General features: G+C 64.5%; 111 protein-coding genes and 1 pseudogene. 48 read left to right on the forward strand and 64 right to left on the reverse strand.

The genetic code is table 11. The features are described 5' to 3' along the window. Window positions 1-1,221: DUF3556 domain-containing protein (locus NP3_RS11620; RefSeq protein ID WP_063040541.1), on the reverse strand; the 1,221-nt coding region annotated here is incomplete at its 3' end. A gap of 94 nt (window positions 1,222-1,315) precedes the next feature. After that, window positions 1,316-2,797, reverse strand: a complete 1,482-nt coding sequence (locus NP3_RS11625) for a class I adenylate-forming enzyme family protein (protein ID WP_444980788.1) — start codon at window positions 2,795-2,797, stop codon at window positions 1,316-1,318. A 137-nt stretch (window positions 2,798-2,934) separates the two neighbouring features. Here NP3_RS11625 and NP3_RS11630 point away from each other — a divergent pair, with 137 nt between their 5' ends. After that, the gene (locus NP3_RS11630) at window positions 2,935-4,176 is read left to right on the forward strand and encodes a PucR family transcriptional regulator (protein WP_063040543.1); all 1,242 of its coding nucleotides are present in this window, start codon (window positions 2,935-2,937) and stop codon (window positions 4,174-4,176) included. A 3-nt stretch (window positions 4,177-4,179) separates the two neighbouring features. Here NP3_RS11630 and NP3_RS11635 read toward each other — a convergent pair whose 3' ends face one another. From NP3_RS11635 to NP3_RS51445, 3 genes are all read right to left on the reverse strand, one after another. Then, the gene (locus NP3_RS11635) at window positions 4,180-4,671 is read right to left on the reverse strand and encodes a MarR family transcriptional regulator (RefSeq protein ID WP_063040545.1); all 492 of its coding nucleotides are present in this window, start codon (window positions 4,669-4,671) and stop codon (window positions 4,180-4,182) included. An 89-nt stretch (window positions 4,672-4,760) separates the two neighbouring features. Then, entirely contained in the window at window positions 4,761-5,204 is a 444-nt protein-coding gene (locus NP3_RS11640; RefSeq protein WP_063040547.1) for a nitroreductase/quinone reductase family protein, read from the reverse strand. Window positions 5,205-5,235: 31 nt separating this feature from the next. Further along, on the reverse strand, window positions 5,236-5,946 hold the full coding sequence (locus NP3_RS51445; protein ID WP_373864743.1) for an LLM class flavin-dependent oxidoreductase: 711 nt from the start codon (window positions 5,944-5,946) through the stop codon (window positions 5,236-5,238). Between the two features lie 142 nt (window positions 5,947-6,088). Between NP3_RS51445 and NP3_RS11650 the strand changes: the two genes are divergently transcribed. Continuing rightward, entirely contained in the window at window positions 6,089-6,826 is a 738-nt protein-coding gene (locus tag NP3_RS11650; RefSeq protein WP_063040549.1) for a GNAT family N-acetyltransferase, read from the forward strand. Window positions 6,827-6,984: 158 nt separating this feature from the next. On the opposite strand, the gene NP3_RS11655 is transcribed toward NP3_RS11650, so the two are convergent. The 6 genes from NP3_RS11655 to NP3_RS11680 form a co-directional block, all read right to left on the reverse strand. After that, a complete protein-coding gene (locus NP3_RS11655) occupies window positions 6,985-8,286 on the reverse strand; it encodes an NtaA/DmoA family FMN-dependent monooxygenase (RefSeq protein ID WP_063040551.1) in 1,302 nt (433 codons plus the stop codon). A gap of 64 nt (window positions 8,287-8,350) precedes the next feature. Then, window positions 8,351-8,638 (reverse strand): hypothetical protein, encoded by a 288-nt coding sequence (locus tag NP3_RS47845; RefSeq protein WP_063040553.1) that lies wholly within the window; start codon window positions 8,636-8,638, stop codon window positions 8,351-8,353. A 9-nt stretch (window positions 8,639-8,647) separates the two neighbouring features. Beyond that, the gene (locus NP3_RS11665) at window positions 8,648-9,346 is read right to left on the reverse strand and encodes an ABC transporter permease (protein ID WP_063040718.1); all 699 of its coding nucleotides are present in this window, start codon (window positions 9,344-9,346) and stop codon (window positions 8,648-8,650) included. 89 nt (window positions 9,347-9,435) lie between these two features. After that, window positions 9,436-10,413, reverse strand: a complete 978-nt coding sequence (locus NP3_RS11670; protein ID WP_063040554.1) for an aliphatic sulfonate ABC transporter substrate-binding protein — start codon at window positions 10,411-10,413, stop codon at window positions 9,436-9,438. After that, window positions 10,413-11,204 (reverse strand): ABC transporter ATP-binding protein, encoded by a 792-nt coding sequence (locus NP3_RS11675; protein ID WP_063040555.1) that lies wholly within the window; start codon window positions 11,202-11,204, stop codon window positions 10,413-10,415. The genes NP3_RS11670 and NP3_RS11675 overlap by 1 nt, the downstream gene beginning before the upstream one ends. A gap of 5 nt (window positions 11,205-11,209) precedes the next feature. Continuing rightward, a complete protein-coding gene (locus NP3_RS11680; RefSeq protein ID WP_063040556.1) occupies window positions 11,210-12,520 on the reverse strand; it encodes a bifunctional o-acetylhomoserine/o-acetylserine sulfhydrylase in 1,311 nt (436 codons plus the stop codon). 156 nt (window positions 12,521-12,676) lie between these two features. Between NP3_RS11680 and NP3_RS11685 the strand changes: the two genes are divergently transcribed. Beyond that, window positions 12,677-13,312, forward strand: coding sequence for a TetR/AcrR family transcriptional regulator (locus tag NP3_RS11685; RefSeq protein ID WP_063040557.1), 636 nt, complete (start codon window positions 12,677-12,679; stop codon window positions 13,310-13,312). Here NP3_RS11685 and NP3_RS11690 read toward each other — a convergent pair whose 3' ends face one another. The 7 genes from NP3_RS11690 to NP3_RS11720 are packed head-to-tail and all read right to left on the reverse strand — an operon-like array spanning window position 13,313 to window position 20,926. Next, complete coding sequence (locus tag NP3_RS11690) at window positions 13,313-14,455, reverse strand: amidohydrolase family protein (RefSeq protein WP_245720901.1); 1,143 nt, start codon at window positions 14,453-14,455, stop codon at window positions 13,313-13,315. A gap of 38 nt (window positions 14,456-14,493) precedes the next feature. Continuing rightward, entirely contained in the window at window positions 14,494-15,504 is a 1,011-nt protein-coding gene (gene dmpG / locus NP3_RS11695) for a 4-hydroxy-2-oxovalerate aldolase (RefSeq protein ID WP_063040560.1), read from the reverse strand. Continuing rightward, window positions 15,504-16,451, reverse strand: a complete 948-nt coding sequence (locus NP3_RS11700) for an acetaldehyde dehydrogenase (acetylating) (protein WP_063040562.1) — start codon at window positions 16,449-16,451, stop codon at window positions 15,504-15,506. The genes dmpG and NP3_RS11700 overlap by 1 nt, the downstream gene beginning before the upstream one ends. Then, a complete protein-coding gene (locus NP3_RS11705) occupies window positions 16,448-17,284 on the reverse strand; it encodes a 2-keto-4-pentenoate hydratase (RefSeq protein ID WP_063040720.1) in 837 nt (278 codons plus the stop codon). Before NP3_RS11705 ends, NP3_RS11700 begins: the two co-directional genes overlap by 4 nt. 26 nt (window positions 17,285-17,310) lie before the next feature. Beyond that, a complete protein-coding gene (gene mhpA / locus NP3_RS11710) occupies window positions 17,311-19,044 on the reverse strand; it encodes a bifunctional 3-(3-hydroxy-phenyl)propionate/3-hydroxycinnamic acid hydroxylase MhpA (protein WP_063824744.1) in 1,734 nt (577 codons plus the stop codon). Next, window positions 19,041-20,069 carry a VOC family protein gene (locus NP3_RS11715; protein ID WP_063040564.1) on the reverse strand — a complete coding sequence of 343 codons (1,029 nt, stop codon included), beginning with the start codon at window positions 20,067-20,069 and terminating at the stop codon, window positions 19,041-19,043. The genes mhpA and NP3_RS11715 overlap by 4 nt, the downstream gene beginning before the upstream one ends. A 2-nt stretch (window positions 20,070-20,071) precedes the next feature. Next, the gene (locus tag NP3_RS11720; RefSeq protein ID WP_063040722.1) at window positions 20,072-20,926 is read right to left on the reverse strand and encodes an alpha/beta fold hydrolase; all 855 of its coding nucleotides are present in this window, start codon (window positions 20,924-20,926) and stop codon (window positions 20,072-20,074) included. A 253-nt stretch (window positions 20,927-21,179) separates the two neighbouring features. On the opposite strand from NP3_RS11720, the gene NP3_RS11725 reads away from it, so the two are divergent. The 3 genes from NP3_RS11725 to NP3_RS11735 all read left to right on the forward strand — a co-directional run bounded on the left by NP3_RS11725 (window position 21,180) and on the right by NP3_RS11735 (window position 23,858). Next, window positions 21,180-22,577 carry a wax ester/triacylglycerol synthase family O-acyltransferase gene (locus NP3_RS11725; RefSeq protein ID WP_063040566.1) on the forward strand — a complete coding sequence of 466 codons (1,398 nt, stop codon included), beginning with the start codon at window positions 21,180-21,182 and terminating at the stop codon, window positions 22,575-22,577. An 84-nt stretch (window positions 22,578-22,661) separates the two neighbouring features. Further along, window positions 22,662-23,240 (forward strand): DUF2267 domain-containing protein, encoded by a 579-nt coding sequence (locus NP3_RS11730; protein WP_063040568.1) that lies wholly within the window; start codon window positions 22,662-22,664, stop codon window positions 23,238-23,240. A 123-nt stretch (window positions 23,241-23,363) separates the two neighbouring features. Further along, window positions 23,364-23,858, forward strand: coding sequence for a YbhB/YbcL family Raf kinase inhibitor-like protein (locus tag NP3_RS11735; RefSeq protein WP_063040569.1), 495 nt, complete (start codon window positions 23,364-23,366; stop codon window positions 23,856-23,858). Window positions 23,859-23,950: 92 nt separating this feature from the next. Here NP3_RS11735 and NP3_RS11740 read toward each other — a convergent pair whose 3' ends face one another. After that, window positions 23,951-24,208: a hypothetical protein gene (locus NP3_RS11740; RefSeq protein WP_063040571.1), complete on the reverse strand. Its 258-nt coding sequence runs from the start codon at window positions 24,206-24,208 to the stop codon at window positions 23,951-23,953. A 167-nt stretch (window positions 24,209-24,375) separates the two neighbouring features. Between NP3_RS11740 and NP3_RS11745 the strand changes: the two genes are divergently transcribed. From NP3_RS11745 to NP3_RS11790, 10 genes are all read left to right on the forward strand, one after another. Continuing rightward, entirely contained in the window at window positions 24,376-24,678 is a 303-nt protein-coding gene (locus tag NP3_RS11745; RefSeq protein WP_063040574.1) for a hypothetical protein, read from the forward strand. A 19-nt stretch (window positions 24,679-24,697) separates the two neighbouring features. After that, the gene (locus NP3_RS11750; protein ID WP_245720902.1) at window positions 24,698-25,501 is read left to right on the forward strand and encodes a CoA transferase subunit A; all 804 of its coding nucleotides are present in this window, start codon (window positions 24,698-24,700) and stop codon (window positions 25,499-25,501) included. Continuing rightward, window positions 25,498-26,280, forward strand: a complete 783-nt coding sequence (locus NP3_RS11755; RefSeq protein WP_063040578.1) for a CoA-transferase subunit beta — start codon at window positions 25,498-25,500, stop codon at window positions 26,278-26,280. The genes NP3_RS11750 and NP3_RS11755 overlap by 4 nt, the downstream gene beginning before the upstream one ends. Further along, a complete protein-coding gene (locus NP3_RS11760) occupies window positions 26,277-27,458 on the forward strand; it encodes a thiolase family protein (protein ID WP_063040580.1) in 1,182 nt (393 codons plus the stop codon). Before NP3_RS11755 ends, NP3_RS11760 begins: the two co-directional genes overlap by 4 nt. Continuing rightward, window positions 27,455-28,177 (forward strand): protocatechuate 3,4-dioxygenase subunit beta, encoded by a 723-nt coding sequence (gene pcaH / locus NP3_RS11765; RefSeq protein ID WP_063040582.1) that lies wholly within the window; start codon window positions 27,455-27,457, stop codon window positions 28,175-28,177. The genes NP3_RS11760 and pcaH overlap by 4 nt, the downstream gene beginning before the upstream one ends. Beyond that, window positions 28,170-28,712: a protocatechuate 3,4-dioxygenase subunit alpha gene (pcaG, locus tag NP3_RS11770; RefSeq protein ID WP_063040584.1), complete on the forward strand. Its 543-nt coding sequence runs from the start codon at window positions 28,170-28,172 to the stop codon at window positions 28,710-28,712. The genes pcaH and pcaG overlap by 8 nt, the downstream gene beginning before the upstream one ends. Next, window positions 28,705-30,057 (forward strand): 3-carboxy-cis,cis-muconate cycloisomerase, encoded by a 1,353-nt coding sequence (gene pcaB / locus NP3_RS11775; protein ID WP_063040586.1) that lies wholly within the window; start codon window positions 28,705-28,707, stop codon window positions 30,055-30,057. The genes pcaG and pcaB overlap by 8 nt, the downstream gene beginning before the upstream one ends. Window positions 30,058-30,422: 365 nt before the next feature. After that, the gene (gene pcaD / locus NP3_RS11780) at window positions 30,423-31,199 is read left to right on the forward strand and encodes a 3-oxoadipate enol-lactonase (protein ID WP_063040587.1); all 777 of its coding nucleotides are present in this window, start codon (window positions 30,423-30,425) and stop codon (window positions 31,197-31,199) included. Further along, complete coding sequence (gene pcaC, locus NP3_RS11785) at window positions 31,196-31,582, forward strand: 4-carboxymuconolactone decarboxylase (protein ID WP_062992341.1); 387 nt, start codon at window positions 31,196-31,198, stop codon at window positions 31,580-31,582. Before pcaD ends, pcaC begins: the two co-directional genes overlap by 4 nt. Before the next feature lie 22 nt (window positions 31,583-31,604). Beyond that, entirely contained in the window at window positions 31,605-32,414 is an 810-nt protein-coding gene (locus tag NP3_RS11790) for an IclR family transcriptional regulator domain-containing protein (protein ID WP_063040589.1), read from the forward strand. Here the strand turns inward: NP3_RS11790 and NP3_RS11795 are convergent. After that, window positions 32,398-33,315, reverse strand: coding sequence for a LysR family transcriptional regulator (locus NP3_RS11795; RefSeq protein ID WP_063040592.1), 918 nt, complete (start codon window positions 33,313-33,315; stop codon window positions 32,398-32,400). The genes NP3_RS11790 and NP3_RS11795 overlap by 17 nt on opposite strands. A 124-nt stretch (window positions 33,316-33,439) precedes the next feature. Between NP3_RS11795 and NP3_RS11800 the strand changes: the two genes are divergently transcribed. Genes NP3_RS11800 through xylA form a run of 3 tightly spaced genes read left to right on the forward strand, consistent with a single transcriptional unit; the run spans window position 33,440 to window position 37,036 of the window. Next, window positions 33,440-34,666 (forward strand): MFS transporter, encoded by a 1,227-nt coding sequence (locus tag NP3_RS11800; RefSeq protein WP_063824748.1) that lies wholly within the window; start codon window positions 33,440-33,442, stop codon window positions 34,664-34,666. Next, entirely contained in the window at window positions 34,663-35,838 is a 1,176-nt protein-coding gene (locus tag NP3_RS11805) for a 4-hydroxybenzoate 3-monooxygenase (protein ID WP_063040596.1), read from the forward strand. Before NP3_RS11800 ends, NP3_RS11805 begins: the two co-directional genes overlap by 4 nt. A 19-nt stretch (window positions 35,839-35,857) precedes the next feature. Then, window positions 35,858-37,036 carry a xylose isomerase gene (xylA, locus tag NP3_RS11810; protein ID WP_063040598.1) on the forward strand — a complete coding sequence of 393 codons (1,179 nt, stop codon included), beginning with the start codon at window positions 35,858-35,860 and terminating at the stop codon, window positions 37,034-37,036. 178 nt (window positions 37,037-37,214) lie between these two features. Here xylA and NP3_RS11815 read toward each other — a convergent pair whose 3' ends face one another. The 4 genes from NP3_RS11815 to NP3_RS11825 all read right to left on the reverse strand — a co-directional run bounded on the left by NP3_RS11815 (window position 37,215) and on the right by NP3_RS11825 (window position 38,403). Then, window positions 37,215-37,433 (reverse strand): hypothetical protein, encoded by a 219-nt coding sequence (locus NP3_RS11815; protein ID WP_063040600.1) that lies wholly within the window; start codon window positions 37,431-37,433, stop codon window positions 37,215-37,217. Further along, window positions 37,430-37,678 carry a hypothetical protein gene (locus NP3_RS11820; RefSeq protein WP_063040602.1) on the reverse strand — a complete coding sequence of 83 codons (249 nt, stop codon included), beginning with the start codon at window positions 37,676-37,678 and terminating at the stop codon, window positions 37,430-37,432. Before NP3_RS11820 ends, NP3_RS11815 begins: the two co-directional genes overlap by 4 nt. Continuing rightward, window positions 37,671-37,814: a hypothetical protein gene (locus tag NP3_RS49050; RefSeq protein ID WP_169814485.1), complete on the reverse strand. Its 144-nt coding sequence runs from the start codon at window positions 37,812-37,814 to the stop codon at window positions 37,671-37,673. The genes NP3_RS11820 and NP3_RS49050 overlap by 8 nt, the downstream gene beginning before the upstream one ends. A 109-nt stretch (window positions 37,815-37,923) precedes the next feature. Further along, window positions 37,924-38,403, reverse strand: coding sequence for a hypothetical protein (locus NP3_RS11825; RefSeq protein ID WP_063040604.1), 480 nt, complete (start codon window positions 38,401-38,403; stop codon window positions 37,924-37,926). Between the two features lie 238 nt (window positions 38,404-38,641). Here NP3_RS11825 and NP3_RS11830 point away from each other — a divergent pair, with 238 nt between their 5' ends. Further along, window positions 38,642-39,526: a helix-turn-helix domain-containing protein gene (locus tag NP3_RS11830; RefSeq protein WP_063040606.1), complete on the forward strand. Its 885-nt coding sequence runs from the start codon at window positions 38,642-38,644 to the stop codon at window positions 39,524-39,526. Then, window positions 39,516-39,728 (forward strand): DUF397 domain-containing protein, encoded by a 213-nt coding sequence (locus NP3_RS11835; RefSeq protein ID WP_063040608.1) that lies wholly within the window; start codon window positions 39,516-39,518, stop codon window positions 39,726-39,728. The genes NP3_RS11830 and NP3_RS11835 overlap by 11 nt, the downstream gene beginning before the upstream one ends. 128 nt (window positions 39,729-39,856) lie before the next feature. On the opposite strand, the gene NP3_RS11840 is transcribed toward NP3_RS11835, so the two are convergent. After that, window positions 39,857-40,390: a DUF3145 domain-containing protein gene (locus NP3_RS11840; protein ID WP_063040724.1), complete on the reverse strand. Its 534-nt coding sequence runs from the start codon at window positions 40,388-40,390 to the stop codon at window positions 39,857-39,859. 120 nt (window positions 40,391-40,510) lie between these two features. Then, entirely contained in the window at window positions 40,511-41,341 is an 831-nt protein-coding gene (locus NP3_RS11845) for a serine hydrolase domain-containing protein (RefSeq protein WP_063040610.1), read from the reverse strand. Window positions 41,342-41,426: 85 nt separating this feature from the next. Between NP3_RS11845 and NP3_RS11850 the strand changes: the two genes are divergently transcribed. Further along, window positions 41,427-42,614 (forward strand): serine hydrolase domain-containing protein, encoded by a 1,188-nt coding sequence (locus NP3_RS11850; protein WP_063040611.1) that lies wholly within the window; start codon window positions 41,427-41,429, stop codon window positions 42,612-42,614. Between the two features lie 56 nt (window positions 42,615-42,670). Here NP3_RS11850 and NP3_RS11855 read toward each other — a convergent pair whose 3' ends face one another. From NP3_RS11855 to NP3_RS11865, 3 genes are all read right to left on the reverse strand, one after another. Continuing rightward, complete coding sequence (locus tag NP3_RS11855; RefSeq protein WP_040688149.1) at window positions 42,671-43,801, reverse strand: NDMA-dependent alcohol dehydrogenase; 1,131 nt, start codon at window positions 43,799-43,801, stop codon at window positions 42,671-42,673. 174 nt (window positions 43,802-43,975) lie between these two features. Beyond that, complete coding sequence (locus NP3_RS11860) at window positions 43,976-44,551, reverse strand: DinB family protein (RefSeq protein ID WP_063040613.1); 576 nt, start codon at window positions 44,549-44,551, stop codon at window positions 43,976-43,978. 77 nt (window positions 44,552-44,628) lie between these two features. Then, a complete protein-coding gene (locus NP3_RS11865; RefSeq protein WP_063040615.1) occupies window positions 44,629-45,687 on the reverse strand; it encodes a phosphotransferase family protein in 1,059 nt (352 codons plus the stop codon). Window positions 45,688-45,915: 228 nt separating this feature from the next. Here NP3_RS11865 and pabB point away from each other — a divergent pair, with 228 nt between their 5' ends. Further along, window positions 45,916-48,000: an aminodeoxychorismate synthase component I gene (gene pabB, locus NP3_RS11870; RefSeq protein ID WP_063040617.1), complete on the forward strand. Its 2,085-nt coding sequence runs from the start codon at window positions 45,916-45,918 to the stop codon at window positions 47,998-48,000. 6 nt (window positions 48,001-48,006) lie between these two features. Here the strand turns inward: pabB and NP3_RS11875 are convergent, their stop codons facing one another. Then, the gene (locus tag NP3_RS11875; protein ID WP_063040619.1) at window positions 48,007-48,498 is read right to left on the reverse strand and encodes a hypothetical protein; all 492 of its coding nucleotides are present in this window, start codon (window positions 48,496-48,498) and stop codon (window positions 48,007-48,009) included. A 269-nt stretch (window positions 48,499-48,767) separates the two neighbouring features. On the opposite strand from NP3_RS11875, the gene NP3_RS11880 reads away from it, so the two are divergent. Then, window positions 48,768-50,708 (forward strand): TerD family protein, encoded by a 1,941-nt coding sequence (locus tag NP3_RS11880; RefSeq protein ID WP_084508491.1) that lies wholly within the window; start codon window positions 48,768-48,770, stop codon window positions 50,706-50,708. A 130-nt stretch (window positions 50,709-50,838) separates the two neighbouring features. Then, complete coding sequence (locus tag NP3_RS11885; protein WP_063040621.1) at window positions 50,839-51,603, forward strand: SDR family oxidoreductase; 765 nt, start codon at window positions 50,839-50,841, stop codon at window positions 51,601-51,603. Here the strand turns inward: NP3_RS11885 and NP3_RS11890 are convergent. Next, on the reverse strand, window positions 51,593-52,318 hold the full coding sequence (locus NP3_RS11890; protein WP_063040623.1) for a TetR/AcrR family transcriptional regulator: 726 nt from the start codon (window positions 52,316-52,318) through the stop codon (window positions 51,593-51,595). The genes NP3_RS11885 and NP3_RS11890 overlap by 11 nt on opposite strands. A gap of 8 nt (window positions 52,319-52,326) precedes the next feature. After that, window positions 52,327-53,556 (reverse strand): cytochrome P450, encoded by a 1,230-nt coding sequence (locus tag NP3_RS11895; protein ID WP_063040728.1) that lies wholly within the window; start codon window positions 53,554-53,556, stop codon window positions 52,327-52,329. 315 nt (window positions 53,557-53,871) lie between these two features. Here NP3_RS11895 and NP3_RS11900 point away from each other — a divergent pair, with 315 nt between their 5' ends. Then, complete coding sequence (locus NP3_RS11900) at window positions 53,872-54,315, forward strand: group II truncated hemoglobin (RefSeq protein ID WP_063040625.1); 444 nt, start codon at window positions 53,872-53,874, stop codon at window positions 54,313-54,315. A 7-nt stretch (window positions 54,316-54,322) separates the two neighbouring features. Here NP3_RS11900 and NP3_RS11905 read toward each other — a convergent pair whose 3' ends face one another. From NP3_RS11905 to NP3_RS11915, 3 genes are all read right to left on the reverse strand, one after another. Beyond that, window positions 54,323-55,042, reverse strand: a complete 720-nt coding sequence (locus NP3_RS11905) for a serine hydrolase (protein ID WP_063040627.1) — start codon at window positions 55,040-55,042, stop codon at window positions 54,323-54,325. Between the two features lie 155 nt (window positions 55,043-55,197). Beyond that, window positions 55,198-56,598 carry a DUF1254 domain-containing protein gene (locus NP3_RS11910; RefSeq protein WP_063040629.1) on the reverse strand — a complete coding sequence of 467 codons (1,401 nt, stop codon included), beginning with the start codon at window positions 56,596-56,598 and terminating at the stop codon, window positions 55,198-55,200. Window positions 56,599-56,712: 114 nt separating this feature from the next. Further along, on the reverse strand, window positions 56,713-57,009 hold the full coding sequence (locus NP3_RS11915; protein ID WP_063040631.1) for a hypothetical protein: 297 nt from the start codon (window positions 57,007-57,009) through the stop codon (window positions 56,713-56,715). A gap of 157 nt (window positions 57,010-57,166) precedes the next feature. On the opposite strand from NP3_RS11915, the gene NP3_RS11920 reads away from it, so the two are divergent. Beyond that, window positions 57,167-57,442: a hypothetical protein gene (locus NP3_RS11920; protein WP_040688132.1), complete on the forward strand. Its 276-nt coding sequence runs from the start codon at window positions 57,167-57,169 to the stop codon at window positions 57,440-57,442. 31 nt (window positions 57,443-57,473) lie between these two features. On the opposite strand, the gene NP3_RS11925 is transcribed toward NP3_RS11920, so the two are convergent. The 5 genes from NP3_RS11925 to NP3_RS11945 are packed head-to-tail and all read right to left on the reverse strand — an operon-like array spanning window position 57,474 to window position 62,746. Further along, window positions 57,474-58,721, reverse strand: coding sequence for a vWA domain-containing protein (locus tag NP3_RS11925; protein WP_157124265.1), 1,248 nt, complete (start codon window positions 58,719-58,721; stop codon window positions 57,474-57,476). Window positions 58,722-58,767: 46 nt separating this feature from the next. Next, complete coding sequence (locus tag NP3_RS11930; protein ID WP_174566201.1) at window positions 58,768-59,661, reverse strand: DUF5995 family protein; 894 nt, start codon at window positions 59,659-59,661, stop codon at window positions 58,768-58,770. A 46-nt stretch (window positions 59,662-59,707) separates the two neighbouring features. After that, window positions 59,708-60,382, reverse strand: a complete 675-nt coding sequence (locus NP3_RS11935; RefSeq protein WP_084508493.1) for a hypothetical protein — start codon at window positions 60,380-60,382, stop codon at window positions 59,708-59,710. A gap of 45 nt (window positions 60,383-60,427) precedes the next feature. Next, window positions 60,428-61,933, reverse strand: coding sequence for a glycerol kinase GlpK (gene glpK / locus NP3_RS11940; protein ID WP_063040633.1), 1,506 nt, complete (start codon window positions 61,931-61,933; stop codon window positions 60,428-60,430). A 48-nt stretch (window positions 61,934-61,981) separates the two neighbouring features. Further along, complete coding sequence (locus NP3_RS11945) at window positions 61,982-62,746, reverse strand: IclR family transcriptional regulator (RefSeq protein ID WP_063040635.1); 765 nt, start codon at window positions 62,744-62,746, stop codon at window positions 61,982-61,984. A gap of 196 nt (window positions 62,747-62,942) precedes the next feature. Here NP3_RS11945 and glpK (NP3_RS11950) point away from each other — a divergent pair, with 196 nt between their 5' ends. From glpK (NP3_RS11950) to NP3_RS11960, 3 genes are all read left to right on the forward strand, one after another. Then, entirely contained in the window at window positions 62,943-64,412 is a 1,470-nt protein-coding gene (gene glpK, locus NP3_RS11950; protein WP_063040736.1) for a glycerol kinase GlpK, read from the forward strand. 47 nt (window positions 64,413-64,459) lie between these two features. After that, window positions 64,460-66,139 carry a glycerol-3-phosphate dehydrogenase gene (gene glpD, locus NP3_RS11955; protein ID WP_063040637.1) on the forward strand — a complete coding sequence of 560 codons (1,680 nt, stop codon included), beginning with the start codon at window positions 64,460-64,462 and terminating at the stop codon, window positions 66,137-66,139. Window positions 66,140-66,270: 131 nt separating this feature from the next. After that, window positions 66,271-67,047, forward strand: a complete 777-nt coding sequence (locus NP3_RS11960; protein WP_157124266.1) for a hypothetical protein — start codon at window positions 66,271-66,273, stop codon at window positions 67,045-67,047. Between the two features lie 94 nt (window positions 67,048-67,141). Here NP3_RS11960 and NP3_RS11965 read toward each other — a convergent pair whose 3' ends face one another. The 4 genes from NP3_RS11965 to NP3_RS11980 form a co-directional block, all read right to left on the reverse strand. After that, window positions 67,142-68,362 (reverse strand): cytochrome P450 family protein, encoded by a 1,221-nt coding sequence (locus NP3_RS11965; RefSeq protein ID WP_063040641.1) that lies wholly within the window; start codon window positions 68,360-68,362, stop codon window positions 67,142-67,144. An 11-nt stretch (window positions 68,363-68,373) separates the two neighbouring features. After that, complete coding sequence (locus tag NP3_RS11970; protein ID WP_063040643.1) at window positions 68,374-69,636, reverse strand: cytochrome P450 family protein; 1,263 nt, start codon at window positions 69,634-69,636, stop codon at window positions 68,374-68,376. 406 nt (window positions 69,637-70,042) lie between these two features. Next, on the reverse strand, window positions 70,043-70,393 hold the full coding sequence (locus NP3_RS11975; protein WP_063040645.1) for an NAD(P)-binding domain-containing protein: 351 nt from the start codon (window positions 70,391-70,393) through the stop codon (window positions 70,043-70,045). Window positions 70,394-70,578: 185 nt separating this feature from the next. Then, complete coding sequence (locus NP3_RS11980; protein ID WP_169814486.1) at window positions 70,579-71,850, reverse strand: wax ester/triacylglycerol synthase domain-containing protein; 1,272 nt, start codon at window positions 71,848-71,850, stop codon at window positions 70,579-70,581. A 197-nt stretch (window positions 71,851-72,047) separates the two neighbouring features. Between NP3_RS11980 and NP3_RS11985 the strand changes: the two genes are divergently transcribed. Continuing rightward, window positions 72,048-72,647, forward strand: a complete 600-nt coding sequence (locus NP3_RS11985) for a hypothetical protein (RefSeq protein ID WP_063040650.1) — start codon at window positions 72,048-72,050, stop codon at window positions 72,645-72,647. A gap of 584 nt (window positions 72,648-73,231) precedes the next feature. On the opposite strand, the gene NP3_RS51135 is transcribed toward NP3_RS11985, so the two are convergent. After that, window positions 73,232-73,357, reverse strand: a complete 126-nt coding sequence (locus NP3_RS51135; protein ID WP_281197382.1) for a hypothetical protein — start codon at window positions 73,355-73,357, stop codon at window positions 73,232-73,234. On the opposite strand from NP3_RS51135, the pseudogene NP3_RS51810 reads away from it, so the two are divergent. From NP3_RS51810 to NP3_RS47855, 3 genes and pseudogenes are all read left to right on the forward strand, one after another. Further along, window positions 73,343-74,071, forward strand: a pseudogene (locus NP3_RS51810) (HD domain-containing protein); the annotation flags it as partial. The gene NP3_RS51135 and the pseudogene NP3_RS51810 overlap by 15 nt on opposite strands. 36 nt (window positions 74,072-74,107) lie before the next feature. Beyond that, complete coding sequence (locus NP3_RS11990) at window positions 74,108-75,937, forward strand: ATP-binding protein (protein WP_084508478.1); 1,830 nt, start codon at window positions 74,108-74,110, stop codon at window positions 75,935-75,937. Then, window positions 75,938-76,450 (forward strand): SLATT domain-containing protein, encoded by a 513-nt coding sequence (locus tag NP3_RS47855; protein ID WP_157124267.1) that lies wholly within the window; start codon window positions 75,938-75,940, stop codon window positions 76,448-76,450. It begins immediately after the preceding gene. A 601-nt stretch (window positions 76,451-77,051) separates the two neighbouring features. On the opposite strand, the gene NP3_RS47860 is transcribed toward NP3_RS47855, so the two are convergent. The 5 genes from NP3_RS47860 to NP3_RS12025 all read right to left on the reverse strand — a co-directional run bounded on the left by NP3_RS47860 (window position 77,052) and on the right by NP3_RS12025 (window position 80,108). Beyond that, window positions 77,052-78,221, reverse strand: coding sequence for a hypothetical protein (locus NP3_RS47860; protein ID WP_157124268.1), 1,170 nt, complete (start codon window positions 78,219-78,221; stop codon window positions 77,052-77,054). Window positions 78,222-78,266: 45 nt separating this feature from the next. Next, on the reverse strand, window positions 78,267-78,833 hold the full coding sequence (locus NP3_RS12005) for a hypothetical protein (protein WP_063040657.1): 567 nt from the start codon (window positions 78,831-78,833) through the stop codon (window positions 78,267-78,269). 98 nt (window positions 78,834-78,931) lie between these two features. Continuing rightward, entirely contained in the window at window positions 78,932-79,168 is a 237-nt protein-coding gene (locus NP3_RS12010; protein ID WP_063040659.1) for a hypothetical protein, read from the reverse strand. Beyond that, window positions 79,165-79,419, reverse strand: a complete 255-nt coding sequence (locus tag NP3_RS12015) for a hypothetical protein (protein WP_063040661.1) — start codon at window positions 79,417-79,419, stop codon at window positions 79,165-79,167. Before NP3_RS12015 ends, NP3_RS12010 begins: the two co-directional genes overlap by 4 nt. A 260-nt stretch (window positions 79,420-79,679) precedes the next feature. Next, entirely contained in the window at window positions 79,680-80,108 is a 429-nt protein-coding gene (locus NP3_RS12025; protein WP_245720903.1) for a DNA-directed RNA polymerase subunit beta, read from the reverse strand. A gap of 531 nt (window positions 80,109-80,639) precedes the next feature. On the opposite strand from NP3_RS12025, the gene NP3_RS12030 reads away from it, so the two are divergent. The 3 genes from NP3_RS12030 to NP3_RS12040 all read left to right on the forward strand — a co-directional run bounded on the left by NP3_RS12030 (window position 80,640) and on the right by NP3_RS12040 (window position 82,627). Beyond that, window positions 80,640-81,926: an NsdA family TPR-like regulatory protein gene (locus NP3_RS12030; protein WP_063040668.1), complete on the forward strand. Its 1,287-nt coding sequence runs from the start codon at window positions 80,640-80,642 to the stop codon at window positions 81,924-81,926. Between the two features lie 9 nt (window positions 81,927-81,935). Beyond that, on the forward strand, window positions 81,936-82,205 hold the full coding sequence (locus NP3_RS12035; protein ID WP_063040670.1) for a hypothetical protein: 270 nt from the start codon (window positions 81,936-81,938) through the stop codon (window positions 82,203-82,205). Between the two features lie 161 nt (window positions 82,206-82,366). Further along, window positions 82,367-82,627 (forward strand): MmyB family transcriptional regulator, encoded by a 261-nt coding sequence (locus NP3_RS12040; protein ID WP_281197395.1) that lies wholly within the window; start codon window positions 82,367-82,369, stop codon window positions 82,625-82,627. 88 nt (window positions 82,628-82,715) lie between these two features. Here NP3_RS12040 and sigJ read toward each other — a convergent pair whose 3' ends face one another. Continuing rightward, window positions 82,716-83,606 (reverse strand): RNA polymerase sigma factor SigJ, encoded by an 891-nt coding sequence (gene sigJ, locus NP3_RS12045; RefSeq protein WP_063040674.1) that lies wholly within the window; start codon window positions 83,604-83,606, stop codon window positions 82,716-82,718. 138 nt (window positions 83,607-83,744) lie between these two features. Here sigJ and NP3_RS12050 point away from each other — a divergent pair, with 138 nt between their 5' ends. The 3 genes from NP3_RS12050 to NP3_RS12060 all read left to right on the forward strand — a co-directional run bounded on the left by NP3_RS12050 (window position 83,745) and on the right by NP3_RS12060 (window position 86,092). Then, window positions 83,745-84,374, forward strand: a complete 630-nt coding sequence (locus tag NP3_RS12050) for an NADPH-dependent FMN reductase (protein WP_084508480.1) — start codon at window positions 83,745-83,747, stop codon at window positions 84,372-84,374. Then, window positions 84,340-84,831, forward strand: coding sequence for a YybH family protein (locus NP3_RS12055; protein WP_063040676.1), 492 nt, complete (start codon window positions 84,340-84,342; stop codon window positions 84,829-84,831). Before NP3_RS12050 ends, NP3_RS12055 begins: the two co-directional genes overlap by 35 nt. 364 nt (window positions 84,832-85,195) lie before the next feature. Next, complete coding sequence (locus NP3_RS12060) at window positions 85,196-86,092, forward strand: MHYT domain-containing protein (protein WP_063824745.1); 897 nt, start codon at window positions 85,196-85,198, stop codon at window positions 86,090-86,092. Window positions 86,093-86,098: 6 nt separating this feature from the next. Here NP3_RS12060 and NP3_RS12065 read toward each other — a convergent pair whose 3' ends face one another. From NP3_RS12065 to NP3_RS12095, 7 genes are all read right to left on the reverse strand, one after another. Beyond that, window positions 86,099-86,836, reverse strand: coding sequence for a glutamine amidotransferase (locus tag NP3_RS12065; protein WP_063040678.1), 738 nt, complete (start codon window positions 86,834-86,836; stop codon window positions 86,099-86,101). A 25-nt stretch (window positions 86,837-86,861) separates the two neighbouring features. Continuing rightward, window positions 86,862-87,626 carry an ectoine/hydroxyectoine ABC transporter ATP-binding protein EhuA gene (gene ehuA, locus NP3_RS12070; RefSeq protein ID WP_063040680.1) on the reverse strand — a complete coding sequence of 255 codons (765 nt, stop codon included), beginning with the start codon at window positions 87,624-87,626 and terminating at the stop codon, window positions 86,862-86,864. Between the two features lie 4 nt (window positions 87,627-87,630). After that, window positions 87,631-88,299 (reverse strand): ectoine/hydroxyectoine ABC transporter permease subunit EhuD, encoded by a 669-nt coding sequence (gene ehuD / locus NP3_RS12075; RefSeq protein ID WP_063040682.1) that lies wholly within the window; start codon window positions 88,297-88,299, stop codon window positions 87,631-87,633. Continuing rightward, a complete protein-coding gene (locus tag NP3_RS12080; protein WP_063040684.1) occupies window positions 88,299-89,024 on the reverse strand; it encodes an amino acid ABC transporter permease in 726 nt (241 codons plus the stop codon). The genes ehuD and NP3_RS12080 overlap by 1 nt, the downstream gene beginning before the upstream one ends. A gap of 4 nt (window positions 89,025-89,028) precedes the next feature. Beyond that, window positions 89,029-89,916: an ectoine/hydroxyectoine ABC transporter substrate-binding protein EhuB gene (gene ehuB, locus NP3_RS12085; protein ID WP_169814487.1), complete on the reverse strand. Its 888-nt coding sequence runs from the start codon at window positions 89,914-89,916 to the stop codon at window positions 89,029-89,031. Between the two features lie 98 nt (window positions 89,917-90,014). Continuing rightward, on the reverse strand, window positions 90,015-91,100 hold the full coding sequence (locus NP3_RS12090; protein WP_157124270.1) for a tartrate dehydrogenase: 1,086 nt from the start codon (window positions 91,098-91,100) through the stop codon (window positions 90,015-90,017). Then, window positions 91,094-92,566, reverse strand: coding sequence for an NAD-dependent succinate-semialdehyde dehydrogenase (locus tag NP3_RS12095; RefSeq protein WP_063040690.1), 1,473 nt, complete (start codon window positions 92,564-92,566; stop codon window positions 91,094-91,096). The genes NP3_RS12090 and NP3_RS12095 overlap by 7 nt, the downstream gene beginning before the upstream one ends. 123 nt (window positions 92,567-92,689) lie before the next feature. On the opposite strand from NP3_RS12095, the gene NP3_RS12100 reads away from it, so the two are divergent. Then, window positions 92,690-93,937, forward strand: coding sequence for an aspartate aminotransferase family protein (locus tag NP3_RS12100; protein ID WP_063040691.1), 1,248 nt, complete (start codon window positions 92,690-92,692; stop codon window positions 93,935-93,937). Window positions 93,938-93,953: 16 nt separating this feature from the next. Beyond that, window positions 93,954-94,448, forward strand: coding sequence for a DUF3830 family protein (locus tag NP3_RS12105; RefSeq protein ID WP_063040692.1), 495 nt, complete (start codon window positions 93,954-93,956; stop codon window positions 94,446-94,448). A gap of 15 nt (window positions 94,449-94,463) precedes the next feature. Here NP3_RS12105 and NP3_RS12110 read toward each other — a convergent pair whose 3' ends face one another. Next, window positions 94,464-95,153 (reverse strand): methyltransferase domain-containing protein, encoded by a 690-nt coding sequence (locus tag NP3_RS12110; protein WP_063040693.1) that lies wholly within the window; start codon window positions 95,151-95,153, stop codon window positions 94,464-94,466. 28 nt (window positions 95,154-95,181) lie between these two features. Here NP3_RS12110 and NP3_RS12115 point away from each other — a divergent pair, with 28 nt between their 5' ends. Then, window positions 95,182-95,562 carry a helix-turn-helix domain-containing protein gene (locus tag NP3_RS12115; RefSeq protein WP_063040740.1) on the forward strand — a complete coding sequence of 127 codons (381 nt, stop codon included), beginning with the start codon at window positions 95,182-95,184 and terminating at the stop codon, window positions 95,560-95,562. A 10-nt stretch (window positions 95,563-95,572) separates the two neighbouring features. On the opposite strand, the gene NP3_RS12120 is transcribed toward NP3_RS12115, so the two are convergent. After that, the gene (locus NP3_RS12120) at window positions 95,573-96,964 is read right to left on the reverse strand and encodes an amidase (protein ID WP_084508484.1); all 1,392 of its coding nucleotides are present in this window, start codon (window positions 96,962-96,964) and stop codon (window positions 95,573-95,575) included. Window positions 96,965-97,053: 89 nt separating this feature from the next. Further along, window positions 97,054-98,019, reverse strand: a complete 966-nt coding sequence (locus NP3_RS12125) for a D-2-hydroxyacid dehydrogenase (protein ID WP_063040694.1) — start codon at window positions 98,017-98,019, stop codon at window positions 97,054-97,056. A gap of 85 nt (window positions 98,020-98,104) precedes the next feature. Here NP3_RS12125 and NP3_RS12130 point away from each other — a divergent pair, with 85 nt between their 5' ends. From NP3_RS12130 to NP3_RS12140, 3 genes are read left to right on the forward strand one after another with little or no spacing between them, the layout of a single operon-like run. Next, window positions 98,105-98,845, forward strand: a complete 741-nt coding sequence (locus tag NP3_RS12130) for a maleate cis-trans isomerase family protein (protein WP_063040696.1) — start codon at window positions 98,105-98,107, stop codon at window positions 98,843-98,845. 10 nt (window positions 98,846-98,855) lie between these two features. Continuing rightward, window positions 98,856-99,587 carry a maleate cis-trans isomerase family protein gene (locus tag NP3_RS12135; RefSeq protein WP_063040698.1) on the forward strand — a complete coding sequence of 244 codons (732 nt, stop codon included), beginning with the start codon at window positions 98,856-98,858 and terminating at the stop codon, window positions 99,585-99,587. Next, complete coding sequence (locus tag NP3_RS12140; RefSeq protein ID WP_063040700.1) at window positions 99,574-100,254, forward strand: GntR family transcriptional regulator; 681 nt, start codon at window positions 99,574-99,576, stop codon at window positions 100,252-100,254. The genes NP3_RS12135 and NP3_RS12140 overlap by 14 nt, the downstream gene beginning before the upstream one ends. A gap of 325 nt (window positions 100,255-100,579) precedes the next feature. On the opposite strand, the gene NP3_RS12150 is transcribed toward NP3_RS12140, so the two are convergent. From NP3_RS12150 to NP3_RS12165, 3 genes are all read right to left on the reverse strand, one after another. Next, entirely contained in the window at window positions 100,580-101,026 is a 447-nt protein-coding gene (locus NP3_RS12150) for a phage tail protein (RefSeq protein WP_063040704.1), read from the reverse strand. A 1,282-nt stretch (window positions 101,027-102,308) separates the two neighbouring features. Further along, the gene (locus tag NP3_RS12160) at window positions 102,309-102,626 is read right to left on the reverse strand and encodes a hypothetical protein (protein ID WP_063040708.1); all 318 of its coding nucleotides are present in this window, start codon (window positions 102,624-102,626) and stop codon (window positions 102,309-102,311) included. Between the two features lie 153 nt (window positions 102,627-102,779). Beyond that, entirely contained in the window at window positions 102,780-104,087 is a 1,308-nt protein-coding gene (locus NP3_RS12165) for an acyltransferase family protein (RefSeq protein WP_063040710.1), read from the reverse strand. A 510-nt stretch (window positions 104,088-104,597) separates the two neighbouring features. Between NP3_RS12165 and NP3_RS12175 the strand changes: the two genes are divergently transcribed. Then, the gene (locus NP3_RS12175; RefSeq protein WP_063040714.1) at window positions 104,598-105,569 is read left to right on the forward strand and encodes a DUF5996 family protein; all 972 of its coding nucleotides are present in this window, start codon (window positions 104,598-104,600) and stop codon (window positions 105,567-105,569) included. A 207-nt stretch (window positions 105,570-105,776) separates the two neighbouring features. Continuing rightward, on the forward strand, window positions 105,777-106,148 hold a 372-nt coding region (locus tag NP3_RS12180; protein ID WP_174566202.1), incomplete at its 3' end, for an SAM-dependent methyltransferase.

A 106,148-nucleotide genomic window follows, 5' to 3' on the forward strand; every position in this document is an offset into this window, starting at 1 on the left:
GTACTGGCGCATCGACGGCAGGAACGACACCAGATCCGGACGCAGGTTGCCCAGAATCGGGAAGAAGACCAGAACCGCGACGATCGCGACGGTCAACCATGGCGAGGACATGTCGGTGACGGCATAGCCGTCCCCGGCGGGGAAGCCAAGGAAGAGGAACACCGTCAGGTAAGCGAAGATGACATTCCACTCCTGCGGAACCGCCAGCGCGAACATCGAAATGATCGTCAGGTGGAACACCACCATGAGCACCACCGCCGCCAGGATGATCCACCGGTTGGTGGCGAACAGCAGCACGAGCGGCGTGGCGATCTCGACGGCCGAACCGCCGACATGCGCGGTGAGCGAGGCCAGCTTGGAGGGCCGGATATCGCGCGGGAAGTCGCGGTAGTACCGCCGCTTGACGCTCTTGAACGCTACACAGGGACCATTCGAGGTCATCGCCGATACGACATTGCTGAAGTGGTAGCCGTACTTCGAGATCCCCGCTCCGATCCACACCACGCAGATCAGCAGTTTCGCGGCGATGATCATGTCGACGAACGGCAATACCGCGAAGAACACCAGCGCGGGCAGGTACTGCTCACCACGGGCGGTGAGGAAGATCGTCTTGTCCCGCAATCCGCACAGTATGTACAGCGCAATCGGCGCGATCAGCAGCGTCGGCTGCACCAGACCGGTGGTGTTGTCGGGCACCGCGTCGCTCAGCGAAGAACTCGGCACTCCCGGCAGCAGGATCGGCACCAGCAGACTGGCCAGGAATGCCAGATACAGCAGCACATCCACACCGGTGCGGCGATCGCCATCGGTGAAGGGCACCCGCCGCCACGGCCGCAGCCGGATCGCGCCGCGCCGGGCATAGAACAGGATGCCGCCGATCATCGGCTTGAATTTGCCCGCGATCGGTCCCCACGATCCGGCGATGCCGATCGCCTCGAGCAGCACCGTCCACAGGATCAGCTTCTGATACACGATCGGCTGGTTCCACCAATGCGCCACATCCCAGAACGGGCCGACGCCGGATGTCCAGGTGACCAGCGCGGTGCCGCCCAGAATGTAGAGGATCAGCACCTTGACCATATAGATGGTGTGGATCATTTTCGGCGTTCCGAATCCGTATTCCACCCAGTGCAGGGCCAGTGCTCTCATGCGCTCCATGAGCGGTTTGTCGAGAAATATCTCCGGATCGACGGGCGGGAAGTCCGCCTCTTTGAATCCCATTGTTCGAACCTTTCAATGGCAGGGATTTCGGGCAGGCACCGGCCGCGTCCGAAATACCGGTGATTACGGATCGTGTGGCCGGGCGGATAATCCGCTATGCACTCGCCGCGAGTGCACGGAGTTTTCGTTTATCGATTTTTCCGACGGGATTTCTGGGCAGTCCGTCGGCGAGGAAGATCGATACCGGCGCCTTGATGCGGGCCAGCGACCGCAGACAGTGCTCGATCAGCTCGGTCTCGGTGACCACCGAACCGGGCAGCGGCACGATATGGGCGACCGGAACCTCGCCGAGGACCGGATCGGGCGCACCGACCACCGCCGCTTCCAATACGCCCGGGTGGGCATGCAGGACATTCTCGATCTCCTTGGGATAGATGTTCTCGCCACCGCGGATGATCATGTCCTTGATCCGGTCCACCAGCACCAGGTAGCCGTCGGCATCGAACCGGCCCACGTCCCCGGTGTGCAGCCAGCCGTCGACGATGGTGCGCGCGGTCGAATCCGGCTGGCCGAGATAGCCGCGCATGACATTCGGCCCGCGCACCACGACCTCGCCGGGCGATCCATCCGCGAGCAGGTTGCCGTCGGGATCCATGATCGCTACGGTCTGCCCGGGCAGCGGAATTCCGACCGTGCCCGGCTTCCGTTGCCCCGCAGGCGGATTCAGCGTCGAGGCGCACGTGCCCTCCGACAGTCCGTAGCCCTCGACGATCGGCACACCGAACCGGGTTTCGAACCGTGCGATCAATTCGGCGGGCATCGGCGCCGCACCGCAGATCACCCGGCGCATCGACGAGGTGTCCGGGCGCGGCTGTTCCGGCTGGGCCACCAGCATCGCGTAGATCGCGGGCACCGCGGAGAAATAGGTCGGCCGGACCCGCGCGACGACATCGAAGAATGTCGATGCGGAGAACCGCCCGGCGATGCTCGCGCGACCACCCGCCAGCAGCGGCGACAGCACGCTCACCACGATCCCGTTGACGTGGAACAGCGGCAGGATCAGCAGACTGTGATCGGTCTCGTCCAGGCTCAGCGCGTCGATGATCATGCCGCACATCGCGGCGATATTGCCGTGATCGAGCATGACGCCCTTGGGCCGCCCGGTCGTACCGCTCGTATAGATGAGCAGCGCCAGACCATCTCCGACAGCTGAATCCACCATGGCGTCCGTATTCGCCGACCGACCCGCCACCTCGGCCACATCCAGCGTCCCGATGCCGCGCCCACCCTCGGTGATCACCACCTTCGCCGCGGCATCCTCGATTTGATAACGCGCTTCGTCGAACGTCAGGTCCGGATTCACCGGCGTGACCGCGGCACCGAGACGCCACGCGGCGAACAGAATTATCACCAATTCCATTCGATTCGACAGCGCCACCGCCACGACATCCCCGGGACGAATTCCATGCCCGTACAAAACGGCGGCGGCCGCGCGAACACGAGCCGCGAAGTCCTGATTATCCAACTGCTCACGATCATCCGCGATACATGGACCGGCCGGATTCCGTTCGGCTCTGATATCGGGTAATTCGGCGATGTGGTGCACGATTTCCTCACCATCGGGTGTGATCGGTATTACATTCAACGGTAGGCACCCGGCCGACCCCCGACTACGGGCCGGTATCCCAGAATTCACCGGCGGCTTTGTACTGCGGGCACAAAGGGTTTCCGAATACGGCCGAACCCGACCAGGCTGTCGGTTACTGTCCGGCTATGAGTGTCGGCGTGGACCCGATCGTGCGCGAGGTCGCGGGAAGTATCAAAGCCGATCTCGAGCGGCTGACCGTCGAGATGACCTCGATGTTCGTCGAGGTCATCCCGGAATTCCGGCACGACAGCGAGGTGCGGCGGCTGATGGTCGCGAGCACCTCGTCCAATCTGGTCGCCATTATCGACATGCTGGCTCTGAGCATCTCCATCGACGACATCACCGTGCCACCGGCCGCCGCCGAATACGCTCGCCGATTCGCCCAGCACGATCTGTCCCTGGAAGGACTCCTGCGCGCCTACCGCCTCGGCGAACACATGTTCCTACAGCAGGCCATGACGATCCTGCGCGCATTGGATCGGTCCGCCGACGAGGCACTGGCGACCATGAGCCGGATCGCCCTGCTGGTCAACAGCTACATCGACCAGGTCATCGAGGGCATCATCGACATCTACGAAAACGAACGCCGCCGCTGGGATACCCGCTCCGACGCCACGCGCGCCGCACAGATCCGCGCCGTACTCGATACCGACGAACTGGATCTGGCATCAGCCGAACAGATGCTGGCGACCTCACTGCGCGGCTGGCACCTGGCCGCCGTCATCTGGATACCACCGGGCTCCCCCGACCCGGCCGGTCTGCTGCGCGCGGGCGTGGCGATGCTATCCGCGGCCACCGGAAAGACCGCACTGACGATCACCGTCGACGAACAGAACTGCTGGGCCTGGATCTCCTCCACCGGCAAGCCCGCCCTCGATGCCGACCGGCTCGACCACGAGCTGCGCACGCGACCGACCCTGCATTTGGCAGTCGGGGAACCCGGCACCGGGCTCGACGGATTCCGTCGCACCTTTCGCGACGCACAGCGCGCCCGCGGCGTCGCCATCGCGACCACCCACCTCGACCGTCAGCTCACCCTGCATTCCCGAATTGCCTTGGCCAGCTTGTTGGTCGACCATCTCGCCGATGTCCGTGCCTTCGCAGAGCGCGTGCTCGGCGACCTCATGCGCGACGATGAAGCGACCGCCCGGCTGCGGGAGACGGTGCAGATCTTTCTCGATGCCCGCGGCAGCTTCACCGATGCCGCCACCCGCATGCACGTGCACAAGAACACCGTCCACTACCGAGTCCGCAAAGCCGAGGAAATCCTCGGTCACCCGGTAACCGAGAACCGGCTCGAAATCGAGGTCGCCCTGCTGGCTTGCGCACAGCTCGGACTAGATCGACCGGAGCACCGAGGCAGCTGATCCTCAGCCTTGCGCCAACTCCTGGGCGGCCTCTTGGCCCGCTACGCCGGTTCGCTGCAGGAAGTCGGCGATCACCTCGAGTTCGGCTTCGGAGTAGCGGGAACAGAGCTCGTCCATGCGGTTGTTCATGCCGGAGAACAGCTCGAACAGTTCGGAATTCCGTTCGCGCACCGCATGCAAGGTGACCGCGCGACGATCTGTGGAGTCCGGGTCACGTTCGCGGACGATCCATCCGCCCTTCTGCAGGCGATCAAGGATTCCGGTCATGGTCGCGGGGTGTAATCCGGCGCGACGCGCCAACGCCGTCGGGGACATGGGGCCGTGACGGTTGATCAGGTCGAGGCAGGTCCAGTCGACGTCCTTGAGTTCGACCCGGCCACCGAACCGTCTATTGAGCAGCGAAAGCTGAATATTCAAGTCACGCAATGCTTCCCGCACGTCGGCCGTCAATCGCCGACGGCTGCGCGTCGATGTCCGACCTGCTGCTGAACTCATTGTCCGCCACCTCGCCTACGTTTATACGGTTTTCGTATCATACGTAGGCGAGGGGCAGATCCAGCTCACCGAGGTGTGGATTGGCCCCCTCAGGCGGGAACGACGCGGAAGATCGCGATTCGATGCGCCGATGCGGCCACGCCATCCGGCGTGGCGGCATCGGCCAGTCCGGTGGTGACGAAACGCTGGCCGACGCTCTTCGGACTCGTCGCCACCAATTCGTGCAGCAGCGGCGGGCGCTCGTCGACAGGCACCTCGACCAGGCGCGCCGTCGACGACTTTCGGCCGCGCGTCAGCGTAACGATGTCTGCCGCACGGGCATTCGCGACCCACGCCGCCTTCGGGAATGCCTGGAAGATGAAGCGTCCGCTGTCGAGCTGGTTCACCGCGATCGGGAAGGTGCGCAACTGCCCGCTGCGTCGCCCCGCGACCGTGAGCAGTTGCATCGGGCCGAAGGCGATGCCTATCCGCTGTAGCCCGACGATGACCTTGTTGATGGTGTTGGTTGTCCGACGGTAACTATCTGCACTCATGCACACAATCCTCGCGAGCTGGCGGGCCAGCTCATAGGGCTCGTTGAAGGTCGCCTCGGATGCCGGAATTTTCGCGGGCAGCGCCGAGGACAGCTTCCGCGATATCGGCGGCGGTTGGTTCATGCATTTCGCGACGGCCGAAATGCGCGGCCTCCTCTGCGCTGCTGGATGCCCGCACCTGCCAGCCAGCCCGGCCACGCGAGGTGTAGTCGAGGGTGGCGATCGATTTGGAAACGTGGAACGGTTCGGTATGGGTGACCGTCACGGTCGGAATGAGCCCGATGTGCCGGGTGACCGGCGCGACCCGCGCGGCGATCAGATTGGCGTCGATCCGGGCCCGGACCTGGTCGACCGCGTCATCGGACGGCTCGTGCGGTGTGCCCGGAACCCGCAGTGTGTCCTCGATGCTGACGAAATCGAGCAGTCCGCGCTCCGCGGTGGCGACCAGATCCCTCCAGTAGCCGGGGCTGAACAGCTCGGCGGGTCGGGAGTTCGGCTCCCGCCACGCGGCCGGATGCCAGCCCGCTCCATCGAGCGCGACGCCGAGATGTAGTTGTTTCGGTGCCATCGTCTCCCGTTCCTGTGCATGCGCGAATGTCATGTCCTCCCAACGCGCGCAATCGCTGATGCGCCGGACGTAGACGACCCCGGCCGGACGCTCTGCTGCCGGGTCTGATTCCTCGTCGACCTCATATGGCGTGGCCAGGCGATATTCGTGGCGGGATCGACCTGGTGGTGTCAACGATTGAGATCAGCTCGAGCGCGGGGAAATACGCTGCGACGCGACTGCCACCGGATAGAAATTCCGCTGAGCACAACCGGTGCCGACACTTGTGCGCCTCGCTAACGTTCTCCGGTCGGACCCTGTTGCGGAGGAATGCGCGATGACCACCGAGTCGACCATCGACATCAATACCCCACTACACCCGCTCGACGATCCGGTGCGGGCATCGCTGCGCGGCGAGCACCGCCGCTTCGCCAGCTGGGTGGGCCGCATCGGCCGCTACGACCCGGAGGTCGCCAGGTTCATCGGTCATCCACCGGTACTGGACGAACAGGATTGGGCCGATCTGGCCACCCTGCTCGGACCGGGCGGCAGCACCGCACTGCGCGGCTACGGCCATGTGCCACCGGACGACTGGACCGTGCTGAACGAATTCGGTTCGGTGCAAATGGACGGCACCGCGCTACGCGTCGCCCACGATCCGGAACTCGAGGTACTCACCGCCGCCGATGTGCCGGAGATTCTGGAGCTGATCGCCCGCACCGAGCCGGGCCCGTATGTGCCCCGGACCATAGAAATGGGCACCTACCTGGGGATTCGGGCGAACGGCAGGCTGGTGGCAATGGCGGGCGAGCGCCTGCACCCGCCGGGCTGGACCGAGATCAGCGCCGTATGCACCGATGCCGAATTCCGCGGCCGCGGCTTCGCCTCTCGGCTGACCCGTGCGGTCGGCGCGAGGATCCGTGCGCGCGGCGAGACACCGTTCCTGCACGCCGTCGCCCACAATGCGACGGCGATCAGTCTGTACGAAACGCTGGGATTCACCCTGCGCAAGCGTTCGTTATTGACGCTCGTGCAGGCACCATCGGCCAGCGGCTCCGCATCGACGCCGAACTAGTGCCGCGTCCAGCTAGCTTCTGAGGTAATCGAGGTCCGTCGAGCGCAGTCAGATGGCGGTGCCGCTGGGCGTGTCATGCCGCGTTTCGACTGCGCTCGGCGAGCGAGCCGGACCGGATGGTGCGGCAACCTATCTGGACGGGGCACTAGCCGCCGAAATCAGTCCATGCGCTCGGGTAGCGGGGGGAGTTCCAGGTTCTCGCGGAAAGTGCCACCGACATAGTCGTTTCCGACGATTCCTCGGCGGCGCAATTCGGGCAGCAGTCCATTGGTGACAAAGTCCCGAGTTCGGGCATCGGCCAGACCGCCCAAAGAAATGACGTCGAGAACCCCGGCACGATAACGTTCTTCGACAGCATCAGCCAATTGTTCCGGCGTCCCGGCTGCCGCCCAGTGCCCGGTATCCTTCGCCGCGACGATCAGCTCACGCAGCGTGCGACCCGATACCGCCAGCTTGGTGAAGATCTCCACCCGCCCGCGCCGTCGATTCACCGAATTCAGTTCCGGCAGTATCGTTTCCGGGATCGGCCGATCCAGCGGCAGTTCCGAAAGATCGATACCGCCGCCGAACATATCGGCCAATTGGATTCGGCCCGCATCGAAGTCGGTCGCTTCGGCCGCCTCGCGGACCAACCGGCGCGCCTGCGCCTCCGTCGCTCCGTAAGTCGCATGGAACGAACTCATGATCAGCGGCAAGCCTTGTGCGCGACCGAGTTCCGTCGCGCGGGCGCGAATCGTCTTGGTATAGGTCACCGCATCTTCGAGCGTCGGTAACGAGGTGAAGACCACCTCGGCGAACCGCGCGCCGAGCTCGATTCCGCCCGCCGATTGACCGGCCTGGAATTGGACCGGGCGGCCCTGCGGCAACGGCGGGATATTGAGCGGACCCCGCACCGTGAAGTATTGCCCCGCATACTCGATCGGGCGCACCTTCGTCGCGTCCAGGACCGCGCCGCCGTTTCCGTCGGGGGTCAGCGCGCCCGGTTTCCAGCTGTCGAACAGCGCGTTGACGACCTCGAGTGATTCGGTCGCCCGCGCATACCGCTGCTCCGGGCTCGGCAGATCCTGATCGCCGTAGTTCTCCTCACCCACCGAGGATGTGACGACATTCCAAGCGGCGCGGCCGTTGCTCACATGGTCGAGCGTTCCGAACAGCCGGGCGAGATTGTAGGGGTGGTGGAAGGTGCTGGTGACGGTGGCGATCAAGCCGACGTGCGAGGTCACCGCGCTCAATGCGGACAGGAAGATCAGCGGCTCCTGCGCGCCGATCGCTCCCTGTGCGCCGAAACTCAGCAGGTCGGCGGCGAACAGTGCGTCGAACTTATTGGCCTCGGCGATCTTCGCGATCTCGATCGAGGATGCGACCGTCGTTTCGTGCGGATCGATCGCGGCCGCATAGACGCTCACCGCGCCGCTGACTCCGGTAACTGTTTTCAACCCCCGACGTCGTGCAGAGCTCATTTGCTCGAGACAACCGTATTCCGCTCCCGCAGAACAGGTTTGCGATCAGCTCGAATGGAACCGATCAGAGTTCGGGAAGATCGGGCAGTGGCGCGGCGACTATCCGACGCGCCTCCTCTCGCGGCATCCCCAACGCGCACAGCACCAGTTCGGCCGCACCGGCGCCCGCATCGCGCCAGGCTTGATGCCCTTCGAGCACCATCCACATCGCGCTGACCACCGCGCCCGTGACCATTGCGGCGACACTCAGCGCGACCTCGTACTGATCCGGCCCGACCAACACGTCGCGTGGCGCGGCAACGCCGCCCCGACCGACCCGCTTTCCATCGTCGACCGCATCCGCGGCGCGCACGTCTGACTCTCAGAACCGGCTGTCGATCAATTTCGTTTCCGCGATGGCGAATACGGTGTCACTGATCTTGCCGAGCAAGGCCAGCAGCACAATGGCCAGCAGCATGATGTCGGTGCGGCCGCTGTTCTGGCTGTCGATCAGCAGGAATCCGAGTCCCTTCGACGAGGCGATCAGCTCGGCCGCGACCAGGAACAGCCAGCCGTTGGCCAGCCCGAGTCGCAGACCGTTGACGACCGCCGGTGCCACCGCGGGCAATTGGATCGAGAACAACAGCGCGGCCCGACGCAGTCCATAGGCCCGCCCGAGTTCGGTCAGGTGCGGATCGACCTGCGCCAGAGCCGAAGCCGTCGTCGTATAGATCGGGAAGAACGCACCGATGGCCACCAGTACGATCTTGGGTTCCTCGCCGATGCCGAGCCACAACAGCAGCAGCGGCACCCACGCCAGCGACGGCACGGTGCGGAACAATCCGACGGTCGGCGCCAGCAGCGCGCGGGCGATATCGAACAGCCCGACCACCGCGCCGAGCACCAAGGCGATGAGTGCCCCACCGGCGAAGCCGAGCAGCACCCGCTGGATGCTGATCGCCAGATGGCTCCACAGTTCGTCGCGCTGTAGTAATTCCCGCAGTGCGGCAAGCACATCCGCGGGCGGCGCGAGCTGACTCGACGAATACAGTCCGGCCGAGGTCACCCCTTGCCACAGCAACAGCAGCAGCAGGGGCACGACCAGTCCGAGCGCCACCCGGTCCCAACGGATCCGGCGCGCACCACGCGACGGCGCGGTCTGGGTCACCGTCACCGAAGGGCCTGCTGTGCGAATTTCGGTTCGAAGAGTGCGCCCAGCGCGGACTCGGCGGCTTCCTTCGATCGCACGTCACCGTCGGACACGATAATCGGCACGACCGGGGTGAGCACCGCCCGCTGAGCCTCACCGGGCACCGGATCGACCTTCAACACGGTGCGCTCGAGCGTTTCCCTGCCGACATCGAGGGAGGTCTTGGATTCGGTTGCCAGCAGCTGCGCGAGTTCGTTCGGATGTTCCAGCGCCCAAACCCGGGCCTGCTCATAGGCATTGACCACAGCCTGGACCCGGTCCGGATGCTGTGCGATGAAATCGGTGCGGGCATTGAGTACGCCGTAGGTCTGGAAGTTGGCGTTGCGGTAGAGCAATCGCGAACCCTGCTCCTGACGGGTCTGCGCCATATACGGATCCAGACCCGCCCATGCGTCGACATCGCCGCGTTCGAGCGCGGTCTTGCCGTCGGCGTGCTGGAGGTTGGTCACTTCCACATCCTTGGCGGTGAGACCGGCCGTCTGAAGTGCTTGCAGCAGTGTGAAATAGGCGTCGGTCCCCTTCGTCGCCGCGATCTTCTTACCCTTCAACTCGGCCACCGAGGTGATGGGGGAATCCTTCGCGACGACCAGCGCGGTCCATTCCGGCTTGCTGTATACCGAAATACTCTGCAGCGGTGTGCTATTGGCCTTCGCCAGCAGCGCCGCCGAACCCGCGGTCGAATTCACATCGATCGCGTTGGCGCGCAGGCTTTCATTGGCCTTATTGCTGCCCGCGGAGAACACCCAGGTCACCTTGGCGCCGGACTTCTCCAGCAGGTGCTGGTCCCGGATGACCAGGCTCAGCGGGTTGTAGTAGGCGTAGTCCAGCCGCACCTCATCCGGCCCCGCCGCACCAGACTTTTCGCCCTCGGCACAACCGGAAAGCAGCGTCACCACCGTCGCCGCGACGGCTGCCAGGACGATCGACGGTCGTCTCATCAGAGTGTCTCCTTGACGGTGGCGCGGCGCGGAACGCCGAGTCGTTCGAGTAGGTCGAGCCGCAGTGCGGCCAACCGCGGGTCGGTATCGTCACGAGGCCGGTCGGCGGATACCTCCAGGGCGGCACCAATTGTGAAACCCGTCTTGCCACTGACTGTTTCGAGTACGACAACGCGATCGGCCAGGCGCAGCGCCTCGTCCACATCATGGGTGACGAGAACGACCGTGATGCCCGCGGTGCGCTGTACCTCGTCGAGCAGGTCCTGCATCCGCAGCCTGGTCAGCGCATCCAGCGCCGCGAACGGCTCGTCCAGCAGCAGCACGCCCGGATGGCGAACCAGCGCACGGGCCAATGCCGTTCGCTGCGCCATGCCCCCGGACACCTGCCGCGACCGATGTCCCTCGAATCCGGCCAGGCCGACGATCTCGAGTCCGCGCCGCACCTCGGCCTCGCCTTCGGCCCGTGAGATGGTCGGTGGCAGGCCCAATGCGACGTTGCCCGCGAGGTCGCGCCACGGCAGCAACCGCGGTTCCTGGAAAACCACCGCGCAGCGCGGGTCGATGCCACGCATGGGCCGATCGTCCAGCAGAACTTCGCCCTCGGTCGGCTCGTCCAACCCGGCGATGACCCGCAGCAGTGTCGACTTCCCACTGCCGGACGGACCGACCAGCGCGATCACCTCACCCGGCGCGATCTGCAATTCGATATCGCGCAGGACGGTATGGACGCCGAAACTGCGGCCGAGACCGCGCAATGCGACCCCGGCGGCACGACTGGCAGTGGGTGACACGTCGACTACTGAGCGGCAGCGAATCCGCCGCGGAGATCGGCGAGGATATCGTCGATTCCCTCGATGCCGACCGCGAGACGGACCAGGCCCGGGGTGACACCCGCCGCCAACTGCTCTTCCGGAGTCAACTGGGAGTGGGTGGTCGAGGCCGGATGGATCACCAGGGAACGCACATCGCCGATATTGGCGACGTGGCTGTGCAGCGTCAGCGCCTCGACGAAACGCTTACCCGCATCCACCCCACCCGCCAATTCGAAGCCGATCACCGCGCCGACACCCTTGGGCGCGAGGGTGCGGCCGCGCTCGTACCACGGGGAGGACGGCAGCCCGGCGTAGGACACCGAGGTCACCTCAGGACGGGCCGCGAGGAAGTCCGCCACCGCCTTCGCATTCTGCACATGCCGTTCGATCCGCAGACTCAGCGTCTCCAGACCCTGGCTGATCAGGAAGGCGTTGAACGGCGAGACGGCCGAGCCGAGATCGCGCAGCAGTTGCACCCTGGCCTTGAGGGCATAGGCGGGAGCGCCGAGGTCGGCGTACACCACACCGTGGTAGCTCGGGTCCGGCGTGGTGAAGCCGGGGAACCGGCCGCCGGTCCAATCGAAGGTACCGCCGTCGACGATCACGCCCGCGATGGCCGCACCGTGGCCGCCCAGATACTTTGTCGCCGAATGCACCACGATATCGGCGCCGTGAGCGAGCGGCTGGATCAGATACGGCGTCGCGACGGTGTTGTCGAGGATCAGCGGAACGCCTGCGGCATGGGCGATTTCGGCGATGCCGGGAATGTCGAAGATGTGGTTCTGCGGGTTGGAGATCGTTTCGCCGTACAGCGCCTTGGTATTCGGCCGGATCGCCGCGCGCCACTGGTCCAGATCATCCGGATCGTCGACGAAGCTGACCTCGATGCCCAGTTTCGGCAGCGAGTACCGGAACAGGTTGTAGGTGCCGCCGTAGAGCCGCGGGCTGGACACGATGTGATCGCCCGCACCGGCGATATTCAAGATCGCGAAGGTCTCCGCGGCCTGTCCGGAGGCCAGCAGCAGCGCCGCGACACCGCCCTCCAACGCCGCGATGCGCTGTTCCACGGCATCTTGGGTCGGGTTCATGATGCGGGTGTAGATATTGCCCGGTTCGGCGAGACCGAACAGCGCCGCGGCGTGCGCGGTATCCCGGAACGTGTAGGAAGTGGTCTGGTAGATCGGCAGGGCGCGGGCATTGGTCGTGCCGTCCGGCGCCTGTCCGACATGGATCTGCTTGGTCTCGAAGCTCCAGTCGGCGCTCGGGTCGGCCTGGGTCTGGTCGCTGGTGGTCACATCAACGGACACTAAGAAGCGCCCGGCATCGCGTCGAGAATTACATTCAGCCGGAACCGAATCCGGGCCGGGTCAGCGCCCGAAACCATAGTCGCGATCGACTCTGATTCTTTTATCAGATACGATTCTGATAACGGAATCAATAGGAAAGAGGACATGGTGACAGGTGTGGTGGGCAACCGCATCGACAGGCGGCGCGAGCGGACGCGCAACGCCCTGATCGGGGCGGCGCGGAAGTTCCTGTCGGAGGGGCGATCCGCGGTCAGCATCCAGGAGATCACCGATGCCGCCGATGTCGGATTCGGCTCGTTCTACAACCACTTCCAGTCCAAGGAGCAGTTGTTCGACGAGGCCGTGCGGTCGGTACTGCAGATCTACAGCGAGATGCGCGACGAGATCGTCGCCATGTACGACGATCCCGCCGAGGTATTCGCGGTGAGCTTCCGGATGACCGGGCGGCTGCAGCGCCAGATCCCGGAGGGCGTGCGGGTGATCCTGAATTCCGGCACGTCGGTGCTGCTGCGCGACGAGGGCCTGGGCCCGCGGGCCCGCCGCGACATCATGGCCGCCCAGGACGCGGGCCGGTTCGATCCGATGGACCCGGATATGGCGCTGATGGCCGCGGGCGGGGCGCTGCTTGGACTACTGCAACTGTTGGACGCCCGGCCCGAGGCCGACGCCGACGCCCTCACCGACGAGATGACCCTGCATGTGCTGCGGATGTTCGGTATGAACAAGCGCTCGGCACAGAAGCTGGTATCCAGCGAATTGCCGCCGCAGCCCCAGCTGTGATCAGCCGTTGACCGCTGCGGCCAGTCGCGGCAGTTGCCGCAGTGGATTGTGGTGTTCGACCTCCATGCGCTGGTCGGCATCGAAGATATCGCTGAGGCCGGGGGCTGGATCGTGGGAGCCACTCTGCGGCAATGTGAGTGCGCTGAAGGGCCAATCGGAGCCGAAGACGATGTGGTCGCGGCTCGTCACGGCGGTCGTGCTGCACATCGCGGCCGCCGAACCGCTGAGCGCGGTGTCGTAGTAGAAGCGCGAAATCTGGTTCTTTATGTCGAGCACCGACGGTTTCGGCAGATCCTTCGGCCACAGCTGCTCGAGCACGGTTTGCGAGGCCACGCTGATCCGGTGGGACAGGAACGGCAGCGTGCCACCCGCGTGCGCGAGTTGGAAACGAATGTTCGGGTAGCGCTGTGTCATTCCGGTCATCATCATCATGGTGGCCGCGCGGGTGGTGTCGAAGGTGAACGCCTCCAAGAAGTCCGGCAGCGGCAGCTTCGGTTTCGCATCGTCGGGAATGGAGCCCGGATGCACGAAGACATAGGCGTTGCGCTGGTTCAGCGCGATCATCAGCGGTTCGAAGCGCGGGTCACCGAGATAGACGCCGTTGTAGGCCGTCAGCAGGATCACACCGTCGAGATGCAACTCGTCCAGCGCGTAGATCGCCTCGGTGATCGAGGCGGGGATGTCGGGCATCGGCAGTACGGCGAAGGCACCGAACCGCGTGGGATTCGATCGGAACAGCCCGGCGGCATAGGTATTGCAGTAACGGGCCATATCGTTGGCCTCTTTACCGGCGAGGAACGAAACACCCGGATCCGATACCGACAATGCCTGCGCCTGGATGCCGTAGTAGTCCATGAATGCCATCGCCGCCTCCGGCGACCACTCCGGCGTCGGGTAGCCGCCGATGGTCAAGTGGCCGTGCTGCAGCAGTGCGGCACGGTAATCCGGCGGCAGGAAGTGCGCGTGCAGATCGATCCGGTAGGTGCCCGAAGGCGCGGCCTGCTGGGTGCGGACCGGAGCCGGAGCCGCCTTGGCATTCGGTAACGACGTCATCGTAGCCGCACCGAAGGTGCCAGCGACAACGCTACCGAGTGCGCGCCGACGATTGACCGCCAGCGGGGCCCCGGGCCGAGGACTGTTCACAGAGCTTCACCTTTCCAATTCAGGACAGCAGTCCCTCGTCATCCCGCCACAGCGGTCAGATCGAGTGCGATATCGACGATCATGTCTTCCTGCCCGCCGACCAGACCCCGGCGTCCGGCCTCGGTCAACAGCGTCCGCACATCGATTCCGTATGTGGCGGAAGCCTTTTCGGCGTGGCGTAGGAAGCTCGAATAGACCCCGGCATAGCCGAGGGTCAACGTCTCCCGGTCCACCTGCACCGGCCGCTCCATCAGCGGTCGGATCAGATCGTCGGCGGCATCGGTGAGCCGGTTCAGCTCCGCACCGTGCTTCCAGCCTTGCAGGTCGGCGACCGCGACGAATGCCTCGAGCGGTGTATTGCCCGCCCCCGCGCCGAGCCCGGCCAGCGAGGCGTCGACGCGGGTCACGCCCTCCTCGACGGCGACGACACTATTGGCGACCGACAGCGACAGATTCTGATGGGCGTGGATACCGATCTCGGTGTCCTCGTCGAGCACGGCACGGTAGGCGCGGACCCGTTTGCGGACCCCGTCCATGGTGAGCCGCCCGCCCGAGTCGGTGACGTAAACGCAGTGTGCGCCATAGGCTTCCATGAGCTTGGCCTGTGCGGCGAGCCCGGCGGGGGTGTTCATATGGCTCATCATCAGGAAGCCGGAGACGTCCATGCCGATTTCGCGGGCGAAGGCGATGTGCTGGGCGGAGATATCGGCCTCGGTGCAGTGCGTGGCCACCCGCACCGAGCGCACGCCGAGGTCGTAGGCGCGGCGCAGATCGTCGATGGTGCCGATGCCGGGCAGCAGCAGTGTGGTCAGCCGGGCGTGGCGCAATGCGCCCGCCGCGGCCTCGAGCCACTCCCAATCGGTGTGACTGCCCGGTCCGTAGGTGAGGCTGCTTCCGTGCAGACCGTCACCGTGCGCGACCTCCACCGCGTCGACGCCCGCGGCATCGAGCGCGGCGGCAACGGCGGCAACGTTTTTCGGGGTGATGCGGTGGCGCAGCGCGTGCATACCGTCGCGCAGAGTCACATCTTGCAAAAATACTTCGGGCATTACACACTCTCCCGGATCGGCACCGAAACGGGTGCTGCGGCAAGGCGTTCGGCCACGCGCAACGCGGCCGAGGTCATGATGTCGAGATTTCCGGCGTAGGACGGCAGATAGTGCGCCGCGCCTTCGACTTCGAGGAATACCGAGACCTGATGGGTGACAACGTTATCGCCGACGAGAGTTTCCGACTGCGTGGCGGGAGTGATCTGAATGTCCTGCTTGAGCCGGTAACCGGGCACATAGGCGGCGACCTCGGCGATCATCGACTCGATCGATTCCCGCACGGCCGCATGGGTTTCCGGATTCGGATCGCCGATCAGCGCCAGTACGGTGTCGCGCATGATCAGCGGCGGTTCGGCCGGATTGAGGATGATGATCGCCCGGCCGCGGGTAGCGCCGCCGACCGCTTCGATCGCCTGCGCGGTCGTCTCGGTGAATTCGTCGATATTGGCGCGGGTGCCGGGTCCAGCGGATTTGGATGCGATCGAGGCGACGATCTCGGCGTAGGGCACATCGGTGACCCGGGAGATCGCCGCGACAATCGGGATGGTGGCTTGGCCACCGCAGGTCACCATGTTCACGTTGGAGGCGTCGAGGTGCTGGTCCAGGTTGACCGCGGGCACGACGAACGGGCCGATCGCGGCCGGAGTCAGATCGATCAGGCGTTTCCCGTGCGGCGCCAGCGCGGCCGCATTGGCACGGTGCGCTCCGGCGGAGGTGGCGTCGAAAACGATATCGATCTCGTCGAAATGCGGCATGGCGATCAGTCCGTCGACACCGCTCGCGGTCGTCGGTACGCCGAGTCGGTCGGCACGGGCCAGCCCGTCGGAGTCCGGATCGATGCCGACCATGGCGGCCACCTCCAGGGTTTCCGACAGCCGTAGCACCTTGAACATCAGGTCGGTGCCGATATTGCCCGAGCCGATGACGGCGACTTTGGTGCGGCTCATATTTCCTCCAGCGTGAAGTCGACGGCACCGAGTGCTTGTGTGCCACTGAATAATTCGGACCGAACCCGGGCGCCGGGCCGCAATGGGGCCATCGGTCCGAGCGCACCGGACAGCACGATCTCACCGGCGCGCAGCGGATCGCCGAAGTCGCGGGCGGTGCGGGCCAGCCAGGCCAGCGCGTTGAGCGGATCGCCGAGGCAGGCCGAACCCGTTCCGGTGGAGACGATTTCGCCGTCGATCGCCATATTCATCGCGATCTCGCGCGGTTCGAACTCGTCCAGTGACAGCCGCTCGGCGCCGAGGACGAACCAGCCACTCGACGCGTTGTCGGCGACGGTGTCGGCGAAACTGATATCCCAGTCGGCGATGCGGCTGTCGACGATCTCCAAGGCGGCGACCGCGTGGTCCACCGCACCGCGGACGCTGATCGCATCCAACTGCTCGATATCAAGGTCGGCACCCAGCACGAAGGCGAGTTCGGCCTCGATCTTCGGCTGCATTAGCGACGGCCGTTGCGCCGCAGGGGTTTCGGTGACGTTCATATCGCCGAAAAGCACGCCGAAGTCGGGCTGATTCACCCCGAGCTGCTGTTGGACCGCCGGTGAGGTGAGTCCGATCTTGCGTCCGACGAGCCGGGCACCGGCGGCCAGGCGGTGCTGGACACCGATGCGCTGCACCGCATATGCCAGTTCGACGTCATCGGGTCCGATGAGGTCGCGAACGGGCGCGATCGGCGCTCCGGTCGTCGTGGCAATGGAAAGTCGTTCGGCCGCGGCACGCACCGCCGCGGAGTCGGTCACCAGCCCGCCCGTGACCCGGCCACCACCGCTCATCGAATCGTCACGCGATGCTGTCGTGTTCATCGAGCCTCCTCGAAATGGCGGTGCTGGACCGAATCGGATTGCGGCTGAACCGGAATCGGCCCGGCAACCCGTCGAAAGAGTTCGGCGATCAGGGACCCACCGCGCCCGGCAGCGGCGGTGCCGAAGACGAACTTGTCCGGCCGCAGCAGCACCACGCCGCCGGTCCCGACGCTTGCCTTGGCGAACCAGCGGGTCAAAGTGCCGGTGTGGTCTTCGATATCGGCATAGTCGTCGCCGGTGGCGCGGCCGTCACCCGGTTCACCCTGCGGGCGCCCGCCGAGCGGATACACGGTGACGAAACGAGCGCCCCAGTCGTGCAACCTCGCCAAATCGTCCGCACCCAGCGCAGCCCGCGGATCAACACCGTTGCCGACGACAGCGAATCCGAGGCCGAGCACATCGTCGAAACGCCGATGCCGTCCGTCGTAGGTCCGTACGTCCGGTTGCGGAGCGATCGTTCCTTCCACACCGCGCAGCCCGCGCCGGGGTAGGCCGAGGTACGCACCGCGACGGAAGCGTGGTGCCGGTTTCATCTTCGCGGCGCGAATCCAGCCGCCCAACCCGGGAACTCGTAGCGCGGTGGTGAGTCCGATATCCCGGGCCGCCGCGACCAGCTTGTTGTCGAAGGAGACGATGTTCTTGTTCAGGACCGAGAAATCGATCATCGCCTTGGCGTGCGGCCGCCGCTCGGACTCGTAGCTGTCCAGAATCCTCAGGTCCGCACCCTGTTCGAGGATGGCGGTGAGCTTCCACGACAGGTTGTCCGCATCGCGCACACCGGAGTTCATGCCCTGTCCGACGAACTGCGGTGTCATATGCGCGGCGTCACCGGCGATGAGGATCCGTCCGTCCCGCCACCGGTCGGCGACCACGGCATTGAAGGTGTAGACCAGCTTGCGCAGCACTTCGACCTCGTCCGGATCGACATAACGCGCGATGTGGCGACGGACGTTGTCCGGATCCTCCATCTCCTCTTTGGTCTGCGATTCGTTCAGCATGAACTCGAAGCGATGATGCCCGTTCGGCTGTGGGCAGGACACGATCGGCATTGCCGGATCGCAGACGAAGTTGAAATACGGCAGATGCCGGAATGCGTCGATGCCGTCCCTGGCCTTCAGGTCCACCACGAGCCAACGCTCGGGAAAGCTGGTCCCACTCATATCGATACCAAGTTTCGTGCGCACCACACTGCGCCCGCCGTCACAGCCGACCAGGAATTTCGCGCGCACCCGCTCCGCGGTCCGCGGGTCGGTATCCGGTGCGCGGTTGCCGTATCCGGTGCCCCGGCACTCGGCATGTTCGACGTTCACGCCGGATTCGTCCTGGTCGAAATCGACGACCTCACGTCCGCGACAGACAGTTACATGCGGATAGCTGCCGAGGGCACTTTCAAGAGTGTTCTCCAGGTATGGCTGGTAGAGGAAATTGACCACCGGCCACCCCAGCGGACGGTCGGTCTGATGGAACTGCACCAGCACCCGGCCATCAGCGCGCACCCACTGCACGGTGGAGTCGATATTCATATCGGCCGCGAGTTCGTCTGCCGCACCGGCGGTTTGGAAGATGCGCATACCTTCGTCGTCGGTGTAGACCGCGCGTGCGAGTCCGTAGTACTCCGGTTCCCGCTCCAGGACGAGCACGCGCGCGCCGCGCCGCCCCAGTAGGTTGGCCAGTGTGAGGCCGGTCGGGCCGAGGCCGACGACCACCACGTCGTAGTCGGTCGTACTCATCGTGAAAGTCCTCCTGCGAGTTGCGCAACGGTGATCTCCGGTGTGGTCGAGGTCCGCAGCGCCTGGCGGAATTGGGCGAATTTGTCCAGCACCGTTTCCCCGACCGTGGTGTGGCCCCAGATGCTGATGCCCTGGTAAGTCGTCGGTTCCCAGGTGGATTCGAGTTCGGGACCGATCACAACCGGGTTCCAGCCGACCTCGAGTTCGAAGCCGGACGGGCTCACGCAGTAGAAGGACAGTTCGCGGTCGTTGGTGTGCTGCCCGACCGACCACTGCATACGAAAGCCGAGATCGGTGACGCGCTGAAAGGCCGCCAGCATGTCGTCCAAGCTCGCGGACTGAATATTGATGTGCTGCACCCGGGTTCGCAGCGGGTCGATCTTGACGCCGCGAATATTGGCTATGGCGATCGAATGGTGGCGCTCGTTGACCCGCATGAATCGGATCTTCATCTTCAACCCGGAGATGTTCTCATCGATGTAATCGGTCAGTCGCGAGTCGAAAACCGTGTGGTAGTAACCACGCATCGCTTCCGGTTCGCGCGAAACGATCGCGACATGGCCCATACCGGCCTCCCCCGTCACCCATCCGGAGCTGAGCATCCGCAGTGGTTCGGGTGTTGATATCGGAGCCGTGAAAATTTCCTGCGCAATGCCTTTCGGGCCAGGAAAGCGCCATAGACGCTCCACGCCACGCAGCGCGGTCTCCTCCGGGGTGCCCTCGACGACCGGGACACCGCGATCTGTCACCCGGGCGATAATGCGGTCGAAGGTGTCGTGGTCGTCGATGTGCCAGCCCAGTGCGGTGACATCTTCGGCGGGACCACGCTGGATGAGGAACCGGCAGGCGCGCTCGTCCAGACGCAGGCGTAGTGCATTGCGGTCGACCTCGTCCACGTGCATGCCGATTGCCTCGGCACCGAAGCGACGCCAGTCCGGCAGCCGATTAGATTGCACCGCAACATATCCCAGGTGCACCGAGCCGAACACCGAGGCATCGGTATTGGGGCGCAGAAAATCGTTCATCGTCAGGCCTCTAGGAATGCGGCGGCCAGTGCGTTGAACAGCTCCGCGCGTTCCCACTGCACCCAGTGCCCGGTGTTGGCCGCCAGGTACAGATCGCAGTTGGGCATCGCATCGGCCAGCATCCGGCCGCCTGCGGGACGGTTGACCTTGTCATCGGCGCCCCAGATAACCAGGGTCGGATGAGCCACCTCGCTCAGCCGGGAGTCCCGGGTGAAATCCATCCGCCACAACGTCCGCAGGGCCAGGGGTCCGGAGGGACGGCGCAGCGGTGGATTCGCGATCACCTCGGGATCGATGCTGGCCTGGAATCGCAGTTCGATGAGCTCGTCGGGCACCGCGGCGCCGTCGAAGACCAGGTATTCGCGGATGAACCGGGTGATCTTCTCCCGGCTCGGTCCGTCACCCGGATAATAGGCGAGCAACTCCTGCAGCCCCTTGGTCGGCAGCCCGCGCGTGGAACCGACACCGCCGGGGCCCATCAGGATCATTCGGCCCACCTTTTCCGGCCGATCCATCGCCAACCGCAGCGCGGCGGCACCGCCGTAAGAGTTGCCGACCAGGTGCGCCGAGTCCACGCCGAGTTCGTCCAACAGACCTCCGACCGCCCGCGCGAGATCGCCGAACGGGTCGGACTGATCGACATGCTTCGAGGAGCGCCCGTAGCCCGGCATATCCGGCACGATGACGCGAAACCGCTGTGCCAGCGCCTCGATATTGCGCGAATAGTTGGACAGCCCGGTCGCACCTGGTCCGCCGCCGTGCAACAGCACCACCGCGGGACCGGATCCGACCTCGCTGAAGAAGACCTCACGCTGGCCGACCCGGACCGTCCGTCCGGCGCCGACCCCCTTGTCGATGCTTGTCACAGCTACCTCCACGACGTTGTTGATGAAATCATCAGTCACGATCACCATCTCTGTCAAGAGGAAATGATGAAAGCATCAGAATGACGCGCATCCAGATTTGACGAGTTTTCTCAGTAATGATGAAATTATCACCAGATTGAGCAGCCTCGATCTGGATCGCGAGGGTCTACGACCTCGATCATGCGCCGTCGAAGTCGCGCCGAAATTCTTTACCGAGCGCGTTGGCGCACGAAGGGGGAATACCGTGAGTCGTCCGAAACGACGCAAGCACCTCACCGTCGACGATTCGTTCTGGATGTGGCTCGAATCGCCCGAAACTCCCATGCAGGTCGCGGCCCTGGCGATCTTCGCGGCGCAGGACGAACCGGCCACCGCGGTCGTCGAACGAATCGTGACCGCATTCCGGTGTCACCGCGATGTCGATCCGCGATTCCGGTCGTTGCTCGGCTATCGCCGCTTCCCGCGGCGCACCCGACTCGAAGCAGCCGAACACATCGACACAGACCGCCACCTGCACCACCACGCTCTATCCGGACCTGGTGGCGAACACAAACTGGCACAACTGATTTCACGCCTACACTCGGATCGGCTCGACCCTCGACGACCGATGTGGGAAGTACACGTCATCGATGGACTCGATGACAATCGGTTCGCCATCTACCTGAAGGCACATCACGCGTTGATCAACGGTGTCGACGCGGTACGCCTGTTCGGCCGGTCCCTCGCCACCGACGCCGACGCCCCGATCACCGCCCCGGTGTGGGCGACCGTTCGCAGATCACCGACGAAAGCCACCGCAGGCCGACGTCGACCGAGTCGAGTCGATATTCTGACCGCCATTGCGCGTGCCACCAAAACCCTGTGGCGTGCCGGATACACGGACTCGCCGCTGGTCGGACCGTTCGCGGCACCGCGATCGCCGCTCAACGTCGACGAGATCGGACCGAATCGCCAGATCGCTACGGCCGCAATCGAATTAGGCCGCATCAAGCGACTGGCGAAGCGCAGCGATACCACCGTCAACGACATCGTGCTGACCGCCTGCGCCACGGCGCTGCGCCGGTACATGATCGAGATCGCCGACCTACCCGATAGGCCGTTGGTGCTCGGCTGCCCGGTCTCCATCGCACCCGAGGGATCCGCGACCGCCAGCTCGATCGGCATCATGTTCGTCGACTCGGCCACGGACGAACCGGATGCCGGGGTTCGGCTGTCGCGGATCTCCGCCTCGACGCGGGCGGCGAAGCAACATCAGTCGGCCTTGCCGCACGCGGCCCTGGTCGGCTACGCGATTGTCGCCATGGCGCCGCACACACTGCGCCAACTCGTGCCCGGCGCCGTCGCCCACGTGCCGCCGACGTTCAACCTGATCGTGTCGAACGTACCGGGTCCCGACCGACCGCTCTATCTCGCCGGAGCGCGGATGGTCGAGATGTATCCCCTTTCGCTGCTGTTCAAGGGAGAAGTACTCAATATCACCGCGGTGTCCTACGACGGTCGGCTGCACTTCGGCTTCATCGCATCCCGCACCGCCCTCCCAGATGTCGCCCGCCTCACCCGTTACCTCGGTGACGCCTTCGACGAACTCGAAGACCGCTACGCCACGGTGCTGCCCGATCTGGCGCGCAGGCCAGCCGGATAGGCGTGAGCTGCGGTTATGGCATATACAACGGGTTCGATCGGCCTACCCTGGGAAGTGGATTCACGAGACCGAAGGGAAGGCGAAATGAACCGCGGAGGTGACCCATTCGCCCACACCGAACAGACAGCGCGAATCTGGCTCGACACCGTTATGGAGTGCCTGGGGACCAGTGATCGCCGTTACGCGTACCGCGCGCTCCGCGCGTGGTTGCATACGGTGCGTGATCGTCTGACGGTGGATGCGGCAGCGCATCTCGGCGCGCAGCTCCCGGAGCTGTTGCGCGGCATTTACTACGAGGGCTGGCGTCCGAGCGACGTTCCGAAACGCTACGACCAATCCGAATTCGTCCAGCTCTTCGCCGCGGAGGCCACGATCTCCGACGGCGATGTGCCGTTTACGGTGACCTGTTTGAGCGCGGCACTGCGGGACCGGTTCTCTCCGGGCACGCTGGAGCACGCCCTCGAACAACTGCCACCCACACTGCGCGAGCTCCTGTTGTCCCCCGAAACGGCCCCACCCAAGACGGCCAGGCACGGTACGGCCGATCGGTTGGATCGACTGGAACGGTCGGTCGAGTCACTCTCGGATACGCTCGCGCGCATCGATCAGCGGCTGGCCGGTATGTCATCGGATCAGGCCGGTAAGTACGAGGCCGTCTATTAGCCACGGTTTAACAGATAGTCCAGCGGTAACCCGCACATTGACGCTGCTCGGCGAGTACGAGATCAGCGCGAACCTCTCCGATTCCGACGCAGCTTTCGAACCATCGATCGACCGGAGGAAACTATGGCGAATCCCACCAGCCAGCGATCCGACGTGCAACGGACGCCGGCCCGCGCGGACCTGCACAGTGCCGCGTTCACCGACCACGCGACGATTCCGGACCGCTACTCCTACGACGGCGGAAACGTTGTCCCGCCGCTCGAGTGGAGTGGCATCCCCGACGACGCCGAAGAGCTCGTCCTGTTGTGTGAGGACGAGGACGCACCGGGCGGCCCGTTCACCCACTGGCTGATGACCGGCATCGCGCCGAATGCGACCAGTGTCCGGGCGGACGCGCCGCCGCCCATGGCCGTCGTAGGTCCCAATGACTTCGGCGAAATAGGCTGGAGCGGTCCGCGACCGCCGGTCGGCGACCAGCCGCACCGGTACTTCTTCCGCCTCTACGCCCTGGACCAAAAGCCCGGATTCACCAAGGAAACCACGGCCGACGTGGTCCGCTCCGCCATCACGGACCACGTCATCGCGAGTGGCACCCTGGTCGGCCTCTTCGCCGCCTGACCCACCCGCACCGCACATCTTTACGCCGCGATCGCCTCGGCGCGAGTAATCCTCGCGTGACAGCGGGTCGAGGCGACCTCCTGCTGCGCCGATCAGATAACGGGCGAACGGCACAACGACGCTGAGCAGGAACGGAATTCGCCAACCCCACGTTTGGAACGCGTCATCGGGCAATAGCGCCGACGTCGGCAAAAACGCTGCGGCAGCGAGGATTCGACCGGCCTGCACCCTTGCAGCGTCAAGGTGGCGAAGAAACGGGCGGCGGCCTGCGCGTAGTTGAAGAAGTCGTAGTACTCGAGCGCACCGCCGATCCAGCCGCTGGCGGCGGCCTTTCCCGGTGACTTGCGCACGTTTGGGCGATCAGATCGTTTCGAACAGTTCGATGTCGGCGGCAGCCGCGCAGAGTTTGTCCCCGACCATGCCGTCGATCGATATATGGGACTTGAGTCGCCATCGGATTCGGCATACGATGTTCGCATAACAACCAAATGTACGTATTGCGCACAAAGAGGGTGCTATGAAGGCGGCCGCCTTGGTTGCGTCGGAACGGAGCACGGTCGCGGAGTTGCCGGACCCGGTCTGCGGGCGGGGTGGTCCTTACCGGCAATTGCGGCTGATCGGCTCGCTCATCTACGACCACCCGAGCGATTTCGCCGACACCACGGCCCTGCTCGACTCCGGTGCGATCGCACCGAGCCGGGCGCTGCAGGCCGAATTCGCACTCGACGACGCCGATCGAGCCTTCGCCGCGGTGCGATCCACCCCGGGCAAGTGCTGGATTCGGCTCGGTCGCGTTTCCACGATTTCGAATAGGGAGTGATATGGCCAGGATTACCTCCTTGGCAGCTGCGGTCGGCGAACTCGTCCGCGACGGCGATACGGTCGCGCTGGAAGGGTTCACACATCTGATCCCGGTGGCCGCCGGGCAAGAGATCATCCGCCAGCGCAGGCGGGATCTGACGCTGGTGCGGATGACACCGGACATCGTCTACGACCAGCTGATCGGGGCCGGTTGCGCACGCAAGCTGATCTTTTCCTGGGGCGGCAATCCGGGCGTCGGCTCGCTGCACCGGTTCCGCGACGCTGTACAGCATGCCTGGCCCACGGCGTTGGATATCGAAGAGCACAGCCACGCCGGTATGGCGAATCGTTATGTCGCGGGGGCGTCCGGATTGCCTTTCGCTGTGCTGCGCGGATACGTCGGCACCGATCTGCCGACGGTCACCGACACCATCAAACCGATCACCTGCCCGTTCACCGGTGAGCAGCTGACCGCGGTTCCGGCGATCAATCCCGATGTCACGGTCATCCACGCCCAGCGCGCCGATCGGGCCGGAAATGTGCAGCTGTGGGGGCTGCTCGGGGTGCAGAAGGAGGCGGTGCTAGCCGCCCGCCGCAGCCTGGTCACGGTCGAGGAGATCGTCGACGAACTGACCCCGGTGCCCGGCGCGATCGTGCTGCCCGCATGGGCGGTGACCGCCGTCGCGCAGGCGCCCGGCGGCGCGCATCCGTCCTACGCGCAGGGCTATTCCGAACGCGACAACGCCTACTACGAGGCCTGGGACGCGATCGGCCGAGACCGTGACCAGTTCACCCGCTGGCTCGACGAAAACGTGTACACCGCCACCACGGAGACAGTATGACCATCGCCGAAACCCGCACCGCCACAATGGAAACGGAATACACCGCCGACGAGATGATGACGATCGCGGCTGCCAGGGCACTCGGTGCGGGCAAACGGTGCTTCGTCGGCATCGGGCTGCCGTCGACGGCCGCCAATCTCGCACGCAATACCCACGCGCCCGATCTGGTCCTCATCTACGAATCCGGAACATTGGGTTCGAAGCCGGATCGGCTGCCCGCTTCCATCGGTGACGGTGTGCTCGCCGAGACCGCCGACGCCGTGATCAGCGTGCCGGAGATTTTCAATTACTGGCTGCAGCCGGGTCGCATCGATATCGGGTTCCTCGGGGCCGCGCAGCTCGACAAGTACGGCAATATCAACACCACCGTCATCGGCGGCGACTACACCCATCCCGAGGTCCGCCTGCCAGGAGCCGGTGGCGCGCCCGAGATCGCCGCCTCCTGTGGCGAGGTGTTCGTCGTCGTGCGCCAGTCGCGCCGCTCCTTCGTCGACAAAGTCGACTTCATCACCTCTTTCGGGCACGGTCGCGGCGTCGGCGAGCGCGCGGAACTCGGCCTGCGCGGCGCGGGCCCGACCCTGGTGATCACCGACCTCGGGGTGATGCGGCCCGACGACACCGGCGAATTGATCCTCGTCGCGGTGCATCCGGGCGTGTCCGTCGAGCGGGTCCGCGATGCCACCGGCTGGCAGCTGCGGGTCGCGCCGGATCTCGAAATCGGCGAGCCGCCGACGGCCATGGAACTCACCACCCTGCGAGCACTGAAAGCCGCCTCATGACCAGCGCATTTCTCTACGACGGGCTGCGCACCCCGTTCGGCAGGTACGGCGGTGCGCTGAGCGGCATCCGGCCCGATGACCTCGCCGCTTCGGTGCTGCGGTCGCTCGCGGAGCGCAACGAGCTGGACCCCGCGACGGTGGACGAGGTCGTCTTCGGGGCGGCGAACCAGGCGGGCGAGGATAATCGCAATGTGGCACGCATGGCAGCGCTGCTGGCGGATTGGCCGACCTCGGTGCCCGGCACGACCGTGAACCGGCTGTGCGGGTCGAGTATGGACGCCGCGATGCAGGCCGCCCGGATGATCGAGACCGGCGATGCGGCAACGGTTGTCGTCGGCGGCGTCGAATCGATGAGCCGCGCGCCGATGGTTATGCCCAAGCCTGCCAAGGGATTTCCCGCTGGCAATGAAACACTGCACTCCACCACATTGGGCTGGCGGCTGGTGAATCCGGCAATGCCCGCCCAGTGGACGGTCTCCTTGGGTGAGAGCACCGAAATCCTCGCGGGCCGTTACGGAATCGAGCGTGCGGCGCAGGACGAATTCGCCGCGCGCAGCCATCAGCTCACCGCGAAGGCCTGGGACAGCGGCTTCTACGACGATCACGTCGTCGCCGTGCCCGGCACCGAACTGGCTCGCGACGAGTCGCTGCGGGCGGAAACGACCGTCGAGCGGTTGGCGGGCTTGAAACCGTCATTCCGGCCGAATGGCACCGTCACCGCCGGAAACGCCTCACCACTGAACGACGGCGCCTCCGCCCTGCTGCTCGGTGACGAAGCCCTGGCCGATCGGCTCGGCCGCGCCCCCTTGGCGCGGATCGCGGGACGCGGCGCGGCTGGCGTCGATCCGAATGTGTTCGGTATCGGTCCGGTCGAAGCGGCGCGCATCGCCCTGCGGCGTGCGGGAATCGGCTGGGGCGATCTCGGCGTGGTCGAATTGAACGAGGCCTTCGCCGCGCAATCGCTTGCCTGCCTGGCCGATTGGCCGGAGTTGGATCCCGGCGTCGTCAATGTCAACGGTGGTGCGATCGCGATCGGCCACCCGCTCGGGGCGTCGGGTGGACGCGTCATCAACCAACTCGCCCGCGAAATGCGGCGTAGCGGCAGCCGGTGGGGACTGGCCGCATTGTGTATCGGCGTCGGCCAGGGGCTGGCCGTTGTTCTGGAGGCGACATCATGAAAACCAGTGCGCTGCAAGGCTATAGAAAGGATCCGGCAGGCACCCACCCGCCGCTGGATTCCCCGGACTACAAGTCCACCGCCCTTCGGCATCCGAAAGAACCGCTGGTCCTGCTGCCGCAGCGGCTGACCGAACTCACCGCTGCGGTGCTCGGCGCGGACCGGCTCGCCGAGACCGACAACGACCTGACCGCGCAGCACCGCGCGGAACCGCTCGGGCAGCGCATCATCGTGCACGGCCGACTGCTCGACGGTGACGGCAAGCCGATCCCCAACTCGCTGATCGAGATCTGGCAGGCCAATGCCGGTGGCCGGTACCGCCACGACCGGGGCGCATGGGACTGTCCGCTCGATCCCAACTTCGACGGCGCCGGGCGCACGCTCACCGACGGCGCGGGCCGCTACGAGTTCACCACGATCAAGCCCGGCGCCTATCCGTGGCGCAACCACCACAATGCCTGGCGGCCCGCGCACATCCACTTCTCGCTGTTCGGGCGCGCCTTCACCCAGCGACTGGTCACCCAGATGTATTTTCCGGACGATCCGTTGTTCACCCAGGACCCCATCTTCAACTCGGTGCCCGAGGCCGCTCGCCCACTGCTGATCAGCCGCTTCGATCTCGACCGCAGCGAACCCGAGCGGGCGCTGGCGTTCGAGTTCGACATCGTATTGCGTGGCCGCGACGCCACGCCTTTCGAGGACGACGAGGACGATGACTGATCTGCCCACCACGCCTTCGCAAACCGTCGGCCCCTACCTGCACATCGGACTGACGTGGGACGACGGCCCGTACGCCGTACCGCTGGGCACACCCGAGGCCGTGTGGATTCGCGGCCGGGTGTTCGACGCCGTCGGCGAGCCGATCGATGACGCCATGGTCGAGATCTGGCAGGCCGACCCGGACGGGCATATCGCGCATCCCGACGACGGTCGCGGAGTCCGCGAATACTTCCGCGGATTCGCACGCAGCGACACCCGATCCGGCGAATTCGGTATCTACACCGTCGTTCCCGGCGCACTCGGTGACGGGCAGGCCCCGCATATCGATGTATCGGTGTTCGCCCGTGGTCTGCTGCATCGAGTGGTCACCCGCATCTATTTCCCCGAGCACGCCGATCAGCACGCGACCGATCCGGTGCTGGCCACGGTGCCGCCGGAGCGTCGTGGCACGTTGATCGCCGCCGACGGTCCCGATGGCTATGTTTTCGACGTGTACCTCCAAGGTGAGCGCGAGACGGTGTTCTTCGATGTCTGACAGGTTGTTCGACGCTGTGCTCGCGGCCGGTCCGGTCGCGGCGCGGGTCGGCGACCGGGCATGGGTGCAGGCCATGCTCGACTTCGAAGGCGCGCTGGCGGCCGCCTCGGCCGCGGCCGGGGTCGTTCCACCCGAGGCCGCTGCGGCAATCCAAAGCTGTTGCATCGCAGATGATTACGACATCGCTGAGCTCGGCGCGCAGGCGGTCCGCATCGGCAATCCGGCCGGGCCGCTGGTGCGTGCACTCACCGCACGCGTCGCGGGCGATGCGGCCGGATATGTGCACCTCGGCGCGACCAGCCAGGACGTGGGCGATACCGCCGCCATGCTGGTCACGCACCGGGCGCTGACGGTGCTCGATGACGACTTGCGCGCATGCGCGGCCCAGCTGGCGCATCTCGCCGGACTCCACGCCGATACCGTGCTGGCCGGGCGCAGCCTGCTCCAGCAGGGGCCGCCGGTCACCTTCGGCCTCACCGCGGCGGGCTGGCTCGGCGGTATCGCCGCGGCGCGGGACCGGCTCGACGACATCCGGCGCCACCGCTTGGCGGTGCAGTTCGGCGGGGCGGTCGGCACACTGGCTTCCTTGGGCGACAACGGGATTGCCGTCCTGAGCGGACTCGCGCGGCAGCTCGGATTGGCCGAACCGGCCCTGCCGTGGCATACCGAGCGCGGCCGCATCGCCGAGATCGCCGGAGCGCTCGGTCAGACCTGTGCGGCGGTGGCCAAGATCGCCCGCGATATCACCCTGCTGGCGCAGACCGAGGTCGCGGAAGTCCACGAGGAGGGCCCGGCGGGTACGGGCGGCTCCTCGACCATGCCGCACAAACGCAATCCGGTCGCCGCCGTGCTTGCCGCCGGATCTGCCGGGCAGGCACCGGGTTTGGTTGCCGCACTGCTCGGCGCGGCCGCTCACGAACATCAGCGCGCGGCAGGCTCGTGGCATGCGGAATGGCGACCGTATGTCGAATTGCTGCGGACCTCCGGTTCCGCAGTGCATTGGCTGCGCATCAGCCTGGAGCGACTTCGAGTCGATCCACAGCGCATGCGCGCCAACCTCGAACTCACCGGCGGCCTCGCACTCGCGGAAAACGTGGTGGCCGAGTTGGTTTCGACATCCAACGGGGAGGTCGGCAGGCATACCGCGGGCGATGCCGTCGCGCAGTGCTGCCAGGCCGCTCTCGCCGGTGCAGACCCACTCGCCGATCTGCTGGCCGCCGATCCGGTGGTCGGGAAGTATCTGGAACGCGAACAGATCGAAAGACTGCTCGATCCGGCGCGATACCTCGGATCGACACGCAAGTTCATCGAACGAGCACTCGACGACTGGCGGGACAGATCATGAGCGAACGATCATTCGTCGTCTGGGCCACCCGAAAGCCAAGCGCCAGCGAGGCGGAGTCATGAGCGAGGTAGAGATGCGCCGCATCCCGGACGGTCCCCACACGGAACCAATCACGCGCAGATCGCTGTGGCGGCTTACTGATTCGGCAGGCGCAGTCGTAGGTGCCGTCGAGGTGAACTGCCTCCAGAATGGTCCCGATGACTACGAACCGGTCGTGCTGACGCCCAGTGGCAGCCTGCGGATTCGGCAGGCGCGGTCATGAGCGCCGTCGAGATGAACTGCGCCGTGGATGATCCCGACGACCACGAACCCGTCCTACTGAGCGGATCACTCGATGACAGGAAACCGATTCGGCAGGCGCAGTCGTGAGCGCCGTTGAAGTGAACTGCGCCGTGGACGGTCCCGATGACGGCGAACCCGTCGTACTGAGCGGATCACTGGGCAGCGACCTGCGGATGTGGGATCCGCAGGTCAACGCGCTGACCGCCGCCGGATATCGGGTATTGCGCTACGACCACCGCGGACATGGTGCATCCCCGGTACCCCCTGACCCGTACACGCTGACGGACCTGGGCTCCGATGTGATCGGGTTGCTCGACCGATTCGGGGTCGGGCGAGCGCATTTCGTCGGACTCTCCCTCGGCGGCATGGTCGGCATGTGGCTCGGCGAGCACGTACCGGACCGGCTGCGCACGCTCACCCTGTGCTGCACTTCCGCCGAACTGGGCCCGCCCAGCGGCTGGGCCGAACGGGCGGCACTGGTCAGAGCCGAAGGAACACAGTCGATTTCACACGCAGTCGTTCAACGCTGGTTTACCCCGGAGTGGCGCGTGGACCATCCGGAGCGCACCCGTTATTTCGAGGAAATGGTCGCGGCCACCGACTCCGACGGCTACGCATCCTGTTGCGCGGCAATCGAAACGATGGATATCGCGGACCGGCTGTCATCGATCACCGCACCCACACTTGTGATCGCCGGTGCCCAGGATCCGGCCATTCCACCGGAGCACGGACAGCGCATCGCGCGCACGGTCCCGCACGCGCGCCTCGAAATCGTCGGCCCCGGTGCACATCTGGCCAGCGCCGAGGCATCGGAGGCGGTCAACGATCTGATTCTCGCTCACCTGAAGGAGGACTCGTGAACGAACGAGCCGACAGCGGCATGGCGGTCCGGCGTGAAGTGCTCGGCGACGATCACGTCGATCGCGCCGTCGCCAGGACCACCGAATTCACCAGACCGTTCCAGGAGTACATCACCGAGTCGGTCTGGGGCTCGATCTGGACCCGCGAGGGCCTGGACCGGCGCACTCGCAGCTGCGTTACCCTTGCGGTGCTCACCGCCCTCGGGCGGCACGAGGAGATCGCGATGCATGTCCGCGCCGCGATCACCAACGGTCTCACCGCCGCCGAGATCGCCGAAGTACTGCTGCACACCGGCGCCTACGCGGGCGTGCCCGCGGCCAATGCCGCCTTCGCGATCGGGCAGCAGGTGCTGGCCGAACTCGGGGACGATACCGCCCTGTAGCACCCTGTCGAGGAGGACGACGATGACGACCGGCGGTAGCGACGACGACGACCGGCGCGGCACCCACTATGTGCAGTCGCTCGAACGCGGCCTCGCGGTCATCAAGGCATTCGATGCCGAGAACCCGCAGCTGACGCTCTCCGATGTCGCGCGCCTGACCGGACTCACCCGCGCCGCCGCACGCCGGTTCCTGTTGACCCTCGCCGATCTCGGCTACGTCCGAACCGGCGGCAAACGCTTCTCGCTCACCGCGAAGGTGCTGGAACTGGGCTATTCGTACCTGTCCAGCATGAGCCTGTCCGAGGTGGCGCAGCCGCACCTCGAACAGCTCTGCGCCGACGTGCACGAATCCAGCTCGGTATCGGTGCTCGATGGTCCGGATGTGGTGTACGTCGCCCGGGTCGCCGCATCCCGGATCATGACCGTCAGCATCAATATCGGCACCCGTTTCCCCGCTTACGCCACCTCCATGGGCCATGTCCTGCTGGCCGGACTCCCGGCTGCCGAACTCGATGCCTATCTGGCGCGCACGCCACTGGCCCGGCTGACCGCCAATACCATCACCGATCAGGACGCCTTGCGCGCAGCCTTGGAAACGGTTCGCGCACAGGGCTTTTCCATCGTCGACCAGGAATTGGAGGAAGGTCTGCGCTCGGTCGCGGCCCCCATCCGCGATCGATCGGGCGTGATCGCCGCGATCAATATTTCGACGCACGCCTCCCGCCGCAGCATCGAATCCATTCGGGCCGAACTGATTCCGCGGCTGCAGACGGCCGCGCACCGAATCGAAGCGGATCTCACCGCCGCGAAACCGATTACGCGGCTGGGCTGACCGACGGCAGATTCTCCAGCGCCGCCCGAACCACCTCCAGAAACCAACCCTGGGCCGCCCTGCCAGGAGCGCGCCGGGTATAGGCCGCCACCTCCACCGGCTCGATGGGCCACGGAAGGGTGAATACACGCACGGGATGCGTGCGCGCCAAAGCGTGCGCCACCCGTTCGGGCACGATCGCGACCAGCTCACTGTCCTGCACCACATAGGGCAGGGTGGCGAATCGGGTGACGCGCACCGCGACGCGGTCTTCGAGATGGTGCTCGCGCAGCGCCTTGCGCGGACCGGGGTGGCCCGTCACGCCCTCGACGACGATATGCCGCTCACGATCCAGTTCGGCTTGGGTGGGCTCGTCACCGCGCAGCCGAGGGTGGCGCGCCGCGACCAGCCCGGCATAGCCCTCACTGAACAGCGGCGTCCGAGTCAGCCGAGGTGAATCCAGGATCGGACTGGCGACCATCGCGTCGACCTCGCCGCGGGCCAGCCGATCGGTCGCGGTATCGACATCGAACGCCTCGACCTGCAGGGTCACCTGTGGCGCCCGTACCGCGAGTTCCGCGAGCACCAGCGGCAGCACCGTCACCTCGCCGAGATCGGAGAGCCCGAGCGTAAACCGTGCCGGTCGATTCGGATCGAATTCGGTTGCGGCGCCGAGTGTTTCATCGACTCCCACGATAGCCGCGCGCAGCGGCGGATACAGCCGCTCGGCCTCCGCGCTCGGTACCAGTCCACCCGGGCCGCGCACGAACAGTTCGTCGCGCAGACGCCGCCGCAGCTTGCCGAGCCCGTAGCTGACCGTCGGCTGGGTGACCCCGAGCAGGTCCGCGGCGGCCGTGACACTCCTGGTCTCGTACAGCAGCACGAAGGTGCGCACCAGGTTCAGATCGAACTCGGCTGCCATAGATCTCCTCTATGTGGATCGAGAAAAATATCAATTGGATTTCTGATTGGCGGTCATTCTAGCGTGAGAGCCATCACAATCAGGGCCCGCTATGACCGGTCCGAATCTGCAGAAACGAATCATCATGAACAAGCTGTCGTCGTGGCCCGCCGTGCTGTGCTGGCTCATCGTCCTGCTCGAGGGCTACGACCTGGTCGTGCTCGGCGCCGTCATCCCCACCCTCATCGAGCACCACCACATCGGATTCACCGCGGCGCGTGCGACATTCGCCGCGACGATCTCGCTGGTCGGCGTCGCCATCGGCGCCGCGATGGTCGGGCCGATCGCCGACCGCTACGGCCGCCGCAAGGTGCTGCTCGCCTCGATCGCATTGTTCTCGGCATTCACCGCGGCCGTCCCCGCGGCCGGATCCATCACCATTTTCGGCGTATTCCGCCTGCTGGCCGGGATCGGCCTCGGCGCCTGTCTGCCGACGGCGCTGACCTTCATGGCCGAGCAGGTACCCGCCACCCGCCGTGCCTTCATCGGCACCATCACGATGACCGGCTATCACGTCGGCGCGGTGCTCACCTCGCTGCTCGCGCTACAGCTCGTTCCGCACTGGCAGCCGCTGTTCTATCTCGGCGGCATCGCGGGATTCCTGCTGCTGCCGCTGATCTGGGCCGAACTTCCCGAATCCGAGGCATATCTGGCCGCCAAGGCCGCTCCGGAACGGGTTCGCCCGACCGTGCTGCTCGCACCGCGTTATCTGCGCACGACACTCGGGGTGTGGGTTGGTTCGTTCATGGGCCTGCTGCTGGTCTACGGACTCAACACCTGGTTGCCGAAGCTGATGCGTGACGCCGGATACAACATGTCGACCTCGTTGACACTGCTGCTGGTGCTGAATGTCGGTGCGATCGTCGGGCTGCTGATCGCCGGTCCGCTCGCGGACCGCCGCGGCACGAAACCGATTGTCCTCGTTTGGTTTGCGGCCGCCGCCATATTGCTGGCCATGTTGAGCGTCAAAGTCTCCAGCACCGTGCTCCTCAATGCGCTGGTACTGGTCACCGGCATCTTCGTGTTCTCGGCCCAGGCGCTCATCTACGCCTATGTCACGCAGGTATATCCCGCCGAGGTGCGGGCTACCGCGCTCGGCCTCACCTCGAGTGTGGGTCGACTGGGCGCGATATTCGGTCCGAGTATTACCGGCTGGCTCATCGTCGCCGGATCCGCATACCCGTGGGGCTTCTACTTTTTCGCCGCGGTGGCGGGCGTCGGCATGCTCGCGATGACGGCGGTGTCCCGGTTCAGCACTCGGCCGGTGGAACCGGCCGCCACCCTCGACACTTCGAAGGGGCTCGCCCTATGAGGAATACGCGCACGCAAGTCGCCATTGTCGGCGCGGGCCCGGCGGGTCTGCTGCTGTCACATCTGTTGCATCGCTCCGGAATCGACTCGGTCGTCATCGATGTCCGCACGCACGAGGAGATCGCGACCACCATTCGCGCGGGCATCCTGGAGGCGGGTTCGGTACGCATGCTGGTGGATTCCGGCGTCTCCGATCGCGTACTCACCGAAGGCGACCGGCACGACGGTGTGGTGCTGCGCTTCGACGGTGACAACCACCGGATCGATTTCCGGGAACTGGTCGGCGAATCCGTGTGGCTGTATCCGCAGACCGATGTGTTCATCGATCTCGCCGACCGCCGCAAGACCGATGGCGGTGACGTCCGCTATGGCGTCCGGGATACCACGGTCCGCATCGATCCTCCGATGGTGACGTTCACCGAGGCGGACGGCCGCCCGGCCCAGCTGGCGGCCGATCTGATCGTCGGGGCCGACGGTTCACGTTCGATCTGCCGTCACGCCTTTCCGGATGGCCTGCGCACCGAATGGTTCCGCGAATATCCCTTCGCCTGGTTCGGCTTCCTCGCCGAGGCGCCGCAGTCGCATCCGGAACTGATCTACGCGCGCTCCGAACACGGCTTCGCCCTGGTCAGCCAGCGCACGTCGAGAATGCAGCGGATGTATTTCCAATGCGCGCCCACCGAACGCCCCGAAGACTGGGACGACGAACGAATCTGGGCCGAAATGCGCCGCCGCGTCAACGGCAATGGTTTCGCACTGCAAGAGGGCCCGATCAGCGGAAAGACGGTGCTGCCGTTCCGCTCGTTCGTCACCGCGCCGATGCGTCACGGCAGACTCCTGCTGGCAGGCGATGCCGCCCACACCGTCCCGCCGACCGGCGCGAAGGGGTTGAATCTCGCGCTCGCGGATGTGCGCGTGCTGCACGAGGTCATCGATGAATACTTCGCCCGGGGCACCGACGAATCGCTGCGTCGCTATACCGACCGCGCACTCGATCGAGTGTGGAAGGCTCAGCATTTCTCCTACTGGGCGACGACCCTGCTGCACTCGATCGACGGCGCTTCCCCCTTCGATCTCGAACGCCAACGTGGTGAACTCGCGATGCTCACCGAATCCGTACGCGGCGCGGCGTACTTCGCCGAGGGGTACACCGGAAGCTGGGGCCCGTCGTAAACACACCTGGAGGCATCGCGTGACCCGTCAACCCACCACTGACGACAAGTTCTCCTTCGGCCTGTGGACGGTCGGTTGGACGGGTACCGACCCGTTCGGCCTGCCGACCCGACCGGCGCTCGCACCGTGGGAGTACGCCGAACGCCTGGCCGAACTCGGCGTCTGGGGAATCACCTTCCACGACAACGATGTATTCCCGTTCGATGCCGACGACGCCACCAAGGAGCGCAACCTCGCCCGACTCAAAGCAGCGACCGATCGCTGCGGTCTCACCATCGAGATGGTCACGACCAACACCTTCACCCATCCGGTCTTCAAGGACGGCGGGCTGACCGCCAACGACCGCTCGATCCGCCGCTTCGGTCTGCGCAAAATCCTGCGCGCGGTGGATCTGGCCGCGCAGGTCGGCGCCACCACCTTCGTGATGTGGGGCGGCCGCGAGGGCAGTGAGTACGACGGATCCAAGGACGTGTTCGCCGCGTTCGAGCGCTACAAAGAGGGTTTGGATACGGTCGCCGGATACATCAAGTCACGGGGTTATGACCTGCGAATCGCATTGGAGCCCAAGCCCAACGAGCCACGCGGCGATATCTTCCTGCCCACCGTCGGGCACGCACTCGCCCTGATCGCCGAATTGGAGCACGGCGATATCGTCGGCCTCAATCCGGAAACCGGCCACGAACAAATGGCCAACCTCAACTACACGCACGCCCTGGGCCAGGCATTGTGGAGCGGCAAACTGTTCCACATCGACCTCAATGGCCAGCGCGGTCTCAAATACGACCAGGACCTGGTCTTCGGACACGGCGATCTGGTCTCCGCATTCTTCACCGTCGACCTGCTCGAAAATGGTTTCCCCGGCTATCCGGACGCCCCGCGTTACACCGGACCCCGGCACTTCGACTACAAGCCCTCACGCACCGAACATCTGACCGGCGTATGGGAATCAGCCAAGGCCTGTATGGCGACCTACCTGATGCTGGCGGACAAGGCACGGGCCTTCCGCGCCGATCCCCGCGTCCAGGAGGCGATGGCCTACTCCGGCGTCCTCGACCTGGCGCAACCCACCCTCGACGCCAGCGAATCGATCGAGTCATTCCTGCGCGACGACGAAGGTTTCGACCCGGACAAAGCAGCCGAACGAGACTTCGGTTTCGTCCGACTGCAACAACTCGCACTCGAGCACCTGATCGGCTGAGGCGCATTCCGCACCATCCCGACACACACCCGCTCGAATCGCTGCCCGCAACCAAGGATCCCCAAAAGAGATAGCGCAGCAGCCGAGAATGTATCGGTGGCGGCGAACAGCGAGAGCACCCCTCCACCAGCACATTCTCGCGCGATGCTCCCACACGCCCCCTATTTGGTCGCCCCGGTCACGGGTCCAGGTAGAGGCGCTCGCACGGAAGGCGAGGGTAGCGGCTGGTGGCGCCGAGATCGATGGTGACGGCATCGACGTAATGCTGCGCTTGGTGCTCGCGCACGAAGATCAATGCGGCGGTCAGGCAGGCGGTGAAGTCGAAGCGGGCGCCGTGCAGGAAGACACTCAGATGCACATCCGGCTCTGACGGGCGCGGAGATACATTCGCGCTCATCGGTTCTCGGTATCAATGACACTGATCGGCAGGACTTCTATTGCATCCTCTTCGTCGTTGTCGTCGTACTCGGCGCGGCAACCGTCCTCATCGATCTCGGTGATTCCGTCGGCGGCGTGGCGGAGCAGGACGCTATCGACCGGGGCGAGCGCCAACTTTTCCAGCGTGTGCTCATGGAAGACCGCGAGCAACGCCAACACCGACGGCGCTATCTCAGACTCACGTTGCCGTTCAACCTCACTCATGGCGCACGACTCCGATGCGGCGGGTCTCGAAATCGCCGCGGTCGTCGGCGACCCGCACACCAACCCACGGGCACGGCTGTGGGTTCGGCATGATCGGCGTGTGATCGGCGATGCGGTCATCGACAATCGCGACCATGCCCGCGCACAGTCTCGACGGGCATGCCACCGACACCAACTTCCCGGTGCTGGCACTGAATATCGCCGCGCCGCAAAGGGATACCTTGATCCATGGCCCACACGTGCACTCAGGCATTCGCGGCCCTTCGTCGCTTCGGCTGACCTGTGCACGCGCGGATCGCGTCGACGATGACGAGGCCGGAGGGGCGGAATGTGCATCGTGGTGGTTCTACCCAGCGCCGGAACTCGGCACATTGATTTGTGGGTGATGGAAGGGCGATAGTGCCGCCGGTGCGCACGACGGAGACGTCGAGGCGGAACATCTCCGCGAAAAGGCGCACGTCATCAGGGATGTCCGGGCGCACGAGGTATGTCCACCGACCCGAGCGTGGGTGCGACAGAATCGGTCCGATTTCCGAATCCTGTTGTTCTATAAGCGATTTGACCGCCTGACCGAGATGCCCGGGCATGATGAGCGCCCAAACATGCTCGGCTTTCATAATGATTCGCCCAAGATTGGGTGGGTCGATCGTGGCAGGTAGGTCGCACACCCGCCGGTAGAAGTGGCAGCGGGAAACCGGTGTGTCGCCAAAAGCTATGTGGTCCATACGTTTTAGACCTCTGCTTGCGTTGGATTGGCTTGAGCGCACCCGACCCCTGAACCTCCTCGAGAGCAGAGACCTCTCTTCGGGCGCAGTTCAAGAACACACCGCGCTATCCCTCCCAGCAAGCCCGCCATGGGTTTTCATGAGTATTTTTCTCAAAGTGCCAGAGCTTTTGCCGCCGATGTCCCAGACTTTTCCCATGACGACAAGCCCCCACGGGCGTAATGAGAAGTGAGGGAGCGTGACTGAAGACAACGACACCACCCTGCCGAGGCGTCAGCTTGGGCAATACCTCCGTGATGCGCGCTCGGCGGCGAACATGACTCTCGAGCAGGTCGCGCCGATGATGCAGTGGTCCACGAGCAAGCTGCAACGCGTGGAGAAGGGCCAATCGCCGAAGGTCCGCGAACTCGACGTGGAAGCGCTCTGCCGCATCTACGATATGGACGCCGATATGACCGCCGCCCTCAAGGGCCTGGCCATGCAGGCATCGGTCAAGAGCTGGTGGCACGCCTTCGACGACCTCATTCCCGGAAATTTCGACCTGTACGTCGGCCTGGAGTCGAGCGCCCAACAGATGGGCTGCTACCGGCCAGACGTGATCTCGGGGCTGTTCCAGACGCCGGACTACGCCCGGGCGCTGGATCGAAACTTCTTCCCCGGCATCACCACCGAAGAACTCGACCGCCGCATCGAACTGAGGACCAAGCGACAAGCCTTGATCACACGCAAGACCCGACCGGCCAGAGTTGAAGTGATCTTCAATGAGGCCTGTCTGCGATACGTGGTCGGCGGGCCAGCCGTCATGGCCGAACAGCTACAGCACCTCGCGGACATGCCCGCCAACGTGACAGTGCGCCTGCAACGATTCACGGCGGGATTCCCACTCGGCATCGCGCCTGGTCCATTCACCATCCTGGACTTCGGGTACGACGGTAAGGGGCGGCCGAACGCCCCGAGTGTCGTCTACGTCGAGTCGTACGCCGGAGACATGTACCTCGAGCGGGTAAAGGATCTCGACCGGTATCGTCGTGCCTACGAGGCTATCCAGCGAACGACACTGGATGTCGCCAACAGCAAGAGCCTGCTTCGCCAGGTAGCAAGGGAGTACGCGCGTGAACGTTGATCTGTCCGGGGCCAAGTGGTTCAAGAGCAGCCGCAGTGGTGGGGGCAAAGATTGCGTTGAGGTCGCATTCCTCGAGAGCGGAAACATTGGTGTTCGCGACTCGAAGAACCCCACCGGCCCGGCACTCGTCTTCGCTCCCGGCGAATGGGATGCCTTCGTCGTAGGTGCGAAGGACGGCGAGTTCAACCGTCAGCAGGGCTGACGATATGCCGAAGGCCCCGGGCTCAGCACCGTGAGCTCGGGGCCCTCTTCGTGTCGGCCTACGAACCTGATTGCGCCGAGAGTTGTTGGCAGAGAGGGTCGTTGCGCACTCCAACCGCATGTGCGCGATCAGCCGACGTCGCGGCGCAGCCAGGTCACCTCGGCGCCCGATTCGGTGCCGTAGCGGTAGATCTCGAGATCTTCGTCCCACGCGGTGCCCAGCGCGCGGTCGAGTTCGGTTGCCAGGTCATAGCCGGTGTAGTTGCCGAGTTCATTGTTGGCCTGCAGCATGGCGCGCAGACGCATTTCACCGATGGTGACATCGCCGTTGGCGGAGGTGGAGCCGTGCCAGAGGCCGAGGGTGGGCACGAAGCTGTAGCGCTCACCGTCGACGCCGTCGCTGGGGTCCTCGGTGACCTCGAAGCGCAGAACCGGCCAGGACCGCAAGGATTGGGCAATTCGGGATGCGGTGCCGACCGGACCGATCCAGTCGGTGGTCGCACGCAGCTGCCCGTCGGCGGGTTGCGCGGTCCAGCGCAATTTCGCGGGTGAGCCGAGCGCCGAGGTGAGTGCCCATTCGATATGCGGGCACAGCGCAGCCGGCGATGAGTGGATATAGACCACACCCACCGTCGCGTCCGCGAACTGACTCGATGCGCGCACCACTGACACCTCCAGCTTCGACGAGAAACGTCTTCCCCAACGATCCGTCGTACTGGCGTTGCCCGAGTGTACTGGAGTGCCCCGAGTTACACATGTTACTTCGGAGGCGTGTCCGACCTGTTACTTCGCAACCGAGTTCCGAGCGAGGATCACCTCGGCGATCACCGCATCGGAAAAGACGGGCCATGCCTCCCGTGCCCAGTCGCCGAAATTCTCGTCGCTCAAAGCGATACTCGCCACCCCTAATTCGGGATCGACCCACAGAAATGTGCCGGACTGCCCGAAATGGCCATAGGTACCTGCGGAATTCGATCCGCCGGTCCAGTGCGGTGATTTCCCGTCGCGAATCTCGAATCCGAGTCCCCAGTCGTTGGGACGCTGCGATCCGTAACCCGGCAGCACACCATTGAGTCCGGCAAACGCGACCGTGGTCGCCTCGGCGTGGGTCTGCGCCGAAATCAGCTGGGGATCCAGCAGTTCCGCACCGAAGCGCACCAGATCCGCCGCAGTGGACCGGCCCGCATGTCCGGCCGGACCGGCCAGCACGGACGCCGTCATGCCGAGTGGCTCGAATACGGCCTCACGCAAGTACTCCGGGAACGCGATCCCGGTCTGCTCCGCGACGAAGGCCGCGAGAATTTCGAATCCGGCGCTGGAGTAGATGCGCCGCGTCCCGGGCGCGGCGATCACCTCGGTGGTATCGAAGGCGATGCCGGAAGTGTGCGCGAGCAGATGCCGGACGGTAGCTCCCGGCGGACCCGCGGGTTGATCGAGTTCGATCGCACCCTCCTCCACCGCGACGAGCACCGCGTAGGCGACCAGCGGCTTGGTCACCGAGGCGAGCGGGAACACGCGCTCGGTATCACCCGCCGTCCGCGCACCGTCGCGGGTGACGACGCCCGCCGCCACATGCCGAACCGGCCAGTCCTTGATCTGCTCGAATGCACGCACGAAATGAGCGTACGAGACGCCCGTTCCCGGCGTGTCCGCACCGTCTGCACGGGAAAGTCGGTACCGCCGGTACCATCAACCGATCATGAGCGAACCCACCATCCACGGCGATGTGGCGGCCGGTTTCGGCCCCGTTGCCGACGCCTTCCGCCGCAACTTCGCCCGGCACGGCGAAATCGGCGCTGCCGTGGCCGTTTATGCGGGCGATCGCCCGGTGGTCGACCTGTGGGCGGGTCATCGCGACCGCCGCCGGACCCTGCCGTGGGAGCGCGACACGATCGTCCCGGTCTTCTCCTCGACCAAGGGTATGGCCGCGTTCGTGGTCGCCACGATGGTGTCGAAGGGGCTGCTCGACTACGACGAGCCGGTCGCGAAGTACTGGCCGGAGTTCGCCGCGCAGGGCAAGGGCACGGTCACGGTGCGTCAGCTGATCGACCATCAGGCCGGACTTTCCGGACTCGATACCGTGGTGCGGCTGCGGCAGATCGCCGATCTCGACGGTCTCGCAACGATTCTCGCGGCGCAGCGGCCCGCGTGGCGGCCGGGCACGCGACACGGCTATCACGCCATTACCCTGGGCTTGTACCAAGGCGAACTCGTGCGCCGCACCGATCCGGAACACCGCACACTCGGGCGGATCTTCGCCGAGGAAATCGCGAAACCGCTCGACCTGGACTTCTTCATCGGCCTGCCCGCCGAACAGAGCATGGAACGGATCGCGACCCTGGCCGCCACCGAGGGCGTGGACATCCTGCGCTACGAGCGCGATATTCCGGTGCGCATCGGTGCGGAGATCTTCGCCAAGCGCGGACTTTCCCATGCGGCACTGACCAATCCGCGCATCGGCGCGCCGGTGCGGGCGAGCAGGCGCGAACTGCTCGAGTTGGAGATGCCGGGTTCCAACGGTGTCGGCAATGCCAGGTCGCTGGCCAAGACATACGGCGCGGCGGCGGGTCGCACCGGTGCGCTGCCGATCGAGGACGCGGTGCTCGATCGGCTCGCCGCCGCGGCCGCGGATGATGTGCCCGCCGACGATCTGGTGTTGCACACCAAGTCTCGCTATCACCTGGGCTTCCGCAAATCACGCGGCTCGTTCAGCTTCGGCTCGGATAAACGCGCCTACGGCACCACGGGCCTCGGCGGCTCCTTCGGATTCGCCGATCCGGCAACCGGTCTCGGCTTCGGCTACTCGATGAACCGCCTCGGCCTCGCCGTCCTCGACGACGTCCGCAGCCGCAACCTCCGCAACGCCCTGCTCCGCTGTCCCGTCTGACCGAATCTCCGCTCGGCGTGCTGGTTCCGTAGCTCGCCGAGCGGTGACGCGGCGATTTACCAGTCGGCCTCGGTGTACTTGATGATGCCGCGAATGTTCTTGCCGTCCAACATGTCCTGGTAGCCCTCGTTGATCTGCTCCAGGGAGTACTGACGGGTCACCATATCGTCGAGGTTCAGCTGGCCGGACTTGTACAGCGACAGCAGGTGCGGCGCGTCCTGGCGGGCATTGCCACCGCCGAAGATGCAACCCTTGACGGTCTTCTGCAGCATCGACAGCAGGAAGCTGTTCAGCTTGACGTCGTTCTCGTCCATGCGGCCCATGGAGGTGACGACCAGGGTGCCGGCCTTGGCGGTGAGGATGAGGCCCTCTTCGATGTATTCGCCGTGCATCTCGCCCATGGTGAGGATGACCTTCTGCGCCATCCGGCCCTCGGTGGCCTCCATCAGCGGCATGATCGCGGCGGCCATGCTCTCGTAGGTGTGCGTCGCGCCGAACTTCTGCGCCTGCTCGCGCTTCCACGGGTTCGGGTCGATGGCAACGACTTTGGACGCGCCGGAGAGCACCGCGCCCTGCAGTGCGCTCATGCCGACGCCGCCGATACCCGCGATCACCACGGTCTCGCCGGGCGCGACCTGGGCGACGTGGGTGGAAGAACCGAAGCCGGTGGGGACGCCGCAGCCGACGAGGCAGGCGACCTCGAACGGAATGCTCGGGTCGATCTTGACCACCGAGGTGTGGTGCACCGTCATATACGGCGCGAAGGTGCCCAGCAGGCACATCGGGATGACATTCTCACCGCGCGCCTGGATCCGGTAGGTGCCGTCGCTGATGGCCTGCCCCATCAGCAGGCCCGCGCCCAGATCGCACAGCGCCATATTGCCGCTCACACACGCCGGACAGCGACCGCAGGCCGGGATGAACGACAGGATCACGTGATCGCCGACCTGCAGATCAGCGGGGCAGTTCGGCCCGAGCTTGGTGATCACGCCCGCGCCCTCGTGGCCGCCCATGACCGGGAATGCGGGCATCGGCGTCGCGCCGGTCACGATGTGGTGGTCCGAGTGGCACATACCGGCGGTTTCCATCCGGATCTGCACCTCGCCGGATACCGGATCGCCGACCTCGATCTCCTCGACCGACCACTGCTGGTCGGTCCCCCACAGGATCGCGCCTTTCGTCTTCATTCGTGTCGACCTCTCGCATGCACGGGCTTCTATGTGACTGCACCCACAGTACGAGAAAACTGTAACGCGTTCTAGTACTCGATCGAAAATTCGTCGACACGGATTGACGGAACCCCCGAACGAGTTCCAGTTCCACCCGACCGCGAACCCGTCTCGGACCGATACTGCCCGACTTCAGCCGCGCACGTCGTGCACATGATGGATTACGTCGTGCAGGAAATAAGCGGCCAGGGATTCGACCGTGAAGACCGAGCCGTCGCTGCGTCGCGCTTGGTTGCCGAGGATGGCTTCGGGGACCGACGCGAAGGCGCGCGCGACGGTCTCGGCCGCGTCGGTCAGCTCCGCTGCGACCTTTCGTGGATCCTCTTTGCCGTATTGATCGGCGATGGCGGTGACGTCCTGATCCCAGTTCGAGAAGACCGGAATACCGTCCTCGGACTCGAGGCCCTCAGCGTCGAACCCCGGAACCCTCGGATCCACCGCTTCGGTGCGGGCCGCGACGGCCGTGCGGTAGGTGAAGATTCGGCAGACATCGCGAACGTGAGCGGCATATTCGAGCGCCGACCAGGTGTCGTCGTCCGGGCGGACGGTGGCGTCATGTCGCGCGAGCGTTGCCGAGAGACGGCCCGCGTATTCGCGAGCCAGATCGGGCACCGCCGCATACGTGATCGACTCCGGGTCGAATCCGCATTCGGGACAGGAGCGTTCGAGGACCCAGGTCCAGTTCTTGACGTCGGGAACGATCGGCATGCGCCTACCCTAGATTGGCCGAATATCTTCAGCGATAGATATTCAGCCAGCTAGCGACAAGATCCCGACAGGGAAGTTCAATCCATCAGACGCAGCGCGCGTTCGAAGAGCTCGAGCGTGATGGCATGCAGGAAGTCACCGACCTGCTTGGGCGCCTTGCCCGCGAATGCGCGAGCATGCGTGCCCTCCAGCACAATTCCCAGCTTGAAGCAGGCGAGCACGGTGTACCAGGTGACATTGCTGAGGTCGCGATCGGAGAACTTGCCGTAGTGCTCGACCATCTGCTCCGGCGTCGGCAGACCGCCGACGGCGCCGAGCTTGCCGATCAGCGCCGCGCCCGTGGTACCCGGCTCCGGACGCGTCGCGATCTGCCAGCCGAGGTCGAGCAGCGGGTCGCCGATGGTCGACATCTCCCAGTCCACCATCGCGGCCACCTCCGGGCCGTCGTAGGAGAACATCATGTTGGCCAGGTGGCAGTCGCCGTGCAGGATGCCGGGAGTCCACTGCGCGGGCCGGTGCCGGTCCAGCCATTCCCCGACCTGCCGCACACCGGGAATCTCCGGGCCCGGATATCCCGCATTGGCCGCATAGGACTCGAGTTCGCCGAGCCAGCGCGGCACCTGACGCTCCAGGAAGCCATCCGGTTTGCCGTAGTCCTGCAGGCCGAGCGCCTGATAGTCGAGCGAGCCGAGGCGGGCGATGGCCTCCACCGCGGACAGGCCCATCTGCCGCCGGATCTCCGGATCGCTCGCGTGCGGCTCCGGCAGTTCGTTCTGCGGATTGAATCCGGTTATGGGCTCCATCAGGTAGAACACCGCACCGAGAACGGATTCGTCCGGGCAGGCGGCGATCACCTTCGGCGCGCGCACGCCGGTCCCATCGAGCGCGCCGAGCAGCCTGGCCTCGCGACGGATGACGTCATTGCTCTTGGCGCGCAAGTGTTTCGGGCCGCGGCGCAGCACGTAGTCCTGACCGCCGCGCGCGAAACGCAGCATGATGTTCTGCGTGCCGCCGCCGAGCGCGCTCACATCCTCGAACTCACCGGCAGGCAGACCCTGCTCGTCCATCCATTTACCGACGACGGCAAAGTCGACGGCTCCCCCGTCTCCCCGAACCTCTGGCCGATCGGCGAGCATTCCACCAGTCGCGTCGCGGGCCGATGGTTCAGCGGGTCGCTCGGTTCTGGACGTACCCGATGAGTTACCCATGTTCTCTCCAAATCAGTTGTCGCCCGAGAGCATGAACGCACGATCTCACTTCGGCGCTTATTTCGGCCATAGTAGGTCGCAAGCACGCACCGGACCTAACTGAAGGCGCATGACCATAGTTTGCCACGACCGGTGCGGCGTAGGGTTCGGAGCACGATGCGCACGCTCTTGATCGACAATTACGACTCGTTCACCTACAACCTCTATCAGCTGATCAGCGAGGTGAACGGGGAAGAACCCACGGTCGTGCGCAATGACGAGGTCGTCGATATCGCGGGCCTGCGGCTGGAGCGCTTCGACAATGTCGTCATCTCCCCCGGCCCGGGTCGCCCGGATGTCGGCCGGGATATCGGCATCTCGGCCGCGGTGATCCGCGAGACCGAGCTGCCGCTGCTCGGCGTCTGTCTCGGACATCAGGCCATCGTCGTCGCGGCGGGCGGCATCGTCACGACCGCGCCTACCGCGCGGCACGGCTATCTCGATCACATCGAGCACGACGGCGACGAACTGTTCGCCGGGCTGCCCGAGGGGTTCACCGCGGTGCGCTACCACTCGCTGTGCGCACTGCGGCCGTTGCCGGACCGCCTCGAGATCACCGCCGTCGCCGCCGACGGGGTGATCATGGGTGTGCGGCACCGGAGCAGACCGCAGTGGGGGGTGCAGTTCCATCCCGAGTCGATTGCCAGCGAGTACGGTGCGGCATTGCTCGGAAATTTCGCGAAACTTACCGCGGGCCAGCGTATTCGGTCGAGCATCGTCGCACCGTTCGAGAATGCGGAGCCGCTGATGGGCAGACACGAGTTCCGCGAATCCCGACGCTCCTGGCAGCTGCGGCATGCGGTGATCGAGCGGGCGATCGATACCGAGGCCGCGTTCCTCCGGCTCTACGGCAACTCCCCCACCGCATTCTGGCTCGACAGCGAACATGTCGAACCCGGACTGGATCGGTTCTCCTTCCTCGGTGATGCGAGCGGACCACTGGCCGAGGTGATCCGCTACCGGGTCGGCGAGAACACGGTGACGGTCGAATCCTCGGACGGGAATCGGCGGACCGTGCCCGGCGGAATCCTCGACTATCTCGCCGGGCAGCTACACCTGAGACATACCGAACTACCCGATCTGCCTTTCGATTTCGCGTGTGGTTACGTCGGATACCTGGGCTATGAGGTGAAGGCCGATTGCGGCGCGAATGCCGCGCATCGCGCCTCGACTCCGGACGCGCAGTGGATCTTCGCCGATCGAATCGTGGTCGTGGACCATGTCGGCGGGCACACCCATCTGCTCGCACTCACCGATCCCACGCCGGAAGCCCTACGGGCGGGCGCGGATTGGTTGCGCGATACCCGCGAGATCCTGGAATCCCTACCGACGTGGGCGAATCCGCCGACACTCGAGGTGCGCTCGGATACCGCCGCCGTCGCACCGCTGTTCACCCGCGGGCGCGAGCGGTATCTCGCCGATATCGCCGTCTGCCAGGAGCGGCTGCACGCGGGTGAGTCCTACGAAATCTGCCTGACCGACACCGCATCCATGGCGGCCGCCGAAGCGGACGGACTCGACTTCTACCGCACGCTGCGCCGCTGCAATCCCGCACCATACGCGGCGTATCTGCGCTTCGACGATCTCGAAATCGCCTGCTCCTCACCGGAACGCTTCCTCAAGGTGGACCGCGCCCGCACCGTGGAGAGCAAGCCGATCAAGGGCACCGCGCCGCGCGGGACGACGGCCGCCGAGGACGAGCGGCTGCGGCGCGAACTGGCCGACAGTCCGAAAACCAGGGCCGAAAACCTGATGATCGTCGACCTGTTGCGCAATGACCTGGGCCGGGTCTGCCAGGTCGGCAGTGTGCACGTGCCGAAATTGATGGCCACCGAGACGTATACGACCATGCACCAACTGGTTTCCACCGTGCGCGGCACGTTGCGGCCGAATGTCGACGTGATCGATTGTCTGCGTGCGTGTTTCCCGGGCGGATCGATGACCGGGGCGCCCAAGTTGCGGACCATGGAGATCATCGACGAGCTGGAAACCGAAGCGCGCGGTATCTATTCGGGCACCATCGGTTTCCTCGGCCTGGGAGGCACCGCCGACCTCAATATCGTCATCCGCACCGCGGTCCGCCACGACGGCCACTGGCGCATCGGCGCGGGCGGCGCCATCGTCTTGGATTCGGACCCCGAGGACGAATACCACGAAACCCTGCTCAAGGCCGCCGCCACCCACCGCGCCGGTCCCCGCTGAGCCCGGTCATTTGCGGCGGCGAGTGCGCTTCGGGGGTTCGGGAGGCGCGGGAGGTTCGGCGGGTTTGCCGGTGAAGCGACCGAGCAGGGAGACGCCCGGGAGTTTGGCGATGGCGGTGAAGAGGTCTTCGCCGAGGCCGATCATCGCCTCCAGACGGGGCAGCAAGCGGTCGTAGGCGGCAAAGGCCGGGTCGGCCAGCGCCAGGGTGCGGTCCAGACGATCGATGGTGGAGTTGAGCCGGTCGATGGCCATCGAGAGGCTCGCGATCAGATCCGGGAGCTGAGCCGCCAGCTGCGCCGAGGCCGGTGGCAGGCGCACTGCCGCATCGAAGGCCTGACCAGCCGTAAGTTGTGCGGCATCCAATACTTGACTCGCCGCCGACTGCGCCGCCTCCACCGCCGATTGCGCGGCCGCCAGCACATCGCCGGGACTCGGCACCCGCCCGCCCGGCGCCTTCGGAGTCGCGCCCTTCCGGCTCGCACCCTTCGGGGTAGTCATCCTTCCACTCTGCCGCACCCACACGCCTTCTGAACGGATATCTCGAACCGACCGGTTTGTGTCGCAGCCAACCCACGGCAACAAACTGCGCGTCATGTGGCACCCGTTATTGCGGTCACGCATTTCCAAGAGCATGACCCGACTCCATCGTCGTGCTCGGGCCGCCCGATGTGAGCGTGGCCGCGCCGGAGTACCTACTCGCTCGCATCGCCGAAGGTATGGACCGCCGAAGTCGGCGTGTCGGTGCTTCGTGGCATAGTTCGAGCACGATGAAACTCAGTAAAGGGGCCAATGCGGCGGTGCCGACTTCCCTTCTTGCCGTGGTTGTTTCATGGCGGTCGGGGCATGCGGTGGATGCGCACGCGCTGTTGCTGGCGGAGGCGGGGACGGTGCGCACCGATCGGGATCTGGTGTTCTTCAATGCACCCCGACATATGTCGCAGGCGGTGACACTCGATCAGGAACCCGCACCGGGGACGGCGCGCCTGAGCGTGTCGCTACCGCGCACCGAATCGGATGTGGCGCGGATCGTGGTCGCCGGATCGATCGACGACGGCACCTTCGGCGATATCGCGGATCTGACCCTCACCATCGAGGCCGCACACGGACCCATCGCCCGGTTCGAGATCACCGATCCCGATGCGGTATCCGCAATGATGTTCGGCGAGTTCTACCGCCGCGAGGGCCAGTGGCGCTTCCGCGCGATCGGCCAAGGTTGGGACAGTGGGCTGCCCGGTCTCGTCACCGAATTCGGCGTCACCATCGACGGCCCAGCCGAGCCGACACCCGCCCGCTCGGGCGCGGTGCACGCGAATCAGATACCCACTGTTCCAGTGCAGCAACGTGTCTCGACTGGTCGCGCGCTGGCCGGATCACCCGGTCCTCAGCAGCTCGACACCGCGTCCGGGGAGCAGGACGGCACATACCCAGACCCCGCTGGGCAGCGTGATCGGCCCGATGAAGCACCGGCCCGACGGACGCACACCGCACACCGTGGAGATCACCACACCGCCGCGACCGGCCCCTCGGACCGAGCCGACCATCGCACCGACTCGGCCGACGACCGGCCTGCCCGGCCGCGACCGGGCAGGCCGGTCGACCTTCAGCGCCAGCGGCACGAGGTCGAGCCGTCGATACCAGCACCTCCGAATCCCGAACGCGCGGACTGGCATTCGGATCCCGAGAATCCTGCGCGGCTGCGATGGTGGGATGGGGCCGAATGGACCACTGCCACATACGAACTGCGCCAGCCTGGCCCACGCAGCTGTGAGCGGTGCGGAAATCCCCGGCGCCGCAAGCTGTTCGGTGGGCTCGCGCCGTGCCAGAGCTGCGAGCAGGAAATCGAGGAATTCCTGACGCACTGGCATACCCAGGCCTGGCGGGCGCTGACCGCGGCCGGACCGCGCGGTGCGGAGTGGGATGCGCTGTGGGCGTCGTTGCGGTATCAGCGAATCGATGCGGGCCTTGGCCGGGCGGCACTGCGGGATGTGGCGCTCACCTATGTCGAGCGACTGGTCGCCTTCGCATTCGCGGATGGCGAGATCGAGCAGACCGAGTTCGAGGCGTTCGAGTACGCGATCGAAGGGCTGGCGCTCGGCGGACCGCTGGTCGAGGATCTGCGCAGGCGGATGTACCGCGGGCGCACCCTGTCGCGGTTGCGCGGCGGGGATCTGCCGGTAGTGCGAACGCCCGGCCTGCATCTGGATCCGGAGGAGAAGGTGCATGTGGATCTGCCCGCCGTGCACGTCCGCCTGCTCGCCAAGGGCCCGAAGCTCACACCTGGCAGGCTGATCGCCAGCAATAAGAAGCTGCGGTTCGTCGGTGCCGATACCGGCACCGAATTGCCGTGGAACCGGGTGGTTTCGGTGCACGTCGAGCAGCGTTCGGTGGTTGTCGCGGCGACCTCGTCCCGCGGCGGCGCCATCTTCGATGTCGACGATCCGGATTACGTGGCGGCCGCGCTGGAGGGTGCGCTGCGGGTCGCCAAACGCTTGGTGCTCACGCCCGGCCAGCGCGACACACGCAGCATCCCGCAGGAGGTCAAGGCCGAGGTGTGGCAACGTGACGGCGGTAAATGCGTCGAATGCGGTGACGGCCACTACCTCGAATTCGATCACATCATCCCGCTCAGCCGTGGTGGCGCGACGAGTGCGACCAATCTGCAGATCCTCTGCCGCGCCTGCAACCGCGCCAAGGGTGCGCGGATCTGATGCGGATACCGCAGGCGATCACACACCGGAACACCGATGTGGCGAACAATGCATATGCGATGAAGCACGTTGAGTGGTCCGCCGTGTCACCGTAGCGTCCAATACCGAACAGAGCCGTTTGGGAGGATCAATGCAGGTAGCGGTAATCGGCGGAACCGGGGTACTGGGGGCCGCGGTAGTACGAGAGCTGAGCGCACGCGGACATCGGGTCCGCGTGGTGAGCCGAACCGCTCCGGCGGATCGAACTCTGGAGCACCGGTCCGCGGATCTCGCCACCGGCTCCGGCCTGGAATCCGCACTGGACGGCTGCGACACCGTGGTCGACGCGGTGAGCGCCCGCAGCCGGACGCGATCGGTCATGGTGGACGGCGTGCGCCGACTACTTGCGGCCGAAAAGCAGGCGGGTATCGGCCATCATGTCGAAATCTCCATCGTCGGTTGCGATCTCGTCTCCTTCGGCTATTACAACGCGAAGGTGGACCAGGAACAGGTGGTCACCACCGGTGAAATCCCCTGGACACTGTTGCGCGCCAGCCAATTCCACGAACTCGTCACCGATATCCTGGCCCTGTCGGCGCGCTGGCGGCTCGCACCGCGCTCGACGGCGAAGATACAGCCGATCGACGTCGACGCAGTCGCGACAAGGCTCGCCGACGCGGTGGACAACGGCCCGGCCGGGCGCATCCCGGATATCGCCGGACCCACCGTGCACACCCTCACCGAACTCACCGATATCTACCGCGAACACATCGGCCGCAAGCTGCTCCCGCTTCCCGTGCCCATCCCGGGCCGTGCCGGACGTGCCCTACGGTCGGGCGCTCTCTGCCTGCACGGAAACGGCGACGCGATCGGCATCGGCTACGCCGAATGGCTGTCTCACCGAATCACTCACTGATCAACCCGGCCGTGCGCCCCAGATCGGCCAGCATCGCATCGAACAGGATCTCCGGATTCGACAGCGGGATCGGATAATTCCCGAACACCTCGAGCGTGACGTGCCCGTAGAGCCGGGCCCAGATCTGGATCATCAGATACGTCACGCCGAGGTCGAGTTTTTCGGCGGGAAATTTCTGTCCGGACTCCGAAAGCGCTGCCAGCAGCTCGGTTTGGAACAGTACGAGGTCATCGCGCAGCTCCGCCGGAATCACATCGGTCGGCGGCGTCACGACATCGTAGGTGGCCAGCAGTCGCCCGGCCGCGGCGAGGAAGATCCGGCCGAACGGTTCGTCGAACCGGCGCAGCATGCGCGCGCGCCCCGCACCAGGCGAGGCGAACACCAGGGTGAATTCTCTGGTGTGCGCCAGCGCCCAGCGCCGAAACCCCTTGCAGATGGCGAAGAACTGCACCGCGCCGTCATCGGGCAGCGTCGCGATCTGCTCGGACAACTCGGCGGCGAGGTCCGCACAGAACTCCAGGCGCAGACTCTCGAGCAGATCCTCGCGCGAGTTGTAATACCGGTACAGGGCGGGCGCGGTAATGCCGAGTTCGCGCGCGATCGCCCGCAGGGTGACCGCATCGGGACCGTGCTCGACCAGCAGTGCGCGGGCCACCCGGCGGATATCCGCGTCCGAAACCACCGGTGCCCGCCCCCGCGGCTTGGCGCTGTTCATAAAAGAATTCAAGCGTATTCGACTTCCCAGCGCTTGATGCCGTTCAACCAACCCGAGCGCAACCGCACCGGATCGGAGACCTGACGCAGGTTCGGCATCACATCGGCAATGGCGTTGAACATCAAATCGATCTGCAGCCGGGCCAGGTTGGCGCCGACGCAGTAGTGCGTGCCGGTGCCGCCGAAGCCGACGTGCGGGTTGGGGTTGCGCAGCACATCGAAGGTGAACGGTTTCTCGAATCCGTCCTCGTCGAAATTGGCCGAGCTGTAGAACAGCCCCAGGCGCTGTCCCTTCTTGATCTCCTGGCCGCCGACCTCGGTGTCCTGGGTGGCGGTGCGCTGGAAAGCGGTCACCGGGGTGGCCCAGCGCACGATCTCATCGGGCGCGGTGCGCGGGCGCTGCTGCTTGTAGAGCTCCCACTGCTCCGGGTTGTCCACGAAGGCCTTCATGCCGTGGGTGATCGAGTTACGAGTGGTCTCGTTGCCCGCGACCGACAGCAGGATCACGAAAAACGCGAATTCGTCCGAGCCCAGGTTCTCGCCGTTGATATCGGCATTGATCAGCTGGGTGACGATATCGTCGGCCGGACATTTGCGCCGCTCCTCGGCCATATTCCAGGCATAGCCCATGACCTCGGCGGTGGCGGTGTGGTGATTGCCGTCGAACTCCGGATCGTCGTAGGAGATCATCTGGTTGGTCCAGTCGAACAGCTTCTTGCGGTCGTCCTGCGGCACTCCGAGTAGTTCGGCGATGGCCTGCAGCGGCAGTTCGCAGGCGACCTGTTCGACGAAGTCGCCGCGACCGGTCTGCTTGGCCTCGTGCACAATTCGAGCCGCACGCTCGGTGAGCGCCGCGCGCAGGCTCTCCACCGCGCGTGGGGTGAAACCCCTGGAGATGATGCGGCGGGTCTTGGTGTGCTGCGGCGGATCCTGATTCAACATCAGCATATTGCCGAGCATGTCGATCTGCTCGCGGGTGGTTTCCTCGTTGAACCGGATGATCGCGGTGTTCTCGTGCGAGGAGAACACCTCCGGATTCTTCGAGATCTCCTTGATGTGGTCGAGCTTGGAGATGACCCAGTAACCACCGTCATCGAAGCCGCTGGCCCGCCCGGTCTGCGCGCACCACCAGACCGGGGCGGTCCGGCGCAGCTCGGCGAATTCCTGGATGGGCAGGCGGGTGGACAGCAGATCTGGGTCGGTGAAGTCGAATCCCGCGGGAATCGACGGCGTGGTCACGGTCACGGCTATCTCCTACCGGTCTGACTTGGGCTGCAGACCTCACGACACAGGGGGATGGCAGCCGGCGGAGCCGGCGGGGCGGGTAAGAACTGTGTGGACACGTTCCGAAGCCGATAAAACCACACAACGAGGATTTTGTGAATAGTGTTTAGTAAACCCCGTTAACTTCAGCGGTGATAGCCATCCGATCGCCTGAATTCAATAGATACTGGCTATAAATAGTGAGCTTGATCGCTTAAGGAGAAACAGCCCACGCGACCGAGCGGACAAGCCTGTAATGGGACGCAACAGGTCACCGTTCGGAGGTCCCCCATGCCCAGCCTGTACGAGCACGCCGGTGGCGACGAGGCATTGCATCGCGTCGAAGAAGCCTTCTACGACAAGGTGCTCGCCGATCCGGTACTGAAAACCCAGTTCACCGAACGCCACCCGACGCACGTCGACCATCTCACCTGGTTCACCGCCGAATCCTTCGGCGGCCCGGACCGTTTCACCCGCAACCTCGGCTTCGACTACATCATCGCCGTGCACCGCGGCCTCGAAATCACCGATGAACAGCGTGCGCGCTTCGCCCAGCTGTATCTGGAGGCGTTCGAGGAAGCCGGGCTGTTCGACGATCCCGCCTTCCGCGAAGCGGTGCGCGAACATGCCGAATTCGGCGCCCAAGTGGCACAACAGAATTCGCATGCGCAGACCGACGACGAACTGCACCCGATCCGCGAGGTGCCGCACTGGACCTGGGACGGCGACGACTGACCGCCGCCTATCCCGTCACGCGCGCGACCAAAGCGAGTAGCAAGAACGGCACGGTGGCGCTGACATCGGCCGTCTGATCCTCGGGTGTGCCGCGGGTATGTGCCGCGACCGCGAAAGTCTCGCCGAACGATGCCGAGGCCACCTCCAGCGGCCCGCTGTCGGACCAGCCCCACTTGCTGCCCTGGACGCCGGGCAGCCGCGCGGTCCCCCAATCCTGTGCGGTGCCGTCGGCCGCCTGGTCGCCCGCCGCGGCCATCCAGCCGAAGATCGGCGACCAGGGTTCGGTGCGCTTCTTGGTCGCCAGGAAGGTGGCCACATCCGCGGTGCTGGTGTACGACATGCCCCAGGCCGGGCCCGATTTGGTAGCGGTCAGGCCGTACTCCGCGGCGATGGCGTCGATCGCCTGCGGATACTTCGCGCCGAGTTCGTCGGCCGCGGAATCGTCGGAATAGCGGATCATCCGCTCCGCCAACACCAGATCCGTCGCCGACCCGTCGCCGCGATGCAGCGCGTAGTCGACCATATAGAGCTTGACCAGTGACAATCCGGTGCGCATCTCGTGTTCGTTGCTGGTGCCCCACTGGACGCCGGGCAGCACCGAACGGAAGGAGAACGCGGTTCGCGACGGAACCCCGTCCTCATCACCCACCTCGGCGGCGGCAACGGGCGCGGCGAATACCAGCATCGCTGCGGCAGCGACCGAGATCGGGAAAGCCAAGCGGCCCATAGTTTCTCGCTCCTATCGCACGACAGTCAGGACGGGCGGGCACCCGGCGCAGGCCGGAGTCTCTTTCTTCGCTTCATCGGCCGCTGCGGTCAGATCGTCGTCGGAAAGGCTGGCGACGCTGCCGTCGAGGCGAGCGAGACGTTCATACATCTCCTTCATCCGACTCGGTTCAGACTCGGCGGTTGCCAGTGACCATCGAGCGCCCGCTGCTCGGGCACATACAGGCGAAGCGCGAGCCGGAAGGTGCCGGTTTCCGGTATCGGCAACCAATTGCCGTCTGGCACAGCACTTCCCGGGTCCGCCGCCTGGATGGCGAGTTCCAGCGAGCCGTCCGGCAGCGGTATGACCGGACGCTGATGACCGACCGAGAAGATGCCCGCCGGGTTGGGCACCAGAAAGCGCTCCGCGGTATAGGCGGTCAGCGACCAGAAGGCCCGCGCGGGCGGCGTCTGGCCCGCGGGGAAATGCAGCCGGTACGAGCGCGGCGCGCCCTGCTCCCCCGCATTCGCGCTGATCTCCGGATAGACGGTGTCCTCCGGCAGATTCGCACCGAGTGCGGTCCACGCGGTCGAGGCGCGCAGCGAGTAATCGGTGCCGTAGGTGCCGAGATTCGTCGCGAAACCCCAGCCGTTCTCCCGTCTGGCTTTGGGATTGGCGTAGTCCGGGATGCGCATCTGGCCCGCCGCCACCGCGGCGTCGAGGTCGGCGACCGGCGCACCGTCGACCGTGCCGCCCGGCCGGATGCCGATCTTCGAAAACCGCTCCAGCGCGGGGGCATCGTCGCGGGCGGGCGGGTTGGTGAGCATAAGTGTGCATAGCCGGTCGAAGAAGGTGCGCCCGTCCATCCGCGCAACCTGCTGTGGAGGTGCGATCGGGGCGGCCATAACGGGATTGATCACCGGGTTCGGCCGTTCACCGCGCAACCAGGCGCTCAGCGGTGCGAGCAGCACCTGCTGCTGCACGCTCTCGGCGGCGGCGAAATCGGCCTGGCCGCGCAGCTCGATGCGACCGATCAACCAAGCGGTCGCGGTGGGCATCGCCAATCTGGTCAGGTTATCCGGCAACGCACCAGACCAATTGGGGCCGGTGATCACGTAGCCGTACGGCGGCTCCTGACCGGCGCGCACCTGTGGTGCGACACTGCTGGGATTGTGGGTGGTATTGGTCCAGGCGTCCATGATCTGCATGAGCCAGTACCGGTCGCCGTCCGTCGGCGGAACCTGCAGCACCACCGGTTCGGCACCCACGTCGAGCCAGGCGGTGGCATAAAGGGTGTCGATATTCGGCATCACCACCGTGTTCATCGCGGGATTTACCGGACTGACGGCCCAGATCTGATTGGCGGGTACGGCAGCGGTATTCGACTGCAGCGTGACATCCATCAGCACCAGCGGATATCCGTAGATATAGGCGTCGGTCGCGATCGAACGCGGATCGCTCGGCGGCACGCTGCCGGAACTCGCCACATTATCGGAATTCGTCGATTTGCCGCACGCGACCAGGCCCGCGCCCGTAACGGCACCGGCCAGCAGCATGGATCGCCGCGACATACTCATGCCTTCTCCCTACTTTCCCGATCAGGTCGGACAACTTCGAGAGAGATCAGCCGGAGTATAGCCACATATTTGCCGTAATTCGGGCAAGCGGCGACGTGGCCGGGTTTTCGTCGGTCAGCCGGTGCCGAGAATCGAATTCATAATCGTGCCCGCACTGGTGGCGACGACACCGCCGATCATGGCTCCCGCCACCATCTTCGGCGATTGCATCGCACCGCCGCTCCATTTCTCCCAGGCGAACCGGCCGCCCGCATAGATGATGCTGATTATCCCGGACAGCAGGGCAAACCAGGTCAGATAGCGCACCATCTGCAGCAGCTTGTCCGATAGCGGCGGAGCTTGCGGCGTCGGATTCTGGATCTGCGCCAACGTCGCACAGGCATCGCCGATCGACATCAGATAGATGTTCATCGTCTACTCCTCGACTATCACGCCCTTTCCATGATCCGCACAACGAGTGGTCTCGCAAGCGCGCAGGCATCGTGACTGCGCGGTCGCCGAGAAACCGATACCATCTCTCGGAGAGCGCGTTAACCCCCTGTCCCGCATCCAGAATGAGCAACACGAGATGATCCTGGCCGCCGTTTACGACACTTGGGCACAGATCGGCAATCCCACTCCCGAGGCCCCTCCGGTGTCCGACAAGATTCTTCAACTGGTCCGCTATTTCACCTGGTTCGTGCTGCTCGCCGGCATAGTCGCCATCATCTACGCAGGTGGCCGCTTCGCCTGGGAGAAGTGGAGCGGCGGCGGTCTGGAATCCCCGAAGATGGTGGCCGGAGCCATGATCGGCGGTGTGGTTGCCACCAGTGCGGGCACCATCATGAACGCCGTCATCGGCTGAGTCCGCGACTTCGACTGCGGACCGGCACGATTCAGCGCAGAATGCCCGCCTGCCCGGCCGCGCGCAGCCAGTCCGGGAATTCACCCAGCAACCGGGCATACAGCTGCGCGTCGTCCACCTGGTCGATGTCGTCGAGGGCGAAGAAGCCCGCGTTGTCCACGACCCGGTCCGACATTTCGTCGAGGGTGCGCAGCAAGCCGTAGTTGGCCCTGCCGAGGCCGACGAACTGCCAGAAGGCGGGCAGTCGGGACGCGTCGCGCATGAGTGCGGCGATCTCGCGCTTCTTCGCGAAGCCGCCGTCAGTGAAGAACAGCACCAGGGTCGGCGCATCGCCTGGCCGCAGCGAGGCGATGATGTCGCGCATGATCGGCAGTTCGTCGTTGCGACCGCCGATCCTGGCGTAGTCGATGCCCTGGTGAGTGCCGGTGAGGTGTAAGAAGGTCTGGGCCCATGCCTCGCCGTGCTCGACGGTGATATCGGGCAGTTTCGCGAAGGACAGCGCGTAGAGGTAGGCCTCCAGGGCGCCGTCCTCGTCGAGCTGGGTCGCCACCGGGATCATCCGCTGCACAACGCGGTGCACGACCTGTTTGCTGTATTGCCTGCTCATGCTGAGGGTTTTGTCGATGACCAGGATGACGCGGGCGCGAATTCCGAAGGCGTTCTTGTTGATCAGGACCTTGGCGACTTCGCGTTTGCGCAGGTCGAGTCTGGCGCGCTTCTCGAAGGAGAGTGCGGCTTCGCCGGGGACTGTCCGGACCTCGGGGGTGGCGGGAGGAGTGACGGGCGCGGGCTCGTCGTCGACGCTCACGCCGTGATCGGTGACCAGCGCGGCGAATCCGCCCGCATACCCCTGTCCGACCGCGCGAACCTTCCACTCGGAGTTACGCCGATACAATTCCAGTGCGATGACGATCGACTCGCTGTCGAGTCCATCGATTACATACTCGTAGAGCGCATTTCCGGATCCATCGGCAACGGTCGCAACCGGTGGTGCGAATTGCCCGAAAGTTGCCCCGGATTCGTCCAAAGTGATGACCACACGTATTTGGGCGATATCGGCGGGCACGTGGGCCGCGGAAACGAGCAGCGTTCCCGACCGCAACTCGACGCCGGGTGCCTGCGGCTGATTGAAGAAGACGAAATCGGCGTCGGTGCGAACGCGGCCCGCTTCGGTCACCAATAATGCCGAGACATCGGCCGGGGCGATGGATCGCACCGCGACAACGACATTCGACGCCGCGAGCGGACCGTTCTGTCCCTTGACGAGTGATATGCCCACCGCGAACTCCTTGCCGTACCCGATCGAACCGTACCGACTAGGCGTCTCACAGACCCCTGAGCAGTGTCAACACATCCAGTGCCGTTTCGACGGAATCGCCGAGCAGCCGGATCTCCGCCGCGGTCGCGTTGTGCAGTCCGGGATCCTCCAGCGCCAGGCCATTGCCGTAGATCACCACGTTGTATCCGAGATCGGCGGCCCGCAGCAGCGGACCGGTCGCCACGCCCGCACCGAGCAACAGGTCCAGACCCTCACCGACGAAATAGAACCGCCACAACGGACCGAGATCGCCGTTGTAGATCTCCTTGGTCCGATCGATGATCACCTGACCGGAGGCCGCGATCGCGTCGACGATCTTGAAATAGTCGGGCGCGTTCTCCGGCTTACTCGCGACCGTCGCTACGGAATACGCGAGATCCACGCTCAAATGCGCGTTGTAGCCCGCCATGGCGACACGGGCGGGCGATACCTCACACCGGCGAGCGAGCTCGAAATACCGCGCCCACTGCGGCTCGACCGGCGCACCGGTGAAGGCCGCGTGCACATTGACCAGGAACCGCCGCAGCAATTCCAAGCTGATCGCATGTGCGTACTCCGGATCCAGGAAAGCACCCGGATCGCGCTGCAATGGCATCACCGCCGACTGCTCCACACCGTCGAGCCCGAGCGGAAACAGCCCGCGTCGATCACGATGCGCGACCAGGATTTCGGTGATCTCCCGGTGGCGCGCTACCGCGGTCTCCAAGCGCTGCAACGCATTTCCGATCAATGTACTGGTATCGGAGAGTTGAGCGATGGTATCGAGTTCGTCCGCCGACAGCGGTGTGCCACAGAACGCCGGAGCAACCGGCTCCGCGATGACCATCGGCGTCAGCCCGACTGCCATCGTGAATATCGCGGTGATCAGTCCGAGGACGGCCGTCCGCAAAGAAGCTCGCACCGCCGAAGTCTAAGGGCCATTCAGGTTTCCACCGACCAGTGACACGTCAACCCACGAATTCGCGGTCACCGTAGTGGACGGTATCCGGATTCCACGTGCCGCCGATGCTGGTGACGAATCGCTGGGTCAGCGTGAAATCCGCGAGGTCGGCGACCAGGATGAGACTCCCGGATTCGGTGACGGACCCGCCGACCAGATGCTCACGCGCCTCGCGATCGGCGACGAGTGCGTCACGGAACCGGCGCACGTCGACACCGGCGACCTCGACCGTGAAGGCGTCGACCTCCGACGCGGTATTCGGCAGGTACCGGAAGGTCAGCACCGACTCCTGACCGAATCGAGTTCGTACCTGATCGCCGATGCGATGCAAATCGACGGCATCGACACAGGCGAGATGGAATTCACGCGAACGCTCATAGGTCGCCTGCTGCCGCTCATCCGACCAGAACACCCCACTGACCAAGGTGGACCCGACCGGCAGCCCGACATTCCCGAGCGCGATCCCGTCGACCTGAAGTTCGAACGCCGCCAACCCGTTTCGCAACCGCTGGTCATCCGGATCGGTGATCGTCGCCGTGTTATCGGTCGCGAACAGTTCCGCGGTGGGCTGCAACGGATTTCCCACCGCACAAGCATTCGGCGCCGACTCCGCCGGTCCCCCGACCAACACGGTCCCGACGAGCAAGGCAACGACAACGCCGATAACGCGTGACACGATCATCTGGATCCTCTCCATCACCGACGAGCCCCGCAAGATCACCACACCCTAGCGCTTCGAGCGCGACCAGCCGAAGGTCAGGGCTACGGCGCGTTTCCAGTTGTCGTATTCGTCTCGGCGGTGGGTGGGGTCCATTCGGGGGATCCATTGTCCGGCCAGGCGCCAGTTGTTGCGCAGGCCCTCGAGGTCGGGCCAGTAGCCGACGGCCAGGCCAGCGGCGTAAGCGGCTCCGAGAGAGACGGTTTCGGCTACGAAGGGGCGCATGACGGGGATGTCGAGGACGTCGGCGACGATCTGCATGAGCAGGTTGTCGGAGGTCATGCCGCCGTCGACGCGCAGGGTGCTGGCCTGCAGACCGGAGTCGGCGTTCATGGCGTCGACGACTTCGCGGGTCTGCCAGGCGGTCGCCTCCAGGACGGCGCGGGCGAGATGGCCCTTGTTGATGTACGAGGTCAGGCCGATGACGAGACCCCTTGCGTCACTGCGCCAATGCGGCGCATACAGGCCGGAGAATGCGGGCACGATATAGCAGCCGCCATTGTCTTCGACTGTGCGAGCGAGGGTTTCGATCTCGGGCGCACTCGACACCAGACCGATATTGTCGCGCACCCACTGCACCAGCGAACCGGTCACCGCGATCGGCCCCTCCAGCGCGTACACCGGTTCGGGCTCGATCTGATATCCGATGGTGGTGAGCAGACCGTGCGAGGACTGCACCAGCTCGCGCCCGGTATTCATCATCAGGAAGCCGCCGGTACCGTAGGTGCATTTGGTTTCCCCACGGGCGAAACAGGTTTGGCCGAACAGTGCGGCGTGCTGGTCGCCGAGCGCGGCGGCGATCGGGATGCCGGGCACCACCCGGCCGGTCATCCCATAGGACGCGGTCGACGGCTGAATGCCCGGCAGCATCGCGGCCGGAATTCCGAAGAACTCCAACAGTTCTCGATCCCAGGTGAGCGAGGCGATATTCATCAACAGCGTGCGACTGGCATTGGTGACATCGGTGCGATGCACACCGCCGTCCGGTCCGCCGGTCAGATTCCAGATCAGCCAGGTCTCCATGGTGCCGAAGAGCACTTCCCCGCGCTCGGCCCGATCCCGCAGTCCAGGAATGGTATCCAGCAGCCAGCGCAGCCGGGGCGCGGCGAAATAACCGGCCAGCGGCAGGCCGCACAGTTCGCGAATTCGTTCCGCACCAGGCTTGCTCTCGAATTCGCGCACCAGTTCATCGGTGCGCACGTCCTGCCAGACGACCGCCCGCCGGATCGGCACACCGGTGTGGCGATCCCACACCACCGTGGTTTCCCGTTGATTCGCGATGCCGAGGGCCACAACCTGTTCCGCGGCGATACCGGAATCCCGCAGCGCCTGCGGCACGATGCGCTCGACATTGCGCCAGATCTCCAGCGCATCCTGCTCGACCCAGCCGGGCCGCGGATAGTGCTGCTGATGTTCACGCTGTGCGACACCGACCAGGCGTGCGCGCTGATCGAACAGAATGCACCTGGTGGAGGTGGTGCCCTGATCGATCGCCAGCACATAGCGTTGCGCCATCGGCTACTTCCTGTCGGACGAGAATTGGTGCGGCATTATGTACGAAATTCATTGTCCGGCACCGAGATCCCGCGATACCGCATGCGCGGCATCGCGGACCTGCCCGACCAGCGTCGGCCGGTGCCGCAGTTGCGGATCGCAGAGCCGGTCGACCGGACCGCTGATCCCGATCGCACCGACCACGAGTCCACCGTGTGTCCGGATCGGCGCGGCTATACCGGCCACCCCGGACCGGAATTCCTCGGTCTCCCCGGCCCATCCCGCCTGCCGGACCGCGGCAAGCGCCCGGGTGAGCGCCGCCCGGTCGACAATGGTGCGCCGGGTGAGCGGCGCCAATTCACCACCGCGAACAGCGACGGCCAGCTCGGCGTCATAGGCGAGCAGCACCTTGCCGAGCGCGGTCGCGTGCGCCGGTAGCAGTTCGCCGACCTCGAGCGCCTGTTCGGTGTTGTCCGGCCGGAAGACGTGGTGCACGACCACCACGCTTTCGTCCGCCGCGGCACCGATTCGCACCGACTCCCCCGTGCGCGCGGCCAGGGCATCGGCCCAGTTGATCGCCCTCGAGCGCAGTTCGTTGTTGTCGAGATAACTTGTCCCGAGATGCAGTACGGCCGCCCCGAGCTGGTACTTGCCACTGGCTTGATCCTGTTCGACGAATCCCACGCCCTGCAATGTGCGCAGGATGCCGTGCGCGGTCGGCTTGGCCAGCCCGAGCGCACCCGCGATTTCGCCGACCCCGAGGCGGCCGGAACCTCGAGCGAGCAGCTGCAGGACGGCCGCCGCTCGTTCGATCGATTGGATCGGACCGGGCATACGCCGAAACCTACATGGCGATGGCCATCACAACCGTTCGGCATTGTCGAACGCACGCTATGTCCGTTTCGGCGATCCGCTAATAGCGTCGGCCCCGACGGCCGCAACCGCGGCAGTCTTTGCAGACGGAGGCTCAGCGGTGAAACTCGGCTCGTACGTCGGCGCCATCGATCAGGGCACCACGAGCACCCGCTTCATGGTGTTCGACCACGGTGGCAACGAGATCGCCCGGCACCAGCTCGAGCACGAGCAGATCCTGCCGCGCGCGGGGTGGGTGGAGCACAACCCGACCGAGATCTGGGAGCGCACCCGTTCGGTCATCGTGTCCACGCTGAACAAGGCGAATCTCGTCGCGAGCGATCTGGCCGCGGTCGGTGTGACCAATCAGCGCGAAACCACCGTGGTGTGGAATCGCCGGACCGGGCGGCCGTATTGCAATGCCATCGTCTGGCAGGACACCCGCACCGACAAGATCGCCGCCGACCTGGAACGCGCGGGTCACGGCGACATCATCCGCCGCAAGGCGGGGCTGCCGCCCGCAACCTACTTCTCCGGCGGCAAGCTGCGCTGGATCCTGGACAATGTGCCCGGCGTCGCCGCCGATGCGGACGCGGGCGAGGCCGTCTTCGGCACCACCGACACCTGGCTGCTGTGGAATCTCACCGGCGGCATCGACGGCGGCGTGCACGTCACCGATCCGACCAATGCCAGCCGCACCATGCTGATGGACCTGGAGACCTGCGACTGGGACGACGAACTGTTGTCCCTCTTCGGAATTCCGCGCGCCATGCTGCCCACCATCGCGCCCTCGTCGAATCCGGAACTGTTCGGCAGGACCCGCGCCGACGGACCGTTCGGCGGCGAGGTGCCGCTTGCGGGTGTGCTCGGCGATCAGCAGGCAGCCACTGTCGGTCAGGTGTGCTTCCGCCCCGGCGAGGCCAAGAACACCTACGGCACCGGAAACTTCCTGCTGCTCAATACCGGAACCGAACTCGTGCGCTCCCAGCACGGACTGCTCACCACCGTCGCCTACCAGTTCGGCGACGAGAAACCGGTGTACGCGCTGGAGGGTTCGATCGCGGTCACCGGCTCGGCCGTGCAGTGGTTGCGCGATCAGCTCGGCATCATTTCCGGTGCGGCACAAAGCGAAGCCCTGGCCAGGCAGGCCGAGGACAACGGCGGGGTGTACTTCGTGCCCGCATTCTCCGGTCTGTTCGCACCGTATTGGCGATCGGACGCGCGCGGGGTGATCGTCGGGCTGTCGCGCTACAGCACCAATGCCCATCTCGCGCGTGCCACGTTGGAGTCGATCTGCTATCAGACCCGCGATGTCGTCGAGGCCATGGAGGCCGATTCCGGTGTGCGTCTGGACACATTGCGTGTGGACGGTGGCGTCACGGCCAATGAACTGTGCATGCAACTGCAGGCAGACTTCCTCGATGTGCCGGTCTCGCGGCCGGTGGTCGCGGAGACCACCGCACTCGGCGCGGCCTATGCGGCCGGGCTGGCGGTCGGATTCTGGAGCGACACCGACGAACTCGTACAGAACTGGCACGAGGACCGGCGCTGGACACCCACCTGGACCGCGGAGCAGCGCGAACGCGGTTACGCACGTTGGAAGAAGGCGGTCTCGCACACGCTCGACTGGATCGACGTCGACGACTGACCAACCCATCCCGAAGACGCAGTAGCACCGAAACAAGGAGACATACCGTGTCCGCACGTTTGGACTCGAACTACCGCGCCAATGCGCTGAACACATTGGGCGACAATGAAATCGACGTACTCATTATCGGCGGCGGCGTGGTCGGCGCCGGTGCCGCCCTCGATGCCGCCGCCCGCGGGCTGACCGTAACCCTGGTCGAGGCAAGGGATTTCGCGGCGGGCACCTCGAGCCGATCGAGCAAGCTCATCCACGGCGGCCTGCGCTACCTGGAGCAGCTCGACTTCTGGCTGGTGCGCGAGGCTTTGAAGGAGCGCAGCCTGCTGCTGCACCGACTCGCCCCGCATCTGGTGCGTCCGGTGTCGTTCCTGCTGCCGCTGCAACACCGGGTCTGGGAACGCGCCTACATCGGCGCGGGCGTCGCGCTGTACGACACCATCGGCGGGGCCAGGGCGCTGCCCATGCACCGGCACCTTTCGCACACGCGCGCAATGGAATTGGTGCCCGCACTGCGCGATGACGCGATGATCGGCGCGATCCGCTACTTCGACGCACAGGTCGACGACGCGCGCCACACCATGACCATCGCCCGCACTGCCGCCCAGCACGGCGCGACGGTACTCACCCGCACCAAGGTCACCGGACTGTTGCGCGACGGCGAGCGGGTGATCGGCGCGCACGTCACCGATGTGGAGACCGGTCGCGAATACACCGTGCGCGCCCGCCGGGTGATCAGCGCGACCGGCGTCTGGACCGACGAGATGAACAAGATGACCGGCGTGGAATTCCCTTTCCACGTGCGCATGTCGAAGGGCGTGCACATCCTGGTCCCGCGCGAGCGGCTCGACCTGGATACCGGTCTGATCATGCGGACCGAGAAGAGTGTGCTGTTCGTGATCCCGTGGGCCCGGCACTGGATCATCGGCACCACCGATACCGATTGGGCGCTGGACAAGAACCATCCGGTGGCCAGCGATGCCGATGTGCAGTACATCCTCGATCATCTGAACGCGGTGCTGCGAGAGCCGTTGACCCGCAAAGATATTGTCGGCACCTACGCGGGTCTGCGCCCGTTGCTGTCCGGCGCGTCCGCCGATACCGCGACGCTATCGCGGGAACACGCCGTCGCGGAACCGGTTCCGGGTCTGTTCGTGATCGCGGGCGGTAAGTACACCACCTACCGCGTGATGGCCGCCGATGTGGTGGACGCGGCCGTCGAGGGACTCGGTCGCGCGGCCGCCCCGTCGGTGACCGAACACCTGCCGCTGCTCGGTGCCGTCGGCTACCAGGAACTGGCCGCCGATGTGAACAGCGTCGCACAGCGGGCCGGTCTGCCCGTCGCGACCGTCGAGCACCTGCTCGGTCGCTATGGTTCGGGCATATCCGAACTGTTCGATCTGATCGCGGCCGAACCGGAGTTGGCCGAGCCGCTGCCCGGTGCCGGTGAGTACCTCGGCGCCGAGGTCGTCTACGCGGTGACGCATGAGGGCGCACTGCATCTCGACGATGTCCTCACCCGCCGCACCCGCATCTCGATCGAAACCGCCGACCGCGGCCTGACCGCCGCATCCGCGATCGCCTTCCTCATGGGGGCGCGACTCGGTTGGGACGCCGCGAACACGGACCGCGAAATCACCCGCTACCGCGAGCGGGTCGAGGCCGAACTGGCAGCCAACAAGGCCGCCGACGACGAGTCGGCCAACGCGGCCCGCTTGGTCGCCGTGGCCTGATCCGAGTCGATTCGGCCCGGTGCGGACGCCCCGCACCGGGCCGAATCGGCTCGACAAAAATGGGTTCATCCGAAAGGTGGACGGTTCCGAATGTAGGTAAGTAATCATCGATGTTCGGAATGAGGTAATCCATGGGTAAACATCGACCCACACATCCGGTTCGTCTCATCCGTCGACGGACAGCCACACTGGTTTTGGCCAGTGCGCTTCCCCTGTCCGCCGCCCTGACCAGCACCACACCCGCTAACGCCGAGTCGCAACCACTCGGCACCGCGACGCTCTCGCGGACTCCATATGGACTGGCGCACATCGCCGATCCATCGGCTCCGGTCGACGACCCCGCCGTATTCACGACCTTGCCGCTGCGCGACGCCACCGCACCGGTGGCCGAGCCGGACGCCACGGTGCCGGACATGCCGAATGCGGCACAGCCGGATCAAGTCCCGCAGGCGCCCCTTGCGACCAATCGCATCCGCATCGGCAATATCCAGGTCGATCGCCCGGACTTTCTGCCGCCCGACGTGGCCGACCAGATCAACGGCGCCTCCATGGCTACCGAAGGCGCGCTGTCCCAAGGCCTTCAGTCGATGGGCGTCGAACGCGCTCGTTCCGACCAAATCGCCAGTACTGTCGTAGGTGACGCGGTCGTAGGCGCGTCGGTGGGCTCCACCCTGGCGAGCCCGCTCGCCGCCACCAGTGCCGTCGTCGGCGCGGCCGCGGGTCTCATCGCCGGGATCCCATTCCTCCCGGCGGGCTTGGTTGTCGTCCCCATCATCGGCGCAGGCATCGGCTACGCGGTGATCGCCATCCCGGCCGCCGCGGTCGGCGCCGCCGCGGGGGCGGCCGTCGGAGTTGTCCACGGTGCCGTCACCCCGATACCAACCCAGGAGCAACCGGCGATCTCATGACACGTGGCGCGCGGCGATTGTCGTATGTGCCCGTTGCCGCAGCTACTCGGATCGATCGTGTCGGGGTGCCGCTGTGCGGCACCCCGACCACGATCTAGTCCAGGAAAACCGGCAGCGTACGGTGTCCGTTCGAAATGAAACTGCCGACCGGCGCCAATTCCGCCGGATCCACGGCCAAGCGCATATTCGGGAAGCGCTCGAAGATAGCCGGGAGAGCGATCGTCGCCTCCAGCCGAGCGAGCGGGGCGCCGATGCAGTGATGCGCGCCGTGCCCGAAGGACAAGTGTTCCTTGTTGACCCGGTGCAGGTCGAACGTCGCGGCGGTCGCACCGTGCAGGTTCGGATCGCGGCCCGCGGCGGCGTAGGACGCCAGAATCGCCTCGCCCTTGGGAATTCGGATCTCACCGAGCTCGATATCCTCGACCGCATAGCGCAATGGCAGGTGCGCGACCGGCGCCTCGTAGCGCAGCGTCTCCTCCACCAGATCCGACCACGGCACCCGGCCCTCGACCAGATCGGCGCGCTGCTCGGGATGGGTGAGCAGGATGAAGATCGCCTGATCGAGCAGATTGACCGTGGTCTCGTGACCGGCGTTGATGACCAGCATCAGCGTGTCTACGAGTTCCTTCTCGCTCAGCTGCGAGCCGTCGTCCTCGTCTCGGGTCGCGATGAGGACACTGGTGACGTCGTCGCCCGGGGTCTCGCGCCGGTAGGCCACGAGTTCGCTGACCAGGCGGTACATTTCGAGGTAGTTGGCCTGTGCTTCCTCCGGCCCGAACGAGGTGTCGAAGAAGCCGTCGACGCATTTGCGCAGACCGGGCCCGAGATGTTCGGGCACACCCATCATTTCGGTGATGATCTCGATCGGCACCGGATAGGCGTAACCCTCGCGCAGATCGGCCACCTCGCCCTTGGGCGTGGCCGCGAGCGCGTTCAGCAGACCCTCGGTGATCGCCTCGATGCGCGGGCGCAGCGCCGTGGTGCGACGATGGGTGAACGCGGGCGAGACCAGCTTGCGCAGGCGGCGGTGGTCCGTGCCATACGCGGTGAACATATTGTCGACCGCGATCCACGGAAGCAGCGGCCACTCCTGGGTGATCTCGCCATTGATGAACGAAGACCAGTGCTGCCGTGCGTCTTTCGACACCCGCGGATCGGCGAGCAGACTCTTGAGCACGGCGGCATCGGTCACCGACCACGCGGGCACACCGCCGGGCAGGGCGACCAGCGCGACCGGCCCGCGCTCCCGGATCCGCTCGTTCTCGCCTTGGATATCGGCGCCGGTCAGATCCAGGACCAGCGGTTCATGCTCCATCGTTATCTCCTTCAGAAGACGGGCAGCGGAGGGGACTGGGGAAAAACGACCGGCAGCGCCGCCAATGCGCGGTGGAACGGGCCGGGCCGCCAAGCCAATTCGTCCGCGGGCACGGCCAGTTCCATCTCGGGCAGTGCGTCGAGCAGCTGATCGATGGCGTCCTGAACGACCAGGTAGGCAACGGATTTCGCGGGGCAGGCGTGCGGCCCGGCGCCCCACGCCAGATGCGAGCGGTTGCCGGTGCGATCGCCGCCACGGATCGCCGGATCGTTATTGCAGCCCGAAAAGCTGACCACGACCGGCTGATGGGCGGGCAGCCAGGTGTTGTCGATGAGGATCGGCTGGCGCGGGTAGGTGATGCTGAAATTGGCCATCGGCGGGTCGTTGAACAACACCTCGTCGAGTGCGTCGCGGGTCGAGAGGCTACCGCCGAGCATGTCACCGCCGAACCGGTCGTCGGTGAGCATCAGCAGCAGGGTGTTGGTGATCAGATTCTGCATCGGTTCGATGCCCGCGCCGTAGAAACTGATCAGCTGGCATAGCATTTCGGTATCGTCGAGCTTGGACGGGTGGTGGGCCATTCGCGAGGTGACGTCGTCACCGGGCTCGGCCCTGCGTAGCTGCACCAGCTCCAGCAGCGCCTCGCTGAGCATCGCCATACCGGCGGCGGCCTCGACGGTGTCGAAGAGCATCGCCATACCGGTCGCGACCCGCTGCCCCAGTTCCGCTGAGCAGCCCACCATCTGGTTGATGACCTCGAAGACGACCGGCAGCGCGTACTGGGTGACCAGGTCGACCTCGCCGACCTCGCAGAAGCTGTTGATCACCGGGATGGCGATCTTCTCGACCGTCGAATGCAGTTCGTGCAGATCGATTCCGTCGATGCTGCCGGAATACGCCTGCCGGTAGCGGGCATGCGCCGCCCCGGTATTGCGTAGTGCGTTCGGGTACCACATCATCATCGGCTTGACGACCGAGTCGTCGGGAATCGTCTGTTCCCAATGCCGCGGATCCGCCGGGAAGTGTTCCGGATCATTCAGGATTCGCACCGCGGTCTGATACCCGACCACCAGGGTCGCGGGCACACCCGGCGCCAACTCCATCGGCACCAGCGACCCGTACTGGCTGCGAGCCTCCCGATAGGCCCGATGCGGATCGGCGGCGAACTCCGGGGTATGCAACCGAACTCGAGGTTCGCCGGAATCGAGCGGGGAACCGTGCAGCGCGGGGCAGACTCCGTTGGCGGTGGTGTGGGTTGCCGGTGGCGTGGTCAAAGGCGTGACTCCAGACGTTGGATCAGCAAGAAGGCCAGGATCAATGGAAGCACCGCGGCGATAACACAGCCTGCGGCCACAGCACTCAGTTCAGCCCTCCTCGCGACGCCGACCGTATGTGACCCCGGCCATGAGGTCCGCGTCGAGAACCCGGACCCTGGCGAGGCAACCACAGTCGACTGCGGTCACCCCACAGTCCCTGCAGGACAGGCGATTTCGACGCACAATCACCGGACGCCCTACCAGCCGCCCAGAACTCGACGACTCGCCCACGTTATCAGTATCCGGAAGAACTCTCTCCAGATCCGCCCGCAACGTCTGCGCACCCCATGTAACCGGCAAATATGTTGAGCTGCTATTGATCACGCAACTCGTCGAAGATCGACGAGCATGCTCCTTGGGCCCCTCAGTCGGCGCTTGGGAGTTCGGCTTCGCCTGCGGGCTGGCGGACTGCGGTTTCGACGAGTTCGGTGAGTTGGGGTACGGGGACGGGAATGCCGGGGGTTCGCAGGGTCCATTCCACGGGAAGCTTTCGAAACGCCATCAACGGTATCGCCGCGACCACCAGGTCTGCGGCGCGCGCTGCTTCCGCTGCAGTCGTCGCTCGGGCCTGCCCGCCCAGTTCGGAGACGAGATCGGCGAGGGTCGCGGGCCCTCGCGAATTACTGAGGACGACGTCGAGACCGGCCGAGATGGCCAGGCGGGCAATGGAAGTACCGATCATTCCGCTGCCGATGAGTCCGAGTGTCAGGTGCACGGCTTCTCCGTTCGCTGGGGTGAACGCCGTCTGACAGCGTGGAGCCACCGCAGCCGCGCAACCAGACCCGTGTGCTGCGTACTCACGGCGTGATCACCCAATTCGCCACCGCGGTAAGGACATGGACGCCGGGCATAGGGTTGTCGAGTGGACGACCACGCCCGGTCACCAAGGTCATTTTCGGATCAGGATCGACCTGACGTGACCGCCTCGCTCTGCCATGAGAGTAGGGTTTGTTCCCACTCGCGGTGTATTTGGTCGAGGCCGGAGAATCCGGCGTTGGTTCTGAAGCATGCGGTGGCGCTGTCCCCATAGACAAGTAGAAGCACACTCAGCGGAATGTCCCCTTGGGTGGCCATGATCGGATCGACCGCGGTGACGGGATCACCGTGCAGCGCGAGGCGATGACGCAAAACGACATGCGACAGCACGGCCGGAGCGCGGCGCGGAGCCGAGATAGCGGAAAGCATTGTGCGCATGAGCCAGGTGGGCGTTCCGTCGCCGATGCGACGGAACGCTGCCCGCACGGTTGGTGACTTCAACGGTGCGGTAGCGCGAATGGTGCTGGTCATCCGTTGCTCGAATGGGAGCGACGCCCCTGGCAATCTGAGGTAGGTGGTGGCTGTCCTGTTGCCAGCCAAGGCCACCTCGTCCGGGCGACGGATGTTGGCGGGCACCAGTAACGGTATGTCGGGCAAGTCGGCACTCCCGCGGATCTCGCTCTGCCAACGGGTGAGCGTATGGGCGATCGATCCGACATATGTGTCATTGCGGGTGCCGCCGAAAGCGCGGGCAACGGAGGCGAGCGCACTGGTAGGCACGCGGCCCCATGCGAATCCGATCTCGCGTGAGGACTGACACCCAGGCAGGTCCCAGGCGCCCAAGCTCCGCATGCTCTGCAAACTCATCGAGACGCACTGCGCTTGTGTGCGGGCCGACGCGCGAGGGTATTGGGCGAAACCGTGGTATACGGCGGACGATTCGCTCTCGGGGATACCAGGTGCGAACAGCGACTCCAATGTTCGTACTGTTCCCGCGGCGTCCTGCACGCAGTGGTGCACCAGATACAGCAGGGCGTACCGATCAGGCGCGTAGCCGCGCAGCAACCACATCCGCCAATGCGGACCGTCCTCCGGCAGCCGAGTCCTCGCCAGTTCGGCAACAGCCTGCTCCAGATTTTCCTGAGTGGGCACAATATGCTCGACGACATAGCTGGTCAGGTCCATGTCGTCGGCCACCGCCCAATGCCGGGCTCCCCGCGTCATCCATGCGGTCAACGCTGGCAGAGCGGCCAGCCGGGCAGCGATGTAGTCCTGGATGTCACCGAGGCTCGGCGGTTGTCCGTCCAAGTGCAGAACTGCACCGATATTCAGTTGATTGTCGGGGGAGCCTAAAACGCGCAGCGCCCGATCCATTGCCGTGGTGGGCATGTCGAGGGTGCTCCGGGATGCGCTCATTGTGCCGTGTCCTCCAATTGTGCGGCTTCGGCGGCATCGCCGCGTCAGCGGGGATTCTCCATCGAAGTCGGTAGTACCGCCAGGTAAGACAGTTGTATCTTGTTGTGCTGCAGGGCGGATCATGCGGTAGCTCGTGTTGGGCGATGCTGCGGGAGCGGTAGCCCCTGAGGCGACGGCACCCGATCACGATCGAGGATGTGGTCGAGATAGACCTGCCCTCTGAGCGCGAGCTTCGAGAATCCCGCTGTATCGAGCTGAGCAGTCGATTCGGGCGCGCGCAGTGGTACAGCCTGATCGAGGATGGTGGCTGCGGCGACCGGTGGGGATGGTGCATGGCCGAGCACGGTCGGCTACAGCGCTACTACGAACACGACTGGTACCAAGACGACGACGATCGGAATTTCGACAATTTCGGCGCACCACACCCCGCCGAAGCCGGTCTGCGATATCACGACGTGCGGCAGTGGTTGTCCGACAACGGATTCAACGGAAACGAGTGGCACTCCTACACCCGCGATGCGAGGGTTCGCGTCGAAAACGCGGAACCGACGCCGTGGGGTGCCCCTCGACCGCTCGACGACCGCAGCCTGTGGCGCCAGTTCCAGCAGGTGACCGGAATCCCCGATCTGGCGACACCACTCAACGTCGCCGCGAAGGCGTCGATCGACCCAGCCGGATTCGGTCCGCACACGCGCGTGCAGGTCACGGCGTACTCGCGCTCACCGTCTGCGGCCTGCGCAAGGGCCATCACGGCGCGTTCTCCATCGATGAGGAATGGATCAATCCCTTCTCCATGATCATTGGATGATTTGCGTCGCTCGACCGCCACCGCGAACGTCCGAATATCGGCTACTCAGAGAGTGGTGGCAGGGCTCGAAGTAACGGTGCCTTTCCGCACGGACACCCGGACGTAGGGTTGCCGAGTGGACGATCGGACCGAGCTCAGCGGGTTCCTTCAAATCGCGCCGATCTCGGCTGCGCCCGCAGGACGTCGGGCTGCGCGACCACGGCGGAGTGCGCCGAGTCGCGGGCCTGCGGCGCGAGGAGTTGGCCCGGGTGGCGGGGGTGAGATGTCGGTTACACACTCGTTGACGGCGTGGTCGGGGTGCCAGTTCGGTGCCCCGTGCAAGCGACGGCACGGGTGCTGGGCAGCTTCACGGCATACGGGAAATGAGCCGCGTGGAAGTCGAAGGAGGGGCAGCACGTTGCTTGACGCGGCACTGGTTGGCGTCCGATCTGCTGGCAACAGCCCCCGTTGCCCAAGCCGGCTCCAGGTTGCTGTGTATTGTGTAGCGGGTCACAGTAAGCTGAGGGGTAGGGGTTCACTGGCATTATGTCTGTCGATTTTCGATCAACTCCGCTTTGGAAGCGAACTCTTGGTTTAGATGAGCACGGAGCTGAGGGTGAGCAGATCGCGATACTCCGGAGTTCCTTTGAGCTGTTCCGGAATGTAGTTGAGCCGCTCGCTGGCGAGATATCGCGAACTATGCCTATGTTTACGGACCATTCAATTGATCATATAGATTCTCTGTGGGACACAGCCTCGCTAATTCTCGGAGAAGATTTTCCTATAAATCCCGCTGAGGCATTCGTTCTCGGTGGATCGTTTTTACTTCATGATCTCGGAATGGGCTTATCGGCATTTCCTGATGGAATCGAGTCAATTTTGTAGGATCCGCTTTATGAATCCTTCTTTGCGGCTGCCAGTAAGCGGCATGTGAAAAGCTCTAATGGCACCAGGTCGATCGAAGTGGATTTTCCTCCTGCAAAGCAGGAGGCGATTGTTGCAGTGTTGAGACTCCGGCACGCTCGACAAGCTGAGCGTCTCGTAACGCAGGAGTTTGAGGCTTCTAGTGGGCAGCGATTTAGGCTTTTGGAGAACACCGAGCTACGAACAGCGTTCGGCGCAATTATTGGAAAAATCGCGCACAGTCATCGGCTCTCGGTCGAGGAGTTGCCGACGCACTTTCCGAATGTATTAGGATCGTACCCAAAGCATCCACCCTCGTGGGAAATCGATACGTTGAAGATAGCGTGCATCCTGCGTCTGGCAGACGCCATACACATCGATTCGAGGCGTGCGCCAACATATCTGCACGCATTCAGAAAGCCGTTGGGTGACTCTGAGGATCACTGGTACTTTCAGGAAAGGTTAACACGGCCTCGCCGCTCGGAGGACCGACTTACATATACTTCGTCTCAAGATTTCTCGGCTGTAGAAGCTCAAGCTTGGTGGCTCGCATTCGAGACAATCCGCATGATTGATAATGAACTCCATCAGGTCGATGCCTTATGTGTCGAATTCAACCGTCCTAGATTTCTTGTGACAGCTGTATCAGGCGCAGAGAGTCCACATCGACTTTCGAGATACATTCGCACGGCCGACTGGGACCCAATTGACGCGCGGGTTAAAGTCACGCAAGTGGAATCTGTCGTATCAAATCTCGGTGGCAAGGAACTATACGGCGATTCATCGTCGGTGGCGCTGCGAGAGCTGATAGCAAATGCGGCAGATTCGATTCGTGCTAGGGTCACTCAATTTGGCGGAAGCAACAATTCTGTGGTGGTGCGGTTATGGCAAGCCGGGGGCGACTACTGGCTGAGCGTTTCCGACTCAGGTATCGGTATGGATGAAAATCGCCTTGTTAATTCTCTAACCGACTTTGGAAAGTCAACTTGGACGTCTCCGGAGATGCTTACCGAATATCCAGGGCTTGTTAGCAAGAAGTACAGAGCTACCGGGAAGTTTGGTATTGGATTCTTTTCGGTATTCATGCTCAGCGACTATGTCGAGGTTACTTCGCTAAAATACCTTGATGCATCCGATAAGACGGCACGATTAATTTTCAAAGGTGGCATCGGGGGCAGGCCGATGCTGCAACGGGTTCCTGCGGAAGATCGGTTGCATGCAGGGGGGGCGACCGTTAAAATCAAATTGCGCTGCGATCCCCTGACTCGCAGCGGTCTCTTAGAGACGGATGTACTGCGCATCAGCAGGTCGGAAATGCTAAAGAAGAATATTTCGAGCTTGTGTGCTCTATCCGATACGGATATAGCTTTTTCAGACTCGGAGAACGGCATGCCCGAGTTGGTAGTTGCGGCAGATTCCTGGAAGACGGCTGAGGCGTCAGATCTCTTCCGTGCTGTCTATGCTGAAGAGTTGCAGGTTCCCTTTTTGGCACCAATGTATCGAGAGTATGAGAAGAATTTTGTCACAAATTCTCGGGTAATCTTGTCGGACGATGGGGATATCGTAGGACGTGCAGTTCTGGCAGCGGGACTCGAAGAAGCTAGCATCGCAGATTTGTGGTGGTGGCCGAGCCCGAGCGCCCCGATATTCGTTGGCGGCCTGCGTGCCGATATTTTGTATTCAATCTTGGGTGTATTTGTAGGGGAGCCGGGAAAGGCTGACCGCAAGACTGCATTCCCCTCGGCGAATGCGCAGTCGTTGCGTAACTGGGCCGAAACGCAGGCTACGTCAACAGCTAACTCAAGCTATGCGTCTACGGCGACCCGGTATACGGCGGCGCAATTTGCCCGCTCTGTGGGTGTAGATGTTCCAACGCTCCCGTTGGGGTACACCAGAGATGGTGAATTGACGCCGCTGAAAGCGGATCAGTGGGCGCAACAATGCGAGGTGGTATACATTATCTCCTCAGCGGAGATCTACGCGTTCCACAATGAGGACGGCACGCCGATCTATATTGATCGAACCCGCGGACGGGAGCTCGATCTCCCTGGTAATGCCGTTATTGTAGATTTGTATCCTATGTTCTTCTTTCCGGAGGAGGTATTTCCTCGGCCGAAAGATTCTCGTTTTGCGGGCGCTGCGCCTTTGGTGGACGGAGTATGGAATCCCGAGGCATGGTGGTATGGTCTTGGGAAGATCGGAAGCGCCCCTATGATTTTGGAAGCCGTGGCCCGTGCATGGGACATTGACGCCGTTTCGCTCGGAAAAAGGTTGGAACGGCATATTCTAACGCCCGAGGCGGACGAAAGAATTTCGATAGAAACCAAGGATGGCAGCGGTTCTGTAAAGTTGGAAGTCTACAGCATGTGGAAATCTTCAATTGCTGAGGCCGGCTAGATGGAAGACAATGCTTCGTTGATCGATGTTCTTAGTCTCCTTGACCGATATCGATTGCGTGCACACCGAATGTCTCGAGCTCAGCACATAGCGGCCAAGCGGGCGGACGCAATGAATAGAATTCTCGGTGTGCCGGTTGTCGCTCTATCGGCTCTAGTAGGAACAAGTATTTTCGCAACGCTCCGAGCTCAGCCGGAATGGTACTGGGTTGTCGCGGCAGGATTTGTTGCACTGCTGGCGAGCGTGCTGGCAGCTCTTCATACATTCTTGGGGTACTCGGAAGTCTCGAAGCGACATACTGAGGCTGCCACGGCGTTCGGTCAACTTAAGCGTGAAATGGATATCCTTTCTTTGCATCTACGGCTTGCATTGCCGGACCCGAACCAAGGTCTTGAGCAACTGCGGCCACTAGTCGACAGATTTTCAGTGTATTCGGCTGATAGTCCTACCGTTGACGATAAGCTTTACGACCGAGCGAAGCGGGAGCAAATGGATGATGATGAAGGTATATAGCTGTCATTAGTTGGGATTTCTTGCCACTGAATACAGTTCGATATTAGTTGCAACACGAACGCATCCGGACCGACAAGCGATAGTTCTCATCATGGACGTGCTGTTGGTCGGTGACCGGGCGGAAGATGCGCAGGTCGTGTCAGAGCTGCAAGTCGGGCCGCCCGGGAGCGGAGCGGAAGGGCGGGCGCACCGGGCGGCGCGCGCATGCGCGCCGCTCTTGATCTTCGTAGAGGGAAATTCGGCAAGTTCTCTTACTTGGGTTTTACTACTTGGGGTTCCGGCTTCTTTTCTTCTCTTTCTTTCTCGTCCGGGGGCTCCCAATCTTCTTTCACTCTCTACATGAGGTCATCACGTCTGCGGCACAATAGCTTTCGCGAGACTGATCGGTAAGCCCGCTCGATCCGCGACGCAACCTGGCAGGCACTCCGCACGCAGGATTCCAGGACCGGGGCAGCCGAATCCGGCACAGCGGAGGATCAGCACAGGCAAGGTACCCGGTGGAGCGGGACGCCTTCCGCAACCACGTCCATGACGGCGAGCTTCATCGTCATCATGGACGTCCTGAATGCCGAAGTGGCTACGCTGGACTTCGTTTTAAGCCCTACCCGCCGCGGTGTCGGCCCTCACGTTCGCGTTCCGTGCGTTCGCGTTCGCGCTGCTGATGTATCGCCCGTTCTCGTTCAGCGTCGGCATGGGTTCGAGTTGGTCTTGCTTCCTCACCTGGCTGGGGCCGACCTAATTCGTACACGCGCATAACTTCCCGTGGCACCCCCTCGCGCACTGCTCGCTCACGCATTTCTCGCGCTTGTTCGCGTTGTTTGTCGATCGCTTCCCGCTCGGTCCGCTCTTTCTCTTCACGTGCGAGGGTAGAGCCGATTTTTCCAAGCTCATGCGTTACGTCTCTGCGTTTATCTTCGTGGTTCTGTTCTATGAGTCGTTCCGTTTCTTGGGCGTGTTCGCGCCCTAATCCGGCGTCGTGAACCATCTGCCGAGCCTTCGCGCGTTCTATTTCGCGAATATCCGCTAGGTCTTTGGTAAACCGCGTGTGCGATTCCCGCAGCTTTTCGATTTCTAGTGCCTGGCCCTTTTCGCGCGGTTCGGCAATCTTCCGCGCCTCCGCTACATGTTCGCGGAGCTGTTCGCGTTTCTCGTTCAACTCTCGCGGGCCTACACTCCGCGCCAACTCTCTATCGCGTGCCCGTTGTTCTCGCTCGGCGATCCGCGACCGCTCTTGGCGTTCTTTCGCCAGCTCCCGCGCCTCTCGCTGCCGTTCGCTTTGCAGCCGCGCTTGCTCGCCGACGCCGGGTAGTTCGAGTTGCGGAGTTGGTTCCCTTTCCAATCCGCGCGCCCATATCTCGCGGGCGTCCTCGCGCGAGATGACCTGATGTGTGAACTTATCCCCGTGGTCGCGGACCAGGCCATCGATGAGTTCCTTAGCTCGTGGCGATATCGCTTCGCCCTCAACCGATCTCAGCAGGTGATGCTGGACCTCACCCTTTTCGATGAGAGCACGCACAACCTTCAGCTGAGTTTCGTCCTTATCTCCTCCGATCCTGCCTGATTTCTCTTCGATTGTGGATGTGCGTCCTAGGTCGTCCTTTCTGACCTTGTCGAACTTGATGCTGTCTTTTCCGTCCCTGTATGTTCGGGACTGGTGAGTGTATCCGTTTTCGCGGTCTCGGAAGAATCGGTCGCTGCCGTTTTCGAAGATCCTCCCGCGTTGGTTGCTGTCGAATCCTTTGCGATCACTGCCGTAACCGTCACCAGGCATGGCGATACCCCGCCCCCGAAACTATGAAACGAAATTTATTTTAGGTCACACGAAAGGAGGGTGATCAGGAAAGCTCTCGTTGAGATCGGAGAACAACGGGCCACCATCTTTGTGTAGCCTCCAGAACCCCACGGATGCCAGTTCGACAATATCGAGGAATTCGTGCTCGATCACGAATTTGACAAGACATTCTGCCGTGCAGGTCTTCCAATCCGTGAACTTGAAAGCTATGCCCGGTCTAATGTCGTCGTAAATAGAGATGTCTTTACAGTCGTTGTATCCGGATGGCATATCGGTCAGATCGCACCATTGCGCGTCCAGATACCGGATGAACCATTCTCCGATGAAGCACACGAGTTGATCGACGAAATCGGCATTCTCTGAAAGGGTCGCAGCTGTGATATCCGGAAACAGCTCCGCGATCACGTCGTTGATCTGAATTGCCTCATCTGATTCGAAATCCCATGGCTCCGACGGCAGTGCGGGCAACTCGGCGCGGTTGAGGAGTTTCCTGACCTGTGCCGCCCGTCGCTGCGGTTCGGCCCACGTAACCCATGCGTTCGGCTTGACATCAACGACCAAATCCAGGCCCAACTGATCATCATTCCCCACGCTGATACCTCCGCTTCCGTCGCTTCTCGTTCCCGCTGTCCGAATCAAGATTCTGCTGACGCTCGTGAGCCTCGGAACTCGCGCGTCAGTGTCTCACCTCACGGTGACAGGTAAAGGCGCTCGCACGGAAGCCGCGGGTAGCCTCTGGTGTCGCCGAGGTCGACCGCGACAGCATCGGCGTAGTGCTGCGCCTGGTGCTCTTGTACGAAGATCAGCGCGGCCGTGAGGCACGCGACGAAGTCGAACCGTGCACCGTGTAGGAACACACTCAGGTGTACGTCCGGGTCATCGGGTAGCGGTGAAAGGTCGCGTTGCACAGGAACTTCCAGGCTCATGATTCCTCGCGATCGCGAACACTGGTCGGCTGAATCGTGATTGCGTCGTCTTTGTCCAGCTCGGCGTCCGAGTCGCAGACCCATCCGTCCTCGTCAACCGGCATCACCGAGCCATCCGCGCGCTGGTAGATCGGAGCACTGTCGACAGGGGCAAGGTCGAGCTTGAAATGGGCTTCCTCATGGAAGACCGCGAGCAGTTTCCGCACGGGCGGAGATAGCTGTGCCTTTCGTGGCCGCGCAACGTCATTCATGCGGCCGGTCCTGTGTCGATATGCGCGTGTAGAAATCGGGCATGCGTTCGGCCGTGTCATCCACCACCCGTACGCCGATCCATGGACACCGCAAGGCCGAGGGCAGAATGCCGTCGTGGTCAGCGATCCGAGCGTCGACGATGGGGACCAAGCCCGAGCACAGCCGATCCGGGCACCTGACCGACCGCACTTCGCTGGTGTCGGGGTCGAATGTCCCGATACCGCACATCGACAACGTGATCCAGGGCCCGCACTCACATTCAGACATGAGCAGTCCAGCGCTTCACTGGGCGATACAGGCCCGAGCACGCCCGGATCGCATCGACCACCACAAGCCCGGAGGGCCGGAACGTGCAGCGCGGCGGTTCGATCCAACGTCTGAACTGCGCGCCGTTGTCGACCGGTGACGGCAACGCGACGGTGCCACCGGTTCGCACTACCGACACGTTCAGCCGGAACATCTCGGCGAACAGGCGTACGTCGTTGGGGATGTCCGGGCGCACAAGCAGCGTCCACCGGTTCGAGCGTGGATGCGACAGTATCGGCCCGATATCCGAACCATGGTGTTGCATATAGGTTTTCACGGCTTGCCCGAGATGGGCAGGGAGGATGAGTGCCCATACGTGCTCGGCTTTCATGATGATGCGGCCGAGGTGGGGCGGGTCGACGGTCGCGGGCAGATCGCACACCCGCCTGTAGAAGTGACAGCGCGACAACGGTGTGTCGCTAAAAGCTAAGTGGCCCATTGGAATTCAGACCCCCTGATCGGGTTGTTCGTGAGCTTGTTCGGGTTGCCACTCATGTAGGGCGTTTAGGTAGCGCTCAACAACCTCGGCAGGGAGATCGACCGCGACGGCGGCGGGAGGGCCGACGAGTGGCGTCCGGTGCGGTAGTTCTGGGTTCTTCACCATCGCGCCCTCTCAGTAGCTCGATTGGTTAGGTGCGCCCGGCCATAACGGCGCTCATGTACGTACCCGGGACGGGAACAGGGGCCAGGCTGAAAGTCGGACAACGACGGCGACGGCATAATCAAGCTCCCCTGCTTGCTGTGAAATGGTTGCGCAGCAATGAGCGTCACACCGCTCTAGCCGTTCTAGCAGGGCAAACACCCCCGCAAAGCCCCCCGCAAAGTGCCGTCAGCGGGTGACAATGCGGGGTGCTGGGTGGTTATTCTCGGTTAGGACCACAAGAGAGGGTCGACTGTGTATCGGGAACCCAATGTGCGGTTGACGCAACACATTCAAGAACGTGACTGGACCCAGGCCGAGACAGCCGAGCGGGTCAACGCCGCGTACGCCGAAATCACCGGGCGGGAAGGCCGCTACGACGATGAAGCGATCCGCCGACTTCAACGGGGCAGCGTGACGTGGCCTCAGAAGCCATACCGGCAGGCGCTTGCTCAGGCGTTCGGGGTGCCGATTGAGGATCTGGGATTTTTCCGGCGCAATCGCCGGGCTAGTGATGGAGATGACGTGCGCCGTATTGACTTCCTACGCGGGCTTGCCGCGGTGGGGGGAAGTTCGCTACTAGCGGGGGGCCTAACCGCGACACTGGACGATGCGATCGTCCATACCGCTATCCCGAACAGCATCGGGCCTGAGCATGTCGCCGAGATCGAACAGGTCATGCACGCCGTTCGCGAGTCCGATCACCTTGGGCACCCTTGGGCCTGGGAGGTAATGGCGGCGCAAGTGCGTCGTGGTGCAGCTCTCCTGGAGGCAGCCAACGACAACCAGGTAAGCCGCGATCTGTACGGGGCGGTGGGGGCGCTGGCGGATGCGGTCGGCTGGGCGCACTTCGACGCCGGGCATTATCGAGCGGCTGACCGATACCTGCGCGTGGGTTTGCATTGCGCGGATGAGGCGGGGGCCTGGTCGTTACGCGCGGACATCTTGAGTGATATGGCGCGGCAGGCAATCTACCTCGGTCAGCCTGACGAAGCCTTGACGCTGCTGGGCGCGGCCAAGGTGCGCGAGGACAGGATAAGCAACTTGCGGCGGGCAAACCTGTCCGCGGTGCAAGCTCGAGCATTCGGGTCGCTCGGCAACGCTCGCGAGTGCGTTCGGGCTGTTCGTGATGCGGACGAGCACTTTCACGATTCGGCGGATGACGACGTGCCGGACTATGGGAACTTCGCGCAGTTCTACACATTCGCCCAACTGAACGGGGACACCGGGCACGCGTTGTACGACATCGCAGTTCACGGCGTCGAAGTGACAGAGACGCGGCACCGGCTCAGGGTTGCCATTGAGAGCTACTCGGAGTCGTGGGCACGGTCGCGAGCGTTCTGCCTGGCACGTGAGGCCGTACTGACACTTCTGAACGGGGAACCAGGGGAAGGTGCGGCGCTCGGTCTCGAGGTCGTTGAGGAAGCACGACGCATCGGCTCGGCGCGGTTGGCGTCCGACGTTCGCGCTATTCACGCGGCGGCGGCGATCGACCACCCAGATGTTCGGGCTCTGCGCAGCAGCGCAGGGCAATTGGTCGGCATCGAAGAGAATGCATGAGGTTCGGGGATGGCCGGGATGTATGCCAGCAATCAACAAGTGCGCGACGAACTGATCGCGCACTGCAAAGCGAGCGGTGCAGTCATCGAAGACTCAACGCCCGCAATGATCTACGCAAGTTCGGCAGACCCCCGACAGACGATCGCTGAGATTCGAAAAGCATTGGCAGACACTCTATTTCGTGAGCGCACTGCCCACGACGGCGACCAGGAAGCTTTCATCACCGTACTGGACGCGATAGACAGAACAATTACCGTGAAGGTGCGTCGGGGTCTGTAGAACCCGATAGCAGAATGGGAGCCCGGCAGATCGTGAAGGCTGCCGGGCTTCGTCGTAGCTGACGCACGGCGGAACCTGCGGCAGCGGTGCACAAGGGACCAAAGCAATCGAATCGAGTATTCGTGCTGAGGTTTTCATGCGGCGGACATTTGGCGCTGTAGATTGGCCACGCCGAACTCACCGCACACATCGAGAACATGCAAGAGCTGAGTCCGGACTTCGCACGAATGTGGGCCGAGCACCCGGTCGCACAGGTTCGCAACCGGACGTACGCGCTGCACCATCCGCTCGTCGGCGAGCTGACCCTGCACGGCGAACTCGTCGCACTCCCCGACGCACCGTCGTGCTGCGGCCTGGACCTGTTCGCCGCCGAGCCCGGTTCGGCATCCGAGCAGGCGCTTCGGGAACTCGGGAATCAGTAGCCCGGCTCGGCTGGCCCTCGGCGGCTTCGTAGCGCATGAGATCGCGGCCCGGCTTCGCTCGGTCGGCCAGCCGGTTGCGACACCAAGTTCAGCCGACTGTCCAGGGCCGCAGTTTCTCCGGATTCCGGATCGCCCAGATGCGAGTGATCCGGCCGTCGGCGATGTCGAAGGCGTAAACCGACACGATCGTGTCGGCGAGCTGCGCCACCAGGCCAGGCTGGCCGTTCACCGTGCGCTCGAGCAGCGTTACCTCGGGGCCTCGGGCGGCGATTTCGATCCAGGCGTGCGCGATCTGCTCACCGCCGATGATCGGCTGGCGGAAGGCCGGGGCCAGGCCGCCGCTGTCGGCGATCGCGGTCGCGGTCGGATCGAGCAAACCGATCAGGGCCTCGATATCACTTGCCTCCCAGGCCCGTTTGAAGTCCCTGACCACCTCGGAGCGCTGGGCGCTCGACGGGCCCCGCGATGTGTCGATACGGCGGCGGGCAGAGGAGGCGAGCTGGCGGCAGGCCGCGGGAGTGCGCCCGACAACGTCGGCGACCTCGGCGAAGGAGTAACGGAAGACGTCGTGCAGGACGAACGCCACCCGCTCGGCCGGTGTCATGGAATCGAGCACGACGAGGAAGGCCATACTGATCGACTCGTCGAGGGTGACCCGGTCGGCCGGATCGGCGGGGGCCGGACCACCGAACCATTCGGAGTGGCCGGGAATCGGCTCCGGAATCCATTCGCCCACATACCGTTCCCGCCTGACTCGCGCCGAGCCGAGCAGATCGAGGCAGATCCGTCCGGCGACCGTCGTCAACCAAGCGCCGGGCGCCGCCACCTCATTGCGCTGCCGCTCGGATAGCGCGTACCAGCGCACATAGGTTTCCTGCACCACATCCTCGGCCTCGGCGAGCGAGCCGAGCAGCCGATAGGCGAGATTGATCAGCTGACGGCGTTCACTGATCACCGAGCGCAGGTGCGGATCGGTCATGGTGTTCGGCTCCTTCGGTCGGTGCGTCCCTCACCGAATCCGACGAAATAGCGGCCCGAACTGTGAGACGGCCTGACATTCCGACCGCCTGCATCGTCGGAAGGTCATGACAGTTTCAGCAGAGCAGGAGTTGCGGACATGATCAGAATCGCCATCATTCTCGGCAGTACCCGGCCCAACCGCAATGGTCCGCAGGTGGCCCAGTGGGTTCTCGACTCGGCATCGCGCCGCGGCGATGCCGAGTTCGAACTGATCGACCTGCGCGACCACCCGCTACCGCATCTCGACGAACCGGTGCCACCGATGTTCGGCCCGTCGGTCCACGAACACACCCGCGCGTGGGCCGAGCGGATCGCCCCCTTCGACGGGTTCGTGATCGTGACTCCCGAGTACAACCACGGCCTCCCTGGTGTACTGAAGAACGCCATCGACCACCTGTTCCGGGAGTGGGCCGGTAAGGCAGTCGGATTCGTCTCCTACGGCGCGGGTGGCGGCGTCCACGCGGTGGACCAGCTGCGGCTGATCTGCAGCACGCTGGGCATGGCTGGTGTGGGCCCCCAGGTCACGATCTCGCTGCACCACGATTTCGAGAACTTCACCACCTTCACGCCCGGCGACCGGCACGTCACAACCCTGAACACGCTGCTGGATCAGCTTGTCGCATGGAGCAATGCGCTCGCGCCGCTGCGGCAGCCCGGCACCGATACCCCGCACACCGTTGAAGGAGCCGATCATGACGACACCGAACGACTTTCACTCACTCGCTGACCGAATCGAAACGCAACGCGAGGTGGACGAGGCCAAGGTTCGCCAGCAAATCGACAAGATAGTCGCAGCACTGCGAGCCAAGGATCTCGAGACCCTCGAGCAGGCGTACACAACCGACGTCGTGTCATTCGATGTCGAGCCGCCGCTCCAGCATGTCGGCACAGTGGCGAAACTCGAGAATTGGACGAGGGTGTTCGCGGTCTTCGAAAGCGTGAGCTACGAGGTGCGCGACCTGACACTCACGATGGGCGACAAGGTGGCGTTCGGGCACGCCTTCGCTCGTCTCAGCGGCACATTGCGAAACGGGGCGACGACGAGCGGCATGTGGGTCAGAGTCACGTACGGTTTCCGGAAGATCGACGACAGGTGGTTGATCGCACACGACCAGGTTTCGGTGCCGCTCGACATCGCGAGCGGAAAAGGAGTGGTCGACCTCGAGCCGGTGACGAAAATCTAGGGCCTGCTCTCCGACATCGACGAAGCCCCCGCTGCGCGGGGGCTTTCGTGCGTCATAGCAGGCAGTTTGCGCCAACCCAGCCGAAACGGCACGCTGGCCGATTGCTCGCTGGACGTCCATCGGGAAACTATGCGTTAGCTGTGAATCCGGGACCCGCGCTGGCCATGAGCGTCCGGTCTGGCTATTGTCAGCGCCTGGCGGAAATATCACTGTAAATTTCCGCAGATCGTGAGGTTCCACCCGATGTTCAATGGTTTACTGCCGCTGTGCTCGACGGACAGCTGGTTGCCGCCGACCGATAGCGGGTCGCCCCGACCGACCGGCATTCGGCCGCCACGGCACAACTGGTGAACGCGGAGTACACATGCTAGAACTCGATCATTTCAGCCATGGCTGGTTGACCCCGGTCATGGCCTACCTCGTCTCCTTTATCGGATCCGGCCTCGCGCTCCGTTGTGTGACACACGCTCGGTCCTCCGATTGGCCGGCCGGGTGGCTGGCCACCGCCGCCGTCTCCCTCGGCGGTGCGGGCATTTGGGTCATGCATTTCACCGCTATGCTCGGCTTCTCCATCCACGGCGCCACCATTCGCTACGACATTCCAATGACATTGCTCAGTGCCGTCATCGCGATCGTGGTCGTGTGGGTCGGGCTTTCGATCGTGGTACGCGGTCGAAACGAGTTCGTGGCACTGCCCATCGGCGGCGCGGTCACCGGGCTCGGCGTGGCCGCCATGCACTACCTGGGCATGTACGCGATGAAGACCAACGCACACGTCGAATACGACCGCGACACGGTGGTGGTGTCGATCGTGATCGCGGTGGTCGCGGCCACCGCGGCACTGTGGTTCATGCTGCATGTCCGCGGTCTGTTCGCCACCATCGGCGCCGCGCTGATCATGGGTGTCGCGGTGTGCGGAATGCACTACGTCGGAATGACGTCCATGCACGCCAGCCATGCCGACCACCAGGTCGACAGCGGCGGCATCGATCCACTCCAGCTGGTGTCGCCACTGATCGTGACCGTCACGCTGGTCATCATGATCCTGATGGTCGTCGTCGGACTCGCCGAAATCGATGACCGCAGCACCCGCGAAGTGATGCCCGTCCGGCGCGCACCACGCGAACCGTCAGCCACGACGACCGGATCCTGGCCCGTGATCACCGACGCGCGCCCCGACCTCGACTCACCCAGCTGGGCGCTGCGTACCAGCTCGCGCACCGAACACCGAAATCGCCATCGCCTCGACGACGATCGGTAATCGGACCTACCCGCGGCAGTACCGCGCGACGAATCGGCTCAGAATCACACTGGGCACCGTGATCGATTCCCGATGACCGAGCTCGATCAGGTCCTCGGCCTCGTGCGGTTCGAAATAGCCTGCGTGCCGGTAAACTTCGATACGCAAAGCCAATCCGTCGCTGTCCAATTCGGGATGGAATTGAGTCGCGTACACGTGCTGCCCGACGCGAATCATCTGCACCGGGCAAGCGGCCGATCCGGCCAGCAGCACCGCACCGGGTGGCACCTCCTGACAGGCTTCCTTGTGTCCGACGAACGCTCGGAATGTCTGCGGAATGCCTGCTAGCAGCGGGTCCGTGCGGCCGTGCTCGGTCAGATCGATGGTCTGCGCACCGACCGGTTCACTGTATTTCTGGACGCTCACCTCGCCGCCGAGCACGTCCGCGAGGATGCCCAATCCGTAGCAGGCGCCCAGATAAGGGAAATCCCGGCCGACGATCTCGGTCATCAGCTTCTTCAGCTTGGGTTCGAATGTCCGCTGGTACCCGTATTTCGTGGCATCCGGACTGCTGACATTGCTCGGCCCGCCACCGACGATGACCGCCGAGTAATGGTCGAGATCGATATCCGGGAATTCCTGATCCATCTGCACCCGCACCGTGTCCCCCTCGGCGAGGTCGGCCATGCGCAGGACGGCGCGGTATTCGTCATCCGCGGCGGGTCGCTCCGGCCGCAACTGCAGGACTAGACACGGCTTGGTCATGCTTCAGATTGTGGAAGATCGGCGGTCAGTTTTCATCCAACACCGCCTGTAAGAATTCGCGAGTCCGATCCTGCCGGGGATCGGTGAAAATCCGTTCCGGATCACCGTCCTCGAGCACGCGCCCCGCGTCGAACATCATTACGCGATCGGAAACCTTGCGGGCGAACTGCATTTCGTGGGTGACGCAAAGGAAGGTGATCTCGGTATCGGCCGCGATATCCGCCAGCAAATGCAGAACTCCGGTCACCAACTCCGGGTCGAGCGCCGAGGTCACCTCGTCGAGCAGCAGCACCTCGGGCTCCATGGCAAGCGCCCTGGCGATGGCGACTCGCTGCTGCTGGCCGCCGGACAGGTGCGCGGGACGGGCGTCGATCTTGTCGGTGAGCCCGACCAGTTCGAGCAACTTTCGTGCCCGCTCCTCGGCGGCGTCCTTGGACTGGCCGAGACCGCGGACCGGGCCCTCGGTGACATTGCGCAGCACGGTCATATTCGGGAACAGATTGAACTGCTGGAAGACCATCCCGATCTTGCGGCGCATCCGGCGTAGGTGTGCCGGACCGGCGGGCACCAATTTGTCGCCGCGCCGCTGGTGGCTGAGCAATTCTCCGCCGACCTCGATGGTGCCCGCGTCTATCCGCTCGAGCCCCATGAGCAGACGCAGAATGGTGGTCTTGCCGGAGCCCGACGGGCCGATCAAAGTGACGAATTCGCCTGGCGCAATGGCGAAATCGAGTTCGTCCAGGCACACCGTAGCGCCGTAGCGCTTTTCCACACCGGTGAACCGGATCATCGGTTCAGACACGTCGTTCCAACTTTCGTACCAGGATCGAGCACGGATAGCTCAGCGCGAGGAAGGTCAGACCGGCCGCGAACCAGGCCTCGGGTCCCGCGCCGCCGGTATCGGCCGCGTACTCGGTTTTGACCTGATAGACCATGTCGAGGATGACGATCGAGGACAGCAGCGGCACCTCTTTGAACATCGCGATGGTGTAATTGCCCAGCGCGGGCAGCACCCGCGGCACCGCCTGCGGCAGAATCACATCGACCCAGGTGCGCGTGCGCGGCAGATTCAGCGCCGTAGCCGCCTCCCATTGCGCAGCGGGCACCGCGTCGATGCCCGCGCGGAACACCTCCGAGGTGTAACAGGCATAGTGCACGCCTAGTGCGGTCACGCCGACCACCAGCCGTTGGGTGTCGATGGACAGCCCGCCGAGCAGATCCGGACGCACCACCCAGTACAGGAAAAAGATCTGCACCAAAAGCGGTGTGCTGCGGATGAATTCGATGAATGCCCACAGCAGCTGATCGACCACCGGAATCCGCAGCCGCCGAATCACCGCGAAGATCAGACCGAGCACATACGCGACCAGTGACCCGAGCAGGGTGTACTGGATCGTAACGAGCAGCCCGTCCCAAATGAATGGAAAGGCATCGAAGAAGCGGTCCCACCGCCATTTCTCCATCAGACCCCCACATGTGCCGAGAGTCGAACGCTCGATCGCTTCGGCCGCCGCCCGACCCGCCGGGCCGCCAACAGCTCCAGCACCCGCATGATCACCGTGATCACCACCGCGATCAGCAGGTACACGACCAGTTGAATCCCGTAGATGAGACCGAGTTCGCGAGAGAACGCAGGTACCGCACGCAGTTCATCGGCCTTCTTGAAAACCTCGGGCACCGCGATAAAGCTCAGCAGCGCGGTTGCTTTCACGAGCTGGATGAACAGGTTGTTGAACGACGGCAGCATCTCCACCACGGCCTGCGGCAAAATCACCCGCCACATGCGTTGCGCCGGTGACAGATTCAGCGCGATCGCGGCCTCGACCTGTGCCTGCGGCACGGATCCGATCGCACCCCTGACTATTTCGGCACCGTAGGCGCCGTGGTTGAGACCGAGCACGATAATGCCGATGACCAGCAGACCCTTCGCCGTCGCACCGAGCGATACTCCGAAGAAGATCGGTATCGCCACCGCGAAGAAGAACAGCTGCACCACCTCCGAGCTGCCGCGGAACCCCTCCACATAGATGCGGGTGACGGACCGCACCGGCAGATACGGCGACAGCATGGCGATCCCGGCGACGAAGGACAGCACGACGGTCAGCGCGATGCCGCCGACCGCCGCCCACAGCGTGAAAGGAAGACCCTGGAGTACCCGCTCGAGGTAGGTCGAGAAATGCGATGACACGAGGTCAAGCCGTGCAGTACTGCTCGGCCGTGGCCGCCGGATCCGCCTCGTTCGCCTTGGTCAGGCCGAACGGCTCCACCAGCTTCAACCATTCACCGCTTTCATGCAGTGCGCGCAACTCGCGGTTGAAGTCCTCGCGGAACTTGTCATCGCCGATGCGGAAATTGAAGGTGCCGACATCCGGCTTATTGCCGAAGCGGAACGACGGGCCGACCGCCAGGTTCGCGTCCGGATTGTTCTTCACCAGCCATGCGGCCGTGACGTCCAGCATCGCCGCGCCGTAGACGTCCTTGTTACGCACGGCGCGCAGGATGTCGTCCTGTTTGGCCATCGGCTCGATGAGTTGGGATGGCACGCCCGAGGATTGCGCGTAGCCGTTCTCGACCGCGCCACCCAGCGTGGCTATCCGGACGTTCTCCCGGGTGATGTCCTCGAACTTGTTGATATTGCGTGGGTTGCCTTCCGGCACCAGAAATGACGAACCGACCTGGTAGTCGGGAGTGGCGAATGCCGAACTCGCACACCGCTTCGGATTGATGAACATGCCCGCCGCGACGAATGCGTAGTTCTTGGCCCGCACGCCGTCGATCAGTCCGTCGAAATCGGTGACGACGCCTTCGATTTCGTTGATGCCGAGTCGTTTCAATACCGCACGAGCGACGGTCGGCGCATATCCGGTCAGCTGGCCGTCCGCACCGAGGAATGCCCATGGCGCCTCGTTGGCGAAGCCGACCTTGATCTTGCCCGAGGATTTCGCATCCTCGTAGGTCACCGCCGCCGCATCGTCGCCGCCCAATCCGCAGCCCGCTACCACCACGAGGCTGGCCGCGGCCACCGCGGCAGCCATGGCGCGCCGCAATCGCCTGCGCGCACCCCCGAATTCGAACTTCATGACCCAGTCCTTCCGCAGACACGCGAGTCGCCCCATGATCTCGAATGAACTTTGCGATCGGCCTGCCGAATTCTTTGCGGTCACATGACGATACGGACCTAGCGTTGCGCGAATACCGAACCTGTCGCGACCAATTCGGCCGCACGGTGCGCAATGGCACTGCCGAGCTCACCGGTCGTCGCGGTGCCGCCCAGATCCGGTGTGCGAATCCGACCTTCGCGCAGCACATCACAGACCGCGCGATCGACCGCCGCGGCGGCGGCATGTTCGCCCAAGTGCTCCAACAGCATTGCTCCGGCCAGAATCTGCGCCACCGGATTCGCAATGCCCTGGCCAGCGATATCGGGCGCGCTACCGTGTACCGCCTCGAACATCGACGGCGCCGTGCGCTCGGGATTTATGTTGCCCGATGGGGCGAGGCCGAGGCCACCCGTTACCGCGGCGGCCAAGTCGGACAGGATATCGCCGAAGAGATTCGATCCGACGATCACATCGAGCCGATCCGGATGCAGCACGATTTCGGCGGCCAGCGCGTCGACATGCAACTGTCGGGTCTCCACCTGCGGATATTCCGAGGAAATGCGCTCGAAGATGCTGTCCCAGTACGGCATCGAGTGCAGCAGCCCATTCGATTTGGTGGCCGAGCACAGGCGGCCGTCGCGTTCGAGGGCCCGTTCGAAGGCGTAGCGGATGATCCGTTCACAGCCGACCCGCGTGAAGATCGACTCCTGCCGGACGAATTCGTCGGTGCGGCCCGGATGGTGCATGCCGCCGATCGCGGAGTATTCGCCCTCGGAATTCTCCCGCACGATCAGGAGGTCCAGGTCTTCGGCGGTACGGTCGCGCAAGGCCGATTCGGTGCCGGGCAACAGGCGGACCGGACGCAGATTCACGTACTGGGCGAAGGCGCGACGCAGCGGAATCAGCAAACCCCACAGCGAAATATGATCGGGTACACCGGGAAAGCCGACCGCGCCGAGCAGGATCGCGTCGAATCCGGCCAGTTGACCGGGCGCGTCCGCGGGCATCATCGCTCCGGTGCGCAGGTAATTCTCACAGGACCAGTCGAATTCGGTCCATTCGATACCGGGCAGCACCGCGTTCAGTACCGTTACCGCCTCGGCCGTGACGTCGACACCGATGCCGTCGCCGGGAATGGTAGCTATCCGATAGGTCGTCACAATCGCACTCCGATGTATTTGGTCTCCAGGAATTCGTCTATGCCGGTGAGTCCGCCTTCACGGCCGAGCCCGGATTCTTTCACGCCGCCGAACGGTGCGGCGGGGTTGGACACTACTCCCTGGTTCAAGCCGACCATGCCGGATTCCAGCGCCTCACACACCCGCAGTCCGCGCCGCAGATTTTCGGTGAAAACATAGCTCACCAATCCGTACGGCGTGTTATTCGCGCGCGCGACGACCTCGTCTTCGGTATCGAAGGCGGCGATCGCCGCGACCGGTCCGAAAATCTCGGTGTGGCACATCTCGGCGTCATCCGGCACATCGGTCAATACCGTTGCGGGATAGAAGTTTCCGAGTCCCGCCACGGCAGCGCCGCCGGTGCGCACGGTGGCCCCGCGGCGGACCGCATCGGCGACCAGACCGGTCACCTTGGCCACCGCATCGGCGTCGATCAGCGGGCCGACCACGACTCCTGGCTCGGTGCCGCGCCCCATCGGCAGCGCCGTCAGCCGGTCCGCGAGCCGAGTCGCGAATTCGTCGACGACACCGCGCTGCACGAAGATTCGGTTCGCGGCAGTACACGCCTGCCCGATATTGCGCATCTTCGCCGCGAGCGCGCCCTCGACGGCCTCATCCAGGTCCGCATCGTCGAATACGATGAACGGCGCATTCCCGCCGAGCTCCATCGAGGTGCGCATCACGGTCCGCGCGCACTGTTCGAGCAGCAACTTCCCGACGGCGGTCGAACCGGTGAACGACAGCTTGCGCGAACGGCTGTCCAGAATCAGCGGCGTCATCACCGCCGCCGGATCGGATGTGGTGATCACATTGACGACCCCCGCCGGGACCCCGACTCGATCAAGGATGTCGGCCAGCGCCAGCATCGAAAGTGGTGTCTGCTCAGCGGGTTTCACGATGCAGGTGCATCCCGCGGCCAGTGCCGGACCGATCTTGCGGGTCCCCATGGCCATCGGGAAGTTCCACGGTGTGATGAGCAGGCTCGGACCGACCGGCTGTCTGGTCACCAGGAAGCGCGAACCACCCGCCGGTGCAGGCATATACCCACCGTCCAGGCGGACGGCCTCCTCAGCGAACCATCGGAAGAACTCTGCCGCATAAGCAATTTCACCGCGGGCCTCGGCCAGTGGCTTACCCATCTCCAGCGTCATGATCAGCGCGAGTCGTTCGGTATCGGCGAGCAGTGCCCGGTGCGCGTCCATGAGAATGTCGCTGCGCTGCCTCGGCGTCGTTCGCGCCCACCCCGCCTGTGCCCGATCGGCCGCTGCCAACGCGTCCAGTCCATCGGTCGCATCGGCATCGGCCACCGCACAGAGCAACTGGCCGGTTGCCGGATCGGCGACCGGGAGCGTAGCGGCTGTCCCGCGCCACCCACCGTCGATGAACAGTCCGGTCGGAACCGTGTCGATCGCCGCGCGTTCGGCTGCGGTCAGGGCGGTTTCGGTGAGCATGTGGGCTCCTTTTCATTCCCGACGCGGCCTTCGGCCATTGCTGTGAACCCCGTGCCCATGTTATGCATATTGTCAACAATCCGACAATAGACAATCAGCGGATACGCGCCCGGGAGGCGGATCATGACCGAGTTATCCCCCGTTCTCAAGCAGGCCACCCCGGTAACCGTCGACCACGGATCGGGCTGCTACCTCTACGGCACCGACGGCCGCCGCTATCTCGACTTCACCGCGGGCATCGGCGTAACCAGCACCGGCCACTGCCATCCGCATGTGGTCGCTGCGGCCCAGGCCCAGGTCGCCAGCCTGATCCACGGCCAATACACCACCGTCATGCACCGGCCGCTGCTCGAACTCATCGAGCGACTCGGCACCGTCCTGCCCGAGGGTCTGGACACGCTGTTCTTCGCCAACTCCGGCAGTGAGGCGGTCGAGGCCGCGCTGCGCCTGGCCCGGCAGGCCACCGCACGGCCGAATATCGTTGTCTTCCAAGGCGGATTCCACGGTCGCACCGTCGCGGCGGCGACCATGACGACCTCGGGCACCCGCTTCTCCGCCGGATTCAGCCCGCTGATGTCCGGTGTGCACGTGGCTCCGTTCCCCACCGCCTACCGCTACGGCTGGACCGAGGCCGAGGCCACCGACTTCGCACTGCGCGAACTCGATTACCTCTTCGCCACCGTCACCTCCCCCGCCGAAACCGCCGCATTCGTGGTCGAACCGATGCTCGGCGAGGGCGGCTACATCCCCGGCAATGCCACGTTCTTCCGCGGGCTGCGCGAACGTGCGGACCGGCACGGCATTCTGCTCATCTTCGACGAGATCCAGACCGGCTTCGGCCGGACCGGAAAGTTCTTCGGACATCAGCACTTCGGCGTCCGGCCCGATATCATCACCATCGCGAAGGGCCTGGCCAGTGGGTTCCCGCTGTCCGGAATCGCGGCGCCGCGCGAGCTGATGGCCAAGGCCTGGCCGGGCTCGCAGGGCGGCACCTACGGCGGCAATGCGGTGGCCTGTGCGGCGGCGATCGCCACACTCGAGGTGATCGAATCGGAGGGGTTGGTGGACAACGCCGCCGCGCGCGGCGCACAACTGCTGACCGGACTGCGCGAGGGCGCCACCAAGGCGATCGGCGATGTGCGCGGCCTCGGACTGCTCTGTGGAACCGAATTCACCACCGCCACAGGCGAACCCGATACCGCGACCGCCGTCGCGGCCCAGCGGCTCGCGGTCGAGAAGGGGCTACTGCTGCTCACCTGCGGTGCGTATATGAACGTGGTGCGGATGATCCCGCCGCTGATCGTGACCGATACCCAGATCGACGATGCGCTCGCGATCTGGTCCACCGTGCTCGCCGAACTCCCCGCGTGACCAGGAGGCAGAACCGATGGCCCGCTACATCTCGATCACTCTGACCAAGGCGGCCGTGACCTGCCGAGCCCGACTGCTCGACGCGGAGGCACCGCGGACCTGCGCGGCGGTGTGGGATGCGCTGCCGCAAGAAGGCGACGCCTTCCACGCCAAATACGCCCGCAACGAGGTGTACACCCTGCTGCCCCGGATTGTTGCGGCACCGCATCGGGAGAACCCGACCGTCACTCCGATTCCCGGCGACGTGTGCCTGTTCGATTTCGAAGCGTGGGAGATCGGCAACCCGGCCTACGGCTACGAGCCCGGTACGGCGGCGCACCACGAGCAGGGCGCCACCGACCTCGCTTTGTTCTACGGCCGCAACAACTTACTGATCAATGGCGATCTGGGCTGGGTGCCCGGAAATGTCTTCGCCACCATCGAGGAAGGCCTCGCCGATATCGCCACGGCGTGCAACGCGCTCTGGCTGCACGGCGTCCAAGGCGAGACCTTGGCATTCGCCCGCGTCTGAGAATTCGTGATCGGCTCAGTCGGCGCGAGTCCCGGAGGCGAGAAAGATCGGGACGGCGACGAACAGCCGATCGTTGCGTGCCCTGGCGGCTTGGCCGTCGAGCCAGCTGCCTTCTCCGGCGATGCTGGCGAGCACCGGCAGGCACCCGGCGTCGGTCCACACGATCGTGTGGACCTCGACGGTAACGTCGATGAACCCGTTGTCCAGCAAGAGGTTTCGGTAACGGCGGGCGACCCGCGGGTTTGCCATACCGTCCGCGCGAGCGTGGACGAGCGTGCGGGTGAGTTCGGGATCGTCGGAGTCGATCACGAACGTGTCCCAGTCTTGGCCGATGAGCACCGCGCGGCCGTTTCTGGCCAGGACCCGGCGAGCCTCGGCGACGGCTAGCTCGGGCTCGGCGAGGGTGTGCAGGACCTTGTCGGCGCGGTAGCCGGTGACCGCGCCGTCATCGAGAGGCAGCGCGGTGGCATCGCCGACATGGAACCGGCCTATGGGCCAGCGCTCGATGGCGACCTCGATCATGGCGGGGTCCAGGTCGATGCCGATGGCCCGCACCCCACGGGCAGCCAACTCGCCGACGGCGCGCCCACTCCCGCAACCGACGTCGACAATGGTGTCGCCCAACGCTTCGTAGGTGTGTTCTCGCAGGTTACGGACCTGCGGCAGGTCATCGAAGGCATCGAGCATGGTGAGCAACGTGGACATGGCCGCAATTGTGCGACTTAATGTCGACATGAAGTCAATCGGCGAGGTGGCGGCTCGGTTCGGGTTGCCGACACACGTGCTGCGACATTGGGAGGCCGAAGGACTGCTGTCACCGGCCCGCGTCGGTGGCCGCCGCCGCTACACCGATGCGGACCTGCACCGGGTGGCGGCGATCCTGATTTCGAAGGAGGCGGGCTTCGGACTCGCCGACATCAGGACGATGCTGGCCGCGCGATCCGCACCAGCCCGCCACGAGGTGACGGTCCGCCACCGCGAGAGGCTGCTGGCCCGGATCGCCAGGGCGCAGGCCGCACTCGACATGCTCGAGGGCGAATGCCCCTACGACGACATCATGACGTGCCCGCGTTTCCAGGGACTCCTGGATGATCGACTGCAGGCTCTTCGGTGACCAACCCTGATCAGCCCAGCACGTATTCGGCGTAGCGGGCGACCGCGAGGACCAGGTCATCGGAGTGGCGCGGCCCGATGATCTGCAGTCCGACCGGCAGACCCGCGGCGGTCTTGCCCGCGGGGATGCTGATCGCGGGTTGCTGGGTCATATTGAACGGGTAGGTGAACGGCGTCCACTGCGGCCAGCCGTCGAGCCCGCTGCCGGGCGGGACATCGTGCCCCGCCTCGAATGCGGTGATCGGCATCGTCGGGGTGATCAGCAGGTCGTAGGTGTCATGGAAGGCACCCATGGTGATGCCCAGTTGGGCGGCAACCGCGCGAGCGTCGAGATAGTCTACGGCACTGACGGTTTCGCCGCGTTCCCAAACCGCGCGCAGCCCCTGATCCACCTTTTCGCGCGCCCCGTCCGGGAATTTCGCCAACATGGTCGCCGCACCGGCGGCCCACAGCACCTCGAATGCGTCGCGCGGGTCTTCGAAACCCGGATCTGTCGCGATGACCCGTAGCTCGGCATCGGCCAGCCGCCGCACCGCCGCATCCACGATCGCGGCGACCTCCGGGTCGACGTGCGCATAACCGAGCGTCGGCGAGTAGGCGACGGTGAGTCCGCGCACCTCGCGCGACATCTGGCCGCGGAAGGTCGTCACCGTGGGCGGCAGCGCGGTCGGATCGCGCGGGTCGGGCAGCGCCAGAATGTCCATGAGCAGTGCGGCATCCTCGACCGTCCTGGTCATCGGCCCGGCGTGGGCCAGCGGACCGAACGGGCTCGCCGGATACAGCGGGATCCGGCCATGCGTCGGCTTGAAACCGACGATGCCGCAGAACGCGGCCGGAATGCGAATGCTCCCACCGCCGTCCGTGCCGACCGACACCGGACCCATTCCCGCCGCCACCGCGGCCGCGCTGCCGCCGGAGGAGCCGCCCGAGGTTGTCGTGGGGTCGACTGGGTTGCGGGTGATGCCGGTCAGCGGGCTGTCGGTGACACCCTTCCAAGCGATTTCGGGTGTTGTCGTCTTCCCGAGGAACACCATGCCGTCCTCGCGCAGCCGGGCCGCGACCGGGCTGTCCACCTGCCAGGGACCACTCGGATCGACCGAGGTGCTGCCGCGCCGAGTCGGCCAGCCCTCGGTCAGGAAAATGTCTTTGATCGAAATCGGCACACCGTCGAGCAGCCCGCGGGCATAACCCGAATTCCAGCGCGCCTCAGAATCTTTCGCCTGCACCAATGCGCGATCCGGATCGACCAGACAGTAGGCATTCACCTCACCGTCGCGCGCCGCGATGGCTTCCAGAATCGCCTCGGTCGCTTCGACCGGGGACAGGGTTCCGGCCGCGTAGGCCGAGACCAATTCGACAGCGGTCATCGCGGCCGGTTGCGTATTGCTGTCCGGGTAGCTCATGCCTGCGCCTCGCTGACGCTCGGCTCCGGCATGCGCAAGGCGCGCTGGCACATGGTTCGCTCACTTCGTTCGCTCACGGCAGGGCTCCTTCAGCCGGGCACGTACCCCAGCTCTTTATCGACCACGTTGTCCAAAGTCCGGCCGGCGATCCAATTATCGAAATTGCGGATGAACGCCGTGACGACCTCGGTTCGCCAGCCGCTGAAATCACCCGAATTGTGCGGAGTAATAAGCACATTCGGCAGATCCCACAGCGGATGCCGCGCCGGTAGCGGTTCCGGATCCACCACATCGAGTGCCGCCCCGGCTATCGATCCGGTGCTGAGTGCGGCGAGAAGGTCGTCGGTCACAACGAGTTCCCCACGGCCGACATTGACAAACCTCGCATGTGGTTTCATCGCGGCGAATGCCTTGGCATCGAACATTTCCCGGGTCTGCGGCGTCAACGGCGCGACCGCGACGACGTAATCGGCAATGGGAAGTTCGGCGAGCAGGTCGGTGCTCACGGTGCCGAAATCCGGGTCGGTGGCCTGCGCCCGGCGTCCCACCGCCCGCACAGTCATACCGGCCGCGCGCAATAACCGCGCGATAGCCCGACCGATCGAGCCGGTTCCGACTATCAGGACGGATGCGCCCGAGATGCGTTCGGATTCGCGGTGCCGCCATTCGTGTCGTTGCTGCAAACGCAGCGATCCGGACAGGTCCTTGGCGAAACCGAGGATCTGCCCCAAGACGTATTCCGCGATGGCCGTATCGAATACGCCACGTGTATTGGTGACCACGACCTCGCTTTCCCGAAGTTCGGGGAACATCACCGGATCCACCCCGGTCGAACCCATATGCAGCCAGCGCAAACGATCGGCCGCGTGCCAGGCGCCCGGGATCGCACGAGTCAGGAAGTCGTAGACGAACAACGCGTCGGCGCCGCGCAATGCGTCGGCGAGTCCGGGCGCTTCCGTGTACCGCACTTCGGCTCGATCGGCCACCGGGGCCATGAGGTCCGCGTCGGGCACACTGTCACTGTGCAGGACGGTGACAATCGGGCCCTGTTCCACATTGACACACTAAAATCGCATCGTATGATTGTCAACAATCCGATCGTTCTCGGAGGTCTGACGGCTGAGCGCGAGAGGGGCCGCATTGGAACTCGGCTTTCCCGATATCGAAGGGCCCGTTGCACAACGGGGGATCGGGATCATCGCACCGTTCGACCTCGCACTCGAACGCGAGCTCTGGCGCTGGGCGCCGCTCGACGTCAGCCTGCATCTGGCCCGCACGCCGTATGAACCGGTGCCGGTTTCGATGGCAATGGCCGAGCTGGTCTCCAATCCGGTCCATCTGACGGCGGCGACGCGCGATGTGATGCATGTCGAGCCGGAAGTCGTTGCCTACCTGTGCACCTCGGGCAGTTTCATCCGGGGGCTCGCCTATGAGAGGTCGCTGCGCGACACCATCTGCCGGGCCGGAGCGCAGGACGCCGTCACCACCTCCGGTGCGCTCGTGGAGGCGATCCAGCATCTGGACATCAGCAGAGTCTCGGTGCTCACCCCCTACGACGAAATCCTCACCCACAAACTGCACGACTTCTTGGCCGAGGCGGGCTGCACCGTAATCCGTTCGGACCACCTGGGATTGGGTGGCGGCATCTGGAAGGTCAACTACCGCACCATCGCCGAACGCATCGTCGGCGCGGACGACCCGCAAGCTCAGGCGATCTTCGTCAGCTGTACCAACCTGCCCACCTACGACGTCATCGAGCCGCTCGAACAGGCGCTCGGCAAACCCGTACTCACCGCGAATCAGCTCACCATGTGGGCCTGCCTGGGCCGGATGAAGCTGCCGATGACCGGTCCGGGAAAGTGGCTACTCAACGTTTTCTGATTGGAAGAACATGCAGGCACCCACCGTCGGATTCATCTACCCGGACCACGCGGCCGAGGACGACTACCCACTCGCCGCATCGCTGCTCGGCGTGCGGTTGCCGGTGGCCCACATCTATGGCACCGATCTGCACGCCATTCCGGAGCTGCTCGATCTGGGCAGTCCGGACAAGCTGCGCCACGGCGCTTCCTTGCTCGCGCCCGACGAGCCCGACGCAGTGGTATGGGCCTGCACCTCAGGGAGTTTCGTGTACGGACCGCAGGGTGCGCGCGAGCAGGTGCGCGAACTGGCTTCGGCCGCTGGGGTGCCTGCCTCGAGCACCAGCCTCGCCTTTGTCGCGGCAGCGCAGGCGCTCGACGTGCGCCGCGTCGCGATCGCGGCGAGCTATCCGGACGAGGTCGCGCGGCTGTTCGTGGAATTCCTGGCCGATGCCGGAATCGAGGTGGTCGCCTTTTCCAGCGCCGGTATCGATACCGCCGCGGAAGTCGGCACCTTGACCGCCGAGCAAGTGCGCGAGCTCGCGGCCGCCAACGATCATCCCGACGCGCAGGCGCTGCTGATCCCGGATACCGCCATGCACACCCTCGGGGTATTGCCGGAACTCGAGGCCCGATTGGGCAAGATCGTGCTGACGGCCAATCAGGTCACCATCTGGGAGGGCCTGCGACTGACCGGCAGCACGATGGCATCCGGGGTGCTCGGCTCTCTCTTCTCGGAAAGGCACATCCATGTCGGTCGTTGATTTCGAGCCGGTGAACCGGCAGTCGACGGCGGAAATGATCGCCGACCGGCTCCGTGAGGCGATCATGCGCGGCAATCTCGCCCCCGGCGCCCAACTCGGCGAAGCCGACCTCGCAACCCGATTCGGCGTATCGCGCGGCCCGGTCCGCGAGGCGCTGCAGCGCCTGCTCACCGAGGGCCTGCTGTACAGCATCCGCAACCGCGGCATCTTCGTCATCGAACTGACCATCGACGATGTCGTCGACATCTACCGCGCACGAACAGCCATCGAAGGCGGCGCCCTGGCCCTCATCCTCGACGGCCGCCGAGATATCGCCTATGCGGCTTTAGCGCCCAGCGTCACCGCCATGTGCACCCACGCCGAAAACGGCGACGCCGCAGGCGTTTCCGACGCCGACCAAGCCTTCCACGAGGCCCTCGTCGACAGCGCGGGCAGCCCCCGCCTGGTCCGCGCCGCCCGCACTCTTTTGATCGAAACCCGAATGTGCTTGGGGGCGTTGCAGACAACGTATCCGGACCTGCGTGAGCAGGCCCGAGAGCACGTCGAACTGCGCGATGCGATCGGCTCCGGCCCGGTGCGCCGAGCGCGCACGCTGCTCGTCGAGCACATGGACGACGCGGTCCAGCGTCTGCACCATCAGTACACCCTCGGTGAGCAGGCAACCTGAAGTCGACTGCTGCCAAGCGAATCCACCCGCAGGTGTTTCCGCCGGAAGCGGGTCGGTTAACAGAAGCTCGCTCGGCGAAGAACATAGACCGTGAAGATCAAAAAGCTCCTCGTCCTGGTCGCCTGTGTTGTCGCCGCTGGTTGCGGGACGAACGACGACCACACAGCCGCTAGTCCCACCAGCGCCGCCGCTACTACCAGAACATCCTCGAGCACAGACTGCCCGTATCGGGCCAAGAGTGGCTTCTGCTTCTCACCCCCGACGGGCACGACCGCCAGCGAATCGGACAACAAGGTCATTTTCATGCGCGCGGGCGAACCGACATTCAGGCGTTCTCGACCGTGATGTCCTCGTAGACGATCGTCACCGCTTCAGTCGCCGAACTGGTCGCTCCGGCATCCAGAAACGGCCCCCGCCAGTCGGACGCCCGAGCGCGCGCCAAGTGCACCCGTTTGACCGGCTTCTTGTTCGGGTCCAGCACCATCAACGTGATGTCTTGGCGAGCATCGTCCACATCCCGCATGGTCATAGTCGTAAAGATCCACTCGGTGAACACCTTGCTCTGGTCCAACCCGCGAGTGATCGTGATCTCCCCACTACGCGCCGAGCCCGGCTGGTTCCCGACAATCACCTCGCCATCAGGAGTCACCTGTTTGATTTCGACCGCGTCCTCCTCGAGCGACAGCCCACTGATCTGCTGAACCGTTTCCACCTGAAACTTTCCCAGATCGACAACGAAGGTGGAACCGCTGATTGTGTCGCCGATAGCCATGGAAATCTCCTTGCCTGTCGGGGCGCGTCACAGCCCTCGCTACCCGCGTGGCCTGCACATACTGTCGCGCCATCGTCTACGTCATGGAGAGCACAACGAACTCGGCCAGAACCCGTGGGGCGATACCCACCTCACCCATCATGCGGCGATCCGTGGCGGGTCCGCAGCAGATCGGACCTATCCGCTCACCGATAAGCAGGGTGCCATCGCGACGGTGGTGCCATGTCGAGGAACCCCTGGTCGGCGCACGATCGCAACCCGGAGGGATCGCGCGATACACGGGATGATTTTGGAGGATCATACAAAGACAATCGGACAAACCGGGTCAGACTTTGGGTTTCTTGTTACTGGCTACCCAGTTGGCGAACCGCTGTACTTACCACCTGTCGGAGGTTCCCTCCGATCGGACCAGCAGGTCCGGAGAAACCAATCTCCATCGGTCAGCGCGGTATGCAGGCTGGCACGGGTAAATCCCACCGAATGCCCGCAATCGGACCACGAGTCCGACGCGATGCTACGCCCAAGCGAACATCCCTATGCAACGACAGACCTCGGACCACGCACCACATGTCCACCACATAGCCGAGTAACGCAATGCAATGCCATGTCACAGTAAAGTTTCCGGGTTGGCCGTCCCTGCACTACTGGGCAGACTCCATAGCGGCCCACACTTTCGCCAAGGCAGTGCACGCCATGCAACTGGCAACAATCCTGATCGACCAAGATATGCGAGAAGCCCTGCAGCCCCTGCCTTGTCAGCGACTCTGGCAATAACCGCCGAACTCCGAACTGCACCAAGCAGTTTCAGGCTCCTTCGCTCGCCGCCGCAACGAACTCAACAGTACTTCGGGCGTCCAGTCTTCGATCCATGCGGGCATTTGCCGATCCGGGTCCGGGGAACGATTGCTCGGTATCGGGCTCTGCCATACGGACTTTCGGCGCTGATACAGCTGGAAGTTCAGCAAAGCACCTCAGCCATCCGGTGTCGGTGATCTCGCGAAGCTGTCATGGCGGCCGAAGGCACCCGGTCGATGCCCGGAGGCCACGCTGCTTTCTCGAAGCCCGGCCGGTCGATCATCGTCGCGCATAGCGATCTGGCGAAGGGCGGCATCCCTGCACGCAGACGACGTGGAGCCTTCGGGTGCCACTGTCCTGACCAGGCGAAACGCTGGCCAGGACAGAGCATTCGAGCAAATACCTCGCTGTCGAGCCGCTCATCGAGCGATCTCGACGAGCCTCGAAACTACATAGCTCGTGCTCAGCAACTCAGGCCTGGTTGTGGTCAGGCGCAGACGCGGTTGAGCTCGTCGGTGTAGGGGTCGAGGTTGGCGACGTTCTCATCCACCAGCGCGTTGGCGTACGCGGCGATCACATCCTTCTCCGCACCCTGGGCCAGATCGGCCAGGCCGCTCAGCCTGCCGGACAGCGCTGTCGCCGTCGCGTCGTCCAGGGTGCCGCCGCTCGTGTCGATCGCGATGTTGATCAGCTCGATGGCCTTGGCGCAGTGGGGGGACTGTGCGTGCGCCGGTGCGGCGGGCAGGAATAGCAGAGCGGCAGCGGCCGCGGAGAGCACAGCGGCGAAGGCCGTCGACTTGGTCATGACTTCCTCTCAGAACGTTGGGCTGATCGTAGCGCCACGGCGTTGGACCCTGATCGCCATGCTCGGCACCGGCACCTGCTGGCCGGGAACCGCCAAGAGAACGCGGCGGCTGGACCCATCGAGACCACCTTCGGCTCGCGCATCCGAACGCCGTCACCTCGTCCGCGCGGATGACAGACTGCAACCCGCGGGCGGGGTGATTCGCCGGGTCGTAGTGAGCAGTGCGGCGGCGAGGACAACAGTAAGCGCGGCGAGACCAGCCATCCCATATGGCGAAAGGCTACAGCGCCAGAGCGCGAAAATGCCCGCCGCAGCTAACACTGAGCCTGCAAGGACCGGAAGTGTTGCGGTGCGGGCCGCGTATCGGGCGCAGAACGCGTCCCACCGGCCGGTGATCCGGACGAATCCGAACAGTACGACCGCGGCCGCGACCATCCACAGCGGGCGTGTGGCCCACCAGGTCCCTGCATCGCTGGGCAGCAACACCGGAACTGCCAACGCCGCTCCTGTCACGATGGCCATCGCCGGTACGTGCCAGAGGTAGATGTTCATCAACTGCGTCGCCCCGGTGGTGATCACGCGGCGGGCGCGTCCGTGCGGCTGCCAGCCGGTCAGCCGCCGGGATACCAGTACCAGCGCCGCGAACTGCGTCACCGCGAGAATCGACATCGCCGTCATCGGCGGTGCGAGATTGGAGACCGGGGCATCGGCCAGCCCGAGCATCGTCGGAAAGTACGGTCCCGGCACCACCATGACGATCAGCACGCCGATACCCGCCGCCGCTATCAGTAGCAATCCGCCGTCCCCGACGGGACCCAAGGTCCCACGGGCGTAAAGGATTCCGAGCTGATGGCAGAACAGCCAGACGAATATCAGATTCCATTCGGCGAACCGGTTCACCCCGCCGAAGCGAAGCAGGTCCACCGCGAATGAGCAGCCCAGCAACACGACCGGCGCCAGCAACGCCGAAACATCGTGTGCGCGAACGGCAAACGGCGCGACCATGGCCGAGATCAGGAACACCGCGAGAAACCACAGCGGACTGGCGACGATATCGGCGGCCGCCACGGCGGCCGGTTCGGAGAAGGCGTCCAGGCCGACATCGAGTGCGACGGTGAAGGCGATCAGCGCGATCATCGGCGTGGTCAGCCGCCGCACCCGCAATCCGAGGTAGTCCGCGTAGGTTCGGCCGCGGGCACGGTATCGGTCGACGATCAGGGTGTTGGCGAATCCGCCCGCAAGGAAGAACATCGGCATCACCTGCAGCGGCCAGGTCAGTACCCAGATGGGTCGCCCGTGCAGCGCCTGGTCGCCGCGAACGACGCCGTCGACCACCGTGACCCTGACCGATATCCAGTGCACGACAACCACCACCGTGATCGAGCAGACGCGCACAATATCGATGGTCCAATCGCGCTCGCGCACGTTGGACCGCGTCGCCCGGACGGGCTGGGTCACCATGACTTCGGATTACTCGCCCCGGCTGAACGCGTGGTGAATATGTGGCACGCAAACCGGCCTCGTATCGGCGTCGAACTGCGCCGATGAGTCGGCCGTGGCCGCCCGGCTCGGGACGTCGTGGTACGCATCGCCGAGGTCTGCGTCATGGTGGACGTCGAGGTATTGCTTCTGCGCGGGATCGACCTGCGACCTCTGGGTATGAGCCGACGAGGTCCAGCGGACGGTGCCACGCCCATTGCTTCGAGTTCGCGCTACGGTAGCTACGTCGGCACTTTCGGACCTACTGCTCGGATTGGGGTGCTGTGACAAATCCTCCGCGGATATGCACGCCATGTGGACATTCCTCGATGGCGGCGGCTATCGCGTCGATATCGGTGCGCTGCATCGCTCGAACCCGAGGTCGACTGGACATCGTTTCGTGACTGGACGAAAACGAACCCTCACACGCTGAATAGGCCCGTTCCGCGGAATCCGCGACTGAATCGAATCCAGCGACGAAGGGAATCTGACATGTCGGAGCTATCGGCAGCGAATTCCACCGCGACGTGGCCGCAGCTGCGTGTGGCGGACTGGACGGATACGCGTGACACCCTGCACATGTGGACGCAGGTGGTGGGAAAGATCCGGCTCGCCCACGCCCCATTGTTGAATCACTGGTGGCAGGTGACCCTGTATGTGAGCCCGCGCGGGCTGACAACCTCGGCAATCCCCTCCGCCGACCGCCTCTTCGATATCGAATTCGATTTCCTCGCGCACCGATTGGTCATCCGCGCCGACAACGGCGATACCCGCACCGTGGCACTCGCGCCGAAATCGGTGGCGCAGTTCTACACCGAAACCATGCAAGCGCTCGACGAACTCGGATTCGAGACTCGAATTCAAGGGCACCCCAATGAAGTCGAGGTGTCGATTCCGTTCGCTGAGGACACCCAGCACGCCGCCTACGATCCGATGTCCGCGCAGGCGTTCTGGCGGCAGCTCGTCCATGCCAACCGCCTGCTCAACGCGTTTCGCTCCGGCTATACCGGCAAGACCAGTCCGGTTCATTTCTACTGGGGCGCAATGGATCTCGCCTATACGCGCTTTTCGGGACGGACCGCTCCCGAACACAGCGGCGGCGCACCGCACTGCGCCGATTGGGTCATGGTCGAGGGCTATTCACACGAGCTCAGCAGCTGCGGATTCTGGCCCGGCGGTGGAGCGGAAGGCGCGTTCTACGCCTACTCCTATCCCGAACCCGACGGCTACCGCGAACGCCGCCTGCAGGTGCCCGGCGCGACCTACGACCCCAACCTGGGAGAATTCGTCCTACCCTACGAAACGGTCCGCACCGCGGACGATCCGAACGCCGTAGTCTCCGCATTCCTCCACGAAACATATGAGGCCGCAGCCGAACTCGGCCATTGGGATCGCAGCACACTCGAATGCGATCCGCATCGGTGGGCTCAACAGCGAGCCGCCGCACCGTGGTCACTGCGCTGACCGTCCGCCACAGGAAACGCTCGAGCGCCTCACGGCGTTGGCGCCCGGACGTTGTCGACGATCACATCCAACTTCTCGCCCGGGCGGCGCTGACGCGAACGGCTGTGGGAGGGCTCGAAACTCGGTCCAACGCTTGCGATCTCGGATCCGGCGGTAGGGCGGACCGGCGGCCAGATCAAAGGCGCCGAATAGACTAGCGTGGCAAGCATGGGCCTCGACTATGAAAAGACTCCGACCGCGGAACCCAGCTCTCCGGTCGACCTGCGGCAGAATCAGCCGCACACCGCCCGAATGTATGACTACTACCTCGGCGGCAAGGACCATTACAGCGCGGACGAGGCCGCCGCTGAACAGGTCGTGGCCATCTGGCCAGGAGTGCGGGTGGCCGCCCAGCAGAACAGGGCCTTCATACACCGGGTGACGCGGTTCCTTGCAAACGCGGGCATTCGTCAATTCCTCGATATCGGAACCGGTATCCCGACCGAGCCGAATCTGCATCAGGTGGCCCAACAGGTCGCGCCTGAGGCGCGAGTCGTCTACGTCGACAACGATCCGATCGTGCTCGTCCACGCCAGGGCA

Source organism: Nocardia pseudovaccinii NBRC 100343 (genome assembly GCF_001613225.1).
Lineage (GTDB): Bacteria > Actinomycetota > Actinomycetes > Mycobacteriales > Mycobacteriaceae > Nocardia > Nocardia pseudovaccinii.

Excerpts from the sequence above, each read along its gene's own strand:
- NP3_RS11630 (WP_063040543.1), top strand. The coding sequence starts at position 2,935 with ATGAGTGTCGGCGTGGACCCGATCGTGCGCGAGGTCGCGGGAAGTATC.
- NP3_RS11635 (WP_063040545.1), bottom strand. The coding sequence starts at position 4,671 with ATGAGTTCAGCAGCAGGTCGGACATCGACGCGCAGCCGTCGGCGATTG.
- NP3_RS11640 (WP_063040547.1), bottom strand. The coding sequence starts at position 5,204 with ATGAGTGCAGATAGTTACCGTCGGACAACCAACACCATCAACAAGGTC.
- NP3_RS11650 (WP_063040549.1), top strand. The coding sequence starts at position 6,089 with ATGACCACCGAGTCGACCATCGACATCAATACCCCACTACACCCGCTC.
- NP3_RS11655 (WP_063040551.1), bottom strand. The coding sequence starts at position 8,286 with ATGAGCTCTGCACGACGTCGGGGGTTGAAAACAGTTACCGGAGTCAGC.
- NP3_RS11670 (WP_063040554.1), bottom strand. The coding sequence starts at position 10,413 with ATGAGACGACCGTCGATCGTCCTGGCAGCCGTCGCGGCGACGGTGGTG.
- NP3_RS11685 (WP_063040557.1), top strand. The coding sequence starts at position 12,677 with ATGGTGACAGGTGTGGTGGGCAACCGCATCGACAGGCGGCGCGAGCGG.
- dmpG (WP_063040560.1), bottom strand. The coding sequence starts at position 15,504 with ATGCCCGAAGTATTTTTGCAAGATGTGACTCTGCGCGACGGTATGCAC.
- NP3_RS11700 (WP_063040562.1), bottom strand. The coding sequence starts at position 16,451 with ATGAGCCGCACCAAAGTCGCCGTCATCGGCTCGGGCAATATCGGCACC.
- NP3_RS11705 (WP_063040720.1), bottom strand. The coding sequence starts at position 17,284 with ATGAGCGGTGGTGGCCGGGTCACGGGCGGGCTGGTGACCGACTCCGCG.
- mhpA (WP_063824744.1), bottom strand. The coding sequence starts at position 19,044 with ATGAGTACGACCGACTACGACGTGGTGGTCGTCGGCCTCGGCCCGACC.
- NP3_RS11715 (WP_063040564.1), bottom strand. The coding sequence starts at position 20,069 with ATGAACGATTTTCTGCGCCCCAATACCGATGCCTCGGTGTTCGGCTCG.
- NP3_RS11730 (WP_063040568.1), top strand. The coding sequence starts at position 22,662 with ATGAACCGCGGAGGTGACCCATTCGCCCACACCGAACAGACAGCGCGA.
- NP3_RS11735 (WP_063040569.1), top strand. The coding sequence starts at position 23,364 with ATGGCGAATCCCACCAGCCAGCGATCCGACGTGCAACGGACGCCGGCC.
- NP3_RS11745 (WP_063040574.1), top strand. The coding sequence starts at position 24,376 with ATGAAGGCGGCCGCCTTGGTTGCGTCGGAACGGAGCACGGTCGCGGAG.
- NP3_RS11755 (WP_063040578.1), top strand. The coding sequence starts at position 25,498 with ATGACCATCGCCGAAACCCGCACCGCCACAATGGAAACGGAATACACC.
- NP3_RS11760 (WP_063040580.1), top strand. The coding sequence starts at position 26,277 with ATGACCAGCGCATTTCTCTACGACGGGCTGCGCACCCCGTTCGGCAGG.
- pcaH (WP_063040582.1), top strand. The coding sequence starts at position 27,455 with ATGAAAACCAGTGCGCTGCAAGGCTATAGAAAGGATCCGGCAGGCACC.
- pcaG (WP_063040584.1), top strand. The coding sequence starts at position 28,170 with ATGACTGATCTGCCCACCACGCCTTCGCAAACCGTCGGCCCCTACCTG.
- pcaB (WP_063040586.1), top strand. The coding sequence starts at position 28,705 with ATGTCTGACAGGTTGTTCGACGCTGTGCTCGCGGCCGGTCCGGTCGCG.
- NP3_RS11790 (WP_063040589.1), top strand. The coding sequence starts at position 31,605 with ATGACGACCGGCGGTAGCGACGACGACGACCGGCGCGGCACCCACTAT.
- NP3_RS11795 (WP_063040592.1), bottom strand. The coding sequence starts at position 33,315 with ATGGCAGCCGAGTTCGATCTGAACCTGGTGCGCACCTTCGTGCTGCTG.
- NP3_RS11800 (WP_063824748.1), top strand. The coding sequence starts at position 33,440 with ATGAACAAGCTGTCGTCGTGGCCCGCCGTGCTGTGCTGGCTCATCGTC.
- NP3_RS11805 (WP_063040596.1), top strand. The coding sequence starts at position 34,663 with ATGAGGAATACGCGCACGCAAGTCGCCATTGTCGGCGCGGGCCCGGCG.
- NP3_RS11815 (WP_063040600.1), bottom strand. The coding sequence starts at position 37,433 with ATGAGCGCGAATGTATCTCCGCGCCCGTCAGAGCCGGATGTGCATCTG.
- NP3_RS11820 (WP_063040602.1), bottom strand. The coding sequence starts at position 37,678 with ATGAGTGAGGTTGAACGGCAACGTGAGTCTGAGATAGCGCCGTCGGTG.
- NP3_RS49050 (WP_169814485.1), bottom strand. The coding sequence starts at position 37,814 with ATGGTCGCGATTGTCGATGACCGCATCGCCGATCACACGCCGATCATG.
- NP3_RS11825 (WP_063040604.1), bottom strand. The coding sequence starts at position 38,403 with ATGGACCACATAGCTTTTGGCGACACACCGGTTTCCCGCTGCCACTTC.
- NP3_RS11850 (WP_063040611.1), top strand. The coding sequence starts at position 41,427 with ATGAGCGAACCCACCATCCACGGCGATGTGGCGGCCGGTTTCGGCCCC.
- NP3_RS11855 (WP_040688149.1), bottom strand. The coding sequence starts at position 43,801 with ATGAAGACGAAAGGCGCGATCCTGTGGGGGACCGACCAGCAGTGGTCG.
- NP3_RS11860 (WP_063040613.1), bottom strand. The coding sequence starts at position 44,551 with ATGCCGATCGTTCCCGACGTCAAGAACTGGACCTGGGTCCTCGAACGC.
- NP3_RS11865 (WP_063040615.1), bottom strand. The coding sequence starts at position 45,687 with ATGCTCGCCGATCGGCCAGAGGTTCGGGGAGACGGGGGAGCCGTCGAC.
- pabB (WP_063040617.1), top strand. The coding sequence starts at position 45,916 with ATGCGCACGCTCTTGATCGACAATTACGACTCGTTCACCTACAACCTC.
- NP3_RS11875 (WP_063040619.1), bottom strand. The coding sequence starts at position 48,498 with ATGACTACCCCGAAGGGTGCGAGCCGGAAGGGCGCGACTCCGAAGGCG.
- NP3_RS11880 (WP_084508491.1), top strand. The coding sequence starts at position 48,768 with ATGAAACTCAGTAAAGGGGCCAATGCGGCGGTGCCGACTTCCCTTCTT.
- NP3_RS11885 (WP_063040621.1), top strand. The coding sequence starts at position 50,839 with ATGCAGGTAGCGGTAATCGGCGGAACCGGGGTACTGGGGGCCGCGGTA.
- NP3_RS11890 (WP_063040623.1), bottom strand. The coding sequence starts at position 52,318 with ATGAACAGCGCCAAGCCGCGGGGGCGGGCACCGGTGGTTTCGGACGCG.
- NP3_RS11900 (WP_063040625.1), top strand. The coding sequence starts at position 53,872 with ATGCCCAGCCTGTACGAGCACGCCGGTGGCGACGAGGCATTGCATCGC.
- NP3_RS11905 (WP_063040627.1), bottom strand. The coding sequence starts at position 55,042 with ATGGGCCGCTTGGCTTTCCCGATCTCGGTCGCTGCCGCAGCGATGCTG.
- NP3_RS11910 (WP_063040629.1), bottom strand. The coding sequence starts at position 56,598 with ATGAGTATGTCGCGGCGATCCATGCTGCTGGCCGGTGCCGTTACGGGC.
- NP3_RS11915 (WP_063040631.1), bottom strand. The coding sequence starts at position 57,009 with ATGAACATCTATCTGATGTCGATCGGCGATGCCTGTGCGACGTTGGCG.
- NP3_RS11920 (WP_040688132.1), top strand. The coding sequence starts at position 57,167 with ATGATCCTGGCCGCCGTTTACGACACTTGGGCACAGATCGGCAATCCC.
- NP3_RS11935 (WP_084508493.1), bottom strand. The coding sequence starts at position 60,382 with ATGATCGTGTCACGCGTTATCGGCGTTGTCGTTGCCTTGCTCGTCGGG.
- glpK (WP_063040633.1), bottom strand. The coding sequence starts at position 61,933 with ATGGCGCAACGCTATGTGCTGGCGATCGATCAGGGCACCACCTCCACC.
- NP3_RS11945 (WP_063040635.1), bottom strand. The coding sequence starts at position 62,746 with ATGCCCGGTCCGATCCAATCGATCGAACGAGCGGCGGCCGTCCTGCAG.
- glpK (WP_063040736.1), top strand. The coding sequence starts at position 62,943 with ATGGTGTTCGACCACGGTGGCAACGAGATCGCCCGGCACCAGCTCGAG.
- NP3_RS11960 (WP_157124266.1), top strand. The coding sequence starts at position 66,271 with ATGGGTAAACATCGACCCACACATCCGGTTCGTCTCATCCGTCGACGG.
- NP3_RS11965 (WP_063040641.1), bottom strand. The coding sequence starts at position 68,362 with ATGGAGCATGAACCGCTGGTCCTGGATCTGACCGGCGCCGATATCCAA.
- NP3_RS11980 (WP_169814486.1), bottom strand. The coding sequence starts at position 71,850 with ATGAGCGCATCCCGGAGCACCCTCGACATGCCCACCACGGCAATGGAT.
- NP3_RS51135 (WP_281197382.1), bottom strand. The coding sequence starts at position 73,357 with ATGGTCCGTAAACATAGGCATAGTTCGCGATATCTCGCCAGCGAGCGG.
- NP3_RS11990 (WP_084508478.1), top strand. The coding sequence starts at position 74,108 with ATGATTGATAATGAACTCCATCAGGTCGATGCCTTATGTGTCGAATTC.
- NP3_RS47855 (WP_157124267.1), top strand. The coding sequence starts at position 75,938 with ATGGAAGACAATGCTTCGTTGATCGATGTTCTTAGTCTCCTTGACCGA.
- NP3_RS47860 (WP_157124268.1), bottom strand. The coding sequence starts at position 78,221 with ATGCCTGGTGACGGTTACGGCAGTGATCGCAAAGGATTCGACAGCAAC.
- NP3_RS12010 (WP_063040659.1), bottom strand. The coding sequence starts at position 79,168 with ATGAGCCTGGAAGTTCCTGTGCAACGCGACCTTTCACCGCTACCCGAT.
- NP3_RS12015 (WP_063040661.1), bottom strand. The coding sequence starts at position 79,419 with ATGAATGACGTTGCGCGGCCACGAAAGGCACAGCTATCTCCGCCCGTG.
- NP3_RS12035 (WP_063040670.1), top strand. The coding sequence starts at position 81,936 with ATGGCCGGGATGTATGCCAGCAATCAACAAGTGCGCGACGAACTGATC.
- sigJ (WP_063040674.1), bottom strand. The coding sequence starts at position 83,606 with ATGACCGATCCGCACCTGCGCTCGGTGATCAGTGAACGCCGTCAGCTG.
- NP3_RS12050 (WP_084508480.1), top strand. The coding sequence starts at position 83,745 with ATGATCAGAATCGCCATCATTCTCGGCAGTACCCGGCCCAACCGCAAT.
- NP3_RS12055 (WP_063040676.1), top strand. The coding sequence starts at position 84,340 with ATGACGACACCGAACGACTTTCACTCACTCGCTGACCGAATCGAAACG.
- NP3_RS12060 (WP_063824745.1), top strand. The coding sequence starts at position 85,196 with ATGCTAGAACTCGATCATTTCAGCCATGGCTGGTTGACCCCGGTCATG.
- NP3_RS12065 (WP_063040678.1), bottom strand. The coding sequence starts at position 86,836 with ATGACCAAGCCGTGTCTAGTCCTGCAGTTGCGGCCGGAGCGACCCGCC.
- ehuA (WP_063040680.1), bottom strand. The coding sequence starts at position 87,626 with ATGATCCGGTTCACCGGTGTGGAAAAGCGCTACGGCGCTACGGTGTGC.
- ehuD (WP_063040682.1), bottom strand. The coding sequence starts at position 88,299 with ATGGAGAAATGGCGGTGGGACCGCTTCTTCGATGCCTTTCCATTCATT.
- ehuB (WP_169814487.1), bottom strand. The coding sequence starts at position 89,916 with ATGAAGTTCGAATTCGGGGGTGCGCGCAGGCGATTGCGGCGCGCCATG.
- NP3_RS12095 (WP_063040690.1), bottom strand. The coding sequence starts at position 92,566 with ATGCTCACCGAAACCGCCCTGACCGCAGCCGAACGCGCGGCGATCGAC.
- NP3_RS12100 (WP_063040691.1), top strand. The coding sequence starts at position 92,690 with ATGACCGAGTTATCCCCCGTTCTCAAGCAGGCCACCCCGGTAACCGTC.
- NP3_RS12105 (WP_063040692.1), top strand. The coding sequence starts at position 93,954 with ATGGCCCGCTACATCTCGATCACTCTGACCAAGGCGGCCGTGACCTGC.
- NP3_RS12110 (WP_063040693.1), bottom strand. The coding sequence starts at position 95,153 with ATGTCCACGTTGCTCACCATGCTCGATGCCTTCGATGACCTGCCGCAG.
- NP3_RS12115 (WP_063040740.1), top strand. The coding sequence starts at position 95,182 with ATGAAGTCAATCGGCGAGGTGGCGGCTCGGTTCGGGTTGCCGACACAC.
- NP3_RS12120 (WP_084508484.1), bottom strand. The coding sequence starts at position 96,964 with ATGAGCTACCCGGACAGCAATACGCAACCGGCCGCGATGACCGCTGTC.
- NP3_RS12135 (WP_063040698.1), top strand. The coding sequence starts at position 98,856 with ATGCAGGCACCCACCGTCGGATTCATCTACCCGGACCACGCGGCCGAG.
- NP3_RS12140 (WP_063040700.1), top strand. The coding sequence starts at position 99,574 with ATGTCGGTCGTTGATTTCGAGCCGGTGAACCGGCAGTCGACGGCGGAA.
- NP3_RS12150 (WP_063040704.1), bottom strand. The coding sequence starts at position 101,026 with ATGGCTATCGGCGACACAATCAGCGGTTCCACCTTCGTTGTCGATCTG.
- NP3_RS12160 (WP_063040708.1), bottom strand. The coding sequence starts at position 102,626 with ATGACCAAGTCGACGGCCTTCGCCGCTGTGCTCTCCGCGGCCGCTGCC.
- NP3_RS12165 (WP_063040710.1), bottom strand. The coding sequence starts at position 104,087 with ATGGTGACCCAGCCCGTCCGGGCGACGCGGTCCAACGTGCGCGAGCGC.
- NP3_RS12175 (WP_063040714.1), top strand. The coding sequence starts at position 104,598 with ATGTCGGAGCTATCGGCAGCGAATTCCACCGCGACGTGGCCGCAGCTG.